Origin of the sequence: Streptomyces sp. NPDC048483 (genome assembly GCF_040651455.1) — a bacterium.
Classification (GTDB): domain Bacteria; phylum Actinomycetota; class Actinomycetes; order Streptomycetales; family Streptomycetaceae; genus Streptomyces.
The window spans coordinates 1-100578 of record NZ_JBEZJZ010000021.1 but is presented as its reverse complement, the minus strand read 5'-3'; the positions used below and the strand labels follow the sequence as shown (position 1 = coordinate 100578).

Genomic DNA, 100578 nt, shown 5'->3' with positions numbered 1-100578 from the left:
GGCAGGCGAGCGCGGCGAGCGGCCCGGCGACATCCTCCTGACCGGTGTCGCAGCCGAGCAGCGCGGTGACGGCGATGACGGCGCTGGTCAGATACGGAACGGGCGCGACGGAGCGGCCCAGCTCCTCCAGCACGACGGCGGCCTCGCGGGCGCTCGCGCCCGCTCCGCCGAGCTTCTCCGGGACCAGCAGTCCGGCGGTGCCGATCTCGGTGGCGAGCGAGCGCCACAGTGCGCCGTCAAAGGGGACGTCCGACTCCAGCCCGGCCAGCACGGTGGCCGGATCGCTGCGGTCGGCGAGCAGGGACCGTACGGCGTCGCGCAGCGCGTCCTCGTCCTCGGAGTAGAGCAGGTCGGCGTCGGGAGCGCTCTGATGGTGGGTCATCGGGGGAGGTCCTTCCACGCGACGTCCTTGTCGGTGCGCGGCTCGGGCGGCAGCCCCAGCACGCGTTCGGCGACGATGTTGAGCAGCACTTCGGAGGTGCCTCCTTCGATGGAGTTCCCCTTGGCGCGCAGATAGCGGTAGCCGGCCTGGCGTCCGGTGAAGTCGACGCCTTCGGGGCGGCGCAGCGTCCAGTCGTCGTAGGTCAGTCCGTCCTCGGCGAGGAACTCCACCTCCCAGCCGCTGATCTCCTGCGCGAGCCGGGCGAAGGCGAGCTTCATACCGCTGCCCTCGGGGCCGGGCTGGCCCTTGGTCAGCTGCTGGCGCAGGCGCTCGCCGGTCAGCCGGGCGACCTCGGCGTCCACCCACAGCTTGAGCAGCCGCTGGTGCAGGTCGTGGGTGCGCAGCTCCGGGCGCTCGCGCCAGTCGGCGGCGGCGACGCCGATCATGCCGCCTTCACGGGGGATGCGGGCGCCGCCGATGGCGACCCGCTCGTTCATCAGCGTGGTCTGGGCGACCCGCCAGCCCTCGCCGACCTCCCCGAGACGCTGGGCGTCCGGGATCCGCACACCGGTCAGGAACACCTCGTTGAACTCGGCCTCGCCGGTGATCTGCCGCAGCGGCCGCACCTCGACGCCCGGGTCGGTCATATCGCAGACGAAGTACGTGATGCCGCGGTGTTTGGGCAGGTCGGGGTCGGTGCGGGCGATCAGGATCGCCCAGCGGGACTGGTGCGCGCCGGACGTCCAGACCTTCTGGCCGTCGACCACCCAGTCCGCCCCGTCCCGCACCGCACGGGTCGCCAGCGCCGCCAGGTCCGACCCGGCCCCCGGCTCGCTGAACAGCTGGCACCACACCTCCTCCCCGGTCCACAGCGGGCGCAGAAGGCGCTGCTTCTGCTCCTCGGTGCCGTAGCGGAGGATGGTGGGCGCGGCCATGCCGAGGCCGATGCCGATGCGGCCCGGGTCATTGCCGGGGGCGCCGGCGGCCTCCAGTTCGGCGTCCACGACCGCTTGCAGGGCGCGCGGCGCGTCCAGGCCGCCGAGGCCGTGGGGGAAGTGGATCCAGGCGAGGCCCGCGTCGAATCTCGCGCGCAGGAAGTCCAGCCGCTCCGTGGTGGCGGGCGGATAGGCGGCGAGCAGGTCGGCGGTGCGGCGGCGCAGGTCGGTGGCGTCGGTCATCGTGTCTCCTCCAGTCCGGGGACCACCACGAGGCGGCCCACGGATGTCCCGTCGGCGACCCGCTGTACGGCCTCGGCAGCGCCCTCCAGGGGGACCCGCCCGCCGATCAGCGGCTTGATGACGCCCTGGGCGGCGAGCTTGGTCAGCTCCTCGTGGCAGGCGTCGATCGAGGCCGGGTCCTTGGTGTTGTAGAGGCCCCAGTGCAGGCCCAGCACGGAGTAGTTCTTCACCAGGGCGTGGTTGAGGGCGGGGCTGGGGATGGCGCCGCTCGCAAAGCCGACCACCACGATCCTGCCCTCGAAGGCGATGCATTTGACGGACTTGGCGTAGGCGTCGCCGCCGACCGGGTCGTAGACCACATCGGCGCCGCGCCCGCCGGTGGCCTGCTTGACCTCGGCGATGATGTCGTCCGCGCGTCGGTCGAGGACGAGGTCACAGCCCAGTTCCCGGGCGGTACGGACCTTGTCCGCGCCGCCCACCACGCCGATGACCTGCGCGCCCGCCGCCTTGCCGAGCTGCACGGCGGCGCTGCCGACGCCACCGGCCGCGGCGTGCACCAGCAGGGTCTCGCCCGCCTGGAGCCGGGCCCGGCGGTGCAGCCCGAACCAGCCGGTCTGGTAGCCGATGTGCAGGGCCGCGGCCTCGGCGTCGTCGAGGGCTTCGGGGGCGGGCCGCACGGTCCGGGCGTCGACGACCGCGAGCTCGGCGAACCCGCCGTCGGGCAGCGGCGGCTGGGCCAGCACCCGCTGCCCGATCTCGCCGGCCGCGCCCTCACCCACGGCCAGCACCTCGCCGCAGATCTCCACGCCCGGCGTGAACGGCAGCGGCGGGCGTACCTGGTACTGGCCGCGGCACAGCAGCGCGTCGGGGAAGTTGACGTTGGCAGCCCGTACGCGCAGCAGCAGCTGCCCGGGACCTGCCTGGGGGTCCGGCACCTCTTCCAGCCGCATCACCTCACGCGGCTCGCCGTTCGCGGTTACGCGCCATGCCTTCACCTGGTGCCTCCACAGACCTCGGATGTGCGGGTACGACGGCACACCGGCCCCCTTGCCGCCGCGAGCGACATACTAAGCGGTCGGTATCCCGCAGGGAACAGTTTCCGGCGGTCCGGCAGCCAGGCGGCGCGGACGGACCCGGATACGCGGCACCGCACACGCGGACCCCGGTACCGGCAGGATCAGGCTCCCCGCCGTCCGATGACCGAGACCGGGCCGCATCGACTCACCAGACATCGGCGCACCGGCCGGGCCGGGGGACTTTCTGCGCACCCGCCGCGCCCCCGGACTGCGCCGCGAGGAACTCACCCAGCCGGCCGGGGTCAGCGTCGCGCACCACTCCCGGCCCGAGCAGGGGCAGCGGCAGCGGCAGCGGCAGCGGCAGCGGCAGCGGCAGCGGCAGCGGCAGCGGCAGCGGCAGGGCCACAACGCCTCTGAGGGGGCGCTGGAGGCTCCCCCCATTGCCCCCGCGCCGCGGGCCGCCGCGGGACGGCGCCCGGACGACCCGCAACTGGCCCTGCTGGTAGGCAAGTTTACGATAAAGAGCACCGAGTTCGCCGCCCTGTGGCCGCGGCACGGCGTGCGCAACTGCCCCTTCGGCACCCAGCGCTTCCACCATCCGCTGGTGGGCGACCGCCCTCCGAGGCGGCGCTGCGGCTACTGGCCGCGGAGCGCGCCCCAGACGTCCGGGTCCTCGAATCCGAGCGCCCACAGGCCGGTGCCCTGTACCCCGTACTTCCGCAGCAGCGGCAGCTGCTCGGCCACGCCGTGGGCGTCCTGGTACCAGACCTCGTGCTCCGTGCCGTTCTTGCGGTAGGTGAAGTGCGGGGTGCCCGACGCCGCGTCGAAGTGGTAGTCGGCGCCGGTCTGCTTGCGCAGTGAGTCGGCTTCCTTCCAGGTCAGATGGCCGGCCCGGCCCTTGGCTCCCTTGGCCCAGTCCCAGCCGTAGCCGGGGAAGGCCACCTCGATCTTGTTCCGGGGGATGGTGTCGGTGGCGTACCGCAGGAATTGCTCGTACCAGCCCTTGGAGGACAGCGGACCGGCCTCGCCACCGGACCAGTGCAGGTCGTAGCCCATGATCCGGACCCGGTCGGCGACCTTGCCCAGGTGCCGGTAGTCGTAGACGTCGCCGCGGACCTGGGCCAGGACGGTGACCACGCACTCCTTGCCGCGCGCGTGCAGCCGGGCGCACAGATCGCGGGTGAGCAGGTTGAATCCGGCCCGCACCCGCTCGCGGGTGGCCCGGTTGCCGGTGGCCGCCATCATCTCGTAGTCCAGGTCGACCCCGTCGTACGAGCGGCTGCCCGCCATCTCCAGCAGGGCGTCGACATGCGCGGCCCGGCGCCTCGGATCCTGTATCACCTCGGCCATCTCGGCGGCGCCCGGCGTCTCGGTCACGGTGGGCACCACTCTGATCCCGGCGCGGTGCAGCCCGTCGATGACCCCCTCGTTTCCCGCGCCGTCGTGCCCCTTGACCCGGTCGGCCGAGGCCTCGAACCAGAAGGGGCTGACGGTGTGCAGCTGGTCGGCGTGCTCCAGCGCGTCCTGGTAGGCGGCCTCGGTGTCGCCCCAGTACGGCAGCCAGGCCGAGCCGGTGCGCCGGTCGGTGGCCAGTTCGACGCCCGCCTCGGTCCCCGGCGACGCCGCCGCGGCGGCCACCGGCACGAGCGGTCCGGCGAGCGCCACCGCGGTCAGCAGAAGCGCGATCCCGGGGCGGCCCCGGGCGGCTGATACATGGTCCATGTCCCGAGCTTCACCCGGCGCCGCGCCTGGCGCCCCGTCAGCTGAGCCGAACGGAGGCGCACTGTGCCGTACGGGTGGCCGTTCTGATGGTGTGTGAGATCCGCCGTCGTCCCGGCGGCCACTCCCCCGGTCTTCTGTCGCAAAGTGCTCGCGCGTCCGTCCCGGCCCATGGCAGCATCTCGGGGGCGGTTGGTAACACACCGTCGGCGGTCGGACACGTACGGGGGCTGAGCAGAGTGCCGGAGCGCAGCGTTGAGGTTCAGGGGGTCGAGGCGCTGTGTCACGAGTGCCGGGCGGTGGTGCAGGACGAGTCGGCGCCCGCCGTGCCCGGCCTTCCGGTGATCGTCGCGCTGGGGCCCCGGGGCAGCGGCAAGAGCACCCTGCTGCAGCGCCTCGGCCGGCAGGCGGCCAACCGTCCGCACGCGCTCTACAACTTCGGTTCCACTTCGGGGCCGCGCCGCCCGCACGAGGTGGCCGGACGCCTGGCGTACGGCCTCTCCCAGCGCATCCGGCACCAGCCGGCGCTGCTGTTCCCGCGGCTGACCCTGGGCCTGTTCGCCGTCGCTCCCGAGCTGTCCCTGGATACCACGGACCGCAGGCGGGCCCGGCAGCAGCTGCGCCAGGCGCTGCGGGGGCCGGCCACGCAGCCGAGCCCGGCGGCCGATCACCTCACCGGCGTCGCCGAAGCGCTCAAGGACCTCAACCTGGTCGCGATCCCGGGCATCAGCCTGCTGGCCGGCCTGATCCGGCAGCCCCCACGGCTGCCCGCCGCCGTCACCCGGCACACCGAGTTCGCCTGGTACGCGGACCGGCGGCGCTCGGCCCTGGAGGCCCTGATCGACCTGAACCTGGACGCCAAGGACGAGGCGCAGCAGGCGGCGGTGGACCGGCTGCTGTGCCAGGCGTTCCTCGCGGATCTGCGGGGTGAGTACGCGCGCCGGGAACGCGACCGCAACTGTCTGGTGCTGCTGGACAACATCGATGCGGAGGGGGGCCGGGAGTTCCTGGATCTCCTGGGGCACCTGCGGCAGGAGAGCGGCGCGAGCGATCCGCTGCTGGTCGTCGCCACGGCGTCGGATGCGCCGGAGGTGCGCGTCCGGCCGGCGCAGCGGGCGAGTCGTGCCGACTGGGTGCGCCATGCCCCTGCGTCACCACACGCCCCCCGGCGGAGCTGGTACCACGTACGGCTGCGGGACCTGACCGCAGCGGAAACCCAGAAGCTCGGCGCCGACCTGGCCGTGTTCGCGCCCCAAGCGCCCTTGCTCATCCAGTCTTTGACACAGGGTCATCAGTGGAGCGTGCGGCATCTTCTGGATGCCGCTGCCGGGTTGCCGGACCACGACGGCGACTCCACTGCCCGGCTGCGGGGCATGGTGACCGGGCCCGGGGAGCCGGACCGGACCGTGCTGGACCATCTGCTGGCCGGCCTGACCGACGCGGAGAAGGAGCCGCTGATCACTGCCGCCGCCGCCCGGGAGCCCGAGACCGTCGTCGACGCCGGTCTCATCGACGCGGACGCCTACGACACGCTGATGGGCGGCTTCGGCATCAGGCTGTGGCTGACCGACCCCGCCCCGCAGGACGCGGCCGCCCGTGGCGGCCAGGTCCCGGACCACCCCGACGGCCGCCGGCCGCCCCCGCCCGCCTCCCGGCCCGCACTGCACCCATGGCTGCGTCTGCTGCTGCTCCAGGAACTGGCCCGCCGGCCGGGCCGCTGGAGTCAGGTACACGGCGACCTCAAGACCTGGCACCGGGCCAACGCGCGCGACGAGCGCCGCATCGACGAGCTTTACCACACCCTCGCCCTCGGCGAATTGGACGCCGTGGTCGCCCATCTCGCCCGTCGGCTGGCCCAACTCGGCGACACCGACGCCTGGTTGTACGAGCTGTACGCGATCACCGCCGCGCCGCTGCACCGGCCGGTGGAGCCCGAGCGGTCCGCCGCACTGCGGACGGACGCCCTCGCGCAGGAGCTGGCGCCGGAGTCGTTCGGCGCGCACCGGGCGCTGACCATGCTGGTGGCGGCGCTGTGGCTGGCGTCCGATCCCCGCAACCGGCTGCCCGCCGCGCGGCCCGAACTCCACTCCACCATCGGCTCGATGTTCCGCGAGCTGGCCATGAAGGCCACCCCCGCCAGGGTGGACCTGCGCCATGAAGCGGAGAAATACGTGGCACATTCCGCGACCCGCCCCTACCGATAGGAGCCGGAGCATGCACGCCCCCGATGGCCCCATAGATCCGCTCGATCCCCTGACACCGTGGTACCGGACCCGAAAGGGAATGACGGCCATCGTCGCGGTGGCAGCGCTGTGCGCCGCCGGTCTCGCCTGCCTCTTCTGGCCGTCGCCGCCGGACAATTCCTGCGGAGGGGGCGCGCCGGGTCTGCACTGGGCGGGTTCCGGAGCGGACCGCGAATGCATCGGCCTCACCAATGAGACGGCCTACGCCGCCGATCCCCGGCTGAAGAGCATCACCGAGAAGATCGCCGCCGAGAACCGCCGGGTGCGCGACCAGTGGGAGCATCCCGGAAAGGGCAAGAGCCCGGTCCATTACGTCAAGGTCGGGCTCTTGACCCCGATGTCGGAGAGCGACACCAGCGCCCTGCCCATCGGGGAGATCAAGACCAGCCTGGAAGGCGCCTATATCGCGCAGTGCCGGGCGAATTCCTGTCCCGGGCTGTCGCAGAACAATGCGATCGGCGTCGGCGGGACGACCACACCGCAGATCCAGCTGGTCATCGCCAACGAAGGGCGCGGCGAAAACCATTGGAAGCCGGTCGTGGACCAGTTGAAGGACCTGACGGGCGGCGAACACCCGCTGGTCGCCGTCACCGGCATGGGCATCAGCATCGAGGAAACGCGGAAGGCCGCCGTCGAACTCTCGCGCCACAACATCCCGTCGATCGGCGCCGTCCTGACGGCGACCGACCTCAATGCCGAGCGGCTTTTCAAGGTGTCCCCGTCCAACACCGAATACGCCAAGGCCCTTCGGCAATACGTCGACAGGGATTCGACGCTCTCCCGAGGTCGCGGGTACCTGGTGTTCGACAGCCGCCCGGACAATTACGTGCGCACCCTGCGCCAGGCGTTCGACGCCACGTTCAAGGGATATATCGGCGATCGCCGTACCTCGTTCGTCGGCGCCACGGGAAACAAGCCGGCCGGAACTCCCCGGATCTTCACCAATGCCCTGAACAACATCTGCCAGACCAAGGCCGACATGATTTTGTATGCCGGCCGTGACCGCGACCTCGGGTCATTCCTCACCGCCCTCGCCGGCGGCCAGTGCGACAAGAAGAGGCCCCTCACCGTGCTGACCGGTGCGACCGGCGCATTCCAGCAGGCCAAGGGCCGCGAGGGCCTGCTCGTCAAGCACCGGATCACGCTCCTGGACGTCTCCGCGACGAGCCCCGCGCTCTGGCTCAAGGGCCGGCATGCACCGCCGGGATTCAAGCCGTTCCACGACAGCCTGAAGGACCTCGGCTTCCACGAAGCGATTCTCGACGACGGCTACGCGATCATGCATCACGACGCCGTACTGACCGCGGTGTGGGCCACCCGCAACGTCACCGGCCAGACCGGCAAGACCACCCCGGACGTCCACGACGTCCACAACGAGATCACCAACCTGAACCACACCACCACCGTGCCCGCCGCCAGTGGCCGGCTCAGCTTCGACGACGCCTCCAACGGCTGGCCGCACGGCAAGCCCATCCCCCTGATCCGGATCCCGCATCCACTGGATGACCCGGCGCCGCCGTACCGGACGCCGTAGGGGCGTCGTCACGGTCCGGCCCGGTGCCCCCAGGGCCGGAGCCGGCCCGGCCAGGTCACCCAGCGCAGCGTGTCGGCCTCCTCCGGCGGCAGCAGGCCCGCGCCGATGCGCGCGGCCCGGCCCGCCTGTTGACCGGCGATCCGGTAGCCGAATTCGGACGAGTCCACCTCGTGGTAGTGGCCGTCCTTGAGCAGTACGGCGGCCGCCACCCCGTCCAGCCCCTCCAGCAGGCCGACGCGCAGCGCCGGGAGGTACTCCGGGGGCAGCCGCGCCGCGGGCACGGCGTTGAGCAGCTCCAGCCCACCGTCCGGGCCGGGCGGTGCGAAGTCTGCGTCGATGTGGGCGTACGGACCGCAGGAGCCGACGTTCATCCGCACGCGGACACGTACATCGGGCACAGGAACGGGGAGGCCGGTCATGGGCGTCACCGTAAGGGGGCCATCGATCGGGCGGCGAGCGCTTTTGGCGCGGGGCGCCCCGGCGTGGGAATCCCGGCGTCGGCCGGGCCTCAGGGCAGGGTGACCACGATCCGGCCGGATTCGATCCCCTGGGCGAGCGAGAGGCGATCGTGCGCGAGGTCGGTGCAGGTCGCGGTGTCCATGCGGAGCCGGAGGTCGGGGCGCTCGGCGGGGCCGTCGGCGTAGCGGGGGCCGTCGGCGTCGGTCAGCAGGACATGGAACTCGCCCCCGTCGAGGGCGATGTCGACCACGTCGACGTCCCGCGCGAAGTGGTCGCCGAGCCGGGTGATGAGCGGGAGGGCGAACCAGTGGGCGCGGACCGCGTCCGTGGGGCGCTTCTCGTCCAGGGCGGGGGCGCCCCAGTCGGCGAGGGCGGTGAGCGCGGGGAGCAGGGCGCGGCCGCGGGCGGTGAGTTCGTAGACGAAGGCGGCGCCGGGCGGGGCGAGCCGGCGGCGGGTGACCAGGGCGTCGCGTTCCATGTCCTTGAGGCGGGAGGCGAGCATGTCCGTACTGACGCCGGGCAGGTCGGCGTGCAGGTCGGTGTAGCGCCGGACGCCGCCCAGCAGTTCTCGGACGATCAGGAGCGTCCAGCGGTCACCGACGGTGTCCAGGGCACGGGCGAGGGCGCAGTACTGGTCATAACTTCGGCGCGGCATGGCATCAGCATAGCCAGAAGTTGGACTTTCCAAGTCTCCGCTTGGTAAAACCAAGTAGGCACGTACGGTGTTACCAGTGACGAGTGCTGCCGCGCCGCGCGGTGAGCGAGGAACCAGGAGGCCGCCGCATGCAGTTCAAGCAGTCCAGCAAGATGTCCGACGTCTGCTACGAGATCCGCGGGCCGGTGATCGAGCATGCGGACGCGCTGGAGGAGGCGGGCCACAGCGTCCTGCGCCTCAACACCGGCAATCCGGCACTGTTCGGCTTCGAGTGCCCCGAGGAGATCCTGCAGGACATGATCCGCAATCTCTCCCGGGCGCATGGCTATACGGAGTCCCGCGGCATCCTCTCCGCCCGGCGCGCGGTGGCCCAGCGCTATCAGGAGGCCGGACTGCCGGATGTCGATGTCGACGACGTCTACCTCGGCAACGGCGTCTCCGAACTCGTCTCGATGGCGGTGCAGGCCCTCCTCAACGACGGCGACGAGGTGCTGATCCCCGCCCCGGACTTCCCCCTCTGGACCGCGGTCACCACCCTCGCCGGCGGCAAGGCCGTGCACTACCTCTGCGACGAGTCCGCGGACTGGCTGCCGGACCTCGACGACCTCGCTTCGAAGATCACCGACCGGACCCGGGCGCTGGTCATCATCAACCCCAACAACCCCACCGGCGCGGTCTATCCACGCGAGGTGCTGGAGGGCATGCTCGATCTCGCCCGCCGCCACCAGCTGATGGTGTTCGCCGACGAGGTCTACGACCGGATCCTCTACGACGACGAGGTCCACCACCACGCCGCCGTACTCGCCCCCGACCTGGTCTGCCTGACCTTCTGCGGCCTGTCCAAGACCTACCGCGTCGCGGGCTTCCGCTCCGGCTGGCTGGTCGTCTCCGGCCCCAAGGAGCATGCCGCGGACTATCTCGAGGGCCTGGGCACCCTCGCCTCCATGCGGCTGTGCCCGAACGCCCCCGCGCAGTACGCCATCCAGGCGGCGCTCGGCGGCCGCCAGAGCATTCGGGACCTCGTCCTGCCGGGCGGCCGACTGCGCGAACAGCGCGATGTGGCCTGGGAACGGCTGAACGAGATCCCTGGCGTCTCCTGCGTCAAACCCAGGGGCGCGCTGTACGCCTTCCCCCGCCTGGACCCCGCCGTCCACAAGATCCACGACGACGAGAAGTTCGTCCTGGATCTGCTGCTGCGCGAGAAGATCCAGGTCGTCCAGGGCACCGGCTTCAACTGGCCCCGCCCCGACCACTTCCGCATCCTCACCCTCCCGCACGCCGACGACCTCGATGCCGCCATCAGCCGGATCGGGCGGTTCCTGGCGGGCTATCGGCAGTGACCGAGCGGCACCGGCTCACCAGTACGCCTGGTCGGTCCACGCCTCGAAGCCGGCGGACTCGACCGGGTCGTCGTCCTCGTCCAAACCGGCCAGGCCCTCGGTCGCGAAGGTGCCGCGCTGCCAGGCGAGAAGGGTGTCGATCAGGCCGCCGCCCCAGGGTTGCCCCTGGTCGGCGTGGCGGGGCCAGACGATCAGCGGCCAGGCGTCGGGGTCGTCCCCCTCGGTGAGCCAGCCGATCTCGTCGCCGTCGATGGAGTTGGCGAACGGGAGGAAACCGCCGGGCTCGGGCCACATGCCGAGCGGGTGCCACTCCGGGAAGTCCTCCTTGAGGCTCCGGTAGGCGTTCACCGTCTCCTCGACATGATGCAGAAAGCGCCGCTCCCCGGTGCGCAGCGGGGTGAGGAAGCGCAGCCATGTGCTCCAGCAGCCCGCGCCGTAGCGCTCCATGAGGGTCACGTACTCGCTCGGCAGCCGGGTGCCCAGTTCGGCGAAGAGGGCCTCCCAGGTGCCGCCGCCCAGGTAGGGGGCCTCGGGCGGCGGGGAGAGGAGGCGCAGGGCGTCCAGGCCGGTGCCGGTCTCCAGGGCGATCCGGCGCTCCGCGTCGGTGAGCCGGGGGGCGGTGGGCTCGGGCGGGGTCCAGGGCGCGGCGGTCTCCAGGAAGGCGGTGCGGGCGGCACTGCCGGGGAGCGGGCCGAGCAACGGGCCGGGCGGGGAGGGAAGTTCCCACGTGTCGCGGACGGTGTGGCGGAGGTACTGGGTAAGGGTGAGGTCGTAGCGGTGCCACTGTTCCAGGCCGCGGCGGCGGCCGGAGCCCCCGTGGCGTACGACGACCGTCCACGCGTTGGGGTCCGCGGAGGCCGAGACGTCCCAGAACAGGATGTCGCCGCCACGTGTACAGCCCCAGGCCAGCAGTCCGCCCGGGTCCGGGTGGACGGCCGGGCCCCGGCCCTCCGGGTGAGCGCGGGCCTCGATGCGAGACGAGCGGTGGGTGTCGCGGAGCCAGTCCCCGTAGTCGAACCACTTCTCCTCGACGCAGGGGACGTGAATCCAGAGGTACTCGCCGAAGTCCACCGGCCCATACGTATCGGCCAGCCTCTTGTAGTCGTCCGGCAGGGTCAGCCCCAGCCATTTCTCGACCGCCGGCCAGTCGACGGGGACCGGCCGGGGCGGACGCTCCGGGTGCGGGACGAGGAAGCCGGCGATGTCGACGTGATCCATCGCCTCACCCTAACGGGCGTACCGGTCACGAATCGTTGCCGCCCGCCCACTGCCGCGACGGGCGCCCGGCAGCCGGCCTCCAGGTGGCCGACGCGCCCTTGAGCACAGGGCGCACAGCCGCTTAGGTGGAGAGCGGTAATGCTGCCGCCGCCCCGGAGGGGAGTAGCCCGCGATGCCCGTACGACCTGCGGTAACGGAAGCGGAACTCGAAGCTCACCTGCGCGGAATATGTTTCAAGACGGGCCCGCCACAGCGCATCGGGGTCGAGATCGAATGGCTGGTCCACGACGCGCGCAACCCCCGATGTCCGGTCGAACCGTCCCGGTGGCACTCCGCAGCCACCGCCCTGCGCGCGCTTCCCCTCACCTCCCTTCTGACCTTCGAACCCGGCGGCCAGCTGGAGCTCAGCTCGCTCCCCGCCACCTCTCTCACCGCCTGCATCGACGCCGTCGCGGCCGATCTGGCGCTGGTGCGTCCCGCGATGCGTGCCATGGGCCTGGGCATGGCGGGACACGGTCACAATCCCTGGCACGCCCCGCAGCGCGTGCTGGTCGGCGATCCCCGCTACGACGCCATGGAGGCGTATTTCGACCGCTGGGGCGCCGCCGGCCGGTCCATGATGTGCGGCACCGCGTCCGTCCAGGTCTGTGTGGACGCCGGGTACGAGGAGCCCGGCCCGCTCGGATACGGCCGCCGCTGGCTGCTGGCGCATCTGCTGGGCGCGGTGCTGACCGCGGCCTTCGCCAATTCGCCGACCAGCGAGGGCTGCCCGACGGGCTATCGCACCACCCGCCAGGTGGTGTGGTCCCAGCTCGACCCGGGCCGCACCCTCGCCCCGCCCCAGGAGGCGGACCTGCGGGCCGCCTGGGCGCGGTACGTCCTGGACGCCCCCGTGATGTGCGTACGGTCCGAGGACGGCCCCTGGGGTGCGCCGCCGGGGCTGACCTTCCGTGAATGGGTCCGCACGGGCGGTCCCAGACCCCCGACCCAGGAGGATCTCGACTACCACCTCACCACCCTCTTCCCGCCGGTCCGGCCGCGCGGCCATCTGGAACTGCGCATGATCGACGCGCAGGCGGGCGACGGCGGGTGGATCGTGCCGCTGGCCGTGACGGCCGCGCTGTTCGACGACCCGGAGGCCACGGAGACCGCCTATCGCATCGTCAAACCCCTTGCGGAGACGGCCGGTTCGCGTCCGGCGCCGCGCAATCCGCTGTGGCGGCGGGCGGCCCGCGGGGCGCTGACCGACCCCGAGCTGCACGCCGCGGCGGTGGCCTGCTTCGCCGCCGCGCAGGAAGCGCTGCCCCGGCTCGGCGCCTCCCCCGGCGTGATCGCGGCCGTCGCGGACTTCTCCGAGCGCTACGTGGCCCGCGGCCGCTGCCCCGCCGACGACCATCTCGACGCCCTGTACGCCGCGGAGGCGGACCTCGTGTACCCCCCCGACCCCGCGGACCTCACCGACCCCGCGGTCTCCCCCGAGCGCCCGGCCGGCGGCCTCACCCTTGGGAAGGACAGCCAGTGACCATAGAGCCCACCGACCCCCTCGATCCCGAGGCGCTGCGCGAGCGCGCGGCCTCGGCGCTGCTCGCCGCCCGCGACCGCACCCACCTGCTGACCACCTGCGTAGAGGAACCCGAGCTCGTCGCCCAGCACTCCCCGCTCATGTCACCGCTGGTCTGGGACCTGGCGCACATAGGCAACCAGGAGGAGCAGTGGCTGCTGCGCACCGTCGGCGGCCGCGACGCGCTGCGCCCGGACATCGATTCCGTCTACGACGCCTTCGAGCATCCGCGCGCCGCGCGCCCGTCACTGCCGCTGCTGACGCCCGCCGAGGCGCACTCCTATGTGGCCGAGGTGCGCGGCCGGGTGCTGGACATCCTGGAGGCCAGCCCGCTGCGCGGCGGTCCGCTGCTCGACGCCGGCTTCGCCTTCGGAATGATCGCGCAGCATGAACAGCAGCACGACGAGACAATGCTGATCACCCATCAGCTACGGGGCGGGGACGCCGTGCTCGGCGCGGCGGATCCGTTGCCGGCACCTCCCGGCATCCTCCCCTCCGAAGTCCTCGTCCCCGGCGGGCCGTTCACCATGGGCACCTCCACCGAGCCCTGGGCGCTGGACAACGAACGCCCCGCCCACCGCCGCCTCGTGCCGCCCTTCCTGATCGACACCACGCCGGTCAGCAACGGTGCCTACCAGCGCTTCATCGAGGACGGCGGCTACGACGAGCCCCTCTGGTGGACCGAGGAGGGCTGGGCCCACGTACGCGAGCACAGGCTCCGCGCGCCGCTGTTCTGGAAGCGGGACGGCGGGCAGTGGCTGCGCCGCCGGTTCGGGGTCACCGAGCCGGTACCGCCGGACGAGCCGGTGCTGCATGTCAGCTGGTACGAGGCGGATGCGTATGCGCGCTGGGCGGGGCGACGGCTGCCGACGGAGCCCGAGTGGGAGAAGGCCGCCCGCCACGATCCGGCCACCGGGCGGGCGATGCGCTACCCATGGGGCGACGAGGACCCGGCCCCGGAGCACGCCAACCTCGGCCAGCGGCACCTGCGGCCCGCCCCCGTCGGCAGCTACCCGGAGGGCGAATCCCCTTTCGGCATCCGGCAGTTGATCGGCGACGTGTGGGAGTGGACGGCCAGCGACTTCCTGCCGTATCCGGGCTTCGCCGCCTTCCCCTACCGGGAGTACTCGGAGGTGTTCTTCGGCGACCGGTACAAGGTGCTGCGCGGCGGGTCGTTCGCGGTCGGTCCGGTCGCCTGCCGGGGCACGTTCCGCAACTGGGACCTGCCGGTCCGGCGGCAGATCTTCTCCGGATTCCGTACGGCCCGCGACGCCGAGCACACGGCGGGCGCGTGAGCGCCGCGGGCGGCCGCACGAGGCGGAGGCGGTGCGGGGGCTGATGTGCCGTCATCTTGCGTATCTCGGACCGGAGATACCCTTCGGACAGGTGGTGCTGGCCCCGCCACAGGGCCTGTACCGGCAGTCGTGGGCGCCGCTCCGGCAGCTGAACGGGACGGTCAACGCGGACGGCTTCGGGGTCGGCTGGTATGCGCCGGGTGACCCGGTACCCGCCCGGTACCGCCGGGCCGGGCCAATCTGGGCCGACGATCTGCTGCCCGATCTGGGGCGGGTGGTGCGCACCGGTGCGCTGCTCGCCGCCGTACGGGATGCCACCGAGGCGGGGGCGGACGCCGAGGCCGCGGCGGCGCCGTTCGCGGCCGGGCGGTATCTGTTCAGCCACAACGGCGCGGTGCTCGGCTGGCCGGACTCGCTCGCCCCCCTGGCCGCCCGGCTCCCGCCGGTGGAGCTGCTCCGGCTGCAGGCCCGCTGCGACGCGGCGTTTCTGTTCGCGCTGGTCCAGCACCGGCTGGCAAACGGGCACGACCTGGGCGAGGCGCTGGCCGGCACCGTCACCGCCGTCGCCGGGGCCGCCCCCGGCTCCCGGCTGAACCTCCTGCTCACCGATGGCACCACCATCGCCGCCACCACCTGGGGCGACACCCTCTTCCACCTGCCCCTCCCCGGAGGCGGCACCGTCGTAGCCTCCGAGCCCTACGACGACGCACCCCAGTGGACCGAGGTCCCCGACCGCACCCTGGTGCGCGCCACTCGTACCGACGTCCACCTCACCCCGCTCAAGGAGCCCGCCGCGTGAGCCCCCTCAGCATCACCCGCACCCTCCCTGCCGACGCCACCTCGGCCGCGCTGCGCGCCGATGTCACCCAGGGTCTGACCCGTACACCCAAACAGCTGCCGCCCAAGTGGTTCTACGACACGCGCGGCAGCGACCTCTTCGAGGAGATCACCAAGCTGCCCGAGTACTACCCGACGCGCGCGGAGCGGGAGATCCTGCTCACCCGTGCCGCCCAGATCGCCGCGGCCACCGGCGCCCGCACCCTGATCGAGCTGGGCTCCGGCTCGTCCGACAAGACCCGTCACCTCATCGGCGCACTCACCGGCCTGCACACCTACATCCCGGTCGACGTCAGCGAATCCGCCCTGGCCGCGGCGGGCGAGGCACTGCTCGCCGAGCACCCCGGCCTGACCGTGCACGCCCTGGTCGCCGACTTCCAGCAGGGCCTCACCCTCCCCGAGGCGCCCGGCCCACGGCTGCTCGCCTTCCTCGGCGGCACCATCGGCAATCTGCTCCCCGAAGAGCGGGCCGCCTTCCTCCGCTCGGTGCACGGCCTGCTCTCGCCGGGCGACGCCCTGCTGCTCGGCACCGACCTGGTCAAGGACGAGGCCACCCTGGTCGCGGCCTATGACGACGCACAGGGCGTGACGGCCGAGTTCAACAAGAACGTGCTGCATGTCATCAACCGCGAGCTGGGCGGCGACTTCGACCCGGAGGTGTTCGACCATGTCGCCCTGTGGAACGCCGAGCACGAGTGGATCGAGATGCGGCTACGGGCCCGCAAGGAGCTGACCGTCAAGATCCCCGGAGTGGACCTGGCGGTGCCCTTCACCGAGGGGGAGGAGGTCCGCACCGAGGTCTCCGCCAAGTTCCGCGAGGACGGCGTACGGGCCGAACTCGCCGCGGCCGGACTGGAGTTGAGCCAGTGGTGGACGGACGGCGCGGGGCGGTTCGCGCTGTCGCTGGCGGTCCGCGGCTGATTTCGGGGTCCCGTATCCCGCCACCCGTGTGGTTCGATGCCTCGGTCACACGTTCGTACCGGGGCGCCGTACGGCGCGCAGCATCGAGGGCTGGGGTGGCGGGATGGGGCTGGATCGGCGGGGATTCCTCAGGGGTGCGGCCGGGCTGTCGGCGGCAGGGGTGCTGGCGGGTGTCGGCGGCGCGCAGTTCACGGCCGCCGCGGCCGGGCGCGCCTCCGTACCGTCCGCTGCCTCCGTACCGTCCGCTGCCTCCGTACCGTCCCGGGCCTCCGTCCAGGACTGGATGTCGGCCCTCGCCGATGCGACGCCCGTCCCACGGCTGACGATCCCGGGGACGCACGACTCCGGAGCCCGTATCGGCGGGCCCTGGGTCGCCTGCCAGAACACCTCCGTCGACGCCCAACTGGCAAGCGGCATCCGCTTCTTGGACGTCCGCTGCCGGGCCGTCGACAACGTCTTCGCCATCCATCACGGCGCCTTCTACCAGGAGCTGATGTTCGGCGATGTGCTCAACGCCTGCCGGGCGTTCTTGCAGGCGCACCCGTCCGAGACCGTCCTGATGCGGGTCAAGCAGGAGTACTCCGAGGTCCCCGCCGAAGAATTCCGCCGCATCTTCGACATCTATCTCGACGACAAGGGCTATCGGCCGCTGTTCCGCCTCGAGGGCGATCTGCCGTCACTCGGCCAGGCCCGTGGCAGGGTCGTCCTGCTCGCGGACGCGGACGGGATGCCGGGCGTACGGTACGCCGATCCGCAGCTCTTCGACATCCAGGACGACTACACGGCCGAGCCGTTCGCCAAGTGGCCGAAGGTCGAGGCCCAGTTCCGCAAGGCGGCCGGCGCACCCGGCAAGCTGTACGTCAACTACGTCAGCACCGCCGCCCTGCTGCCGCCCCGCTCGAATGCCGACCGCCTAAACCCGCAGGTCAAGAGCCTGCTGACGGGGTCGGAGGCGAGCGGCTGGAGAGGGCTCGGCATCGTCGCGATGGATTTCCCGAACGAGGCCGGGCTGGCGCAGACGCTGATCGCGCACAATCCGGCGGGCGTGTGGCCGGGGGCGCCCTCGGCGTCCCGCCCGGCACACCCGCCCGCCTGAGGTCCCGTCGTGGCTTCGCGCCCCGCCGGGCCGCCATGCCGCAGACTGATCCACATCTCTGGATGACTGGTTCCGGCGCCGCGCTGTCCGTACGACGGGGTGGCGCCGGCTGATGTGGCGAGGCGGCGGCTGGTGGAGACGGGCGAGGGCGGGCGAACGGCGACGGAGGAGCTGCCGCGCGCTGCGGGGGCGGCCGGGCGCGCACACGGCCGGGGTGGCGCCGCGCTGCGGGTGGGGGTGGCGGTGCTGCTGACCACGCTGGTGGCGGGCGGGGCGGCACTGGTGCTGTGCTCCGCGCCGCGCGATCCGTATCTGGCGGACGGGGACGCGGCCACGGGCCGCTACCTCCCCCCGTACCGGGCGGGGGACGCGGCCGCGGCCACGGTGCTCGCCGGACCGTACCGGGAGCGGCCGGGACCGCCGGTTGCGGCGTCGGCCGACCGCGCCGGCACGCCGTCCCCGCCGCCGGCCTCCCGCCCCCTGTCCGCCACGCCGACGGCCCCCTCGCCACCGGTCGGCGCGCTCTTCTCCCCCGGCGATGACGGCGATCCGACCCACCACTGCACGGCGAGCGTGGTGCACTCCCCCGCGGGCGACCTCATCGTCACCGCCGCGCACTGCGTCCACGACGGCGGCTTCCGCACCCGCCTGGTGTTCGCACCCGGACTGCACGACGGCATCGCTCCGTACGGCCTGTGGGTGCCCACCCGGGTCGATGTCGACCCCCGCTGGATCGGCGACCGGGACCCCGACCGCGATGTGGCCTTCCTACGGGTCCGCAGGGCCGGGCGGGCGGCCGACGACCGCACCCTCGAGGAGGTGACCGGCGCCGAGCGCATCCGCTTCCGCGCGCCCACCGGCCACCCGGCCCAGCTGACCGGCTACCCCGACGACCGGGACGCCCCCCTCGGCTGCCGCCACACCGCGGACGCCCAGAGCCCGACCCAACTCCGCTTCGCCTGCCCGGGTTTCCCGAACGGGACGAGCGGCGGGCCGATGCTGACGGACGTGAACCCGGCCACCGGCACCGGCACGCTCATCGGCGTGATCGGCGGCCAGGACGAGGGCGGCGACGACGCCACGTCGTACAGCAGCCGCTTCGACGCGGACATGGAGAGGCTCTACCGGCGCGCGGTGTCGTAGCCGGTGCGCGCCGGCAGCCCCGGCCGTACGGCGGGTTCATGCGCCCCGCGGCACCACCGTCTTCAGAACCGACGGCAGCGGGTACCAGTCGGCGGTGGCGAAACTCGCGTGGGCGGCGGCGAGTTGACCGACGCGGGCCAGCGCCTCGGCCTCTGTGGGGTGGGTGCCGTCGATCTCCGGGGGCACCTTGTGGGCGTCGGTCATGATGAGGAGGTAGTGGCGGGTGTCGTACCAGGCGGTGTCGATGGTGCCGTTCAGGTAGGTCGCGGCGTCGCCGTCGAAGACCACGAACCAGGGGCGCAGCGCCGGGTCGGCGTAGCGCTCGCGGGGGTCGCCGGCGGCCGCGCCGTGGACGGCGGGGAAGGCCGTCGACCGGCCCAGTGCGCCCTGTGCGGCGAGGTCGCGGAGGTGGCCGGCGTACTCGACGTCGGTCCACAGCTTGTCGAGCGGGTTGTTCTCCTCGACAGTGCCGGGTATCAGCTCGATCAGGAATTTTCCGGCCAGGGCGGAGCGGGCGGGCCAGCCGCCTGCCCGTACCGCCTCGTCCGGGGTGGCGTGGCCCGCCGTGAGGTCGCCGGGGCCGTAGACCGCGTCGCCGAGCTTCTGCCGTACCAGTGCGTCGAATTCGGCGGGTCCGCGGCCGCCCTTGGCGTTGAAGCCGTCCTTCATCTCTATCTTGACGAGGATGGGGCGGTGGCCGGGGTTGGCGTCGTGCCAGGCCTTCATGTCGGCGAGGCAGGCGCCGAAGTCCTGGTCGCGGTCCTTGGTGCGCAGCTCCGCGGGGGACGTGGCGCCCTCGCAGTTGTTGTTGTTCCCGAGCGGGTTGCTGTGTGCGACCCGCCAGGACCTGCCCAGTCCGTTTGCCCAGACGTCGAGTTCCACCAGCGCCGCACCGGAGTCCAACGCATCGGCGAAGTAGGGATACTTGTCCTTCTCGTAGGCGTTGTGGACGCCCACCGACGTGCTGGTGTCATATGTCGTGGCGGCCGGTTCGGCACCCGCCGGACCGGTCACCGCGATCACCGCCGCCGCGGCGGCCGCGACCGTCCCCACGCACCGCTTCCCGTTCATCTGCCCCGCTTCCGCTGAGTCCGTCAGATCCCCCGCCCGGCCGGTTACCCGGTCGGTCGCCTGGTCGGGCAGCAGCGTACGGGAGTTGGGTACGGGCGCGGCCAGTGGGGCATCAGGGGCCCGGAGAGCCGGGCCCGGACCAACAGTGAAGGATGCGCATGCCCAGAAAGACACCCACCGTCAGCACGCGTGGGACGACCGCTCGTACCGCGCCGCGGAATACGGCGCTGCCGCTCGCGGCGACCGTGCTGACCGGGACGGTCGCGCTCTATATCGCACTCGTCGCCTTCGGGAACATCACCGACTTCGGCACCAATCGGGACTTCGTCCGTCATGTCCTGGCCATGGACACCACGTTCCGGGACCCGGATCTGATGTGGCACGCCATCACCTCGCGCGCGCTGCAGGACGCCGCGTATGTGGGGATCATCGTCTGGGAGGCGGCGGCCGCGGTGGTGCTGGTCGTGGCCACCGCGCTCGGGGTGCTCGGGCTGCGGCGCGGCGATATCGGCCGTGCCCGGTGGACGGCCACCGTGGGGCTGCTGATGCTGCTGGTGCTGTTCGGGGCCGGGTTCATCGCGGTGGGTGGGGAGTGGTTCGCGATGTGGCAGTCGAAGGACTGGAACGGGCTGGAGGCGGCGGCCCGCAACTTCGTGGTTGCCGGGGTGGCGCTGATCGTCGTCCACCTGCCGGGGGCGAAGGATTCCGGCGAGGGCGGGGAGTAGGACCCGCGGCCCCGCCCCGCTCCCCTGCCGTCACCACGCGATGCGGTACCCCGTAAGCCAGTTGCCGGCGCCCGCACCGCCGCGCTCGGCGGGGGACCGGCGCGCCGGGCGGCCCGCCGCATCGACGGACGTGGGCCGGGCCATGCCCGCGCTGGCCGCGACGAGCTTCTCGACCCGCTCCCGGCGCAGCCCGTCGTACGCGGCGAAGGCGCTCCGTGCATCCGGCCGGTCGCGCAGGCAGGTGGCGAGGACGATGCCGTCCTCGATGGCCATCGAGGCGCCCTGGGCGGCGTTGGGGGCGGCGGCGTGGGCGGCGTCGCCGATGACGACCATGGTGTCGGTGTGCCAGGCGGGGGTGCTGGCGATGTCGTAGGAGTGGGCGGCGGTGATGCGGTCGTCGGCGGTGGCGCGGACGAGGGCGGCGGCCGGGGTGCCGTCGCCGGCCAGGAGTGCGGTGAGCCGTTGGCGCCATGCGCCGGGGGGTACGGCGGCCGGGCCGGTGCGGTCCCGTTCCGGGCCGGGGACGCTGGCGAACCACCACACCTCGCCGTCGGGGGCGCGGGTGCAGCCGAAGAACGCCCGCTTGCCGAAGATCATGGTGTAGGCGTCCGGCGCGGGCGCGGCCGTGGCGTCGCGGGTGTAGCCGCAGACGGTGATCCGGCCGGTGTAGCGGGGCCGCGGCGCGGCCGGGTCGATGAGGCCGCGGGTGACGGAGTGCAGGCCGTCCGCGCCGATGAGGATGTCGCCCTCGGCGGTGCTGCCGTCGGCGAACGCGGCGACCACCCGCCTGCCGTGGGCCGACGGTACGCTCTCCGCGCCGATCAGCCGTTTCCCGTGCCGCATGGATATCCCGCGGCGCGCCGCCTCGGCGTGCAGCACATGGTTGAGGGTGGCCCGGCGCAGGGTGCGCGGGCCGAGCTCCGTGCCCCGTTCGGTGCCGGCCAGGCGCCGCTCCCCCAGGTCTTCGCCGCGCTCGCCGATGAAGGTGACACGGTGTGCGGGAAAGGAGTTCGCCACGACCGGGCCGTGCGCGTCGATCAGCCGCAGCGCTGCGAGGCCATTGGCGAAGACGATGAGGAAGGCGCCGACGTCGTCCGCGCCGGCCGGATATGCCTCGTAGATCTCCGCTTCGATGCCCGCCTTCTGCAGGGCCATTGCGGTCACCGCGCCGGCGATGCCGCCGCCGATGATCAGGGCTCGGGTCAGGGATGTGGTCATGCCGTCGGTCCCCCAGTCGGTCCGCCCGTCCGCCCGCCTGCCGGGCGGAACCGGCGCGCGGGTGGTGCGGCCCCGTAGGCCGCACCACCCACCTTGAACCCGGCGCGCCGGGAGAGCCAGGGCCGGTACGCGCGGGGCTCAGCCCGCCGCGTACACATCCTCGATGTAGCGCCCGGCGGCGGTCAGTTCGCGCAGCCAGGCCTCGGATTCCTGGGCCGAGGCGCCCACCGCGGCGCCGTGCAGTTCGCGGAAGGCGGCCCGCACACCGGGTGCCATCCGGCTGCCGTCGCCGCAGACGTAAACCCGCGCGCCGGCCTGGAGCAGCTCCCACACCTCGGTGGCCTCGGCGGCGATGCGGTGCTGGACGAAAAGGTGGCCGCGTTCGGGGCGGGCGCTGAAGACCGGGCGGAGGGAGACGGCGCCGGCCTCCTGTGCGGCGGTGAGCTCCGCGGCGTGGAGGAAGTCGCCCTCGGGGTCGTCGCAGCCGAAGTAGAGCCGGGCCGGGGCCTTCTGGCCCGCGGCGACGCGGTCGGCGACGGCACCGCGGAAGGGTGCGAGGCCGGTGCCGGCCGCGATCATGATGACGGGGGTGGGGTCGGCGGGGTCGAGGCGGAAGGCCTCGCGGCAGGGCTGGACGCGGGCCAGGACGGTGTCGCCGGGTCGCAGGGTGTGCAGATACGTCGAGCCGGTGCCGCCGGGCAGCAGCGAGACCATCAGGTCGGCGTGCCGGTCGTCGGCGGCGGGCGAGGAGGACAGGGAGTAGTGCCGGGTGCGCAGCGGCGGCAGCAGCTCCAGGATCGTCGGCCAGGGCAGTGCGCCGCGCAGCGCCGGGTGGGCCTCGATCAGGTCGAGCAGGGTGCGCGGATCGTCCTCGGTGAGGGCCTCCAGCGCCATCCGCTCGGGCGGGCAGGGGTTGTGGGCGGCGAGCAGGGCGGTCTGCTCAGGGGTGGGCCGGGCACCCAACTCCAGGTGATGGGTGAGGAGTTGGCGTACGGGCAGGGGGCGGTCGACGGGGAGGGTGTCGCGGGCGGGGCGGCCCGAGCGGAGGGCGAGGACGGTGTCGAGGTCGACGCCCAGCGCATCCGCGGCGCGTTCGACGGCTGCCGGGGTGTTGGCGGGGAGGACGGCGAGGTGGTCGGCGGTGCGGTAGGTGACGCCGTCGGGCAGCGCGATCCGCAGGAAGCGCTTGGGGCGCGGCCAGTCCCGGGCCGTGAGGTCGTAGGCCTCGGTGACGGTCATCTCGACGAGGTCGTGCCGGGCGGCGAGCGCGTCCAGGGGCCCGCCGGTGACCTCTGTAACGGTGTAACAGGTGTCCTCGGTGGCCGGTGCGCCGGCGCCGATGCTCGCCGGGTCGCCGTAGCGCGCGAGGAGCTGGGTACGCAGAGCTGCGGTGAACTCCTTGACGGTGCCGTTCAGGTCACCGGAGGCATCGGCCTCGGCGCGCGGCACCAGGCGCTCGGCACCGAGCGCGTCGAGACGGTCGTCGATGAGGGTCGGCACATGCTGGTAGGTCGCGGCCCAGTTGCGGTCGCCGACGCCCAGAACGGCGTACGGGACGCCCTCGGCGGCACCCTCCGGCGCGGTCCGCAGCCACCCCACGAAGGCGGCCGCGTCGTCGGTGGGCTGCCCGTTGTAGGAGGCGGCGACGATCGCCACGGGCCGGTCGGCGGGCAGCCCGCCCGCGTAGGCGTCCAGCGGCGCCACCTCGGCGGCGAAGCCCAGGCCGGTGGCCTCGTCGGCGAGCCGCTCCGCGAACTCGCGGCAGGTGCCGTAGTTGGTGCCGTGCAGCAGGAGCAGTCCGGTGCCCTGCGGGACCCGGGTGGGCAGACCGTCGTCGGTCGCGGCCTCTTCGCCGGTGGCGGCGGCCCCGCCGCCCGGGAGGACGGCGAGCGCGGCGCGGGTCGCGGCCCGGTCCGCGGGCGTACGGGCGGCGAGGGTGAGCGTGAAGTTCTCGGGCTTGAGGGTCAGCGTCTCCTTGATGTGCAGCTGGTAGCCGCTGTGGTCGATCAGGCGGTAGCGGTGCACCAGAAGGGCGAGCAGCATGGTCGCCTCGTGCAGCGCGAACTGCCGCCCGATACAGGCGCGTTCACCGGTTCCGAAGGGCTTGTACGCATGCGGGGAGCGGGCCGCCTCGGCCTCCGGGGCGAACCGGGAGGGGTCGAAGAGGTCGGGGTTGTCGCCCCAGGCCGCATCGCGGTGCAGCATCGGCGTGAGGACGGTGACCAGGTCGCCCTTCCGCAGCGGGTGGCGGCCGCCGAGCAGGGTGTCCGTCTGGGCCTGGCGGGTGAACGCGGCGGCGGTCGGCCACAGCCGCAGCGCCTCGTTGAGGACCTGCCGGGTGTACGGCAGCCGTCCGATGTCCTCGAAGGACGGGTCGGGGTCCGGGTCGTCGCCCCACAGCTCGTCCGCCTCGCGCTGGGCCAGCCGCAGCGCGACCGGGTCCTTCAGCAGGTGGTAGAGGGCGAAGGAGAGCGCGCCCGAGGTGGTCTCGTGGCCGGCGATCAGGAAGGTGATGACCTGGTTGCGGATATTGGCGAGGTCCAGCGTGGGCCCGCCGGCCGCGGCGCCGTCGCCCTGGTCCCTGGAGCCGAGCATCAGGCCCAGCAGATCGTCGTCGCCGTGCTCACCGCTCGCGGTCCGGGCGGCGATGACCTCGTCGACGACGGACGCGAGATAGTCGGCGTCGGCGTGGAACGCCGCGTCCTCCGCGGCGTAATCGCCCCCGGCCTTACGGCCGAACTTGGCCCCGCTCCACTGCAGACAGCGCACCATCGACTCGACGAACGGGTGCGGGGTGTCCCGGGCGAACGACTCGAAGTCGAAGCCGAAGCCCGCCAGCCCTATGGTGTCCAGCGTCATCCGGGTCATGTCCTCGGCGACGTCGAGGGCCCCGCCGTCGGCGACCCGGCGGTCCCAGGCGGCCATCACCCGGCGGGCTACCTTGAGCATCGCAGGGTGGTACGTGCGCATCGAGCCGAGCGCGAAGGCCGGCATCAGCACCTCGTGCGCCTTGGCCCAGTTCGGCTCGTCGTTGTAGGCGGTGAACAGACCGTCACCGGCGAACTCCCGGACGTTCTCCAGGATCACCGACACGCCCTTGGCGAAGCGGTTCTCGTCGGCGAGTTCGGTGACCAGGTCCAGCGAGGAGACGAACAGTGTCTCGCGGTCGCCCAGCCGGCGCCGGAAGACCGGGCCGTGGACCCTGGCCAGCTCCATGGCCTGCTGGAGCGGCGTCGAGGTGAGACCGGCCGCCGTGATGTCGGCAACCGGAATGCCGTCGTCGGCGGCGCGTGCGTCGGTGTGGAGCGCGATGGTGTCGGTCATGCCTCCAGCGTGACCGGCCCGGTGTGCGGGTCAGGACCGGGTCGCTGCATGATTGTGCAGTGGTTTTTCGCCACTCGCTCTTGCGCACGGACCGAAGAAGGGGCAATGGACAACGGGGCTGCCGAGGACACCGCCGATACGTGCCCGAACGGGTCCGCCGCACCACCCGACCCGGCCGGGCCGTACGCGGCGGGTCCGTGGCGCAACTATTTCCTGATTCTGCTCGACCGCATCCCCACGCCGATCGCGGTGTGCAACGCCGAGGGCGAGGTGCTGATCGCCAATCCGGCGATGGCCGAACAGTGGGGTACGAACCCCGGGCGGCTGCGCGGCCGCAATCTGCTGGACCTCTTCCGGCCACGCGCGAAGGAACAGCTGTACCGGATCGCCGAGGCGATCCGGCTGGGCCGCCGCTCGCGGTACCCGGTCGAGGTGCACTGGCGGTCCGCGTCCGACGGGGCGGAGCGGGAAGGGGAGCTGACGGTGGATCCGGTCGGCGATGCCTCCGTACAGCCGCCCGCGCTGCTGGCGGTGCTGCGGGTCGGTGACACCGGTCCGCCGCCCGCGCCGCGCGGCACGGCCAGCCCCATCGAGGCCCGCATCCTGGCACTGGCCGCCGGCGGCGCGACCACGGCGTCGATCGGCACGGCACTGGGCCTGACGGTCGACGGGGTGAACTACCACCTCACCCGGCTGGCCCGCCGCTGGCAGGTACAGGGCCGTACCGCGCTGGTCGCCCGCGCCTACGTCCTGGGCGTACTGGCCCCCGACACCTGGCCGCCCGCCCCCGCCTGACCCGGCCCCGCCCCTCCGCCGTACGGGACGCGGCGGCGCGGCCCGGGCACGCATCAGCACGCACGTGCGGTTAACCTCCCTGCTGTGGACGACAACGAGAGCACCCCCGCCCCCTTCGAACGCGGAACGGACGGCCCGAAGGTCATCGTCGTCGGCGTCGACGGCTCCGACTCGTCGTGGCGCGCCGCCGCGTACGCGGCCGGGCTGGCCCGGCGGCAGGGGTCGAAGCTCGTCCTGGTCTATGTGCAGCCGGTGATGCCGGCCGGTGCGGCGATGGGTGCGCCGGTCATGGACGCGACGAACGAGGTCGCCGAGGAGCTGATGGCCGAGATCCGCGCGGCGACGGACCGGCTGCAGGGGATATACGACGTGCGCTGGGAGTTCCACACCCTGCGCGGGGACCCGTACAACGGCATGGTGCAGATGGCCGATGAGCTCAAGGCCGATGCGGTGGTGGTCGGCGCCTCCGAGTCGGCCGGGCACCGCATCATGGGGTCGGTCGCGGTCCGCCTGGTCAAGGCCGGGCGCTGGCCGGTCACCGTCGTCCCGTAGGGCCTGTCGTGTGGGCGGTCGCCGTGCCGGGCGCGCGACGGAGGATCACTGGAAACTGAGCCGGTGAGGGTGGGTCAGGTCGGTCGGGCAGGTGAAGATGCGCATCAGCCCACGCCCGAGGTACACATCCGTCGGCGTGCTGTTTCCCCTGGTTCCTATGGCCTGCCGGTCTTCGATCGGCACCCAGCTCAGTGAGCCAAGGTCCCACTCGCGATCGGCTACGGTCAGCATCGGCCGCATAGCGGTGCCACAGGAGGAACAGTCCACCGGCGCCGGGTCGGTGAGGTGCCATGAGGCGAAGCCACCGGCCTTCCAGCCCGGCGGGATGGACAGGTCGTGCTGGTAGGTGAGTTCGTACTCCTCGCCTTCGGCGTACTCCTTCCCGCTCTCCTCGGCGGCATCCAGAAGTTCCTCTTCCCAGGCATCGATCATCTCCTGCAACGCGTCCCCCAGCAGGCCGACGTACTCATGCTCGATGATCTGTTCCGGGTGGAGGACACAGGGGCTCGGCACGCATTCCGCCCGCCCCACGACGGCCGGCTCCGGGATGTCGGTAAGGACGTCGGTCACATCCTGCGAACGCCGCCATTTCACCACCACGTCCATGGTCCGGCGGGGGCCGTGGACTTCAAAGGGGCACCACAACACCTGCAGCAGGTCGTACCCTTCGGGGCCGATCAGGTCCGGAACATCACAGACGTACAGCTGGGCCGCGGCGAGCAGCGGGATCGGGTCGCTGTCGCGCAGATCGGGAGCGTGCAGACCGGGCTGGAGGCCCGCGAGGATGCCGCGTTCCTCCTCGGAGGGTCCGCGCTGCGGGTCCCTGCGCCATGCTTCGTCGAGGATCCGGCGTTCGAGCCGGACGTCGGCCGGCCGATGTCCACGGCCCTTCTCATGGACGGCCCGGCACATCGGCCACGGCTCGTCGGCCGGCCACAGGAACGGTCCTGCCACCGAGCTCTCGTGAGGCCCCGGGCTGCCTTTTCGGGGATGCAGGCGGGTGCCGGTACGGCGATAGCCGCTGAGTCCCGGGAAGAGGGCCTCGCTGTCGACCGGCCGCTCTGGTGTCGTGCGCGCCACTCTTCCCCCCGTTCACCTTCATCTTCACCCCTCGTCGCGGATGTTACCCGCGAACGCGCTGCCCGCACGGTCGTCCCCGTCCCGGCCGGCCGCCCGACGATCCGGACGCAACGGCCCGGCCGTAGGGCACCGGCCGCTCCGCTGGTGGGCCGGGCCGGCCTGAGGCACGGTGGAAGTGGACGGGCGGAGCGCCGCCCCGGCCGAGGGAGACCATCGTGACCGATCGCACGTATCGCGTGACCGACATCGTCGGTACGTCCCGGCAGAGCGTGGACGCCGCGATCAGCAACGGCATCAAGCGCGCCTCGCAGTCCCTGCGCAACCTCGACTGGTTCGAGATCAGCGAGGTCCGCGGGCACATCGTCGACGGCGAAATCGACCACTACCAGGTCGGTCTGAAGGTCGGGTTCCGGTTGGAGGAGGCCGATTGAGCCGGTAGTGACACCCCTCCCGTGTACGTCTCCCGGCGAGTCCCGGCTGTACTAGGGAGTCGCCTTCCTCGGGCGCCCGTAAGGGTCCATGATGATCCGCCGTCGGACCACGACGGAGTACGGAGGGATCACGCATGGGCCTGCGCGCGGGACAGGGCGTATTGCGCCGGAAGCCGATCGAGCACATCGAGGAGCCGGAAGGCGCGGCGAGCCAGCAGCTCACCCGCGCACTGGGCCTGTGGCAGCTGACCGCCATCGGCGTCGGCGGCATCATCGGTGCGGGCATCTTCACGCTGGCCGGTACGGTCGCCAACGGGAAGGCCGGCCCCGCCGTCCTGATCTCCTTCCTCATCGCAGGCATCGCCAGCGCCGCGGCCGCCTTCTCCTACGCCGAATTCGCCGGACTGATCCCGAAGGCGGGCTCGGCCTACACGTACGGCTACGCCGTGCTGGGCGAGCTGGCGGGCTGGTTCATCGGCTGGGACCTGCTGCTCGAGTACACCGCGATCGTCGCGGTGGTCGCGATCGGCATCTCGGGCTACTTCGGCTTTCTGCTCGGTGAGCTGGGGCTCGATCTGCCCGCCTGGATGCTGGGCGCACCGGGTACCGGACCGGGCCACCGGGTGGACCTCTTCGCGGCGGTCCTCTGCCTCCTGATCGCCTACCTGCTCACGCTCGGCATCAAGAACGCCGCGCGCTTCGAGACGGTCGTGGTGGCCTTGAAGGTCCTGGTCGTCATCGTCGTGATCGCCGTCGGCTTCTTCCACGTCAAGAGCGAGAACTACGAGCCGTTCTTCCCGTTCGGGGTGAGCGGCGCGTTCACCGGCGCGGCCACCGTCTTCTTCGCGGTCTTCGGGTACGACGCGATGAGCACCGCGGCCGAGGAGTCCAAGGACGCCCAGCGCCACATGCCCAAGGCCATCATGTACTCGCTCGCGATCTCGATGGTGCTGTATGTGCTGGCCTGCCTGGTGCTGACGGGTATGCAGGACTACAGGTCCATCGACCCGGAGAGCGGCTTCTCGACGGCGTTCAAGTCGGTGGGCCTGACCGGCCTGGCGGATGTCATCGCGGTCGGCGCGATCATCGGGATCCTGACGGTCATGTTCACCTTCATGCTCGGGGTGACCCGGGTGTGGTTCTCGATGAGCCGCGACGGACTGCTGCCGAAGTGGTTCGCCAAGACCAGCCCCAAACACCATGTGCCGACCCGGGTGACCTGGATCGTGGGCGCCGCCTCCGCCGCCATCGCCGGCTTCCTGCCCATCAGCGAGGCCGCCGAGCTGACGAACATCGGCATTCTGCTGGCGTTCGTGGTGGTGTGCATCGCGGTGATCGTGCTCCGCTACAAGCGCCCCGACCTGCCGCGGACCTTCCGTACACCGGGCATGCCGGTGGTCCCGGCGATCGGCGTCTGCTTCTCGATCTGGCTGATCACCTTCCTGGAGTGGCAGACCTGGGTGCGGTTCGCGGTGTGGTTCCTCATCGGCCTGGTCATCTACTTCACGTACTCCTACCGGCGGTCCGAGCTGGCGAAGACGGAGCATGAGGTGCCCAAGACGGGCAACGGCCGCTGACCCCGCCACCGCCGTTCAGCGACCGTTGATCCCCGGTGGACAGGATCGGCCTCTCAGGTGCACAGCACCGACAACGAGAGGAAAACCTATGGCTGTCGTGACGTTCGGCGAGCTCGTGTGCGTCAAGCAGGAGGACTGGAACGGCAAGGACGACATCTACATCACGATCAACGGGAAACAGGTCTACTCGACCCGGATCGGCGAGGGCGGCAAGCGCAGCATCAACAAGGCCTTCCCGTACGAGGGCGACGTCGCTCGCGTCCGCATGTACGAGAGCGACGACCTTGGTGACGACGACCTCCTCGGCGAGCAGATCCCGCTGCTCGGCCACGGCGAGATGAAGTTCACCGAGGATGACGCCCACTACACGCTGACCTACGAGCTGACCGTGAAGTAAACCGGCCTCGCCGGGCCACACTGCGCCTGCGGCACGCACGTCCCTTCGGGCCGGACGTCGCCGCGGGCGCGCGGCATCGCTCGCGCCGAGTGGCGCAGGCTCACCACCGGAGATGCCCTTAAGGAATCCACTTCTCCCACAGCACCCACCGGAGCCGCTTTCGGAGGTGATAGCGGCGCAGCCACCAGGGCAACCGCCGGCGCGCCACGAATGTCGCCACGTCGTCATCGGCCACATTGCCGCGCGGGCAGCGGCGCAGCAGTTCCATGCAACGGCGGTCGACGGTGCCGTGCAGTCGGGCGGTGTGGGCGAGGGCGAGCGTGCCCGGGTAGAGGAGTTCGTCATCCGCTGTCTCCAGCGCCGTTTCGATGACCCTGGCGACCCTGGGAAGGATCGCCGCGGCATCGGGATGGGTCAGGGCCAGCCCGATGATCGCGACGCGCGCCAGCTCCTCGCCCCGGTCGAGGGCGGCGTCCACCTCTTCCGGGCGGTCGGTGCCCATCAGGGCGGAGCTGTCCTGCCAGTTCATGCCCCGGCCGGACGCGGCACGGTCGAGCAGGAACTCCTGCCGTCCGGCGGCCAGTTGACGGCGATCGGCGTCGTCCGGGGCGTGGTGGGCGAGCACGAGATGGTCCCAGATCCGGCGGTCGCGTGCGTCATCCTCGACCAGCTCCCGGCATACGGCGTCCAGCTCGGGGGCGTCCGCCCCCAGGGCATGGATCCGGGCGAAGTCCTCGGCGGGCGGGCCGAGGTCGCAGCGGCGCAGAAAGGCCAGCTCGACGGTGTCCTCGGCGGTGAGCCGGCCATTGAGGTGACCCCAGGCGAGTTCGGACACCTCGAGAGCGACGGCGTACCGGACGAACTCGGCCGGAAGGAGGAGGGGTGGGGTGGGCGGGTCGTCGGTCCGGTCCGGTGATTGCACGGCGCGAGCCTAGTTGCTCCGGCCCGGACCCTTGACGTGCACCTGGCCGGCGCCAAGAATGACGCGCTCCGACAACGTTGTCGGCCCTCGGAGGTTGTGAACCCATGTCATGGCTCAGTCGTCACCGGCCGCGTACCGCGGGCGCGGTGCTGGCGGCCGCCCTCGTCGGGGGCACGCTCGCGGCGCCCCCCGCACAGGCCCAGTCGCCCGACGGCCCGCTCACCGATCTGGTCAACCCGTTCATCGGCAGCCAGAACGACGGCAACACCTACCCCGGAGCCGCCGTCCCCTTCGGCATGGTGCAGCTCTCCCCCGACACCGGCCACACCACCGGCTACGGCTACGACGACCACCACATCCGCGGCTTCAGCTCCGTCCATGTCTCCGGCGTGGGCTGCGGGCTCGGCGGCGACCTGCCGGTGCTGCCCACCACGGGCGACATCACCGAGACCGACCATGCGAAGTACGCCGCCGCCTATCGCCATGACGACGAGTCCGCCCGCCCCGGCTACTACCGCGTCGGGCTGACGTCGTACGGCGGGATCACGGCCGAACTGACCGCGACCGCCCGTACCGGCAAGCAGCGCTACACCTTCCCGGCCACCGACAAGGCCAATGTGCTGCTCAATACGGGCCAGTCGCTGCACAAGACGGTCTCCACCCGCGTCGAGGTCCTGGACTCCCGCACCATCCGCACCGCCATCACGGGCCGCGGCTTCTGCCAGGACACCAAGCCGTACACCGTCCACACCATCACTCGCTTCGACCGGCCGTTCGCGTCGTACGGGACGTGGGACGGGGACAAGGTGACGGCCGGTTCGAGGGAATCCACGGCAGGCGGGCGGCACGGGGCGTATGCCCGCTTCGACACCCGTGCGGACCGTACGGTCGAGGCGACCACCGCCATCAGCTACGTCGACACGGCGGGCGCGGCCCGCAATCTGCGTGCCGAGGGCGGGCGTTCCTTCGACCGTACGAAGGCCGCCGCGAACGCCGCCTGGGAGCGGCGCCTGGCCCTGGTGAGAACGCAGGGCGGCAACACGACCCTGCGCCGTACCTTCTACTCCTCCCTCTACCGGTCCTTCCTCGCGCCGAACATCGGCAGCGATGTGGACGGCCGCTATACGGGCTGGGACCGGAAGATCCACCGGGCGAACGGTGTTGCGTACTACCAGAACTGGTCGCTGTGGGACACCTATCGCACCCAGGCGCAGCTTCTCGCCCTGCTCGCACCGCGCGAGTCCCGTGACATGGCGCTGTCGGTGCTGCGGATCGAGAGGGAGAGCGGCTGGCTGCCCAAGTGGGGCTATGGAACGGTCGAAACGAACATCATGACCGGCGATCCGGTCACGCCGTTCCTCACCAATGCCTATCAGCAGGGGCTGTTGCGGGGGCGGGAGGCGGAGGAGGCGTATGCGGCGCTGAAGAAGAACGCCGACGGGGTGCCGCCCGCCGATTCGCCGGCCCTGGGGCGGGAGGCCAACGTCCCGTACCTGAAACACGGCTTCGCCCCGTACATCAAGGGCCGCCCACACACCAAGCCAGGCGACTCCGACTTCGACCACGGTGCCTCGGCGACCCTGGAATACGCCCTGTCGGATGCGATGCTGGCGCAGATGGCGCGCGATCTGGGCCATCGGGCGGACGCCGACCGGTATGCGGCCCGCGCGCAGAACTACCGCAGGATCTTTGACGGTTCGACGGGCTTCTTCCGGGCCCGCGATGACCGGGGCGCCTTCACCGGGCCCGCCGATCCCGCCAAGAGCGAGGGCTTCCACGAGGGCACGTCCTGGCAGTACCAGTGGCTGGTGCCGCAGGACCTGCCGGGGATGATCAAGCTGATCGGCGGGAAGGACAAGGCGGCCGAGCGTCTTGACTCCTTCTTCGCCTATCAGGAGCTGCTGAAGGACCCGGAGAAGACGGCCCGCACGGTGTGGGTGAACGGTCCGTACGACTACTACAACGCGGACAAGTACAACCCGCAGAACGAGCCGGATCTGATCGCGCCGTACACCTATCTCTCGGCCGGTCAGCCCTGGAAATCCACGGATGTGGTGCATGCGGCGCTGACGTTGTTCACGGACTCCCCGAGCGGTATGACCGGGAACGACGACCTGGGGACGATGTCGGCGTGGATGGTGCTCTCGTCGATCGGGGTGTTCCCCGTGCAGCCGGGGACCGACAGCTGGGGGTTGAGCACGCCGGTCTTCGACCGGGTGGATCTGACGCTGGACCGGCGGTACTTCCCGGCCGGGCATTTCACCCTCAAGGCTCCGGGGACGTCGTCCGCGAAGCGGTATGTGCAGTCGGTCCGGCTGGACGGCGCCGAGCGGGACCGTACCTACCTCACCACCGCCGATCTGCGTGCGGGCCACGAACTGGCCTTCTCCGTAGGGCCGAAGCCGTCCCGTTGGGGCACCGGCGACGAGGCGGCGCCGCCCCCGGTGGGCACCTCAGCCCGGCAGCAGCAGGCCGACCGCCGACGCTGAGACCGCCACTGCCGAGACCAGCGCGGTGACGGCCCGCCCCCGTGGGCCGGTCAGCGTCCTGCCCAGTGCGGCTCCACCCGCGGCCAGGAACAGCTGCCAGCTCACGGAGGCGGTGATCACGGCGGCCACGAAGGCCGCATGCCCGGCGGGGCCGGCTCCGGGGCCCGCGCCTCCGGCGAGCACCAGCGCGGAGAAGTAGACGATCGCCCAGGGGTTCACCAACGTCAGCCCCAGGAAGGCGAGATAGGCCCGGAGGGGGCGGACCGGGCCGCTGTGCTCCGGGGCCGCCGCGTCGTGCGCGTGGCGGTGGCGCAGGGCCCGTACGGCGGTCCGTACCGCCATGCCGAGGAGGATGACCGCGGCGAGCGCGCGCAGCGGCCCCGCCACCGGGGCGACGGCCCGCGCGGCGGCGCCGCCGCCGGCCACCGCGACCAGGGCGTAGCACCCGTCGGCGGTCCCCACCCCGAGCGCCGCCGCCGCGCCGACCCGGAACGACGTCCGGGCCGTCATGCTCACCAGCAGGGCCGCCAGTGCGCCGACGGGCACGGCCAGCGCATAGCCCGCCCACAGGCCCGGCAGAAACGACTCGGTGAAGAGGTCCGGCAGCGTCTCGGTCATGACAGCGAGCATCGGCGACGGTCACCGTTCGGGTCCATCGAACGTTTCCGCACGGTACCGTGCGGCGGTGCCACACGATCGCGCAGCGCCGTACGACCAGGCACCCGCCACAGGACCGGGGCGCCCCCACGACCGCCGGCACCCTACGATCGGCCCATGATCGACCCCCGGCTGCAGACCCTCCGCGTCCTGCACGAACAGGGCACCGTCACTGCCACCGCCGAGGCGCTGCATCTGACGCCGTCGACGGTCTCCCAGCAGCTGCGTCAGCTCTCGGCGCGGCTGGGCCTGGAGTTGCTGGAGCCGGCGGGCCGCAAGGTGCGGCTGACCCCGGCGGCACTGGCGCTGCTCGGGCACGCCGATGCGCTGTTCGCGCGCTGGGAGGAGGCCCGCGCGGATCTGGCCGGGTATGCGGACGGGGTGGCCGGGCGGCTGCGGATGACGGGGGTGGCGACCGCGATCACCGGGGTGCTGGCGCCGGCGGCGGAGCGGCTGCGCCGCGAAGTGCCGCGTCTGGAGGTGGAGATCGGCGAGGACCCGGGCGAGAACCGCTTCGATCTGCTGCTGGCGGGCCGGGCGGACATCGCCGTCGTGATACCCACGCCGGTCGCCCCTCCCCCGAGCTCCCGGCTCCCCTCCAGCAGGGCGGTGCCCCCTCCCGGCGATACGCGCTTCACCCAGTGGCCGGTGCTTCAGGAGCCGCAGGATCTGCTGGTGCCGGCCGGACACCGGTTCGCCACGCGGGCGGCGGAGGGGGTGGCGCTGGCGGAGGCAGGCCAGGAGTGCTGGGTCCGGGCGGGCGATCCGGCCGATCAGCATCAACTGCTGCTGGCCGCCTGCGCGGCCGCCGGTTTCACCCCGCGGGTGCGGCACAACGCCGTGGACTGGTCCGCGGTCGCGGCCCTGGTCGCCCACGGCTGCGGGATCGCTCTGGTGCCGCGGCTGGCGCCGGTGCCGGACGGCTGTCGGGTCGTACGGGTGCCGCTGCGCGGGGAACCCGTCCCGGTGCGGCGGTTCGTGGCGGCCGTACGGCGCGGCAGCGAGCGGCAGCCCCCGATCGCCCGCGGGCTGGCGGCGCTGCGCGCGGCCGCGGGCGAGCGGACCTGACCGCCGGGAAGGGGGTGTGGCGGGCGGTCAGGCCTGCAGGGCCTGCCAGAACTCGTCGAAGGACATCGTGCCGTCGCCGTCGGTGTCCTTGGCCTTGATGACCGCCTCGGCGACCGGGCCGGTGACGTACGGGTCGCCCATCTCGGCCATCGCCCGCTTGAACTCGTCCGGCGTGACCTGCCCGTCCCCGTCCGCGTCGAACCGGGCGAACGTCGCCTTGGCCTGCTCGATGTCTGCCATCAGAGGTGCCCCCTTCGTGGTGCTGCGCACTGCTGCGCCGTCATGTTGCCTGGTGATCTGACCTGCGTACATTAGCGGACCGTCAAGAGGCCTCCGGCTGCGCCCTCCGTCGGGCGAGATACGGCGCCGTACGGCTGCCCGCGGCGGCCGCCACCTCGGCCGGGGCGCCCGCGGCGACGATCCGCCCGCCGTCCGCGCCGCCGCCCGGCCCCAGGTCGATGACATGGTCGGCGCCCGCGACGACCCCCATGTCGTGCTCGACGACGACCACGGTGTTGCCCGCGTCCACCAGGCCGTGCAGCTGGCGCAGCAGTACTTCGGTGTCGGCGGGGTGCAGCCCGGTGGTGGGTTCGTCGAGGAGATAGAGGGTGTGGCCGCGGCGGGCCCGCTGGAGTTCGGCGGCGAGCTTGATGCGCTGGGCCTCGCCGCCGGACAGTTCGGTGGCGGGCTGGCCGAGGCGCAGATAGCCCAGGCCGACGTCCTGGAGGGTGCGCAGGCTGCGGGCGGCGGCCGGGATGTCGCGGAGGAAGCCGGCGGCGTCGTCGACGGTCAGGGCGAGGACGTCGGCGATGGTGCGGTCCCGGTAGGTGATCTCCAGCGTCTCGGCGTTGTAGCGGGCGCCGTGGCAGGCGGTGCAGGGTGCGTAGGTGCCGGGCAGGAAGAGCAGTTCGACGGCGACGAAGCCCTCGCCCTGGCAGGTCTCGCAGCGGCCGGCGGCGACGTTGAAGGAGAACCGGCCGGCGGTGTAGCCACGGGCGCGGGCCTCGTCGGTGGCGGCGAAGACCTTCCGTACGGCGTCGAACAGCCCGGTGTAGGTGGCGAGGTTGGAGCGTGGCGTCCGCCCGATCGGCCGCTGGTCGACGCGGACCAGCCGGTCGATCGCCTCCAGGCCCTCGGCGCCGGTGAGCTGGGCGCGGGCCAGGGGACCGGTGTCCGGCTCACCCTCTCCCGCATCGGACTCGGGCGCCCCCAGATGTTCCCGTACGGCCTCCGCGAGGACCCGGGTGACCAGCGTCGACTTGCCGGATCCGGAGACTCCGGTGACGGCGGTGAAGACGCCGAGCGGGAAGGCGGCGTCCAGGCCGCGCAGATTGTGCAGGGTGACGCCGTGCAGGGTCAGCGCGCCGGAGGGGGTGCGCGGGGTGCGGGCGAGGGGCGGTTCAGTGGCGAAGAGGAAACGGCGGGTGGCCGAGGCAGCGGCATGGGCGAGGCCGGCGACCGGGCCGCTGTGCAGGACCTGGCCGCCGTGTTCCCCGGCGCGCGGCCCGATGTCCACGATCCAGTCGGCGCGCCGCACCACGTCCATGTCGTGCTCGACGACGAAGAGGGAGTTGCCCGCTTCCTTGAGCCGGCCGAGCACGGTGAGCAGGGATTCCGTATCGGCGGGGTGCAGGCCCGCGGACGGCTCGTCCAGGACGTAGACGACGCCGAAGAGGCCGGAGCGCAGCTGGGTGGCCAGACGCAGGCGCTGGAGCTCGCCCGCGGAGAGGGTGGGCGAGGGGCGATCCATGCTCAGATAGCCGAGGCCGAGTTCGGTGAGGACCTCGATACGGGCCACCAGGTCGCGGGCGAGCGTCGGGGCGACCTCGTCGTCCGGCCGCTGCGCGCTGGGGCGCAGCAGGTCGGCGAGGGCGCTCAGCGGCAGGCCCGCGAGAGTGGCGATGTCATGGCCCTCGAAGGTGACGGCCAGCGCCTCGGGGCGAAGCCGTCGCCCGGCGCACACCGGGCAGGGCTCGGCGGCCATGAAGCCTTGTACGCGCTTGCGCAGGGTGTCGCTCTTGGAGTCGGCGAAGGTGTGCAGGACGTACCGCTTGGCGCTCATGTACTGGCCCTTGTAGGGGCGTTGGATACGGCCCACGTCCCGTACCGGGTGCACGGTGACGACCGGCTGTTCGTCGGTGAACAGGATCCAGTCGCGGTCGGCCTGCGGCAGCTCGCGCCACGGCCGGTCGATGTCGTGGCCGAGGGCGGCGAGGATGTCGCGGAGGTTCTTGCCCTGCCAGGCGCCCGGCCACGCGGCAATGGCGCCGTCCCGGACGGAGAGAGCCGGGTCGGGGACCAGCGAGTCCTCCGTGACGCGGTGGACGGTGCCCAGCCCATGGCATTGCGGGCAGGCCCCGGTCGCCGTGTTGGGCGAGAAGGCATCGGAGTCGAGCCGTCCCGCGCCACCCTGCGGGTAGTCGCCGGCGCGGGAGAAGAGCATCCGCAGGGAGTTGGAGAGGGTGGTGACGGTGCCGACCGAGGAGCGGGAGGTCGGCGCGGAGCGCCGCTGCTCGAGGGCGACGGCGGGCGGCAGCCCGGTGATGTCCTCGACCTTGGGTGCGCCGACCTGGTGGATCAGACGGCGGGCATACGGGGCCACCGACTCGAAGTAGCGGCGCTGCGCCTCGGCGTAGAGGGTGCCGAAGGCGAGGGAGGACTTGCCCGATCCGGACACCCCGGTGAACGCGACCAGCGCGTCCCTCGGGATGTCCACATCGATGGTGCGGAGGTTGTGCTCACGGGCACCGCGCACCCGTACGTACGAGTCGGCCATCCCTCCATGATCGGGCACGGTCCGCCGTGCTCCGGCACCCTCAGCCCGCGGCCGTGGCGGTACGGATCCGCTCGCGCGCCTCCTCCCAGGGCACGGGCGTGGCGATCACCGCGCGCAGGGCCCGGACCTGGCGGGGCGGCAGGCCGGTCGCCAGGACGCCGACGGCGTTCCCGTCGCGCCCGTAGAGGGCGACGCTGCGGCGCTCCGCCCGGTCCAGCACCGTGGTCTCCACGCGGTCGGCGCCCGTGGTCAGCCCGTATGCCTGGAGCTTGACGGCGTACTGGTCGGACCAGAAGTACGGGACGGGAGCGAAGGGGCGGCGCTCCTGGGGTTCCGCGCCCTCGACACCCTCCTTGGCCAGTTCGGCCAGCAGGTTGCGGGCCGCGGCCATCCCCTGCTCGCCGGCGTGCATCCGGTGCTCGAAGCGCAGCGGCCGGCCGTGCACCGGGTGCTCCCAGCGGGCCACATCGCCCGCGGCGTAGATGCCGGGGGCGGCGGCGCAGTACGCGTCGCAGCGCAGCCCGTCGGAGGTGTCCAGGGCCGGGTCGCCGGCCAGCCAGCCGACGGCGGGGGTGGAACCGATGGCCAGGAGCACGGTGTCGGCGGGCAGCCGGGTGCCTCCCCCTCCCCCTCCCCCGGCGGCTACGCCCCCATGGGCCAGCCGTACGCCGGTGACGCCGCCCCCGGTGGTCTCGAAGCCGTCGACCGCTCCCGTACGCAGCGCTACGCCGCGCGCCCGGTGCTCCTCGGCCAGCAGTTCGCCGACCTCGGTGCCGACGGCCGCGGCCATCGGTGTCGCGTCGATGCCGACAAGGGTGACGTCATGCCCCAACTCGCGGGCCACCGCGGCCGCTTCGCAGCCCAGGACGCCATTGCCGACGATCACCAGGCGGCGGCCGGTGCCGGTCAGCCGGGCGCGCAGGGCCAGCGCGTCGTCGAGGGTGCGCAGGGTCTGCACCCCGGTGATGCCCTCGGCGCCGGGCAGCGTGCGGGCCGCCACGCCGGTCGCGATGATCACTCCGGCGCAGGCGAGGGTCTCGCCCCCGTCGAGGGTGAGGGTGCGGGTGGCCACGTCGAGGCCGGTCGCGCGGGTGCCGAGCCGCAGGTCGAGGCCGAGCGGTGCGAGCTGCTCCTCGGTACGCAGCAGCAGGCGTTCCGGCTCCCATGCGCCGTGCAGCAGCTGCTTGGACAGCGGCGGCCGGTCGTACGGCAGATGCGGTTCGTCGCCTATCAGCGTCAGCGGGCCGGTCCAGCCGGAGCGGCGCAGCGCCTCGGCGGCGGCGAGCCCGGCCGCCGAGGCGCCGACGACGGCGATGGGCCGGGCGGTCACGCGTGGACCTCGATGACGGCGGCCGGGCAGATGGCGGCCGCTTCGCGGACCGCGTCGTGCTGCTCGGCGGGCGGCTCGGCATCGAGGAGGACGACGATGCCGTCCTCGTCGCGCTGGTCGAAGACCTCGGGGGCGATCAGTACGCACTGACCGGCGGCGCAGCACTTGTCGGCGTCAAGGGTGATCTTCATGGCGGTAACTCCGTGGGGATTGTGGGAGGTTGGGCGTGGCTGGTGTCCGGTTACCAGGTGACAGGCAGAGCATGGCATCCGTAGATCGCCATGTCGGTACGGAACGGGATCTCGTCCACCGGCACCGCGGGCCGCAGCGTGGGGAAGCGGCGCAGCAGCGTGCCGATGACCACCTGGAGTTCGACGCGGGCCAGCGCCTGGCCCAGGCACTGGTGGATGCCGTAGCCGAAGGCGACGTGGTGCTGGGCGTTGGGGCGGGTGATGTCGAGGCGGTCGGCGTCGGCGAAGACGCTCTCGTCGCGGTTGGCGGCGGGGACGGCCGCCACGACGCCCTCGCCGGCCCGGATGAGGTGCCCGTCGATCTCGATGTCGGCGGTGGCGACCCGGCGCGGGCCGTTGCGGATGATGCTGTGGAAGCGCAGCAGCTCCTCGACGGCACCGCGGATCAGACCGGGCTCCTGGCGCAGCCGCTCCGCGGCCCCGGGATCGCGCATCAGCGTCAGGGCGCTGAGACCGATCATGTTGGCGGTGGTCTCGTGCCCGGCGATCAGCAGCAGGGCGGCGAAGGCAGCCACCTCGTCGTGGGTGATCTCGCCGGTGCGCTGCTGCTCGACGATCAGCCGACCGAGGATGTCATCGCCCGGGTCCGCCTCCTTCCCGGTGACCAACTGGTCGAGGTAGTCCCGCAGTTCGACGCGGGCGGCCTCCCGCTCGTCGTCCGGGACGGTACGCGAGAGCAGCGTGCCGGTGAGCCGCTGGAAGACATCGTGGTCGTCGTACGGGACGCCGAGCAGCAGGCTGATGACCAGTGAGGGGACGGGCAGGGCCAGCGCCTCGATCAGGTCCACGTCCTCGCCCGCCCGCCGCTCCATGGCGTCGCACAGCTCGTCGGTGATGCGCTGGATCTCCGGGCGCAGCGCCTCGACCCGCTTGACCATGAATTCCCGGGTGACCATCCGGCGCAGCCGGGTGTGCTCGGGCGGGTCCATGCGGATGAAGCCGCGGTTGTGGGTGTTGCCGCCGCCGGTCATGCCGCTGAGCGGGTAGCCGTGGAGGGTCGTGTCGGAGCTGAAGCGGGTGTCGCCGAGGATCGCGCGGATGTCGCTGTAGCGGGTGGCCAGCCAGGCCCAGCTGCCGTCCGGGAGCGAGATCTTGGAGATCGGCTGCTCGGTGCGCAGGGCGCCGAATTCGGCGGGAGGGTCGAAGGGGCAGCCGGCGGGGGGCTGTACGGGGAGCGGCGCGGGTGCGGTGGAAAGTGTCATCTCGCTCATCTCGCTTCTCGCGCGCACACCGGACAGCGGCGTGCGCCATGAGTCGAACGTTCGCCTAACGACTGTAAGGTTACATGTGTAATGCACAGGTAAGCGTGTGCCGGGTGACGTCCCAGGGGGATGCCGACGACCCGTAGGGAGGCCGGCTCAGCGCTCGAGCAACAGCTGCAGCATCTCGTCCACGAACCGGTCCAGCCGCCTGGCGTCCTTGCGGCTCGGCATGACCTGCCAGAGCATGACCCGGCCGTGCACCGCAGACCACAGCACATACGGCGCCTCGGTGCGCGAGCCGCGCACCTGCCAGCCGGCCTCCTCACAGGCGGTCAGCGCATCGTGGAAGCCGCGCACCAGCGGCGCGGCCGGGTGCTGGGCCAGCCGCTCGGGGCCGACCGGGGTCTGCCGGGTCTCGTAGAGCAGGCGGTAGGTGGCGGGGTGCCCGATCGCGTAGCGGCAGTAGGCGCGCAGCTCGGCCCGCAGCCGTGCGACCGGGTCGTCGTCCGCCTTCGCGGCGGCCTCGGACATCGCATGGCCGAGCCGCTCGTAGCTGACCTCCATCGTCGCCCAGACCAGTTCGGTCTTGTCGGCGAAGTGGCGGTAGATGCTCGGCGCCGCGACGCCCGCCTCGCGGGCCACCGCGCGCAGCGACAGCGCGTCCTCGCTGCCGACCTCCTCCAGGAGACGTTCGGTGGCCCGCAGGAGTTCCTCCCGCAGCCGCTCGCCCTGGCCGCGCGGGTTACGGGGCCGGGCGGCCGCACTCTCGCTCACTGCCCTCCGGTCCTTCCCCGGCCTCGCCGATGTCTCTCCGGTACGCGGTGTACGCCGCCTGGGCCGGTCCGCGATCTGGTTCGTGACCAGGGTTTCATACCGCGGCGGCGGCCCGCACCGGAGCGCCGCGGGAGCGTCCGTTCACCACCCCCTGCGCAGCCCCTCGGCGCCGGCACCCCGGCTGAACACCGCCGTGCCGATCGCCGTACGGACGTCCGCATGGCCGGAGGTCCCGGCCAGGTTGCGCACCCGCAGCGGCGGCCCCAGCTCGGCGAGCTGCGGGAGGTATTCCGCCCTGGTGACCCTCCAGCGCTGCCCGGCCCGTTCCGGCGGGGCGAACCGGAAGCGGGCGAGAGTGCCCCAGTTGCCCTCCGGTTTCCTCATGGCGCCGGAGATCTGGTCGCCGAGGCCGTAGGCGACCCAGGTGCCGTTGACCTTCTCGTAGGGCTGGGGGGTGTGTGCGTGGGTGCCGAGGATCAGGTCGATGTCGGGGCGGCCGTCGGTCGTCGAGGCGGTGAGCACGCGGGCGAGCCGCAGTTGCTCATCGGTCGGGGCGGTCCGGTACCCCGTGCCCCAGTGCGGGCTGACGACCACCACATCGGCGCCGGCCCGGCGGGCCGCCCGCGCATCCGCGATGATCCGCCGAGCGCTGATCAGGTTCACCGTCCAGGGCGCGGACGCCGGGCGGCGCTTCTGGTCGGTGCCGTAGGTGTACGCGAGCTGGGCCACCCGCGCGCCGCCCTCGGCCTGCAACAGCGCCGGGCGCACGCCCTCTTCGGCGTTGCGCCCGGAGCCGACGTGCCGCAGCCCGACGGTGTCCAGGGCGTCCAGGGTGCGGATCACGCCGGGCACGCCCTGGTCCAGGACGTGGTTGGAGGCAGTGGAGCAGGAGTCGTAGCCGGTCGCCTTCAGTGCGGTGGCGAGCTGCGGCGGCGCCTGGTAGACGGGGTAGCCGGTGAAGGGGCCGGACAGCGGGCCGAGGGGCGCGGCCAGATGACACAGCGCCAGATCGGCGCCGGAGACGACCGGTTGGATGTCCGCCAGCATCGGCCGGTAGTCGTAGCCGGCGCCCGCCGCGTCGCGCCGCGCCGTCGCGAGCACATCCGCGGAGGACGGGAGGATGTCCCCCGAGGCGACGAGGGTGAAGGCGCGGGCGGCCTTCGTCACAGGGGCTTCGGCATCATCGCGCGGCTTGGCCTTGGCGAGCGGTTGCCGGGCGCTGGGCGGGGCTGGGGGCGGGGTGCCGGGCGGGCCGCCGCAGCCCGCGGCCAGCGCGGCGACCAGGGCGACGGCCGCATACCGCATGTATGCGCTCATGCCCGACACACATACCATGGCTTACCGGCAGGAATCTCCTCGTACCGCTACGGCGCCCGGCGCTCTCCCTCGTACGGCCCCCGCCGGCCCCCTCCCGTCGTACGCTGCCCGGATGGTGCGCACCCCGTACGACCACCACCGATTCCCCGCCGAACTGCCGGTGATACGGCAGATGGGAGGGACCGCGTCCGGGCGGGCCTGGCTCGACCGGCTGCCGGGCCTCGTCCGTGAGGTCGAGGAGCGCTGGGAGCTGCGGCTCGGCGACCCGATCCACGGTGGCAGCTGCTCCTGGGTCGCGCCCGCCGAACTCCCCGGCGGCGGCCCGGCGGTCCTCAAGGTGACCTGGCCGCACCGCGAGGCCGACGGCGAGGCGCCGGGCCTGCACGCCTGGGACGGCAACGGCGCCGTACGGCTGCACCGCTGGGACCGCGCCCGCGGCGCACTGCTCATCGAGCGCTGCACCCCCGGCACCCCGCTCTCCACGACCGCCCTCCCGCCCGCCGAACGCCTCACCCTCGCGGCCGGCCTGCTCCGCGACCTGTGGGCCGCCCCCGCGCCGCCCGACGGCCACCTGGAGCACGTCGGCACGGTCTGCGCCGAGTGGGCCGACATCCTCCAGGAACGCATGCTGCGGCTGCGCCCCGCCTACGACCCCGGCCTGGTCGCCCTCGGCGCCGACCTGTTGCGCACACTCCCGACGACGGCCGCCCGGGAGGTCGTCGTGCACGGCGACTTCAACCCGGGCAACGTCCTGGCGGCCGGGCGCAGCCCCTGGCTGGCCATCGACCCCAAACCCATGGTCGGCGACCCGGCGTACGACCCCTGGCCGCTGCTGATGCAGATCGATGCCCCCTTCGCGCACCCGGACCCGCGCCCGGTTCTCCGCGAGCGCTACGCGCGGGTCGCCGAGGCACTGGGCGAGGACCCGGCACGGCTGCTCGCCTGGTCGGTGGCGCGGAGCGTGGAGAGCGCGCTGTGGAGCGCCGATCACGACGATGCGGAGGGCGGAGCCGAAGAGTTGACGGAAGCTCGGGTGCTGGCGGACCTGGCCGGGCTGTGACTCCTTGCGGCGGGCCGGGCTCCCGGTAGGCCGAAAAGGCGCTCTGGCCACGCTCCGGCCGGTTCCCGCATAACTGAGGCGGTGATCCGGCCTCGGACAAGCGCACCCACCGCACCCACCGCACCCACCGCACCCAGGGAGCATGTGCCGTGAAAATCTTCCTCTCCACCGACATGGAGGGCACCGCAGGCGTCGTGGACTGGACGCAGTGCCGTCCCGCGGAGCGCGAATACGCCTACTACCGGGGCCTGTTGCAGGAGGAGGTCAACGCCGCGATCGAGGGCGCGCGAGCCGGCGGAGCGACCGAGTTCCTGGTGAACGACGCCCACTCGGCAATGACCAATCTGCGGCCGGACACCCTCGCGGGCCGCGCCCGCTATCTGTCGGGTCGTCATAAACCGCTCTACATGATGCAGGGCCTGGACGCCTCGTTCGACGGCGTCTTCTTCGTCTCCTATCACGGCTCGATGTCGGGCACCCCGGCCGCGCTGTCGCACACCTACAATCCGCGGGCCATCAGCGAAGTGCGGCTGGACGGTGTGATCGCCGGGGAGAGCGGCATCAACGCGCTGGTCGCGCTGGGGCACGGCGTACCCGTGGTGCTGATCACCGGTGATGACACCACGGCCGCCGAGATCGAGCCCTTCTGTCCCGGGATCCGCAGCGCCGTGGTCAAGTCCTCGGTGTCCCGATTCGCCGCGGACAGCCTCCATCCCCTGACGGCACGGGAACTGATCCACGAGGCCGCAGGCGAGGCCGTACGGACGCTGCCCCGGGCCGCCCCGCCGCGCATCGCGCTGCCGGCCACGCTGACCGTACGGTTCCGCAATCCGGACCTCGCCGAGATGGCCACCTGGATCACCGACGTCGAACGCACCGATGCCGTGACCGTCCAACTGACCGACGGGGACCCGATCCGGCTCTACCGCAGATTCGTCACCGTCGTGATGCTCACTCGGGGCATCGCGGAGTGACGGCACGACCGATGCGGGGGGGAGCGGGAGCGTGACGACAGGGCCTGGCTAGGAGGCGCTGATGCAGAAGGGCTGCCCGGACAGGTCCAGCAGTACCGTCCAGTGCTTTCCGCCCGGCTGATATCCGGGCTTCGTGGCACCCAGGGACAGCAGCCGCTCCTCGGCGGCCGCGACGTCGTCGAAGGAGAGGTCGAGATGGAAGACGAGCTCGTCCGCCGGCCAGTTGGGGGCCTGGAAGTTCTGGGCGGTGTAGAAGACGTAGCTGGTCGTGCCGTCGCTGATCATCGCCGCCGTGTCACCGTAGGTCTGGGTGACCCTCCAGCCCAGGGCGGCGGCATAGAACGCGGCCAGCTCCTTGCCGTCGTGCCCCCAGAACGCCGCACACTTCACCTGCGCCGACCCGCCGGCCATACCGTTTCCGCTGCTCATCGCGCCGCTCCTCGATTCCGGTGCGGGCCGCGCCACTCACCGCCCGCACCACCGACGCTAAGAGCCGAGTAGGACACGGGATGTCCGCCATGCCGGGCTACCGGACGGCGGCGGCCCGCCGGTCCGCCGCCGTCCCCGCCGCGTCGTAACCGTCCGCAACACCCGGCACCAGAACCACATCCCCCTCGATGTGCCGGGTACGCAGCGGCAGGATCTCCTGATACGCGGGCGAGTCGTACCAGGCGCGGGCCGCGTCCATGTCCGGGAACTCGATGACCACGACAAAGCCCGGCCAACTCCCCTCCCGTACCTCGACCTTGGCGTTGTGGACACGGAACCGGCCACCGAACGGGTCCATGGTCGCCTGGATCTTCTCCAGGTAGACGGCGATGTCGGGGTGCGGTGCGGCGGCCGGGCGGAGGTGGGCGATGCCGAATGCGGTCATGGGGCTGCCTTTCTCGTGGTGCGCGGAGGTGCGCCGACGTCCACGTTTCCAGCCGGGGCCGCACGGGTCGATGACCTCCGAGGTCATGACGTCTCCCCCGTCTCCTCCATGGTGTTGACGTCAGGGGCCCGGTACGCGACGTCGGCGCAGGCGGTGGTGCTGCCGCAGCAGTGACCGGCCCCAGGTCCGCGCGCTCAGCCCAGCGCCGCCAGCTCCGTCCCGGCGAGCAGGAATCCCCCGACCCCGAAGTCCGCGGTGGAGTCATAGGTGACCGGTTGGCCCGATTCCGGCCGGTCACCGACGGCCTGGACATAGCCGAGGAAACCGTCGGGGTGCACGGCGGTGCCGACCATGGCATTCCAGGCGCGGGCGACGACGGGTCGGAAGGCGCCGTGCGGCACGAGCCCGGCGCGCAGTGCGTAGGCCGTCCCGTAGGTGAAGAACGCGGTGCCGCTGGTCTCCGGCCCCGGCAGATGCGCGGGGTCGGCGAGGTTCACATTCCAGAACCCGTCGGAGCGCTGGACAGCGCGCAGCGCGTGGAGTTCGCCGACGAGGGCGGCGCGGTAGGCGCGGACGGGGGCGAAGGTGTCCGGGAGTACGGCCAGCACCTTGGCATGCGCGCCCGCCACCCACCCATTGCCGCGCGACCACAGAACGGGCTTGCCGTTCGGCGACGCCATTCCGCCGGGCAGGAACCGCTTGTCGCGGTACCACAGCCCGCTCTGCGGATCGCGCAGCCCCGGGCCTCCCTCGGCGCTCTTGGTGTGGGTGTAGAGCGCGTGCATGGCGTCCCAGTACGTACTGTCCTCGCGCAGCGCGCCGAGCCTGGCGAACGGCGGCATCGCCATGTGCAGCGCGTCGTCCCACCACCAGTCGTCGTGCTTCTCGGCCGAGGTGTCGACCATGCGGCGCAGCGAGTCCTCGATGGCGGCGATCTTGGCCTGGTCGGGCGAGGCGTCCAGCCCATAGAGGTCGAGGTGGACCTGCCCGGCGCAGTGGTCGTCGGCATGCCGGGTGGTGACGCCGTTGTGCAGCCCGTACGCATGCTTTTCCGCCCAGCCGGCGGCGTATGCGCGATAGCGGGGCTCACGGGTGAGGCGGTGCAGGGCCATCAGCCCGCTGAAGAAGGTGGCGCGGGCCCACTGGTTGTCGCCGGGGTCGGCATGTGACCCGATCCAGTGGTCGGCGACCTTGCGCAGTACGGCGACGATTTCGGGGCGGGGCGGCAGCCGGTCGGCGGGGCGGCGGGCGGGCAGTGCGGTGCCTGCCGCGCATGCGGCGCCGGTAGCGAGGAATTGCCGGCGTTCCATGAGGTCACACCTCTCAACCGGTATCGGTCATATCCATGAACAATGTTCCTGTGAATGACTCTGCCGGGTCATGGTGGCAGCCAACTCCGCGGTACGGAAGAGGCGCTGCACACCCGGCTGCCGCCCCCGTATGCCTCCGGGATGGCCGATCTCCACGAACTCCTGCTCACCCTCGACCTGCCGGACGGCCTCCCGTCGCAGGACCTCACCCTGCTGCGGCGGCATCTGGACGAGGAGCTGCTGTCCTCCCGGGGCCCCGCCGCGCGCATCGGAGGAACGCTGATCGTCGACCTCCGCCGCAGCCCGCACGGCTGGGCCCCCACCGCCCGCCAAGAGGTGCATCCCGACGAATTCCCCGAACTCCAGGACCCCTTGACCTGGCTCGCCGGGCGGACCACGACGACCGGCGCCATCGGACATCGTCGCTTCTACGAGAACGATGTCCCCCATGGCAGCTGAAGCCCATGAACGCGCCGTGGCGGCCCTGGGCAGGGATTCTCGATCGCCTCTCGTGACGAGGTGCGCGGACCACAGGGAGACTCGTTGAAGACACCCTCCCCACCCACCCAGCCACTTCGCTCCTGCTCGCCGGCTCCTTCGCCGGCCCCGACCTGCCCGACGCCTACGCCCACCGCACCAACGAGTACGTCATCCAGGAACTCGGCACGATCGACGAGGCGTTCTGCACTCTGGACGACTTCGACCAATCGATCCAGGACAGACCGACCGAGGACTTCCAGACCCTCCCGGAGATCTTCGGTACCGCCGACGACCCCAAGGACGCCCAGGCCGAAGCGCGCCGAGCAGTGACCGGAACCGACCAGCTCACCAACGAAGCCCGCCACCAACGAAGCCCACCACCAACTGTGCACGGATGAAGGCACAGTGCAGTACCGCAACGCTCTCGACGGTTTCCTCCCGGAGTACGGCGTCCAGCCCACCACGGAAGCCGGAGTCACCGGCCCCGACGGCACCGAGAAGATCCAGAACGTCTGAACCACGCGCGTCACCCGCTTCCAGTTCACTCTCGAACTCTGGCTCCCCACCCCCCAGGTGAAGCAGTCACACTCCTGCTGTCCGCAGGGAGGACGGGGCTCGCTGCGCCTGGACCGGCGCACCGCAAAACGGAGGGCCTCCCGCGCGCAGTGGTTCTGCCCGGGAGGCCCGACAACCCGGCGAGGCGCCGTGCCAGGCGTTCCGAGCCGGACGGGATGCGACGACACCACCTCGGCCGACCCGCCCCCTGCCCCTCCGCTCAGATCGCGCCGTCCCGCCCCGCCCAGTACGGATCCCGCAGCCGCCGCTTGAAGAGCTTGCCCGACTCGTCCCGCGGCAGCTGTTCCTCGAACACCACGGCCCGGGGCACCTTGTACCCGGCCAGCCGCTCGGCGACATGGGCCCGTACCGCATCGGCGCCGAGCACCACGCCCGCCTCGGTCTGCAGATGCGCGGCGAGCACCTCGCCGAACTCCTCGTCCGGGATGCCGAACACCGCCGCGTCCCGCACCCCGTCGAGGCTGAGGAGAGCGCCCTCGATCTCCGCCGGGTAAATGTTCACGCCGCCGGAGATGACCATGTCGTTGCGGCGGTCGCTGAGGTAGAGGTAGCCGTCCGCGTCGAGATGGCCGATGTCGCCGATGGTGACGTATCCCGGGAGGCCCGGCGCTTCCATCGCGGCGCGCTTCGCGGGGTCGCCGAGGTAGGTGAACCGGGGCCAGTTGTCGGAGGGTTTGAGGTAGATCTCGCCGGTGGCGCCGGTCGGCACCGGCTCGCCGTCGGGCCCGAGGACGGCGACCCCGCAGGTCCCCTCGGCTCGGCCGACCGTACCGGGGTGGGCCAGCCACTCCGCACTGTCACACCACGTCACGGCGCCGGTCTCGCTGCCGCCGTAGTACTCCCGCAGCACCGGTCCCAGCCAGTCGATCATGGCGTGTTTGATATGCGGCGGGCAGGGCGCCGCGGCATGCACCACCGAGGTGAGCGAGGTGAGGTCGTAGCGCTCGCGTACGTCCTTGGGCAGCCGCAGCAGCCGTACGAACATGGTGGGGACCATCTGCACCTGCTCGATACGGTGCCGTTCGACCAGCCGCAGAAATTCCTCCGCGTCGAAGCGCGGCATCAGAGTGATGTCCAGGCCGGCGGCGAGCGCGAGGACGGCGTGCTGGCTGGGGGACGCGTGGTAGAGCGGGGCGGGGATGAGCGTACGGCCGCCGGGGGCGACGGCGAAATACTCCAGGAAGGACTGCACCGCGTCGGTGAGCTGCTCCTGGGGGACGGGTTCGCGCAGAACTCCCTTGGGACGTCCGGTGGTTCCGGAGCTGTAGATGACGGTGGGCGGACGATCCGCGGCGGCCTGCGCCAGCGGCTCGTGGCCCGCCAGCCAGGAGTCCAGGAGGGGGTACGCGCCGGTGGCGGCCGGCGCGGCAACGCCGCACGCGGCCGCGACACCGCCGGGAACCGGGACCTCGACGACCCGTACCCCCTCGGGCAGTACGGCGGTCACCGCGCCCAGCATGTCGCTGTGCACGAACACGGCCTTGCTGCCGCTGTCGGTGAGCACATGCCGTAGATCATCGTGCTTGAAATGCCAGTTGACGGGCACCGCCGAGGCACCCAACTGCGCGGCGGCCACGGTGATTTCGAGATGGGCGGGCTCGTTGCGCAGGACGACGGCGATTCGGTCGCCCGACTCAACCCCCATGGCATGAAGGCCCGTTGCGATCCGGGCGGCACGTTCGAGGAACTCGGGATAGCCGCGCTCATGGCCGGCGGAGCGGATGGCGGGCGAGGACGCGGCAGAGGCGACGGGGTCGTCCATGGTGCCTCCCATGTATGTCGGCGGCGCCCATTGAATAGCCGACTGCGGCGGATTTCCAGACCGCGGCCGGTTCTGCTGACGCGATGTCAGTGCGGGGTGTGTGCGGTACGCACGACGTGCATCCGACGCCCCCACCCCCTGTTACATCCGAGGTATCCCGTCACACCACCGCCCCAGGGGCGCCGAAATCGCCACCGCTTCTCCGTCATCCTCCACGGTCCTCCGATGTTTGACGCTCCAAGGGCTTCCCATAGGTGCTCCGGGGACAGCACCATGCGGGGACCTGCCGTCCGAAGGAGCGAACCATGCGCCAGCGCACACGACGCTTCCGGCTGTTGGGCGTCATGGGGGTCTTGAGCGCCCTGCTGCCGACCCTCGGCCAGCCCGTGGCCGCGGCAACGCCACCGTCCGGCCCCGGCACCAACCACGCGACCGACGACCCCTTCACCTCCTCGCGGACCTCCTGGTGGCGCCAGGACCGCTTCGGGATGTTCATCCATTTCGGGGCGTACTCCAACCTGGAGGGCGAGTACACCCGGCCCGACGGCACGGTCTGCCGTAACGCCGAGTGGATCAAGCGCGAGTGCAAGATCCCCGACGAGGTGTACGAAAAGCAGGCCGCCGGCTTCAATCCGGCCGAATTCGACGCCAAGGCGATCGTCCAGGCCGCCAAGGACGCCGGCCAGCGCTATATCGTCATCACCGCCAAGCACCACGACGGCTATGCGATGTGGCCCACCCGGCAGAACACCTGGAATCTGCGCGACCACTCCTCCTTCGACCCGCACCGCGACATCCTCGCCGAGCTGAAGAAGGCCGCCGACGCCGCCGGCATCAAGCTCGGCTTCTACTACTCGATCTGGGACTGGCACGACCCCGACTTCGCCGACCCGGCGACCTTCCCCCGCTACAAGAAGCGGATGTACGGGCAGCTCAAGGAGCTGATCGGCGCCTACGATCCGGCGCTGCTGTGGTTCGACGGCGAATGGGACGCCGACAACCCCACCAACACCTGGTCCCGCCGGGACGGTGCCGACCTCCAGGCGTATCTCCACGGCCTCGACCCCGGCCTGATCGTCAACAACCGTGTCGGCAAACGCGAGGTGGTCGACGGCGACTTCGGCACGCCGGAACAGGAGATCCCCGCCGAGCCGGTCGACGGGCAGCTGTGGGAGAGCTGTATGACGCTCAACGACCACTGGGGCTTCGCCAGGTACGACACCCACTGGAAGTCGTCGGCCACGGTCGTCCGCAACCTCCTCGACGTCGCAAGCCGCGGCGGCAACTACCTGCTCAACGTCGGCCCGGACCGGCTCGGCCGCATTCCGCAGCCGTCCGTGGACCGGCTCCGCGAGGCCGGCCGGTGGCTGAGCGCGTACGGGCAGGGGGACGCGGTGTACGGGGCCGGGCACACCGGTCTGGTCGCGGACCCGTCCTGGGGCGCGGTCTCGCGCCGGGGCAAGGAGCTGTACGCAGCCGTCACCTCCTGGCCCGCACCCGGCAGCCCGCTGCATCTGACCACCCAGGTCCCCTTCCGGGTCACCTCGGCGGAGGTGCTGGGCAGCCCGCAGCACGTGCAGGTCAAGGCGGCGGGCGACGGCTTCGACCTCACCCCGTCCGGCCCGGCCACCGGCCCCGCCGCAAGCGTCATCCGGCTCACCATCGAGCCGCCGGCGGCCGCGCCCGCGGGCACCGGAACGGGGCTGACGGCGCAGACCTGGGCGAACGACTCCTTCACCGGGCCACCCGCGGTGACCACCGTCGACCCGACCGTGAACAAGGCCTACCGCTTCGACGGCTCCCCGGCCCCGGCGGTCCCCGCCGACCACTTCAGCACCCGCTGGACCGGCAGCATCCAGCCGCGCTTCACCCAGACGTACACCCTGACCACCGTCTCCGACGACACCGTACGGGTGTGGGTCGACGACAAGCCGGTGATCGACAGCGCCGTCCCGCACGGCCCGAAGGTCGACAGGGCCACCGTCACCCTCGAGGCCGGCCACCGGCACCGCATCCGGATCGACTACACGGAACGCACCGGGGAGGCTCATATGAAACTGCTGTGGTCCAGTCCCAGCCGGCCGCAGCAGACAGTGCCGCAGCGGCAGCTGTACGCCCGCTGACCGCCGACGCCCTGCGGAAAAGAATTCCCGCCCGTTGAGCTGTTCGGGTCATCGGCGCCCGCCGGGACGCAACTCCGCCCGCGCGCCGTGCGCCGTCACCCCCGCTGTCAGTGCCCCCTCCTATCCTCGGGGAGCATGAACCATGACGAGATCCTGCGCACCCACGGCGAGGCCCTCAAGCTCTTCGGGAACCGGGTCCATGCCGTCGGCGACGACCAGTGGGAGGACCCCACACCGTGCACGGAATGGTCGGTGCGCGATCTGGTGAACCACCTCACCGCCGAGCAGCTGTGGGTCCCCCGCCTGGTGCGGGACGGCGCCACCATCGCGCAAGTGGGCACGGATCTCGACGGCGATCAGCTGGGCGTCGACCCGGCCTCGGTCTGGGACCGCGCGGCGGTGGCGGCCGTGGCGGCGTTCAGCGCACCGGGCGCGATGAATCGCACCGTCCATCTCTCCTACGGCACCAGCCCGGCCGATGCGTACTGCGCCCAGATGATGGCCGATGCGGTGGTGCACGCCTGGGATCTCTCCCGCGCGATCGGCGCCGATGAGCAACTGCCCGACCACCTGGCGACGGCGGCCCTGCGCGAGGTCGAGCCGTACGCCCCGGGCCTCGGCGCCTCCGGACTGTTCGCTCCCGCGATCGAGCCCCCGGCCGACGCCGACGACCTCACCCGGCTGCTGGGCCTGCTGGGCCGCCGGCCCTGACCCCGCACACGCGACAGGGAGCGGCCGCGTGCCGGCGCCGCTCCCGTCGATCCGCTTCCTTCGGCCGTTGCACCGCAGCCGGCCGATGACGCGCGATCAGTCGATCTCGCGCGATCAGTCGATGCCGCGGAAAATGTACGGCTCGGCGGGGTCGTCGTCGCAGCCGGCGAGGCGCACGGGGACGCAACGGCCCCAGACCTCGAGGTTACGGACTTCCTTGATACGACCTGGCCGGTCACCGTGCTTCGACCGGGGCTGCTTGTACTGAGCCTTGTGCAGTGCCACCACGCACTCCTTCATTGAGGTAACGGTCCGACGCGGTGGCGCCTTTTTCACAAACCGGGAGGTCAGCCAGGGTTTGTGGCGGTCCCGCGACGGGCCAATGGTGTTGGCGTCGCCCAGAAGGGTCGTCCGTCGACCACCAGAGTATCGACGTCCCCCGCCGCGCGCTCGGCATTTTCCGGCGATCCAGGCAGGTTGTCGGGCGGCGGAAACAGCACTCCCCGGTTGCCGATTTCGTTTGGTTTCTTACGATCTCTCGGCGCTCCCGCGGTTGCAGGATCGGTCCCGGCGGCCGCGCGCCTGTCCCCCAGGTGGGCGGCCGTAGTGCTACCCATGGGCGGGTGGAATGGTTCGCGGATCCCGGTTACTGGCTCGGGCGGCTTGTGTTCCAGCGGATGCTGGCGGTGATGTACCTCGTCGCGTTCGTGGCGGCGGCCCGGCAGTTCCGGGCCTTGATCGGGGCGCAGGGGATGCTTCCGGTACCCGAGTTCGTGGCGCGGGTCCCGTTCAGGGCGTCGCCGTCGGTCTTCCACCTGCACTACTCGGACCGGTTCTTCGCCCTGTGGTCGTGGGGCGGGGCGGCGCTGGCGGCAGCCGTTGCGGCGGGGGCGGCGGACGCCGTGCCGCTGTGGGCGTCGATGGTGATGTGGGCGGCGCTGTGGGCGATGTATCTGTCCATCGTCAATGTGGGGCAGACCTGGTACAGCTTCGGCTGGGAGTCGCTGCTGCTGGAGACGGGCGCGCTCGCCGTCTTTCTCGGCAACGCCGCAACCTCTCCCCCGGTGCTCGTCCTGTACCTGCTGCGCTGGGTGCTGTTCCGGGTGGAGTTCGGGGCCGGGCTGATCAAGATGCGCGGCGACCGCTGCTGGCGCGATCTGACCTGTCTCTACTACCACCACGAGACGCAGCCGATGCCCGGCCCGCTGAGCTGGTTCTTCCACCGTCTTCCCAAGCCCCTGCACCGCGTCGAGGTCGCCGCGAACCATGTGGCCCAACTCGGCCTGCCAGTACTCCTCTTCACCCCTCAGCCGGTGGCCGGATGGGCCGCGTTCGCGATGGTCGTCACCCAGCTGTGGCTCGTCCTCTCCGGCAACTTCGCCTGGCTGAACTGGCTCACCATCACGCTGGCCCTGTCCGCCATCGCCCCCTCGTGGTGGCCCCCGCCCACGACGCCCGCCGCAACCCCGCTGTGGTTCGAGGTCCTCGTCCTGACGGCCGCCGCACTCGTGGCCGTCCTCAGCTACCGCCCGGCACTCAACCTGCTGAGCCGCGCACAGCGCATGAACACCTCCTACGAGTCCCTGCACCTGGTCAATTCCTACGGCGCCTTCGGCAGCATCACGCGGGTCCGCCAGGAGATCGTCGTGGAGGGCACGGCGGACGCCGTGACCGGCCCCGACACCACCTGGCTCGCCTACGAGTTCCACGGCAAGCCGGGCGACGTCCGCCGGCTGCCGCGCCAGTTCGCCCCGTACCACCTCCGACTGGACTGGCTGATGTGGTTCGCGGCCCTCTCCCCGGCCTATGCCCGGTCCTGGTTCGGGCCCTTCGTGGAACGCCTGCTGGAGAACGACCGGGACACCCTGCGTCTCCTGCGGACCAACCCGTTCCCCGACACCCCACCGGCCCGCGTACGGGCCCGTGTCTTCCGGTACCGCTTCACCACATGGCAGGAACTACGCGAGACGGGCGCATGGTGGCACCGCGCGGAGCTGCGGGACTTCCTGCCGCCGGTGGCGTTGTCACCATTGCCACCGGCGTCGGCCGGATCGCCGATGCCGCCGACTCGGCGAACCCGGCCGCTTCAGTGATCCCGGCCGCCGCACGCTTCCCGATCGGCCGGGCGAACCCGGCCGCGCCGGTACCTAAGCCACCCCGGCCTTCTCGCTGAGCCCGGCCCGCTCCGTGCCCTCCACCCTCTCGGTGGCCTCCGGCACCCGGGGAATCCCACCGGCCTCCGGCACTCGGGACATGCCGCTCGCCTCCGGCACCTCGACCGGCTCGGCCACCTCGGCCACCTCGGTCACCTTGGCCGTGTCGTCCGCCCCCGTCTCCGCGGCCGCACCGGCGCGCTCGGCCGCCGGCCGCTCCCGCACCTCCTCGCGGAAGGCGATCGCCATGTCCCGGGCGTGCCGTAGGCCGATGCGCGCGAAGTCCCTTTCCAGCTCGTCGAGTTCGACCAGCGTCTTTGCCCGGTCGCGGCCCAGTCGGGCGCGGGATTTCGTCAGGCCCAGGCGGGAGAGGGCGACGCCGCGCGGTTCGTGCATGTCGCTGAATTCCGCCAGGGCCAGGGCGTAGGTGTCACGCGCGGACTCGTAGCGGCCGGCGCGGTACTGGACGTTGGCGCGCATCTTGTGGTTGTAGGCGAGGGCGCTCGCCAGGTCCATGGTCCGGCAGATGGCCTCCGCCTCGGCGAGGAGGGCCAGGGCGCGGTCCGGGTCGCCCTGCACGGAGAGGACGTCGGCCACGCCGCGCAGCGACCAGGCGCGCCCTCGGGCGTCATCGGCCTCGGTGGCTATGCGGACGGATTCCTCGAACAGCTCGAGTGCCTTTGCGTAGTCGCCGGTATTGCGGTGCATCTGGGCGATGCCGGACATCGCCCAGACCATATGGCGGGCCTCGCCGTGCGCCCGGCCTTCTTCGAGGAGGCGCTCATGGAGTTCGGCGACCGCGGCGTAGTCGCCCTGGATACGTCCGGTCTCGGCGAGGCCGGCGAGGGAGTAGCCGTGGGCGAGGCGGTCACCGCTGCCGGCGGCCAGTTCGACGGCGTGTCCGAGCAGGCGGCGGGCGAGCGGGAGCGTGCCGCACTGGCGGGCCAGGGTGCCGCCGCTCCACAGGGCCCAGGACATGGCGCCCGCATCACCCGCGTCCCGTGCGCTGCGGTAGCTGTCGCGCCAGGCGGCGCCGGCGTCGCCCACCCGGCCCAGCCGGCGGTTGGCCTCGGCGACCGCGAGGGCGGCGCGCGCCCGCTCCAGTGCCGTGCCCGCCTCGGACTGTGCGCGGCTCGCCGTGGCCAGCACCTCCTCGTACGAGGAGTTCACGCCCAGTGCCGAGCCCAGTTCGCCCTGATATTCCGGGGCGAATGCCTTGCCGTACATATATCCGTGGCCTCTCGCTCAACTCCGTGCATTGATCACGAAACTACGTGCCGTGCGCGGTGCCGCGAATCAATCCGTGTATGGGTTTGTGCCGTACGACTCGAGTGCTACGCCGGGGGTCGTGGTCATCACCGGGGTGTACGGGTAGGTCAGGGTCGGCCGGCCCGTGGCACTCCTCGGGCGTTGCGCCCTACGCAATCCGAGTTGCGGATCTTGCCTTGGTGCGCGGCACCGGCCATCCTGACCGGCACATTCGCCATCCGCGATCAGCGATCAGCAAAGCCGAGGTGTGGCATGAGCGCAGGACGAGGCAGCGGGAGCGGATCCGGCCCGGGCACAGGCCCAGGCGCAGGCCCACGCTCAGGTGCAGGTGCAGGTGCAGGCGCCGGGGCCGGTGTCGGGCGCCGGCAGCTCCTGGGCGTCGGCGCGGTCGGGTTGGCGGGCCTCGCGGCCGGGTTGGCGGGCCTCACGGTCGGGGACGCCGCGCCCGCGCGGGACAGGCCCCGCACCGGACGCCACCCGCGCGCCGAGCGCCCGCTCTTCCTGGGGACGTACACCTCGAAGGAGGGCGGCGGCACCGGAGTCGGACTGGGGACGTACGACACCCGCGACGGGCTGATCACCGCGACGGGTGTGGTGGCCGGCGTCGCCGATCCCTCCTATCTGGCGCTCGCGCCGTCCGGGCGGACCCTCTATGCGGTGGATGAGCAGGAGGAGGGTGGTGTGACGGCCCTGGCGCTGTCCGCCGACGGTGCGCCCCCCAAGGTGCTGGGTACGCAGGCGACCGGCGGCGCCGGGCCCTGCCATCTGTCGGTGCATCCCAGCGGACGGTGGCTGCTGAGCGCCAACTACCTCTCGGGCAGCGTGGCCGTGCATCCGGTCGATCCGGACAGCGGTGTCCTGGGGGCGCGTACGGACCTGGTCGTGCACTCCAGTCCGCCGCCCGGCCCCGGCCAGGACGGACCGCATGCGCACCAGATCGTCACCAGCCCGGACGGCCGCCATGTGCTCGCCGTCGATCTCGGCAACGACACGGTGTACACCTACCGGCTGGACGAGCGCGCCGGACGGCTCACCCAGGCGTCGTATGCGACGCTGCGGCCGGGCACCGGGCCCCGGCATCTGACGTTTCACCCCTCCGGCGCGTTCGCCTATCTGGCGAACGAGGTCGACAACACGGTCGTGGTCTGCCGCTACGAGCGGTGGAGGGGGCGGCTGACGCCCGGTGTGCCGCAGTCCACCGGGACCGGCGGGGGCACGAGTTACCCGGCGCAGCTCCTGGTCACCCGCAACGGCCGCTTCGCGTATCTCGCCAACCGCGGTCACAACAGCCTGACGCGCTACGCCGTGGAAGCGGCCGGCGCACGGCTGCGCCTGCTGGACACGGTGCCGGTGGGCGGGGACTTTCCGCGCCAGATCGCCTTCTCGCCGGACGAGCGGCTGCTGTTCGCGGCGAACCAGAAGTCGGGATCGGTGACGGTGTTCTCGGTGGACGGGGAGACGGGGACCCTGGGGAGGGTGGGCAAGCCGTTCGGCGCACCGATGCCGGTGTGCGTGCTGCCCCTGTGACCGGCCGCGCCGGGGCCCTGCCGGTACCGCCGTGGTCAAGGCGGTGGCGGGCGGCCGGATCATTCAACTGTGGCTGCCCGGCACCCCGTTGTGGGCGGTCAGCCCGGTCCTGTTGAGCGGGCGGCGGCGGACGTGATCCGCTCCCTCGTGCTGCGGATGGTGGGTTTCTCCGTGGTGTCCATCTTTCCGGTGGTCGCCGTGGTGTCCTGGACGTCGAAGGCGATCGGGGTGAGCCCGTGTGCCGCCGTGCTGGACCGGCTCGCGCCGCCGCCCGCGTCCGGCACGGTCAGGAATGCCCTGGTGGTGATCGCCGTACCGTCCTGCCTGAATTCCGCGCTCTCCACCTCGTCCGGATGTTGTGCGCGCTCACCCGTAACGGAGATCCACCGCGCGGATTCACCAAGGTGAGCCGCGAGCGGAGTGCCGCGCCGGGCCCTGCTTACCGCACCGTCGGCCGGCTATCCGTCCGTGATCGCCGCCTGGATTTCACCTGATGTCCCCTTCTCCTTCCTCATCAACTCCTAAGGCGCCATTGCCCTGTTCGCCCATTTCGCGATCTCCGGCGCCCACTCAGCCGGGTGACCATCGCGCTGATGGCGCTGATGGCGCTGATGGCGCTGGTGATCAGGGGCGATGGCCTTGCTGCCGGACAGGCGGGCAGCCGGTCGGACGGGCAGCCGGTCGGACGGGCGGCCGGGCAGCAGCGCAGCCGGGCGCAATTCCTGCTGAGCCTGCCGACGGTCGCCGTCGCATATCGACCGCGTACAAAATCCGGCGCCGACGGATGCAAAGGCGATACCGACGGCCGTGAATTCCACGAAATCCCGTCGCGACATGCGGGCAGGCCGTCCGCGGCGCCACGGACGGCCTGCATTCCCTCAGCCGCATCGCTCCCGACTGAATTACCCGGTACGGGCCCGGGGAGCCCGGAATTCGGTCAGTTCACCCCGGAGCGCCGTACGGCGAGACGCATGCCCGGGTAAATGAGGTCCGGGTCCGCGCCGATCACCGGACGGTTCAGCCGGTAGAATTCCTGCCAGCGCCATCCGTGCGCGGCGGCAATTGCGCTCACCGTGTCCCCCCGGTTCACGACGACAGAATCGCCGGTACTCCGGTGGCGTGCCGCTTTCCACCGCTTCTCCGGAGAGGGCGCGGCGTGCGGGGCCGTGGTGCGCGGAGTGGTCGTGCGGGGCGTCGTGGCGCGAGGGGCCGTGGTGCGTGGAGCGGCCGACCCCCGCAGGCCCAGCGAGGCCGAGCAGGCGGGCCAGGCGCCCCACCCCTGCCGGGCCAACACCCGTTCCGCCACCTGGATCTGCTGGATTCGGCTCGCCCATGCCGCCCGGGATGCGTACGTTCCGCCGCCGAACGAGCGCCAGGTGGTGTGCGCGAACTGCAGCCCGCCGGAGAAGCCGTTCCCGGTGTCGGCGCGCCAGTTCCCGCCGCTCTCGCACCCGGCCAGGCGGTCCCAGGTCCCGCCGCTCGCCGCTTCGGCCGACCCCTCGGCCGTCACGTTCAGCGCGCCGGCCGCCAGCAGTACCGCGGCCGCCGTGACACCCCGGACCCCCCGGCCCCGGAATTCACTCCGGCCGGCAGATTCCGATCCGGTCTCGTGTACCTGAGGAAGTTCCATTTCATACTCCCGTCGCTCGCCGCTCAGTTGCCTGGCGGCCATTCAGGAAACGTGGCACCTCTACGGCTTCGCTTGCGTACCGCTTTGTGTTGCGCCGCATTACCGCTCGCTCTTTCCGGCATTGCCCGATGTTTCCCGTGCAGCGAATTCCGCGAGGCGCCATGAATTCGACGGGGTCGACACAACCATGCCCGGAGTTCGCATCGACAGAGCGCGCGGTAGCGCCTTCGGCGGTCGGCTTGCCCCCTTGCCGCCACTTCGGGTACAGCAGCCGTCGCATGGCGCACGTCCCTGCCGGGTAGGGGCGCACCCTTCATGCCAGAGGCACGGAAGCCCGGAACGAATCGCCCACGCGTTCCCATCGAAGGCGTCCGCCGGGCGCACTCGTGGGGATCGGTGCACACGCGCGGCGCAGGTCCGCACGCACCGCGCACGGCCCCCTACGGCCGTGCCCCGATCAGCCGGCGGGGCCGGGCGTGACGTACTGCCGTAGCAGGTCGCGTAGTTCCGCCTCGAACTCGTCGTAGCGGCACCGGAGTTCGCAGCCCGGCCAGTCGGGCGGAAGCAGCAGGTCCGGGAGCAGCGGGTCGGTGAGGAGGTGGCGCAGCACCGCCGCCGAGACCGTGAAGCGTTGCGCGGGAGTGGCGGCCCCGTCAAGAGCGGCCACCAGGGCGCGCGCCCGCGCCGACCAGCCGGACAGATCCCACAGCGTGCGCGCCAGCGCCGCCGGGTCGCCGTCCGGGGTGCCGGTCAGCAGGGTGCACTGCTCGGTGACCACGGCCGGGCGGGGCCGTTCGAGGTTGCCGGGCCGCAGCCAGGTGCCCTCGCGCAGCTCGGCCAGCCGCAGGTCCGCCATCGCGTGCCGCAGCGCGGTCCGTTCGGTGGCCGGCCGGCGGTCGACGGTGACCACGGCGATCTCCCAGCCGCCGTCCCAGGACCGGGTCCGGGGCGACCGGCTCTCGTCCTGCCGGGCCTGGCGCGCCAGCAGCCGGGCGGTGAGTTCGTACGAGCCGTCGCGCTGCCGGAGGTCGCCGGCGGCCACCATCCGGGAGAGCGCGACACGGACAGTGCCCTCGGCGATGCCGAAGAGTTCGCCGACCCGCACCAGGGCGCGCGCGGGCATCCGGGGCGGGTGGTGCCCGAGGAGGGTGCTCAGCACGATGGAGCGGGCGGTGAGCGGCCGCAGCGCGAGGGGGTCGTCGTTCATATGTGCCCGGAATTCTAGCCAGGCCACCGCCCGCCCCGGCCTGTGCGCTGCACCGTTCCGCTTCGCGCATACCGTCTCGCTGGGCTGCACGACCCGCCCTACTGCCCCTGACCACACGGCCTGCCTGCGTCACCACCCTTTAGCTTCACGGGAGTTGATGCTCCGCAGCTTCGGGAGGGTGACCCGTGGCAGCCGTGCACGTGACCGTGTGGGGCTCCCCCTCATGGCCGTGGCCGAGCCCCTCGCCGACTCCCTCGGGGGCCGCCTCCTGCGGGTGCCCGGGTACGACCCGCACACCCAGGAGCCCGCCGCCGTCAACGCCGCCCCGCGGGAGTTCTGGGGCTGACCTGCACAGGGCCTTGCACGCAGAGCCTTGCGCACAGGGCCTTACACACTTCCCACAGCTGTTCTGAATCTGTAACGTCAAGGGCATGACCGTCACTCACGAAGTCCTGAATCAGGCTCCGCCGCTGACCGAGTTCAGTACGGCGGACGAACCGGTCCTGCTGGAGACGCTGCGCCGGGAGGGCGCCGAGTGGGGCGAGCGGGAGGTGTCCGCGCTGGGGGCGCTGGCCGGTACACAGGCGGTGCAGGACCAGGCGCGCCGGGCGGAGGAGCAGCCGCCGCGGCTGCACACCCACGACCGCTACGGGCACCGCATCGACGAGGTCGTCTTCCACCCGGCCTGGCATCAGCTGATGACCGTCGCGGTGGAAAACGGGCTGCACGGCGCGCCCTGGTCCGACGACCGCCCCGGCGCGCACCTGGTGCGCGCCGCGAAGTTCTACGTCTGGTCGCAGGCCGAGCCGGGCCACGGCTGCCCGATCTCGATGACCTACGCCGCGGTCCCCGCGCTGCGCACCGCCCCGGACCTCGCCGCGCAATACGAGCCGCTGCTCGCGTCCCGTACGTACGACTTCGGACTGCGGGCGCCGCTGACCAAGGCGGGCCTGATCGCGGGCATGTCGATGACGGAGAAGCAGGGCGGCTCCGACGTACGGGCCAACACCACGCGCGCGGTGCCGGCCGGCGACGGGACGTACCGGATCACCGGCCACAAATGGTTCACCTCGGCACCGATGAGCGACGTGTTCCTGGCCCTGGCCCAGACCGCGGAGGGGCTGACCTGCTTCCTGGTGCCGCGCGTACTGCCGGACGGCACCCGTAACGGCATGCATCTGATGCGGCTCAAGGACAAGCTCGGCAACCGCTCCAACGCCTCCTCCGAGATCGAGTACGACGAGGCGGTGGCCTGGCCGGTGGGCGAGCCGGGCCGCGGGGTGCGGACCATCGTCGAGATGGTGAACATGACGCGGCTGGACTGTGTGCTGGGTTCGGCGGCCGGGATGCGGGCGGGGCTGCGGCAGGCGATGCATCACACCGCTCACCGGCGGGCGTTCGGGCGGGAGTTGGACCAGCAGCCGCTGATGCGTGCGGTGCTGGCCGATCTCGCGATCGAGTCGGAGGCGGCGACGCTGCTGGCGATGCGGCTGGCGGCGGCGGTGGACCGGTCGCAGGCCGGCGACGCCCAGGAGGCGGCGCTGCGGCGGCTGGCACTGGCGGCGGGCAAGTACTGGGTGTGCAAGCGGGGCAGCACGCATGCGGCGGAGGCGCTGGAGTGCCTGGGCGGCAACGGCTACGTCGAGGAGTCCGGTATGCCGCGGCTGTACCGGGAGGCGCCGCTGCTGTCGATCTGGGAGGGGTCGGGAAACGTCGCCGCGCTGGACGTCCTGCGGGCCCTGGGCAAGGAACCGGCCGCCCTGGACGCCTTCTTCGCGGAGGTGGACGCCGCCGCGGGCGCCGACCGGCGGCTGGACGCGGCGGTGGCCGGGGTCCGCGAGATGCTCGGCGGACTGGCCGTTGCGGAGCGGGCGCAGCTGATGGCGCGGTCGCTGGCGGAGCGGATGGCGCTCGTGCTCCAGGGATCGCTGCTGGTGCGGTACAGCCACCCCGCCGTGGCCGATGCGTTCTGCGCCTCGCGGCTCGGCGGGGAGTGGGGCAACGCCTTCGGAACGCTGCCCACGGGCGTCGACCTGGGAGCGATTCTGGACCGCGCCAGGACGAAGGCCCCGGTTGTGGGCGGGGCCTGATGTCCGTACGGGTGGAGCGTACGGGGCCGGTGATGACGGTGGTGCTGTCCCGGCCGTCCGCCCGTAATGCCGTGGACGGTGCGACGGCTCGCCAACTGGCCGATGCCTTCCGAGAGTTCGAGGCGGACGACGGGGCAAGAGTCGCGGTGCTGTGGGGTGAGGGCGGGACGTTCTGCGCCGGTGCCGACCTCAAGGCCGTCGGCACCGACCGCGGCAACCGCGTCGCGCCGGACGGCGACGGCCCGATGGGCCCGACCCGGATGCGGCTGAGCAAGCCGGTGATCGCGGCGGTCGCCGGGCATGCGGTGGCGGGCGGCCTGGAGCTGGCGCTCTGGTGCGATCTGCGGGTCGTGGAGGAGGGCGCGGTCTTCGGGGTGTTCTGCCGGCGCTGGGGAGTGCCGCTGATCGACGGCGGTACGGTACGGCTGCCCCGGCTGATCGGGGCGGGCCGGGCGAGGGACCTGGTCCTGACGGGCCGCCCGGTCCCGGCCGCGGAGGCGCTGGCCATCGGCCTGGCGAACCGCGTGGTGCCGACCGGGACGGCGCGGGCGGAGGCGGAACTCCTGGCAGCAGAGATCGCCCGCTTCCCCCAGGCGTGCCTGCGCAGCGACCGGGCCTCGCTGCTGGACCAGGAGGGCATGGACGAGGAGGCCGCGATGGAGGCCGAACTCCGCTATGGACAAGCGGTGTTGGCGAAGTCCCTGGAAGGCGCGGCCCGATTCGCGGCGGGCGCGGGGCGGCATGGGGAGCCGGACGGACCCTAGGGGGTGGGCGAACAGATCCCGTAGGGGTTGCGAGCGCCCCCTGCGGGGCCACAACGTGGCGGGCTAGGGCGGTATTCCCTGTGCGTACGGCCCCGCCCCGGTCGGCGCTCGGCCCGCCCCGACATCGCTCGGCGGGCCCGGCAGCGCTCGGCGGGCCCGGCGCTCGGCGGCCCCGTACCCGACCACGTGCGCGACAAGACGCTGCCCGGACGGGGCGCCACGGCAGGCGGCCGGTCAGGAACCGCCCCCGGACCGCACCCGACCGCACCCCGACCGGCCTGCCGACCGACCGGTCCAGGCCCGCGCCCGGTCGTGCCCGCGACCGATCAGGCAGGCGGCCCGCCCGTCAGCCCCGCGGCCGTCGGCCGCCGAACGCCTCCAGGGTGCGTTCGAGCATCGGCAGTGCGCGGACCACGCGGCGGGTGCGGATCAGCGCGTCCCACGCGGGCTCGAATTTCTTCCAGCCGCCGGCGTAGGCGAGGTGCCGGAGCCGTTCGTGGGGGCCCGGCTGGGACGCTGCGCCGCGCCAGATGTTGGACCAGCGGTAGAAGTCCCGGTAGGCGCGCCAGTAGCCGTCCTCCAGCTGGCGCGGCGTCATGCCCTTGGGGCGGTAGACGACGTGGCGGGTGTCGTAGAGGTCCCAGTCCTGGTGGACGATCCGGTCCTCGGCCGCCAGCTGCTTCCACAGGCCGGTCGACGGGTACGGCGTCATGATGTGGAACGTCGCCGTCTCGATGCCCTCCCCGACGGCCCACTCCACCGTACGGTCGAAGACGTCCGGGCCGTCCTGGTCCAGCCCGAAGACGAAGCTGGCGTTGACCATGACGCCGGCGTCGTGCAGGCGCCGCACGGCGGCCCCGTAGTCCCGGCCGATGTTCTGGTCCTTGCGCCGCTCGGCGAGGTTTGCCCCGTTGACCGTCTCGAAGCCCACGAACAGGCTGCGCAGCCCCGCGTCCACCGCCTGTTCCAGCAGCCCCGGCTCCAGCACCGACTTCACCGTGCCGGCCGCCTGCCACAGCCGCCCCATCCCGCTCATCCCGTCGAACAGCGCCTCCGCGAAACGGCGGTTGCCCAGCAGATGGTCGTCGAGGAAGTACAGATGCCTGCCGGGCAGCCGCTCGATCTCCGCCAGGGCGTCGTCGACGGCCTGGGTGTAGAAGGACTTGCCGCCCTCGAAGAAGGCGTCCTTGTAGCAGAAGTCGCAGTGGTGCGGGCAGCCGCGGGACACGACGAGGGAGTTGGGCACGAGATAGAGCTGACGCTTGATCAGATCGCGTCGGACGGGGGGAAGTCCGGCCAGGGTGCGCTGCTTTGAATCGTAACGGCGGGCCGGCGCACCGTCCCGCAAGTCCTTGAGGAACAGCGGCCAGGTGTCCTCCCCGGGCCCGGTGAAGAGGGTGTCGGCGTGGGCCGCGGCCTCCTCCGGAAGAGATGTCGCATGGAGGCCCCCCATGGCCACGTGGACGCCGCGCGCCCGGAAGTGGTCGGCAATCTCGTAGCTGCGCCGGGCCGAGGTGATGTACGGCTGGATCACCAGCAGGTCGGGGGCCTCCAGCGTCTCGATGTCGATCCGTTCGACATGCTCGTCGTACAGCGTCACCTCGTCGTCCGGGTCCAGATATCCGGCGAGGGTCGCCAGGCCGAGGGGCGGGAAGAGCGAGTACTTGACGGGCCGGAACAGCGGGCTGGTCGCTTCCGTCAGGGCGGGAAGAATCATCGTCACGCGCATGTCCGCTAAGACTCCGGGGGTCGTGGGGGCGGTTCCGCCGACGTGCCGACGCGCCGCACCGGCACCCCCGCCCGGCGCACGCGCAGACACCACCCGGGGGGCCTTTCTTGAACGTGTTCAATTCTGCGGTACTGTCGGCCGTGGAACGTCCGGACCGTCATGGAAGGGGGACGTGGTGACCGTATTGGTGCAACTCATCGTCATGCTCGGGATGTTCGTGGTGATCCCGCTGGGGGTCTCGCTGATCGACGGGCCCGGCCTGGTCCGCATCCGGCAGATCTGGCCGCTCGCCGCCGTCGCGGGCTCGGTCGCGCTGTGGCTGCCGCGCGGCCCGGTCGCCACCGGCTGCGCCGCGGGGTACGCGGCGGCCACCCTGGTGCTCGCCGTGCAGGCGCCCCGGCGGCTGGCCCGCAACCGCTCGTTCGCGCCGTCCGAGATCGCCGTCCTGACCGCGCTGGCCACCCCGGCGGTCGCGGGCCTGGCGCTGGTCGCCGAGCGCGCCGGACACCGGCTGTTCGGCTTCGACCTCGACATCCTGGCGCTGACCGTGCCGCACTTCCACTTCGCCGGATTCGCCGCCGCACTGATCGCGGGGCTGGTGTGCCGCGCCACCGGGGGCGGCCGGGCGGGTCGGCTCGCGGCGCTGAGCATCCCGGTCGGCACCCTGCTCGTGCTCGCCGGTTACTTCATCGACGACTGGGCCGAGCTGGCCGGTGCGCTGGTGCTGACCACCGGCATGTGGCTGGTGGGCCTGCTCACCTGGCGGGACATCAGGGCCACCGGGCCCGACCGGATCACCCGTGCGCTGCTCGGCTGCTCCGCCGTGGTCCTGGTGGCCACCATGCTGCTCGCGCTGAGCTGGGCGCTCGGCGAGGCGACCGGCCTGCCGCACCCGTCCCTCGCCTGGATGGCCGCCACCCACGGCCTGGGCAACGCCCTCGGCTTCGCCCTGTGCGCCCTCCTCGCGCAGCGCCGCCGGCACCCTGCGGCGTGGCGAGCCGGGGCAGGAGCCGTTGCCGGTTGCGCCTGATGGCTTTGCCAAATACCTCCGCCGCCGGCACCCCGCGGCATGGCGAGCCGAGGCAGGAGCCAACGCCACTACCCGCCCTACCGCCACCCCTGAAGGAGCGTCACGCATGAGCACCGCCCACCACTCCGGCGACGTCAACTACCCCGAAGAGGGCGGCACCCGGCGCACCCCGCTGCCGTCCGGCTACGCCCATCTCCACGTCCAGGTACCGATCGGCCGGGGACGTGACGTCCTGGTGGCGGCGGGCGAGGCGGTCACCACCCTCCGGATGCACCGCACCGCCGGTGCCGTCATCCGGGCCGACGCCACCCGCGCCGCGCGGGGTGTCGCCATCGAGGTCGGGCTGGGCATCGGCCCGCTGCGGCTGCGGGCGCCGTGCCGGGTGGTGTGGACGGTGGCCGACGAGGACCGGATCGGCTTCGGTTACGGCACCCGGGACGGACACCCCGAGTGCGGCGAGGAGGCCTTCCTGGTCGAGCGGCGCGCCGACGACTCGGTGTGGTTCACCGTGACCGCCTTCAGCCGCCCCGCCGCGTGGTACACCCGGCTCGCCGGCCCGCTGGTTCCCGTACTCCAGCACGCCTACGCCCGGCACCTCGGCCGGACCCTCCGCCGGCTGGCCCGGAGGGCCGTCACAGGGCCGCCACTCACACCCTGATGACGTGCGGAAACGCGGAGTTACCGACGAGTAGGCCGAGGCGCTCCTGATCGCCATACGTCCACCTCTCATTCATCATCCCGTCACCACCACACCTGCCGCCCGTGAGAGAAAACCAAGCATGTGTGATGACGAACTGATCCCGCCGCAGGCGGACCTGACCGAGCGGGAATGGCTGCGGGCCGGCTCGGAGGCGGCGCCCGACGGGCCGCCGATGCGCACGACGGGGCGGGTGCCCCGGTTCGTGAACCGCCGGACGCTGCTGGGCGGCGCGATGGCCGGTGCGGCGCTTACCGTGCTGACGTCGGGGGCTCAGCAGGCCGCCGCGTCCACCGCGTCCCGCCCCGGGGCGCCGGGGGCCTTTCCGTTCCCCGAACACCCCAATGGCAAGGGTGAGTTCGCCGTGCTGGTCACCGGCGACGCGGGAACGGGCGACGAGGCGCAGTACGCGGTGGCGGCCGCCGCCCGGGACGTCTGCCGGACCGAGGGCATAGGCCTGGCGGTCGGCCTCGGCGACAATATTTACGAGAACGGTCCCGAGTCGGCACATGATGCGGAATTCCAGGACAAGTTCGAGAAGCCCAACAGCGGTATCGATGTGCCGTGGCTGATGGTCCTGGGCAATCACGACTGCTCCGGGCTGATCCCCGGCAGCGGCGGCGACCCGTCCCGCGGGGACCGCGAGGTCGCCTACGCCACGACGTCGAAGCGCTGGTACATGCCGAGCCGCTACTACAGCGTGCCACTGCCCGCCGCCGACCCGCTGGTGGAGTTCTTCGCCATCGACACCATTCCCTGGTCGTCGTATGTTGCCCAGCTCGACCCGTACTTCCGCTGGGACGGCCCGTACATGCGCGAGCAGCGCAGTTGGCTGGACGGCGCGCTGCGCGCCTCGCGGGCCCGCTGGAAGGTGGTGCTGAGCCACCATCCGTACCTCAACAACGGCAAGCACGGCAGCGCCGGTTCGTACGACGGCTTCGAGATCGGGAACTACACCAGCGGCGTCCACCTCAAGGACATGTACGAGAACGTGGTGTGCGGGCGCGCCGATCTGATTCTGTCCGGTCACGACCACACGCTGCAGGTGCTGGAGCCGACCGCGCGCACCGGCGGCACCCGGCAGGTGGTGTGCGGGGCGTCGGCCAAGACGGAGGACGGCAAGGCCCACTTCGGGAACCCGGCGGCCTGGCAGAACTTCTCCGACCACGGATTCATGGTGCTGAAGGTGTCGCAGGCGCGGCTGACCATCGACGTCTACACGGTCGATGTGGCGACGCGGACGGCCACCTTGGCACACCGGACGCGGCAGACGGGGCCGGTTGCGGCGGCGCGGGCGCACGCCTGACGCGGGGGGACGGGGCAGGAATCCCCTCCCCTTGAGGGAGGGGAGGAGCCTCGGGGCTGCTACCAGGTGAACGTGGCCGAGGCGCCCGCCGGAAGGGCGTAGCCGACGTGCTTTCCGGCCCAGTTGATATCCATGTGCCGGGTGGTGGCCGTGTCGTTGTAGGCGATCAGCGCCTTGGAGCCGTCGGGGTTTCGCCAGGCCACGTTGGGGACGGCGGCCGAGGCCGTGGAGGCGATGCGCCGGGCGCCGGGCCGTACGAACTTGGTGAGGTGGCCCATCGTGTAGTACTCGACGGTGTAGTCGACCGTGCCGTGTGCCGCGTCGCCGTGGTGCACGGTGAGCAGACCGGTACAGCTGCCGCAGCCGCCGTGGTGCGGGCCGTGGTTCTGGTCGACGGCGAGGGACCATTTGACCCAGCTGCGGCCCCAGTTGCGGGTGTAGTCGATGAGATTGTGCATGTCGTCCCGCTGCTGGTCGGGGGCCCACGGGCCGCCGGAGTGTTCGGTGTCGTACGCGGCGAGGCCGGGGTAGCGGTCGTGCACCCGCGTCTGCTCGGTGACGTCGCCGCGGTACCCGTGCCAGGCCACGCCGCCGAAGTTGGGGTGGTTGCGGATCGCCGGGTCGTCGACGGTGGGTGCGCCGAACTGCGCGTATCTTTCCCAGTTCCAGTCCAGCGCAAGGACTTTGGTGGACAGCCCGGCGTTCTTCAGGGCGGGCAGCAGGTCGTTCCTGGTGAAGTGGGCCAGGCCCGGTCCGTGCCACCGCATGGACGGGTAGCCGGCGCAGCAGGTGGGTTCGTTCTGTACGGACACGTAGTCGACGGGCACACCGTGGTCCCGGTAGGCGCGCAGGTACTTCACGAAGTACCGGGCGTAGGCGGCGTGGTACTTCGCCCGGAGCCGGCCCTGTTCGAGCTTGCCGTTGTCCTTCATCCAGGCGGGCGCGCTCCAGGGAGAGGCCATGACCTTGAGGGCCGGATTGAGGCGGCGGGCCTCGGCGGTGAGGGGCAGGATGTCGGCGAGGTCGTGCGCGAGGGTGAAGCGCTTCAGTTGGGGGTCGGTCCGCCCGGCGGGCAGGTCGTCGTAGGTGTAGCCGAAGCGGGCGAGGTCGGAGGCGCCCATGGGGTTGCGGAGGAAGCCGAGGCCGATGCCGTCGTGGGGGTCGAAGAGCTTCCTCATCACCGCGGCGCGGGTGGCGTCGCCGATCGCGCCGCTGCTGTGCAGCAGCCAGGCGGCGGAGTCGGTGAAGGAGGCGCCGCCGCCCTCGAAGGTCTGGTACGTCGTCGACTCATCAACGGTCAGATCGGCGGTGCCGTGCGGCCCGTGGCCGGGGGTGAAGGTGAGCGGATCCTGTTGCTCCAGCCCCTTGACGACCTGACGGCCACCGGGACCGGAGGTGGTGGTGAGGTGGACCTGGACCTGGACCCGTTCCCGGCCGGTGGTGTCGTGGCCGACCGGGGGTCCGAGGGCCGTACAGACGAGTGTCAGGGCGGCGGTGGCCGCCCCCGCCGCGCCGGTCAGGACGCGGCGGGGTCTTCGGGATCTCATGGCGAGGAGTGCCCTCCTGGGGAAGGCGGAACGGGCGCGCACACCATGCGTCTGCCCACGGGGTGGGCGACTGCACTCCGCCGGGCGCGTGCAATTTCCGCACGCCGGTGTCCGTACGCGTAAAGAGCGCGCCGTCACCCGTCCTCCGTACACCCCCTGCCCTTCGCGCAGCGCAGGACATGCGGGGCATCCGGCCGCCACCTAAGGTGAGCGCACGGCCGCGTTCCGCTGGACATCGGCCGCGGAGGCGCAGCGCACCATGACCAGGCAGAGCGGACCGTCCCCCGGCGGCTACGACCCCCGCCCGTTCCAGGACCCTCCCTCAGCCACCGGCCGGGGAGACCCCCGCCGCGTCCCGGAGCACTTTCCCGGCGTCTCGCACCATGAGCCGATCGGCCTGCGCCGGCGGCTCGAGCTCAACCGGATGGGCACCTTCGACTGGGACCTGGACCGCGGCTTCATGGATCTGGACCCCGGCGCGCTGGAGGTCTTCGATCTGCGCGCGGACGAGTACGACGGTGCGCCGCTGTCCCTGGCCGCGCGGGTGCCGCCGGAGGAGGGGATGCGGCTGGACGCGGCGGTCTCCCAGGCGCTGCAGGAGGGCGGCTCGTCCTACGGGGCGTACTTCCGCGTCCGGTGCCGCGACGGGACGCCGCGCTGGGCCCACTCCCAGGGGCGGATCCTGCACGACGAGGACGGGCTGCCGTACCGGATCATCGGCATCGTCCGGGAGGCGTCCGGCGAGCTGGCGGACTCCGCGCTGCTGCGCTCGCTCCAGCAGGAGCGGCAGCGGCAGACCGTGATGGTGCAGCAGACCACGGCCGCGCTGTCCCGGGCGCTGTCGGTCGCGGATGTGACGCGGGTGCTCACCGGCATCGGCGGCGCGCGGCGGTTCGGCGCGGACGGGCTGGTCCTGGGGCTGGCCTCGGGCGACCGGTTCGAGATCATCGCCGTCGCCGGGATGGACGGCGAGGTGCCCGAGGAGATGCGCAGCTCCCCGCTGGACGACACCCTGCCGCTGTCCGAGGCGGCGGCCTCGCGGCGGCCCGCCTTCCTGGGCACCCGGGGCGAGCTGATCGCCCGCTACCCCCGGCTGCGCCCGTACAGCCACCTCCTGCCGACCGGAAGCGCGTCCTTCCTGCCCCTGATCGCGCAGGACACCGTCATCGGGGCGCTGGGGCTGTTCAGCGCCGAGCCCTCGGTGCAGTCGACGGAAGCCAAGAACCTGGCGCTGGCGCTGGCCGGTGTCGTCGCCCAGTCGCTGCAGCGGGCGACGCTCTTCGACCAGGAGCGGGAATTCGCCACCGGGCTGCAGGCGACGATGCTGCCGCGCCGGGTGCCGCCCATCTCCGGCGGTGAGGTCACCGTCCGCTACCACCCCGCGAGCGTCGGGCGGGACATCGGCGGCGACTGGTACGACGTGATCGCCCTGCCCCAGGGGCGGACCGGCCTGGTGGTGGGCGATGTGCAGGGCCACGACACACACGCGGCCGCTGTGATGGGCCAGTTGCGCATCGCGCTGCGCGCCTACGCCACCGAGGGGCACTCGCCGGAGACCGTCCTGGTGCGGGCCTCCCGCTTCCTGGCCGAGCTGGAGACCGAGCGGTTCGCAACCTGTACGTATATCCAGGCCGACCTGGACTCGGGGGCGCTGCATGTGGCCCGGGCCGGCCACCTGGGCCCGCTGGTCTGCGACAGTGCCCGGCACATCGACTGGCCCGAGATCCGCGGCGGGCTGCCGCTGGGCGTGGCCACCGCCTTCGGGCACGACCACTTCCCCGAGACCCAGCTGTTCCTGGAACCGGGCTCCACGCTGCTGCTGTGCACCGACGGCCTGGTCGAGCAGCCGGGCCGGGACATCTCGGCCGGCATCGACGCGTTGACCGCGGCGTTCCGCACCGGGCCCGCGGATCTGGAGGCGCTCGCCGACCGGCTCGCGGCGCAGCTGTGGGCCGAGCCGGGCTCGGAGGACGATCTGGCCCTTCTGCTGCTGCACCGGCTGGCGAGTCCGGGGGCCGCCACCACCCCGCGGCTGCGGCTGCATGTCCATCAGGCCGACCCGTCGGGCACCGCGGAGGTCCGCTCGGCGCTGCGCCGCACGCTGGACCAGTGGCGGGCGGGCGAGGTCACGCACAACGTCGAGGTGGCCGCCTCCGAGCTGATCGCCAATGCACTGACCCACACCGAGAGCGGTGCTCTCGTCTCTGTGGAGCTGGTCCCCGGCACCCCGCGGCGGATCCGCCTGGAGGTCGAGGACCGCTCCAGCTCCTGGCCGCGCCGCCGCAGCCCCGGCGAGACGGCCACCTCCGGCCGCGGCCTGATGCTGGTCGAGGCCCTCGCCGACCGCTGGGGCGCGGAGCCGCGCGGCTCCGGCAAGGCACTGTGGTGCGAGTTCGCGGTGCCGGAGGTGACGGTGAAGGCAGGAGTGGGGGTGGTGTCGTAAGAACTCCCTTACGCGCTCAGGTTCCTGACGCTCGATCGCCTCAGTCCCCTCAGTCCCCTCAGTCCCCTCAGTAGTCCCCTCAGCCCCCTCAGTCCTCCGGCCCGTACCACACCGTCGTCATGTTGCAGAACTCCCGGATGCCGTGCCCGGAGAGCTCCCGGCCGTAGCCGGAGCGCTTGGCGCCGCCGAAGGGGAGGCCCGGGTGCGAGGCGGTCATGCCGTTGAAGTAGACACCACCGGCCTGCAAGTCCCTTGCCAGGCGGGCCTGTTCGTCCGGGTCGCGGGTCCAGGCGTTGGAACTGAGCCCGAACGGCGAGTCGTTGGCGACCGCCACCGCCGCGTCCAGGTCCGCGACGCGGTAGAGCGTGGCGACCGGGCCGAATGCCTCCTCGTGGTGGATGCGCATGTCGGGGACGATGTCGGAGAGCACCGTCGGCTCATAGAACCAGCCCGCGGGGCGATCCGGCGGGCGACGGCCGCCGCACCGCGCGGTGGCGCCCTGGTGGACCGCGTCGTCGACGAGTTCCTCCAGGTCGGAGCGGCCCTGCTCGCTGGCCAGCGGGCCGACGTCGGTGCTCTCGTCCATCGGGTCGCCGACGGTCAGCGCGGCCATCCGTTCGGTGAAGAGGTCCGCGAAGGCGTCATAGACATCGGTGTGGACGATGAACCGCTTGGCCGCGATGCACGACTGCCCGTTGTTCTGGACGCGCGCGGTGACGGCGACGGCGGCCGCCTTGTCCAGATCGGCCGAGGGCAGGACGACGTACGGGTCGCTGCCGCCCAGTTCCAGGACGGTCTTTTTGACCTCGTCGCCGGCGATGGAGGCGACCGAGCGGCCGGCCGGCTCGCTGCCGGTCAGCGTCGCGGCGGCGATCCGCGGGTCGCGCAGCAGGTCCTCGACGGCGCCGGAGCCGATCAGCAGGGTCTGGAAACAGCCCTCGGGGAAGCCCGCCCGACGGAAGAGTTCCTCGAGGTAGAGGGCGGTCTGCGGGACGTTCGAGGCGTGCTTGAGGAGGCCGGTGTTGCCCGCCATCAGGGCCGGGGCGGCGAACCGTACGACCTGCCAGAGCGGGAAGTTCCAGGGCATCACCGCGAGCACGGTGCCGATCGGGCGGTAGCGCACCACGGCGCGGGCGGCGCCGGAGTCCGCCACGTCGGCGGGGTCGGGCTGCTCGTCGGCGAGGAGTTCCTCGGCATGGTGGGCGTACCAGCGCATGGTCTTGGCGCATTTCTTGGCCTCGGCGCGCGCCTGGGCGAGCGGTTTGCCCATCTCTGTGGTCATGGTGCGGGAGATGGTTTCCCGGTCAGCGTCGAGCAGGTCGGCGGCGGCGAGCAGCAGTTCGCTGCGGTACGCGAAGCTCGTCGTGCGGTGGTCCTGGTAGGCCTGCTCGGCACGGACCAGGCGGTCTTCGATCTCGCCCGGGTTGTGCGCGTCGAAGGTCTTCAGGGTCTCGCCGGTGGCCGGATTGACCGTGGCGATGGCCATGATTCAGCACCTCCTTGGAGAGAGCGGTGACGGGGCTCAGGAGAGCGGTGAGGGGGCGGGGGACGGCTCCGGGACCGGGTCCGGGTCGGGTCCGGGCGGATGCGGGACCGGCGACGGATCCGGCGGCATGGGATCGGGCGGCTCGGGCGTAGGCGGCGGCCCGGGTAGCGGCTCCGGTAGGGGAGCGGGACCGGGGTCCGGGGGCGGCACGGGCTGGGGATCACGGTCGAACGTGCGGTCACTGCGCGTAAGCGGTTGCCGCGGCACGGGGGCCTCCAGATTCGAGACGTCTCATGGCACATTGGCCCCCGTACCCGAGTCTGGCCCGTGTATGGCCCCCGCGCACGGTGACGCTGCGCTTTGCCTGGGCCGACGTTTGGCTTCCTCACCGCTGCGCCTGCGGCGAGCCCCCCGCTGCGCTTTGCCCAGGCCGACATTTGGCTTCCTCACCGCTGCGCCAGCGGCGAGCCCCCCGCTGCGCTTTGCCCGGGCCGACATTTGACTTCCTCACCCTTGCGCCTGCGGCGAGCCCCCCGCTGCGCTTTGCCTGAGCCGAACGTGCCGGGCTGTCCCGCCGTTGCTCCCCCACTGCCTAAAGGGCGTGGGAGGTACCCTCAGCGGCGGGCGGTTGCCGCTGCGCGGGGCTGTTCGGGTGCGGGACCGGACCTCCGGACTTCGTCCTGCGGTCCGGCCCCTCCCCGTTGTGGGTGGTGAGAAGACCGGTGGGGGTGCACGTAAGCGGTCACGCGCGCCCAGTGGTCACAAGACCACCGGCACACGACACGCAACGCCCGCCCCCACCGGCCCCTACCACCCACCCACGGGAGGGGACAGGCCGCAGGACGAAGTCCGCAGGCCCTTCCCCGCACCCAACAAACCCACGCCCGCCGCTGGGGGTACCTCCCACGCCCTTTTAGGCAGTGGGGGAGCCACGGCGAGAAACCCACCACGGCGGGACGGCCGACAACGTGAGGCCCGAGCAAAGCGCAGCGGACCGGCGGGACGGCCGACAACGTGGGGCGCCGGCCCGACCGCCGCGATCACCCCAGCGGGAAATGGCAGAGCACCCGGTGACCGGGACTGACCGGCTCGGCCACCGGCGGCTCCGTGGCGGCGCACAGGGCGGTGGCGGCCGGGCAGCGGGTGCGGAAGCGGCAGCCGGAGGGTGGCGCGGCGGCCGAAGGGGCCTCGCCGCTCAGCGGGGCGCCGGCCGGGGCGGCGTCCGGGTCCGGCACATTGACGGTGTCCAGCAGTCCCCGGGTGTACGGGTGCAGCGGATGGGCGAGGACGCGCGCGGCGGGGCCGCTCTCGACCAGCTTGCCGAGGTACATCACCCCGACCGTGTCCGCCAGATGCCGTACCACCGCCAGGTCGTGCGAGATGAAGAGATAGGCCAGCCCCTTCTCCCGTTGGAGCGCGTGCATCAGGTTGAGGATCTGGGCCTGTACGGAGACGTCGAGGGCGGAGACCGGTTCGTCGGCGACGACCAGCGAGGGCGCCAGGGCCAGGGCGCGGGCCAGGCCGAGGCGCTGGCGCTGGCCGCCGGAGAACTCGTGGGGATAGCGGTCCACCGCGCCCCGCGGCAGTCCGACATCGTCCAGCAGCTCCGCGATCCGCCGCCGCTGTTCGGCCCGGTTGCCGATGCCCTGGATGGCCAGCGGTTCGCGCAGTACGGCACCCACCCGCATCCGGGGGTCCATGGACGCGTACGAGTCCTGGAACATCAGCTGCACCTCGCGGCGGTGTGCGCGCAGTTCCCGTCCCGTCAGGGTGGCGATGTCGCGGCCGGCGAAGCGGACGGTGCCCTCGGTGGGCGCTTCCAGGCCGACGGCCAGCCTGCCGAGGGTGGACTTTCCACTACCGGACTCCCCCACGATGCCGAATGTCTCTCCGCGCCGTACGGTGAGCGAGATGCCAGCCACCGCGCTGAGCTCCACGGCGTGCCTCGTGCCCGATCTCCGGCGGGCTACGAGGCCGCCGTGCAGCGCGTAGGACTTGGCGACGCCGGACAGCCGCAGCAGCGGTTCCCCGGTACCGGCCGGGAGCTCGGCGGGCGCGGGCGGACGGAGTTCGGCGGCCGGGTCCGTAGCAGCGGGTGCCGCGTCGGCGGGGTGGAAGCAGGCGACGGAGTGATCGCCCGCTGCCAGGTCCGGCTCGCAGGTGCGGCAGAGATCGGTGGCGACGGTGCAACGCGGGGCGAAGCGGCAGCCGCTGGGGCGGGTGAGCAGGGACGGCGGCAGGCCGGGAATGGTGGCCAGCGGACGCGCGGCGTTCGTGAGGGCGGCTCCTGACCGGGGGAATTCGGGGACGGCGGCGAGCAGGGCCTGGGTGTAGCGGTGCCGGGGTGCGGTGAACAAGGATCGTACGGGGGCGCGTTCGGCGATCCGGCCGCCGTACATCACCGCGACCCGGTCGACCCGGCGGGCGATCACGCCGAGGTCGTGGGTGACCAGGATGAGCGCCATGCCGAGGCGTGCGCGCAACTCGTCGATGAGTTCCAGGATCTGGTGCTGGGTGGTGACGTCGAGGGCGGTGGTCGGCTCGTCGGCGATCAGCAGCCGGGGCTCGCAGATGAGCGCCATGGCGATCGCGACGCGTTGCCGCATCCCGCCGCTGAGCTGGTGCGGGTAGTTCCTCATCCGCTCGGCGGGGCGCGGCATGCCGACCAGCCGCAGCATCTCCTCGGCGCGGGAGCGGGCCTCGGCCTTGCGCACCTTCCGGTGCAGCAGCAGGGGTTCGGCCACCTGGGCGCCGATGGTGAGGGTGGGGTTGAGGGAGGTCAGCGGGTCCTGGAAGACCATGCCGATGGTGTTGCCGCGGATGCCGCGCAGGACGGGTTCCGGGGCGGCGGCCAGATCCGTACCGGCGAAGTGGACGTGGCCGCCGGTGATCCTGCCGCCGGGCGGCAGCAGTCCCAGGACGGACAGCGCGGTCATGGTCTTGCCGCAGCCGGATTCGCCGACGATGCCGAGCGAGCCGCCGGGCGCGAGGTCGAGGTCGATGCCGTCGAGGGCGTGGACGGTGCGGCCGCGGCCGGTGATCTCGACGCGCAGGCCGGCGATGCTCAGCAGGGGATCGGTCATGACGGGCCTCAGTTCTTCCGGAGCCGTACGTCGAAGGCGTCCCGCAGCCCGTCGCCGATGAGGTGGAACGCGGCGACGACCAGCACGATGGCGAGGCCCGGCGGGAAGATCAGCCACCAGTGGCCGACTTGGGTGTAGGTGATGCCGGCGGAGAGCATCGAGCCCCAGTCGGCGGCGGGCGGCGGGACGGACAGGCCCAGGAAGGAGAGATAGGCGACGTAGAGGATGGCGTCGGCGATCTGGAAGGTGGCGTTGACCATGACGGTGCCGATGGCGTTGGGGAGGATGTGGCGGAGGACCGCCCGGCCCCCGCCGCCGCCCATCAGCCGCATTGCGTGGATGTAGTCCCGGCCGCGCAGCGCCAGCGCCTCGCCGCGGATGAGGCGGGCCGGGGAGAGCCAGGCGACGGAGGCGATGATCAGGATGAGGACGGGCTTGCCGGGCGTGACGATCGCGGCGACCACGACGAGCAGAAAGAGCGCCGGGATCGCGAGCGCGGCATCGGTCACCCGCATCAGCACGGCGTCCACCCAGCCGCCGAAATGGCCCGCGACCGCGCCGTACACCGTGCCGAAAAGGGTGGCCAACAGACCGGCCGCCAGGCCGACTTCGAGGGAGGTGCGGCCGCCGTACATCAGCCGTCCCAGCATGTCGTACCCGAGGTCGGTGGTGCCCAGCGGATGGTCGGCGCCGGGCGCGAGAGCGACCCGGGACAGGTCGGTGTGGATCTGGTCGGTGGGGTGGACCAGCGGGCCCAGGAAGCAGAAGGCGAGCAGGGCGAGCAGCACCAGGGCGCCGGCGAGGGCGGGCTTGTTGCGGGCGAAGACGGCGAGGGTGCGGCGGACCGGGCCGGGGGTACGGAGGCCGGCCTCGGAAGCGGGGGCATCGACGGCGGTCACGGCACGCTCCTGATGCGCGGGTCGAGGGCGGCGTAGGCGATATCGGTGAACAGGGAGCCGAGGACGGTGGCGACACCGACGACGAGCGTGACGCCGAGCAGCACGGGGAAGTCCGAGCCCTGGGCCGCGTTCCAGAACAGCAGCCCCATTCCCGGGTAGTTGAAGGTCGACTCGACGACGAGGGTGCCGCTGAAGAGGGTGGGGAGGTAGAGGCCGAGGAGGGTGACCAGCGGGATGAGGGCGTTGCGCAGGACGTGCCGGGCCATGATGCGGGCGTGGGACTGGCCCTTGGCGCGCGCCGTGCGGACGTATTCCTCGCTGAGGTTGTCGAGGACTGCGGAGCGCGTATAGCGGCTGAAGGCGGCGATGATGCCGAGCGCGGTGGTCACGACGGGGAGGACGAGTCCGGGCAGGTCGGCGAGAATGCCGCCGATGGTGTCGGCCTGGGGTGCTTCGGCGGGGAAGAGCTGGAGCTGCTGGCTGAAGACCAGAATGAGGATCAGGCCGAGGAAGAAGACCGGGGTGGCGTAGGCGAGGAAGGCCGCGCCGGTCAGGACGTAGTCGGCGGCCTTGCCGCGGCGTACGGCCTGCAGGATGCCCAGCGGGACGGCAAGGACCGTGGCCAGGGCGAGGGACAGACCCGCCAGCAGGGCGGTTTTGGGCAGGCGCTCGGCGAGCAGCGAGGCAACGGACTGGTTGAGTTTGTAGGACTCGCCCAGGTCGCCGGAGCACAGCCGCCCGAGGTACATGAGGTACTGCTGCGGCAGCGAACGGTCGTAGCCCTGCTGGTGGTTGAAGTGCGCGATGGCCTGCGGGGTGGCCTGGACGCCGAGGATGGCGCGGGCCGGGCCGCCGGGGAGCAGGTGCAGCAGGACGAAGACGAGGACGGAGACCAGCAGCAGTACGACGGCGGCCTGCGCGAGGCGTGTGGCCAGGAAGCGGATCATGTGCCGGCGCCGTCCTTCGCCCCGTCCTTCCTGCCTCTCTTCTTGCCGTCCGCCTTGACGAAGTACCAGTCCTGGGGCGCAAGGGAGAGGGTCGGATTCTGCTCGACGCCGCGCAGGTCGTTGCGAATGGCGGAGACCTGATAGGCGGGGTTGGGGGTCCACAGGACCGGCAGCTGACGGGCGACCGTACGGCCGTAGGTGCGCAGTGCGCGCGAAGCGAGGCGGGGGTCCGCCCGGCCGGAGGCGGGGGGCGCGTCGGAGTAGGCGGTGTCCCGGATCAGCCGGTCGGTCTGCGGGTCGGACCAATTGCCCATGTTGGACGGCGCGTTGGTGGCAAAGATCTTCTCGCCGCTCGGATCGGGCGGGAAGTACCAGCTGCCCTGGGTGCCGAAGAAGCCGAGCTGCCATTCAGAGCAGAGGGGTTCGGACGTCTTGCAGGGGACGGTGGTGCCCAGAACGGTGTTGAGCGGCTGCTGCCGGATGCCGAGGACGATGCCCGCCTTGCCGAACTCGGACTTGATGGCCTGCATGGTGTTGGAGGTCTCGGTCGAGCCGGACTGCGAGAGCAGCGAGAGCCGCAGCTCCTGGCCGTCCACGATGCCCGTACCGCACTGCCCCGCGCCGCTTCCGGGCCGTACGCAGCGCAGGACGCCGCCCCGGCCGGCCCAGCCGTGCGCGGCCAGCAGCACCCGCGCCTTCCTCGGGTCGTACGGATACGGGTCGCCGTCCAGGAGGCTCGCGGGGACCGGGCCGAGCGTGGGGGCGGCGCTGCCGTGCCAGATCACCCTGGAGATCGCCTTCTGGTCGATCAGATGCTGGAGCGCCTGGCGGAGATAGCTCTGGCGGAGCAGCGGCCCGGCGGTGGGGTGGTGGTAATTGAGGACGATGTAAGTGACCGCCCAGCCCTCCCAGGGGTCGATGCGATAGCCCATCTCCTTGAACTTGGCCGATTGCGCCATCACGGACGGCGGAATATAGCCGTAATCGACGCCGCCGGCGCGCAGCACATTGAATTCCGAGTCGGCGGTGGTGAAGGGCTTGAGGACCACCCGGTCGAGGTGCGGCTTGTCGGGACCGCGGTATTTCCTGTTGGGGATCAGTGACACCTGTCCCGAGGTGGTCCATTTCTCCACCGTCCAGGGCCCGTTGACGGTCTTCCAGAGCGGATCGGTGGCGAAGTGCGAGAAGCGTTTGGCGTGTCGCAGCAGCCGGGAAAAGGCCTTCTTGGGGTCCTGGTGGCCGGGGTTCCAGGCGTGTGCGGGCAGGGCGACGGCGTCCTGGAGTTCATTGGCGGTGAACCAGGCCGGGTTGTAGCCGCGGTCCAGCCGGAGCCGGAAGGTCCGGTCGTCGACGCTCTCGAAGGCGTTGACGTCGTCCGGCATCAGCCCCGGCGAATAGCCCGCCCATTCCTCCTTGTTGTGCTTGATCAGGTCGAACCAGAACTTCACATCGCGGGTGGTGACGGGTGTGCCGTCGGACCACTCGTAGCCCTTCTTCAGCGTGATGGTGACGGTCTTGTTGCCGTCGCTGTACCGGGGCGGCCGGGCGAGGCTGTGCGGGGAATCCATGGTCAGCGCGGCGCCCTTTTTCTCGGGCGCGAACAGGGGCAGGAACAGCAGGTTCTGGACGGCGCTGTTGTAGCTCGCCAGATATCCGGGGGCGCCGATCGGGAAGATCCAGTTGGGGGTGGCGGCGGGCGGCAGGGCCATGGTGACGGTGCCACCCGCCACGGGGGTGCCGCCGGTGGGACCCAGATCGGTGACAACGTTGCCACGCGGCCCGCAGCCGGCCTGCGCGAGGACACCGAACAGGACCACGGCCAACAGGCGCCCCAGGGGCCCGCGTAGTCGTCTGCCGCGCACGCCCATGCCGCCTCCGGGGATCGACCGGTCGAAGAATGCGAGCAAAGTACGGACGGCCGAGAAAGGAAGTCAAGACCTTGGCGAAACACCCGAACTGAGGTTTACTGGCGGGCAGTTGAGCGGATTGACTTATTTCGCGCCCCCGAAGAAAGTCCGCCAAAAGCGCGTCAGTTCTCCGCACGAAAGGCGCCACGCCATGGCCCCCGACGAGCAGTCCGGATCCGCCGCGCAGGTCCTCGAACTCGTCGCGAACGGCTCCGCCGCCTCCCGTGCCGATCTCGTACGGAAGCTGGGCCTGGCGGCCTCCACGGTCTCCGCCCTGGACGTCCTCGCCGAGCGGCTGACCGCACTGGCCGAGCGGCAGCGCGCGGCCGGGCGGACCGTACGCGGCGTCGGCGTCGGCGTCGGCTTCCCCGGCCCGGTGGACACCCTCAGCGAGCGGATCAGCGCCCCGTCCCGGATGCCCGGCCGGCACCTGTTCGACCTGCGCGAGCGGCTCGCCGACCGGCTGGGCCTGCCGGTCCTGGTCGACAACGACGCCAATGTGCCGGCGCTGGGCGAACACCGCGCCGTCCGCCCGGCGTTGCGTCATCTCGTCCACCCTCGTACGGCAGGCGGGCCGGGACATCGGAGCCGTACTGGCCGTGGTGGTGAACTTCTTCCATCCCGAGGCGGTGATCCTGCGCGGCGCGCTCTCCGGCGCGGAACCGCTGGTCGCCGCCCTCCGCGGGGTGCTCTACGAGCGCTGCCTGCCGATGGCGACCGGCGAACTGATCATCAGGGCCGCCGCCTGCGGCCCGGACGCGGGCCTGCTCGGCGCAGGCCATGCCGCCCTGCGCGAACTCCCCCCACCGTCCACGGAAGGTGAGCCCCCATGGCCCGCACGCCCCTCGTGCCCGCGCCCGCCGCACGCCGCCTGCGGATCGGCATCGGCGGTATGGCCATCGAATCCAGCCAGTTCTGCCCGCACCGCTCCACCTATGACGACTTCCGCGTGACGCGGGGCGACGAACTGCTGAACCGGTACACCTGGACCCGGCCGGACGCCGATCTGGCGGAACGCGTCGAATGGGTGCCGCTGGTGCACGCCGTCTCGCTGCCCGGCGGCCCCGTGGAGCGGGCGGCGTACGACCGCATCAAGGGCGAACTCATCGGCCGGATAAGGGCGACGGAACCGCTGGACGGCCTGGTCTACGACATTCACGGCGCGATGAGTGTGATGGGGATGACGGACGCGGAGGCCGATCTGACCGACGCGGTACGGGCGGCGACCGGGCGAGGCACGCTCATCTCGGCCGCCATGGACCTGCACGGCAATGTCTCGCGCCGCTTCGCCGAGCGACTCGATCTGCTCACCGCGCACCGTCTGGCCCCGCACGAGGACGCCTGGGAGACACGGGAGCGGGCCGCCCGGAAGCTCGTGGCGCGGCTGGAGGCCGGGACGGGGCGGCCGCATCGCGCCTGGGTGCAGATCCCGGTCCTCCTCCCCGGCGATAAGACCAGCACCCGACTGGAGCCCGCCAAGTCCCTTTACGGACAGCTCAGTTCGGTGGAGGCACGGGAAGGGATCGTCGACGCGGCGATCTGGGTGGGCTACGCCTGGGCAGACGAGGAACGCTGCCGGGCCGCGGTGGTGGTGAGCGCCGACGACCCCGAGCTGGCGGTTTCCCAGGCCGGACTGCTGGCCCGCCGGTACTGGAACGCCCGCCGCGACTTCCTCTTCGTCGGCCCGACCGGCGGCGCGGACGACTGCATCGCCGGCGCCGTGCGGTCCACCGCCCGCCCCTTCCTGATCAGCGACTCCGGCGACAACCCCACCGCGGGCGGCGCCGGCGACCTGGCGTACATGCTTCGCCGCCTGCTGGCCCACGACGACCTGGCGTGCGGCCGGGTCACCGCGCTGCATCCCGGCATCACCGACCCGGAGGCCGTCGCCGTCTGCTGGGCCGCGGGGGTGGGCGCCGAGGTCACGCTCTCCGTCGGCGGCCGCATCAGCGCGGGCACCGGCCCGCACGCCGAGCCGTACGAACTGACCGGCACGGTCACCGCGCTGGAGGGCCCGTCCGCGCCCGGCTCCGGCGCCCTGCGCGGCAATCCGGCCCATGACGGCGGCGGGCGGACCGCGGCCGTCACCCGCGGCGGGGTGACGGTGGTACTGACCGAGCGCCGCAAGCCATTCCATACCCGCGCCGACTTCGGGGCACTGGATCCGCTCGCGTACGACCTGGTGGTCGTCAAGATCGGCTATCTGGAACCGGAGCTGTACGCCATGGCCGCGGACTGGCTCCTGGCGCTCACCCCGGGCGGCGTGGACCAGGATCTGCCGCGACTGGGCCACCACAAGGTACGGCGGCCGCTCTACCCGTTCGACGACGAGGGATTCGAGGACCCGGACCTCACGCCCGTGCTGCTGTAGCCGGTCCTGCGGCGCACCGGCCGCCCTGAAACTGACGCCTCATCACTTTGATCCCGTTAGCGCGCGTCTCGACGTGATTCCGCCAAAGTTGGCGCACGGAGCACGGTTACCATCGAGATCACATTACCTTTCCTTGACAGTCAATTGGTGTGGATTTTACGTTCGACGGGTGCGGCATCAGTGCAGGTCAGCGCCGCACTCCCCACACCCTTTCGGAGGTCACTCATGGAGCAGCTCATCAAGAAGATGGCTCAGGACGATGTCTGGCAAGGCTGGCTGGCAGCCAACTCGGCGCAGCAGGCGGCGAAGGACGGCTGCATCAGCGCCGCTCCCAAGTCCGGCTGCATCAGCGTGGCCAAGAAGACCGGCTGTATCTCCTGACCGTCGTCCGCTGACCGTCGTCCGCTGACCGGCCCGGTGGCCGGTCGATGACGGCCGGCGGCGGTCCGGTGGCACTGTTCCCGCCGCCGGACCGCTGCCGGGCGCAGCGCCCCGAATGCGCCCGCATGCGCCCACGTTCCGAGCACATATGAGGGATTCATGGATGGTCAGCCGACCGCCGAGGTCATCGAGCAGATCCGCGACATTCCGATCTACCGCGAGTCGGTGGAGCGGGGGCACTTCCCGATACTGGACAAGCCGGAGATGGCCCGGGGCTTTCCCGACAACTGGATGACGCCCCGGCTGGCCGCGGCGCTGAAGGCCGGCGAGGCCGAGTTCGTGCTCTCCACGGGCACCAACCACGCCCGTATGCAGATCATCCGGCCCCCGTATTTCCTCCTGAATTCCTACTACCAGTTGTGGCGCGAGCACCCGGATATCGCCGGCACCTGGGAGGCGGGCTGCCGGCGCGTTTCGCTGACCACGGTGCTGGCGACGGAACACGTGGCCCGCGTGAACGCGAAGAAGCGCGGCACGGACGCGGCTTTGGTGCCGCCCCTGGACGACCGGTGGCTCGATGAGCGCACCTGCTATCTCAATCTGCGGCTCGACCCCGCGCTCTGGGAGCGCGACGAGGTGGAGCGGATGCTCGAGGAGATCCGGACGGCCGCGCAGGCGCATCCGCGCGGCTGGTATCACCTCGACTGCTCCGGCTATCACCTCGCGCATCTGCTGCGAAAGGTGGACGAGTACGGTCTGTGGGACGCATTCCCACCGCCCGCCAGCATCATCCACGCCTACGAATACACACCGGTGAACGTCCGGCGTTTCCTGGAGCAGCATTTCGCCTGCCCGATCATCGACCTGTTCGGCAGTACCGAGCTCGGCTATCTCTTCTTCAGCGACCGTCGCGGCCGGTACCACCCCCACCTCGACAAAATGAGCGTGGAACTCGTCCCGGTCGCCCCCGGCAGCGGGATCCACCACCTTGTCGTGTCCAGTGTGCGCAACCCGCACATGCCGCTGATCCGGTACCGCTCGGGAGACTGCGTACGCACGCTGGACGGCACACCCGACCCCGCCAAGATCTCCCAATTCTGCGGCCGGGAAAAGGAATTGCTCGGCTCCCCGCACGGCCCCGTCGCACAGGGCGACCTCGACCGGTGCGTGGCCGAGGCGTCCTCGCAGGTCTTTGTGCACCAGTTGCAGCTGACAGGCACCGACGAAGCCCGGCTGGCCTGCACGACGTTCAACGGTGTGCCCGTTGCGGCGGCCGAGGCCTCGGCGCTGGAACGCGGCGTCCAGGAACTCACCGGCCGGCGCTGCCGGCTGGACCACCGTGCGCACATCCCCATCGGGAAGTCGGGGAAATACGCCTGGCTCGCGAACGGTGCCTGAACCACCCGGAAATCCCACTTCCCCCGGACAGGAGAAGCATGACCAGTCAGCCGCGGATATCCGCCGCCGATCTCAAGGCGCTGCTCGGCGATTCGCTGCACTCCGAGGTGGTGACGCACTTCGCCGAAAAGACCGACGCGTCACGGGAGTTCGTGGAGCGTCAGATCACCGAGTGCCTGCGCTATCTCTATCTCGTCTCCCGGCACCGCGACCGGCTCAGCGGCCTCTTCCTGCCGGTGGAGCAGGACATCGACGAGATCTGGCATTACCTCATCCTGCAGACCCGCGAATACCGCACGCTGTGCGAGGAAAGACTGCCGGGGAAATTCTTCATCGAGCACCGCAGCATCGCCTACGAGGACTACCAGCAGGAGCCGGGCCGGGAGCAGGCTCTCGAAGAGGCGCTGCGCTGGATACCCCTGTATTGCCAGGAGTTCGGGCCGTTCGACGAAGGAGCGCTGCCGCACTGGACGATCGTCCGCTTTCTGCATGCACAGATGGGACTGTCGCTCACGGAGATCGGGGCGCTGGAACCGATGGCGGCGTGAGCGTCCCGCCACATCCGCCGCAACGGAATTCATGCCCGCATCGACATTTCCGACAGGGCTGGGAAAGGAATCATGAGGGCTCGGAACGGCGATTCGCCCCCGGGTGAAGTGCCCGCGCAGCGGCGGATACTCGCCGTCCTGGTGCTGTCCCAGGTCCTCAGCGGTGCGGGCCTGGCGGCCGGGATCACCGTCGGCGCGCTGCTCGCCGAGGAGATGCTCGGCTCGACCGGGCTGGCCGGTGTGCCCAGCGCCCTGTTCACCGCCGGGGCCGCCATCGGCGCCGTCGGCATCGGCCGTATCTGCCAGCGCTGGGGCCGGCGGCCTGGACTCGCGCTCGGCTACGGCGTCGGAGCCCTGGGCAGCCTCGGCGTCGTCGCGGCGGCCGCCGTCGGCAGCGTTCCGTTGCTGTTTCTGGCTCTGCTCGTCTACGGAGCCGGCACCTCGACCAACCTGATGGCACGCTACGCGGGAGCGGATCTGGCCTCGCCCGCGCGCCGCGGCCGCGCGGTGAGCACGGTGCTCTTCGCCACGACACTCGGCGCGGTCGTCGGCCCCAACTTGGTGACCGTCACAGGAGATGTGGCGCACGCATGGGGCATTCCCCGCCTCGCCGGGCCGTTTCTGCTGGCCGTCGTCGCCTTCGGTTCGGCCGCGGTCGTACTGGCCTGTCTGCTGCGCCCCGATCCGCTGCGGCTGGCCCGCGCGCCGGCGCAGGACGCTCCGGCGCCGGGCGCCGACGGCGGCACGGCAACGGCGTCCGACCGGCCGGACCGCCGAGGTCTGGTCACCGGCACCACCGTCATGGTCCTCACCCAGCTCGTCATGATCGCGATCATGACGATGACGCCGGTGCACATGCGGGCGCACGGGCACTCCACGCAATCCGCCGGGCTGGTCATCGCCCTGCATGTCGGGGCGATGTTCCTGCCCTCGCCGCTCACCGGCCTGCTCGTCGACCGGGTCGGCCGGCGGTGGGTCGCCGGCGCCTCCGCGGTGATCCTGCTCGGCTCCGGGGTCCTGGCCGCCGTGGCGCCGCCGCACGCGGTGCCCGCCCTGGCCGCGGCGCTGGTCCTGCTGGGTCTCGGCTGGAACTTCGGGCTGGTCAGCGGCACCGCCATGGTCACCGACGCGCTGCCGCCGGCCCGTCGCGCCTCGGCGCAGGGACTGGTGGATGTCGGTATCGCGATCGCCGGTGCGGCCGGCGGCATGTCGTCGGGCCTGGTCGTGGTGCTGGGCGGCTACCCGGTACTGGCGCTCGCGGGCGGGATCCTCGCGCTGGCGATCGTGCCCGTCATCGCAGCGGCGGCCCGGCCCCCCGCGCGCATGACACCGGCCCCGCCCGACGCGACCGAGCGGGCCGGGCGTACGGAGCGGGCGCGATGACGGCTGACACACGATGCCAACTCGGCCGGAAATCGCCAAACATGGCGTCATTTCCCGTTATCACAGGAGAAGCCTTGATGCTTCACTTTTAGAGCACCTTTGGTCTTGTCATAGATCAACCATGACGGAACGACTCCCGTTGGACACCACCGGGTCGGCCGTCCCATCACCAGGTCACGTCGGGGGGCGATGATGCGGAAGGTCAAGGTCGGCCGACAGCGGCCCCTCGGCCGGCTACTGCCGCCGGACCGGCGCGACACCGCACCCGCCCCGGCGGCTCGCCCCTCGTGCCGCGCATCCGCGGCCGCGTCGTCACCACTCCAACTGCCCGTCCTGCACTGCGGTTTCCGCAGCCGAGCGTGACCGTGGGTGGCCTGCCCCACCCTCCGCACCCCGCACCTCGCTGCCCTCGCCGCGAGGGCACCACTGATCAGCAGGAGACCTCCTCATGGAGACCTTCGTCCAGCATGCCCGGGGCCTGACGGCCCGTATCGCCGAACGGAGTGAGGAGCGGGAGACCTACGGCCGGCTCGCCGCCGGACAGTCGCCCCTCGCCCTGTTCATCACCTGTTCCGACTCCCGCGTCATACCGTCCCTGATCACCGGCGCGCAGCCCGGTGAACTCTTCGAACTGCGCACGGCCGGCAATGCCGTCCCCGAGTACCAGGAGGGCATGGCGGCCAGCTCGGAGGCCGCCACCATCGAGTACGCCATGCGCGTGCTGCGCGTCGCCGACATCGTCGTCTGCGGGCACTCGCACTGCGGCGCGGTGGGCGCGAAGATCCGCGGCGAGGACCTGACCGGCGCCCCCGCCGTACGGGACTGGCTCGCGCAGCAGCTGTCCGACGCACTGCCGAAGGACGAGGAGCCGTCCGTCGCCGCCGCGGTGCAGCAGCATGTGCGCGAACAGCTGGACCGGCTGCGCCGCTACCCGTGTGTGCAGGAACGGCTGGACGCCGGGGAAGTGAAGCTGCACGGCTGGTTCTACGAGGTGCACACCGGCCTGGTGGCAGCACATCAGCCGGCCACCGACCTGTTCCTCCCGTTGTGAAGGCGGGCGGGCATCTCATGAAGCGACTCGCCTTCTTCCGGGCGGACTTCACCGCCTCCCTCGTCGTCTTTCTGGTCGCCGTCCCGCTGTGTGTCGGGGTGGCGGTCGCCTCCGGCGTACCGGCCGAGCTGGGGCTGGTCACCGGCATCGTCGGCGGACTGCTCACCGGTCTGCTCCCGGGCAGCAGTCTGCAGGTCAGCGGCCCGGCCGCCGGACTCACCGTGCTCGTCTTCGAAGCCGTCAAGGAGTACGGCCTGGGCGTGCTCGGCGCACTGGTGCTGGCGGCCGGTGTCCTGCAACTGACCATGGGTGCCCTGAAGTTGGGACGCTGGTTCCGGGCGATCTCCGTCTCTGTCGTGCAGGGCATGCTGGCCGGCATCGGCCTGGTGCTGATCGCCGGGCAGCTCTACGCCCTCACGGACGCCAAGGCGCCGGGCAGCGGCCTCGCCAACATCGGTGCGCTGCCGCGCCTGGTCGCCGACACCGTCACCTCCGACCGGGCGCTGTCCGCCCTCGCCATCGGTGCCGGCACCATCGCCGTCCTGGTGCTGTGGCCCCGCTGGCGGCGCGGTGCGCGGATGCTGCCGGCCCCGCTGGCCGCCGTCGCGCTGGCCACCACCGCGGTGTGGGCGCTGGACCTGCCCATCGCCCGCGTCAAGGTCAGCGGGCTGCTGGACGCGATCCAGCCACCCGGCCTCTCCGACATCGGCCGGCTCGCCGACATCGGCGTGCTCGGCACGGTCCTCGCCTTCGCGCTGATCGCGTCCGCCGAGTCCCTCTTCAGCGCGGCAGCGGTCGACCGGCTGCACGACGGGCCGCGCACCGACTACGACAAGGAGCTGATGGCCCAGGGCGCCGGCAACGCCGTCTGCGGCGTGCTCGGGGCCCTGCCGATGACCGCGGTCATCGTCCGCAGCGCCGCCAACGTCCAGGCCGGGGCCAGGACCAAGGTCTCCCGTGTGCTGCACGGTGTCTGGCTGCTGCTGTTCGCGGCCGCGTTCCCGGCCGCGCTGGGCGTGGTGCCGCTCGCCGCGCTGGCCGGCGTACTCGTCCATGCGGGCTGCAAGCTCATCCCGCTGCGCGCGCTGCGCCCCCTGTGGCGCGAACACCGCGGCGAGGCCGTGGTCCTGTTCATCACCGCCGTCTCCATCGTGACGATCAACATGTTCGAGGGTGTCCTCATCGGCATCGTGGCGGCCGTCGTCAAGACCGCCTGGGAGACCTCCCACATCCACCTCGACGTCCACACCCCGGACGACGACGGACCGGTCCTCGTACGGGCCGTGGGCAACGCCACCTTCCTGCGCCTGCCCAAGCTCCTCGACCAGCTGGAGGCGCTGCCCGCCGACCGGGACGTCGAACTCGACCTCAGCGGCCTGCGCCACCTCGACCATGCGTGCGGCGCGGCGCTGACGAACTGGGCCGAACAGCACCGCCGCAGCCGTAGCCGCCGGTCGGCGGAACTGGTGTCCTGAGCAGCGGGGACCGGCCCTGCCTGCCGCGCAGCCGGTCCCCTGCCTGTCCCGCGGCCAGTCCCCTGCCGGCCACGGGAATACCGCCCCGCCCCGCCCTCGTTGTGGCCCCGAAGGGGGCGCCCGCATCCCCTAAGGGATCTGTTCGCCCGCCCCCTAGGGCTGCGGATCGCGCGCGTCGTACCGGGCGAAGGCACGTCGCCCGAGGCCGAGGCCGGTCACCAGCAGGACGCAGGCGAGGCCGCCGCCGATCACCGCGGTGGCCGGGGAGGTCAGATCGGCCACCGAGCCGGCGAGGAAGTCGCCGAGTCGCGGGCCGCCGGCGACCACCACGATGAAGACGCCCTGGAGGCGGCCGCGCATCGCGTCCGGTGTCGCGGCCTGGAGCATGGTGCTGCGGAACACCATCGAGACGGTGTCCGCGCAGCCCGCCACGGCCAGGAAGAACAGGCCGAGCCACAGGTGCCGGGAGAGGCCGAAGCAGGCGATCGCCGCGCCCCAGGAGGCGACCGCGATCAGGATGGCCAGGCCGTGCCGCCGGATACCGCCGAGCCAGCCGGAGAAGAGTGAGCCCAGGACCGCGCCGGCCGCGGGTGCGGCGACCAGCAGGCCCACGGTCTTGGCGTCGCCGGCGAACCACAGGACGGCGATGGCGGGGAACAGGGCGCGCGGGTGGGCGAGCACCATCGCCGCCATGTCGGAGAAGAACGTCATCCGCAGGTTGGGGCGGGTGGCGAGGAAGCGCAGGCCGTCGAGGACGGAGGCGCGGCGCCGTGGCCCGTCGCCCTGGTCGGGGCGCATCGCCGGGAGTCGCCACATTGCGTAGAGGGAGGCGCTGAAGGCCACCATGTCGATGAGATACGCCGCCTGGTAGCTCCACAGGCCGACGATGACGCCGCCCAGCATCGGGCCGCACATCAGGCCGAGGCTGCTGGTCAGGGAGTTGAGGGCGTTGGCTGCGGGCAGCTGCTCGGTCGGCAGCAGCCGGGGGATCATCGAGGTGCGGGCCGGGGAGTTCATCGCGAAGCAGACGGCCTGGAGGGCGACGACGGTGTAGAGCAGCCAGACCCGGTGGTAGCCGGCGAGCGCCGCGGTGGCCAGTACGACGGACATCACGGTGGCGCCGGAGGCGCTGAACAGGCCCAGTTTGCGGCGGTCGACGGTGTCGGCGATGGCGCCGCCGTAGAGCCCGAAGACGATCAGCGGGACCAGCGAGCACAGGCCCACCAGGCCGACCGAGAAGGTGGACTTGGTGATGGCGTAGACCTGGAGGGAGACCGCGAGGGCGGTCATCTGCTGGCCCATCCAGGAGACGGTGTTGCCGCACCACAGGCGGCGGTAGTCCGGGGAGGTGCGCAGCGGCGTCAGATCGGCGAATATCCGGGAGCGCAGGGGTATTTCGCGCTTTTCCGGGCCGGTGCCGGGGGTCTCGCCGGAGGTTTCGCACGAGGAGTCGCCGGAGGTCTCGCCGGGGGTCGTTGTAGGGGCCACGCGGCGCAGTAAAGCACGCTGCGGGGGCGCGGCCGACGGCAGGGCGGGAAGCGGTGCCGGCGCCCGGCGCCCCTTACCCGGATGCCTCCGGCCCTGTCGGCCCGCTCGCCCCGAGGCCGTAGACGCGCCGTGCGTTGTCCGCCGCGATCATCGCGCCCACCCGCCGGGCGTCGTCCGCCGACCAGGCCCCGGAGGCGGTCCAGTCGCCGAGTACGGAGGCGAGCGCGGTGCGGAAGAGGGCGCTGCCGACCAGATAGAGCTCCGGGAGGCCGTAGGCGTCGGTGGAGAAGAGGAGCTTGCCGAAGGGTGCGAGTTCCAGGAATTCGGCGAGGACGGCGGTGGCGCGGGGGCCGATGTGGGTGAGGGTGAGCCCGATGTCGGCGTAGACGTGCGGGAAGACGCCGGCCAGGTAGGCGGCCTGTCGGTGGTACGGGTAGCAGTGCAGCAGCACCAGGTCGGTGCCGGTGCCGGCGGTGGCGCGTACGAGGTCGGTGAGCAGCGCCGGGTCGGCCCGGTCGAGGCGCAGGTCGGGGTCGCCGAAGCCGGTGTGCAGCTGGAGTGGGCGGCCGGTGGCGACGGCCTGCCAGACGAGGTGGCGCAGCACGACGGGGTCGGCGAGGCGGGGCAGCCCGGCGGCCATCCAGTCGCGGACGGCGGTGTGCACGGCGTGCGGGGGCGGTGGCAGGGGGTCCAGGGCGAGGCCGTGGCGGTAGGCGACGACGGTTTTGAAGGCGATGGCGGTGTGTGCGGCGTCCTGGATCGCGGTGGCGAGGGTGTCGGTGAATTCTTCGGCGTCCCGGACCCCGGTGGCGACGCGTTCGGCGAGCGCTTCCAGCCGGACGACCTCGTATCCGTTGCCCCGGCCGGCCTCGGCGGTCTCGGCGGGGCCCGTGAGGTCGCCGGGCAGCCCGGTGTCGAGGAGGTAGGTGCCGATGCCGGTGGCGCCCAGCAGCCGGCGGCGGGTTTCGTCGGGGCCGAGTTCGCGGCGGCGGGCCAGGTAGGTGCCGGGCGGGCAGTGGGCGGGCAGGTCGAGCAGCGGCGGGCACCAGCGGCGGACGGCGAAGCCGGTCTGGGTGTCGAAGAAGGTGGTGCCCGCGGCGGGCGGGCGGTCCGATTCGGTGAGGTACGCGGCGAACGTCCCGGGATCCGGTTCGTGCCGGAGCACGCCGTGGCAGTGGTGGTCCACCAGCGGCGGGAGGCCGTCGTCCGGGCGGGGGACGGGCTCCGGGGCGTTCGCCGTCATCACCAGCGCCAGCGGGTCACGGCGGCGATTTCCTCGGCGTCGACCTCGGCGAACCGGGCCTCCTCGGCCCGCCGGACGGCGAGTACCGCGCCGTGCAGCACCTTGCCCATCGCCTCGTACAGGGGGGCCGACTTCTCGAACCGGTTGGCGGCCTCGGTCAGGGTGCCGGGCAGCCGGACGATGCCGCGCCGGGCGCGTTCGCGGACGCCGAGGGTGCCGGGGTCCTCGGTCTCCGGCGCGGGGAGCTGCGCCGCGGTCTCGATGCCGTGCAGGCCGGCGGCGATGACGGCGCCGACGGCGAGGTACGGGTTGGCGGCGCCGTCGAAGGTCTTGATCTCGGCGCTGCCGCCGTCCGGGTCGTCGGGGGCGCCGGGGATCAGCCGCAGCGCCGCCTCCCGGTTCTCGACGCCCCAGCACTGGTAGACGCCGGCCCAGTGGGAGGGCTGGAGGCGCAGATAGCTGGCGGGTGAGGGGCAGCCGACGGCGAGCAGGGCGGGCAGGGCGCCGAGGACGCCGGCGAGGAAGGCGACCGCGTCGGGGGCCAGGCCCCATGCGGCGTCCGGGGTGCGGTGCAGGCTCTTGCCGTCGCGGTTGAGGCTGAGGTGGAGGTGGCAGCCGTTGCCGACCGCTCCGGCGACGACGGACGGGGCGAAGGAGGCGCGCAGTCCGTGCCGGGCGGAGACGGCGCGTACGGTCTCGCGGACGAGGACGGCGTCGTCGGCGGCGCGTACCGGGTCGCCGGGGGCGCAGCTGACCTCGAACTGGCCGGGCGCGTACTCGGGATGGACCTGGTGGACCTCGATGCCCTGGAGGGTGAGCGCTTCGGTGACGTCGCGGAGGTAGTCGGAGAGTTCGACGATCCGGGTCATGCCGTACGCGGGGCCCGTGCAGGGGTAGTCCAGCGGCTCGTAGGCGTCGTCCTCGGCCGGGTCGTGGCCGGCCGGTGTGCGGGTGACCACCCATTCGGTTTCGAAGCCCATCCGCAGGTCGAGGCCGGCCGCCGTGGCGCGCTCGGTCATCTTGCGGGCGAACTGCCGCTGGCAGGCGGGGTGCGGCGTGCCGTCCTGGTCGTAGCGGTCGGCCGGTGCCCAGGCCCAGCCGGGCTGTGCGGCAAGGACGGTGACCCGGTCCAGGTCGGGGAAGAGGCGCAGGTCGCCGGCCGGGCCGCCGAGGTGGTCGGATGCGGTGATGGCGTCCTCGGAGGTGAAGACGTCGAAGACGGGTGACATGCCGACCCCGCGCTGTGCGGCGTGCTCCAGGCGCGCGGCCGGAATGGCTTTGGCGCGTGCGATGCCCGCATTGTCCACCCAGGTCAGCGCGAGATTACGGACACCGTCCGCGTCCAGCTGCGCCGCCAACTCGCGGGCGTCCCCACGCCGTTCCGCAGGCGATCCCATACCCGTCCTACCGTCCTCACTTGGCCGTGCCGATTCCTCGGCGCCCGATACCGCCGGTGCCGGTGCGGCGCAGTGCTCCCCCAGCTCACGCTGGGAGGTACCCCCGTCCCGGTCAGGCGCAGTTGAACTCGCACCATACGCACTTTCCGGTGCCCCGCGGTTCCACACCCCAGACATCGGCCAGCCGGTCCACCAGGAGCAGTCCGCGTCCGGACACCCCGGCCTCGCCGGGTTCGCGGCGCCGCGGCAGGCTGCTGGAGTGGTCCTCCACCTCCAGGCGCAGTCGGCGCGTGGCGCTGTGCGGCATGCGGATGTTGACGATCGCCTCGCCGTCGGTGTGCAGGAGGGCATTGGTGATCAGCTCGTCGGCGACCAGCTCGATCTCCTCGGAGCGTTCGCGGGCGCCCCAGGCCCGTACGGCCGCGCGGATCATGTGCCGGGCGGCGGACAGCGCATCGGGATCGGCGGGCGGGATGTGCTGCCGGAACCGTCCGACGGTGTCGTGCTCGGGTGCGCCGAGGCGGCGCAGCAGGAGCAGCGCCATATCGTCCTCGCCGGTCCCTTCGTCCACCGACTCGCAGAGCCGGTCGGCGAGTTGCTGTACGTCCTGCGGGCCGTCCCGGATCTCTCTGGCCAGGTCGCGCATGCCGTCGTCGAGGTCGATGCCGGGCTGCTCGACGAGGCCGTCGGTGCACAGCACCAGGGTGTCGCCGGGGGCGAGATGGACGGTGGTGACGGGGTAGTCGAGCCGTATGAATTCGGATGCGATGCCGAGCGGCAGCCCACCGGCCACCGGCAGTCGGCGGCAGATCCCTTCGGCGTGCCGCAGCAGCGGATCGATGTGCCCGGCGCGGACGAACCGGGCGACCCCGGTGGACAGGTCCGCGTCGACGTACGTACAGGTGGCGAAGCGGTCGGTGTCGAGTTCGTTCAGGAAGGCGGAGGCGCGCGCCATGACGGTCGCGGGTGCGTGTCCTTCGGCGGCGTAGGCACGCAGGACGATCCGCAGCTGGCCCATGAGGGCCGCGGCGTGGGTGTCGTGTCCCTGGACGTCGCCGATGACGGCCGCGACCCGGCCGTCGGGCAGCGGGATCACGTCGTACCAGTCGCCGCCGATGTCCCGGCCCATCCGGGCGGAGCGGTAGCGCACCGCCACCTGGGCGCCGGCGACGCCGGGGATCCGGCGCGGCAGCATGGCCTGCTGGAGGCCGGCGGCGAGGTCGTGCTCCTGGTCGTAGAGCATGGCGCGGGCCAGGCTCTGCGCGATGCTGCTGCCGAGGGCGAGCAGGACGTTGCGCTCCTGGTCGCGGAATGCGCTCTCGCGCTCGAAGAACATCCCGATCACGCCGATGGTGCGGCCCTGGGCGATCAGCGGCAGATATGCGGCGGAGTTCACGTTCAGCGGCTCGATGGCGTGCCACAGCCGGGGGTAGTTGTTCTTGAATTCGGCGCGGCTGCCCACATAACGCGGAGTGAGGGTGCGCACGACCTCGCTCATCGGGAATTCGTCGCCCACCCGCGTGTACTCCAGATCGGGTACGAAGCTGCCCGCCTTGCCCTCCGACACCAGCCGGATACGGCCCGCCTCGACCAGGCCGAGGATGACGTTCTCGGCGCCCAGCCGGTCCAGTCCCTGCTCGTCGGCGAGTACGGCGATGACCTCGCCGACCGTCCGGGCGTGCGCCAGGGCGGCCGTGGTGCGCTCCACGACGCTGGTGTGCCGCCGCCGCTCCTCGTCGACCGCGAGCCGCTCCGCCGCGTGGGTGTATTCGTCGCTGGCGTCGCGGACCACCCCGATGATCCGGCGGGGCCGGCCGGTGAGGTCGCGCCGGATGCTGCCCTGGGCGTGTGTCCAGCGCAGCGCGCCGTCCCGCATCCGGACCCGGAAATAGGCGCCGTAGGAGTCGCTGCCGTCCTTGAGGGCGTGGGCCACCAGGGCGTCCAGACGGGCCGCCTCGTGGGCCGGTACACGGCAGCTGAGGGTGTCCGGACGGTCGTCGTACTCCGCCGGAAGCATGTCGAAGACCTCCAGGGCGGGCGGGTCCATGTGCATCAGCCCGCTGTCGAGGTCCCAGTCGAAGCCGCCCATGCCGTTGAGAGCCAGGGTCAGGTCCGGGTGGGCGGGCCAGTCGTCCGGCACCGACACGGTGGGGCGCTTTGCTCCCCGGTCAGCCATGTCGTCACTTTGCCACATTCCCCGGCATTTCGGCTGCTCCAGGCGAATTGCCCGCCACCCCTTCCCCATGCCTGACTCGCTCATCAGTTGACCCGCAACACCTCCTGTCATACCCGGCAGGAGCAGCGATTTTCCAGGATTCCCGGCACCCTGTTCGTTGCGATGTTCTCAACACACTGTTACGGTCCCCGACCATGAAGGAAGACGCCGGAGACCCCGGAACCCGGGTCGCCGATGAGGCCGGAGACGTCACGGACCGTGTCCGTCAGGTGATCGACCGGCTCGGCTGCAGCCGTCGCGAGTTCGCCCGCCGGATGGTGCTGGACCCCTCGAAACTCTCCCGGTCACTGGGCGGCACCCGGCGCTTCACGCTGGCCGAGATCGTGCGGATCGCCGATATCGGCGGGGTGGAGACCGGGTGGCTGCTCGGCGCGCCCGAGCGCCCGGCGCCGCCCGGCCGCGAACCGGTGCCGGTGCCCGAGGGCGGCCGCCCGCTGCAGATCGTGCGCGAGACCGTGCGGCTGATCGCCGAGCACGGCTTCCACGCCGTACGGGTCGCCGATATCGCGGCCGCCTGCGGCACCAGCACCGCCGCCGTGCACTACCACTTCCCCGGCCGCGACGAGCTGCTGGAAGCGGCCGTGCGCTGGTGCATGGACGAGGACACCGAACGCCGCGCCGCGGGCCTGGCCGAGGCCGCCGACGCCCGCGCGGAGCTGCTGCATCTGATCGCGCTGCAGACCCCGCGCACCGAGCAGCAGCGCCGCCAGTGGCTGGTCTGGCTCGACCTGTGGGCGCAGGCCGCCCGCTCCACCGCCGTGGGACGGCTGCACGAGCACTACTACCGGCAGTGGCGCACCACGGTGGCCGACGTCCTGCGGCGGGGCGCGGACCAGGGCGTCTTCCGCCCGCTGGACCCCGAGTTCACCGCCCTGCGCCTGACCGCGCTGATCGACGGCCTGGCCACCCAGGTACTGGCCACCGCCCCGGACAGCACCTCCCCCGACACCATGCATGCCGCGCTCCTCGCCTTCGTCGAGAGCGAGCTCGCGCCGCGCTGAGGCCGCCCGCCCCCGTATCACCGCCTCCGAAGGGACCCCCGCCCCATGAACAACGAGGTCATCATCACCTGCGCGCTGACCGGCGCCGGTGACACCGTCCGCCGCTCCCCGCACGTCCCCGTGACGCCCGAGCAGATCGCCAAGTCGGCCGTCGAGGCGGCGGACGCGGGCGCCGCGGTGGTGCACATCCACGTACGCGACCCCGAGACCGGCGACCCGTCGCGCGACCCGCGCCTGTACGCCGAGGTCGTCGACCGCATCAAGCAGACCGGCACCGACGTCGTCATCAACCTCACCGCCGGCATGGGCGGCGACCTCGTCATCGACCCGGACGCCCCGCTCACCCACCTCCCCGGTACGGACCTGGTCAGCGGCCTGGAACGGCTCCCCCACGTCGAGGAACTCCTCCCCGACATCTGCACCCTGGACTGCGGCTCCCTCAACTTCGGCGACGGCTCCAACCTCTATGTCTCCACCCCCGACATGCTGCGCGTCGGCGCCCGGCGCATCCAGGAGCTGGGCGTACGGCCGGAGTTGGAGATCTTCGACACCGGCCAGCTCTGGTTCGCCAAGCAGCTGCTGGCCGAGGGTCTGCTGGACGACCCGACGGTCTTCCAGCTGTGCATGGGCATCCCGTGGGGCGCCCCGGCCGACCCCGGGGTCCTCCAGTCGATGGTGAACATGCTGCCCGAGGGTGCCCAGTGGGCCAGCTTCGCGCTCGGCCGGATGCAGATGCCGTGGGTCGCCCAGTCGATCCTGCTCGGCGGCAACGTCCGGGTCGGCCTGGAGGACAACCTCTACCTCCGCAAGGGCGTCAAGGCCACCAACGGCCAGCTGGTCGAACGGGCCGTGCAGATCACGGAGTTGCTGGGCGCCTCGGTCGCCACCCCGGGCCGGGCACGGGCACGCCTGGGCCTGAAGCCGCACGGCTGACCGATTCGCTCCCTCCCTCTCCTCCCCGCCCTCACCTGGAGCCGCTCCCTCATGCCGGAAACCACCCCGGAAACCACCCCTGAATCCCCCGCCGCTCCCTGCTCCCCCGAGGCCGTACGCCAAGTAGCCTGCATCGGCGCCGGCGTCATCGGCGGCGGCTGGGTGGCCCACTACCTGGCCCGCGGCTACGACGTCACCGCCTGGGACCCCGCCGCCGATGCAGAACCCCGGCTCCGGCGCCTGGTCGCCGCCGCCTGGCCCGCCCTTGAACAGACAGGCCTGGCCGAGGGCGCCTCCCAGGACCGTCTGACCGTCGCCCCCACGCTCGCCGAGGCCGTCGCGCACGCGGACTTCGTCCAGGAAAGTGCCCCGGAAAAACTGGAGTTGAAGCGCTCCCTGCTGGCCGAGCTGGCCGCGGCGACCCGCCCCGGCGTGGTCATCGCCTCCTCCACCTCCGGCTACCCGATGACCGACATGCAGACCGAGGCCGCCGCCCCCGGCCGCCTGGTCGTCGGCCACCCCTTCAACCCCCCGTACCTCATCCCCCTCGTCGAGGTAGTCGGCGGCGAACGGACCGACGCGGACGCCGTGGCATGGGCCTCCCGCTTCTACGGCATCGCGGGCAAGTCCGTCATCACCATGGACCGCGAGCTCCCCGGTTTCATCGCCAACCGCCTCCAGGAGGCGCTGTGGCGCGAAGCGCTGCACATGGTCGCCAACGGCGAGGCCACGGTCGAGGACATCGACGCCTCGATAACCGAGGGCCCCGGCCTGCGCTGGGCGTTCATGGGCCCCTGTCTGACCTTCGCCCTGGCCGGTGGCGAGGGCGGCATGGCCCATATGCTCGAGCACTTCGGCCCGTCCCTGAAGTCCCCCTGGACCCGTCTGGAGGCGCCGGAGCTGGACCGCGAGCTGCGGGACGCGATGGTCGACGGCTGCGAGGCGGCCGCGGGCGGCCGCACCTACGCGGATCTGGTCGCCGAGCGGGACCAGGGCGTCATCGACGTACTCCGGGCGACCGGCCGTCTGGGGGTCACCACGCGATGAGCGCCGCACTCCCCCTCTACCGGCAGACGGTCCGCGACGACTGGATCGACTACAACGGCCACTTGAGCGAGGCCTATTACGTCCTGATCTTCGGCTTCGCGACGGACGCGCTGATGGATTCGGCCGGCCTGGACGCCGGCTACCGGAAGCGGTCCGGCTGCTCCCTCTATACGGTCGAGGCACACGTCCGCTATCTCGACGAGGTCGCGCCCCACAGTCAACTCGCCATCCGCACCACGGTGTTGGGGGTGGACGCGAAGAAGGTCCGCTTCCTGCACGAGATGTACGTGTGCGAGGCGTCCTCCGGCGAACCGGCCGGCGATGCGGTGGCGACGGAGGAGCTGTTCACCCTGCACGTCGACCAGGGGGCGGGCCGGGCGGCGGCGCTGCCGGATGCGGCGCGCGAGTACCTCACCGGCCTGGCCGGGCCGGCGCCGGAGTGGGCGGGGCGCGGTATCCGGGAGGTCTGAGGGCCCGCACGGTGGCGGGCTTCCGGTGCGACCCTGGGAGTGAGGAACAGCCCGTCCGCCCGCCACCTCAGGGAAGCCACCATGACCACCACCCGCGGCCACCACATCGACATCACCCGAGGCACCGACCACATCCGCGTCGAAGTCAACGGCCGGCTCCTGGCCGACAGCCACCGCCCCCTCCTCCTCGCCGAGACCGGCTATCCGGTCCGCTACTACCTCCCTCCCGAGGACGTGCGCACCGACCTCCTCACGCCCTCAAAGACCCACACCTTCTGCCCGTTCAAGGGGACCGCCTCCTACTGGTCACTTGCCGGTGGCCCGCTGGACATCGCGTGGGCCTACCCTGAGCCGCGCCCCGGGGTGGCGCAGATCAAGGACCATCTCTGCTTCTACGAGGTCGAGTTGGGCTGACGTGGGAGGCGGAAGCGAGGAGTAGGAAGGTTTATTAACAATAATCCTCACCTCCTTGACGCGTACATGGTCGACCGCCAGGATTCCTCGGGACGGCTCCCCCACGCCGACCCAGGAGACGGAAATGACGTCGACCCCGCGCGCCGAGAAGCACCCGCGCAAGCACCCGAAGCTCACCGGCCCCCGCTGGGGCATACCCGCCGCGGGCGCGGCGCTCGCGCTCGTCGGCGGGGTGGTGATGTGGTCGCCCGTCGGCCGTGCCGACGCCGCGCCGGAGCGGGCGGCGGGTGCGCAGGCCGGCGGGTTCACGGCGGTCGCCGCGGGCGATATCGCCGAGCGGTGCACCGCCGACGACAGCGGATGCGAGCACCCCAGGACCGCGGCCCTGGTGAAGAAGATCAACCCGGCGTTCGTGATGACGATGGGTGACAACCAGTACGACGACGCGCGGCTCAAGGACTTCAAGGCCTACTACGACACGAGCTGGGGCGCCTTCAAGGACACGACGCACCCCGTCGCCGGCAACCACGAGACCTACGACCCCGACGGCGAACTCTCGGGCTACAAGTCGTACTTCGGCGACGTCGCCTACCCCAAGGGCAAGAGCTACTACAGCTACGACCAGGACAACTGGCACTTCATCGCGCTGGACTCCAACAGCCTGGACTCCGCGCAGACCGACTGGCTCAAAGCCGACCTCGCCGCCAACTCCAAGAAGTGCGTGGCCGCTTACTGGCACCACCCGCTCTTCTCCTCCGGCGAGCACGGCAACAACCCGGTCAGCCGTCCGGTCTGGAAGCTGCTCTACGACGCCAAGGCCGAGCTGGTCCTCAATGGCCATGACCACCACTACGAGCGCTTTGCGCCGCAGGATCCGGACGGCAATGCCGACAAGAACGGGATCGTCGAGCTGCTGGGCGGGATGGGCGGCGCGAACCCGTACAAGATCGAGGAGGTCCAGCCGAACAGCGAGAAGCGGCTGACCGACACCTTCGGCGTGGTGAAGCTGAACTTCACCGACGACGGATTCTCCTGGGACCTGGTGGGCACGGACGGGAACACCAAGGACAGCAGCCCGAGCTACCGGTGCCACTGAGCACTGGTGACATCTGACTGATGTATCTCGCCACCACGGATGCGGCCGCGACGGCGACCAAGGTGACGCGTGGCCGCGTCGGGGGGCCGGTGCTGGCCCTCGGCGCGGTCAGTCTGGTCACGGACATCTCCTCGGAGATGGTCACCGCCGTGCTACCGCTCTACTTCGTCCTCCAACTGGGGCTTTCCCCCCTCCAGTTCGGGTTTCTCGACGGCCTCTACAACGGCGTCACCGCGCTGGTACGGCTGCTGGGCGGGCATGCCGCGGACCGCGGTGGGCGGCACAAGCTCGTCGCCGGGGCGGGCTATGCGCTCTCCGCGCTGTCCCGCCTCGGACTGCTGCTCGCGGGCGGCGGCACGGCCGGCATCGGGGCGTCGCTCGCAGCGGACCGTATCGGCAAAGGGGTACGGACCGCGCCGCGCGATGCGCTGATCTCGCTCAGCGCGCCGCCGGACGCGCTCGGCCGCGCCTTCGGCACTGCCCACCGACCACTGCGCCGTGTGAGCCAT

The 100578-nt window shown here is 71.9% G+C and carries 86 protein-coding genes and 3 pseudogenes; 47 read left to right on the top strand and 42 right to left on the bottom strand.

Features of this window, described 5'->3' with window-relative positions:
- The 4 genes from AB0D04_RS14360 to AB0D04_RS14345 all read right to left on the bottom strand — a co-directional run.
- On the bottom strand, positions 1 to 382 hold a 382-nt coding region (locus AB0D04_RS14360), incomplete at its 3' end, for an acyl-CoA dehydrogenase family protein (RefSeq protein ID WP_362702766.1).
- Positions 379 to 1560: an acyl-CoA dehydrogenase family protein gene (locus AB0D04_RS14355; RefSeq protein WP_362702765.1), complete on the bottom strand. Its 1182-nt coding sequence runs from the start codon at positions 1558 to 1560 to the stop codon at positions 379 to 381. The genes AB0D04_RS14355 and AB0D04_RS14360, both read right to left, overlap by 4 nt.
- The gene (locus AB0D04_RS14350; protein ID WP_362702763.1) at positions 1557 to 2555 is read right to left on the bottom strand and encodes an NADPH:quinone oxidoreductase family protein; all 999 of its coding nucleotides are present in this window, start codon (positions 2553 to 2555) and stop codon (positions 1557 to 1559) included. The genes AB0D04_RS14355 and AB0D04_RS14350 overlap by 4 nt, the downstream gene beginning before the upstream one ends.
- Before the next feature lie 226 nt (positions 2556 to 2781).
- On the bottom strand, positions 2782 to 2982 hold the full coding sequence (locus AB0D04_RS14345) for a hypothetical protein (protein ID WP_362702762.1): 201 nt from the start codon (positions 2980 to 2982) through the stop codon (positions 2782 to 2784).
- An 18-nt stretch (positions 2983 to 3000) separates the two neighbouring features.
- Between AB0D04_RS14345 and AB0D04_RS14340 the strand changes: the two are divergent.
- Positions 3001 to 3129 (top strand): annotated as a pseudogene (locus AB0D04_RS14340) (transcriptional regulator); the annotation flags it as partial.
- Positions 3130 to 3212: 83 nt separating this feature from the next.
- On the opposite strand, the gene AB0D04_RS14335 reads toward AB0D04_RS14340, so the two are convergent.
- The gene (locus AB0D04_RS14335; protein ID WP_362702760.1) at positions 3213 to 4298 is read right to left on the bottom strand and encodes a glycosyl hydrolase family 18 protein; all 1086 of its coding nucleotides are present in this window, start codon (positions 4296 to 4298) and stop codon (positions 3213 to 3215) included.
- A 236-nt stretch (positions 4299 to 4534) separates the two neighbouring features.
- On the opposite strand from AB0D04_RS14335, the gene AB0D04_RS14330 reads away from it, so the two are divergent.
- Positions 4535 to 6499, top strand: a complete 1965-nt coding sequence (locus AB0D04_RS14330; RefSeq protein ID WP_362702758.1) for a hypothetical protein — start codon at positions 4535 to 4537, stop codon at positions 6497 to 6499.
- 10 nt (positions 6500 to 6509) lie between these two features.
- Positions 6510 to 8072 carry a hypothetical protein gene (locus AB0D04_RS14325; protein WP_362702756.1) on the top strand — a complete coding sequence of 521 codons (1563 nt, stop codon included), beginning with the start codon at positions 6510 to 6512 and terminating at the stop codon, positions 8070 to 8072.
- A gap of 8 nt (positions 8073 to 8080) precedes the next feature.
- Here the strand turns inward: AB0D04_RS14325 and AB0D04_RS14320 are convergent, their stop codons facing one another.
- Entirely contained in the window at positions 8081 to 8491 is a 411-nt protein-coding gene (locus AB0D04_RS14320) for a hypothetical protein (RefSeq protein WP_362702754.1), read from the bottom strand.
- An 89-nt stretch (positions 8492 to 8580) separates the two neighbouring features.
- Positions 8581 to 9186 carry a helix-turn-helix domain-containing protein gene (locus tag AB0D04_RS14315; RefSeq protein ID WP_362702752.1) on the bottom strand — a complete coding sequence of 202 codons (606 nt, stop codon included), beginning with the start codon at positions 9184 to 9186 and terminating at the stop codon, positions 8581 to 8583.
- 128 nt (positions 9187 to 9314) lie between these two features.
- Here AB0D04_RS14315 and AB0D04_RS14310 point away from each other — a divergent pair, with 128 nt between their 5' ends.
- The gene (locus tag AB0D04_RS14310; RefSeq protein ID WP_362702750.1) at positions 9315 to 10526 is read left to right on the top strand and encodes a pyridoxal phosphate-dependent aminotransferase; all 1212 of its coding nucleotides are present in this window, start codon (positions 9315 to 9317) and stop codon (positions 10524 to 10526) included.
- A gap of 15 nt (positions 10527 to 10541) precedes the next feature.
- Here the strand turns inward: AB0D04_RS14310 and AB0D04_RS14305 are convergent, their stop codons facing one another.
- Positions 10542 to 11744: an SMI1/KNR4 family protein gene (locus tag AB0D04_RS14305; protein ID WP_362702748.1), complete on the bottom strand. Its 1203-nt coding sequence runs from the start codon at positions 11742 to 11744 to the stop codon at positions 10542 to 10544.
- Between the two features lie 172 nt (positions 11745 to 11916).
- Here AB0D04_RS14305 and egtA point away from each other — a divergent pair, with 172 nt between their 5' ends.
- The 6 genes from egtA (at position 11917) to AB0D04_RS14275 (ending at position 18597) form a co-directional block, all read left to right on the top strand.
- Positions 11917 to 13266, top strand: coding sequence for an ergothioneine biosynthesis glutamate--cysteine ligase EgtA (gene egtA, locus AB0D04_RS14300; protein ID WP_362702747.1), 1350 nt, complete (start codon positions 11917 to 11919; stop codon positions 13264 to 13266).
- Positions 13263 to 14600, top strand: coding sequence for an ergothioneine biosynthesis protein EgtB (gene egtB / locus AB0D04_RS14295; protein ID WP_362702746.1), 1338 nt, complete (start codon positions 13263 to 13265; stop codon positions 14598 to 14600). Before egtA ends, egtB begins: the two co-directional genes overlap by 4 nt.
- 43 nt (positions 14601 to 14643) lie before the next feature.
- Positions 14644 to 15399, top strand: coding sequence for an ergothioneine biosynthesis protein EgtC (gene egtC / locus AB0D04_RS14290; RefSeq protein ID WP_362702744.1), 756 nt, complete (start codon positions 14644 to 14646; stop codon positions 15397 to 15399).
- Positions 15396 to 16358 (top strand): L-histidine N(alpha)-methyltransferase, encoded by a 963-nt coding sequence (gene egtD / locus AB0D04_RS14285; protein WP_362702742.1) that lies wholly within the window; start codon positions 15396 to 15398, stop codon positions 16356 to 16358. Before egtC ends, egtD begins: the two co-directional genes overlap by 4 nt.
- 103 nt (positions 16359 to 16461) lie before the next feature.
- Positions 16462 to 17454 (top strand): phosphatidylinositol-specific phospholipase C, encoded by a 993-nt coding sequence (locus tag AB0D04_RS14280; protein WP_362702740.1) that lies wholly within the window; start codon positions 16462 to 16464, stop codon positions 17452 to 17454.
- A 132-nt stretch (positions 17455 to 17586) separates the two neighbouring features.
- Positions 17587 to 18597 (top strand): trypsin-like peptidase domain-containing protein, encoded by a 1011-nt coding sequence (locus AB0D04_RS14275; protein ID WP_362702739.1) that lies wholly within the window; start codon positions 17587 to 17589, stop codon positions 18595 to 18597.
- Between the two features lie 36 nt (positions 18598 to 18633).
- On the opposite strand, the gene AB0D04_RS14270 is transcribed toward AB0D04_RS14275, so the two are convergent.
- Entirely contained in the window at positions 18634 to 19668 is a 1035-nt protein-coding gene (locus AB0D04_RS14270) for a phosphatidylinositol-specific phospholipase C domain-containing protein (protein WP_362702738.1), read from the bottom strand.
- A 158-nt stretch (positions 19669 to 19826) separates the two neighbouring features.
- Here AB0D04_RS14270 and AB0D04_RS14265 point away from each other — a divergent pair, with 158 nt between their 5' ends.
- A complete protein-coding gene (locus AB0D04_RS14265) occupies positions 19827 to 20393 on the top strand; it encodes a DUF2165 domain-containing protein (RefSeq protein WP_362702736.1) in 567 nt (188 codons plus the stop codon).
- 30 nt (positions 20394 to 20423) lie between these two features.
- On the opposite strand, the gene AB0D04_RS14260 is transcribed toward AB0D04_RS14265, so the two are convergent.
- Positions 20424 to 21611, bottom strand: a complete 1188-nt coding sequence (locus AB0D04_RS14260; protein WP_362702735.1) for an FAD-dependent monooxygenase — start codon at positions 21609 to 21611, stop codon at positions 20424 to 20426.
- 138 nt (positions 21612 to 21749) lie between these two features.
- The gene (locus AB0D04_RS14255; RefSeq protein ID WP_362702733.1) at positions 21750 to 24935 is read right to left on the bottom strand and encodes a cytochrome P450; all 3186 of its coding nucleotides are present in this window, start codon (positions 24933 to 24935) and stop codon (positions 21750 to 21752) included.
- A 105-nt stretch (positions 24936 to 25040) separates the two neighbouring features.
- On the opposite strand from AB0D04_RS14255, the gene AB0D04_RS14250 reads away from it, so the two are divergent.
- Both AB0D04_RS14250 and AB0D04_RS14245 read left to right on the top strand, forming a co-directional pair.
- Positions 25041 to 25730, top strand: coding sequence for a PAS domain-containing protein (locus AB0D04_RS14250; RefSeq protein WP_362702731.1), 690 nt, complete (start codon positions 25041 to 25043; stop codon positions 25728 to 25730).
- Positions 25731 to 25814: 84 nt separating this feature from the next.
- Positions 25815 to 26282, top strand: a complete 468-nt coding sequence (locus AB0D04_RS14245; protein ID WP_362702730.1) for a universal stress protein — start codon at positions 25815 to 25817, stop codon at positions 26280 to 26282.
- Between the two features lie 45 nt (positions 26283 to 26327).
- Here the strand turns inward: AB0D04_RS14245 and AB0D04_RS14240 are convergent, their stop codons facing one another.
- Positions 26328 to 27236 carry a hypothetical protein gene (locus AB0D04_RS14240; RefSeq protein WP_362702728.1) on the bottom strand — a complete coding sequence of 303 codons (909 nt, stop codon included), beginning with the start codon at positions 27234 to 27236 and terminating at the stop codon, positions 26328 to 26330.
- A 341-nt stretch (positions 27237 to 27577) separates the two neighbouring features.
- Here AB0D04_RS14240 and AB0D04_RS14235 point away from each other — a divergent pair, with 341 nt between their 5' ends.
- From AB0D04_RS14235 to AB0D04_RS14225, 3 genes are all read left to right on the top strand, one after another.
- Complete coding sequence (locus tag AB0D04_RS14235) at positions 27578 to 27793, top strand: dodecin (RefSeq protein WP_362702726.1); 216 nt, start codon at positions 27578 to 27580, stop codon at positions 27791 to 27793.
- Between the two features lie 134 nt (positions 27794 to 27927).
- Entirely contained in the window at positions 27928 to 29370 is a 1443-nt protein-coding gene (locus AB0D04_RS14230; protein ID WP_362702725.1) for an amino acid permease, read from the top strand.
- Positions 29371 to 29458: 88 nt separating this feature from the next.
- The gene (locus AB0D04_RS14225; RefSeq protein ID WP_362702724.1) at positions 29459 to 29767 is read left to right on the top strand and encodes a hypothetical protein; all 309 of its coding nucleotides are present in this window, start codon (positions 29459 to 29461) and stop codon (positions 29765 to 29767) included.
- Between the two features lie 118 nt (positions 29768 to 29885).
- Here AB0D04_RS14225 and AB0D04_RS14220 read toward each other — a convergent pair whose 3' ends face one another.
- Positions 29886 to 30689 (bottom strand): hypothetical protein, encoded by an 804-nt coding sequence (locus tag AB0D04_RS14220; protein ID WP_362702723.1) that lies wholly within the window; start codon positions 30687 to 30689, stop codon positions 29886 to 29888.
- Positions 30690 to 30793: 104 nt separating this feature from the next.
- Here AB0D04_RS14220 and AB0D04_RS14215 point away from each other — a divergent pair, with 104 nt between their 5' ends.
- Entirely contained in the window at positions 30794 to 33178 is a 2385-nt protein-coding gene (locus tag AB0D04_RS14215) for a GH92 family glycosyl hydrolase (protein WP_362702721.1), read from the top strand.
- On the opposite strand, the gene AB0D04_RS14210 is transcribed toward AB0D04_RS14215, so the two are convergent.
- Positions 33143 to 33796: a LysE family transporter gene (locus AB0D04_RS14210; protein WP_362702720.1), complete on the bottom strand. Its 654-nt coding sequence runs from the start codon at positions 33794 to 33796 to the stop codon at positions 33143 to 33145. The two genes, AB0D04_RS14215 and AB0D04_RS14210, sit on opposite strands and share 36 nt — an antisense overlap.
- Before the next feature lie 156 nt (positions 33797 to 33952).
- On the opposite strand from AB0D04_RS14210, the gene AB0D04_RS14205 reads away from it, so the two are divergent.
- The gene (locus AB0D04_RS14205) at positions 33953 to 34903 is read left to right on the top strand and encodes a LysR family transcriptional regulator (RefSeq protein WP_362702719.1); all 951 of its coding nucleotides are present in this window, start codon (positions 33953 to 33955) and stop codon (positions 34901 to 34903) included.
- A 27-nt stretch (positions 34904 to 34930) separates the two neighbouring features.
- Here the strand turns inward: AB0D04_RS14205 and AB0D04_RS14200 are convergent, their stop codons facing one another.
- The 7 genes from AB0D04_RS14200 to AB0D04_RS14170 all read right to left on the bottom strand — a co-directional run bounded on the left by AB0D04_RS14200 (position 34931) and on the right by AB0D04_RS14170 (position 42553).
- The gene (locus AB0D04_RS14200; protein WP_362702717.1) at positions 34931 to 35143 is read right to left on the bottom strand and encodes an EF-hand domain-containing protein; all 213 of its coding nucleotides are present in this window, start codon (positions 35141 to 35143) and stop codon (positions 34931 to 34933) included.
- An 82-nt stretch (positions 35144 to 35225) separates the two neighbouring features.
- Positions 35226 to 37679, bottom strand: coding sequence for an excinuclease ABC subunit UvrA (uvrA, locus tag AB0D04_RS14195; protein ID WP_362702716.1), 2454 nt, complete (start codon positions 37677 to 37679; stop codon positions 35226 to 35228).
- 40 nt (positions 37680 to 37719) lie between these two features.
- Positions 37720 to 39009, bottom strand: coding sequence for an FAD-dependent oxidoreductase (locus AB0D04_RS14190; RefSeq protein WP_362702714.1), 1290 nt, complete (start codon positions 39007 to 39009; stop codon positions 37720 to 37722).
- On the bottom strand, positions 39006 to 39200 hold the full coding sequence (locus AB0D04_RS14185; RefSeq protein ID WP_362702712.1) for a ferredoxin: 195 nt from the start codon (positions 39198 to 39200) through the stop codon (positions 39006 to 39008). The genes AB0D04_RS14190 and AB0D04_RS14185 overlap by 4 nt, the downstream gene beginning before the upstream one ends.
- 50 nt (positions 39201 to 39250) lie before the next feature.
- Positions 39251 to 40462, bottom strand: a complete 1212-nt coding sequence (locus AB0D04_RS14180) for a cytochrome P450 (RefSeq protein ID WP_362702776.1) — start codon at positions 40460 to 40462, stop codon at positions 39251 to 39253.
- Positions 40463 to 40618: 156 nt separating this feature from the next.
- Positions 40619 to 41236, bottom strand: coding sequence for a TetR/AcrR family transcriptional regulator (locus AB0D04_RS14175; RefSeq protein ID WP_362702711.1), 618 nt, complete (start codon positions 41234 to 41236; stop codon positions 40619 to 40621).
- A gap of 141 nt (positions 41237 to 41377) precedes the next feature.
- Positions 41378 to 42553 (bottom strand): CapA family protein, encoded by a 1176-nt coding sequence (locus tag AB0D04_RS14170; RefSeq protein ID WP_362702709.1) that lies wholly within the window; start codon positions 42551 to 42553, stop codon positions 41378 to 41380.
- Between the two features lie 112 nt (positions 42554 to 42665).
- Between AB0D04_RS14170 and AB0D04_RS14165 the strand changes: the two genes are divergently transcribed.
- Together AB0D04_RS14165 and AB0D04_RS14160 are read left to right on the top strand one after the other, a co-directional pair.
- Positions 42666 to 43613, top strand: a complete 948-nt coding sequence (locus AB0D04_RS14165; RefSeq protein WP_362702707.1) for an aminoglycoside phosphotransferase family protein — start codon at positions 42666 to 42668, stop codon at positions 43611 to 43613.
- Between the two features lie 149 nt (positions 43614 to 43762).
- Positions 43763 to 44587: a M55 family metallopeptidase gene (locus tag AB0D04_RS14160; protein WP_362702705.1), complete on the top strand. Its 825-nt coding sequence runs from the start codon at positions 43763 to 43765 to the stop codon at positions 44585 to 44587.
- A gap of 48 nt (positions 44588 to 44635) precedes the next feature.
- Here AB0D04_RS14160 and AB0D04_RS14155 read toward each other — a convergent pair whose 3' ends face one another.
- From AB0D04_RS14155 to AB0D04_RS14145, 3 genes are all read right to left on the bottom strand, one after another.
- Positions 44636 to 45016, bottom strand: a complete 381-nt coding sequence (locus AB0D04_RS14155; RefSeq protein ID WP_362702704.1) for a VOC family protein — start codon at positions 45014 to 45016, stop codon at positions 44636 to 44638.
- A 97-nt stretch (positions 45017 to 45113) separates the two neighbouring features.
- A complete protein-coding gene (locus AB0D04_RS14150) occupies positions 45114 to 45461 on the bottom strand; it encodes a DUF1330 domain-containing protein (RefSeq protein ID WP_362702774.1) in 348 nt (115 codons plus the stop codon).
- A gap of 194 nt (positions 45462 to 45655) precedes the next feature.
- Complete coding sequence (locus tag AB0D04_RS14145) at positions 45656 to 46771, bottom strand: glycoside hydrolase family 88 protein (protein WP_362702702.1); 1116 nt, start codon at positions 46769 to 46771, stop codon at positions 45656 to 45658.
- A gap of 54 nt (positions 46772 to 46825) precedes the next feature.
- Between AB0D04_RS14145 and AB0D04_RS14140 the strand changes: the two genes are divergently transcribed.
- Positions 46826 to 47230: a hypothetical protein gene (locus AB0D04_RS14140; RefSeq protein WP_362702700.1), complete on the top strand. Its 405-nt coding sequence runs from the start codon at positions 46826 to 46828 to the stop codon at positions 47228 to 47230.
- Positions 47231 to 48026: 796 nt separating this feature from the next.
- Here AB0D04_RS14140 and AB0D04_RS14135 read toward each other — a convergent pair.
- A complete protein-coding gene (locus AB0D04_RS14135; protein ID WP_362702698.1) occupies positions 48027 to 49589 on the bottom strand; it encodes an AMP-binding protein in 1563 nt (520 codons plus the stop codon).
- A 305-nt stretch (positions 49590 to 49894) separates the two neighbouring features.
- Between AB0D04_RS14135 and AB0D04_RS14130 the strand changes: the two genes are divergently transcribed.
- Both AB0D04_RS14130 and AB0D04_RS14125 read left to right on the top strand, forming a co-directional pair.
- Complete coding sequence (locus AB0D04_RS14130) at positions 49895 to 51712, top strand: alpha-L-fucosidase (protein ID WP_362702696.1); 1818 nt, start codon at positions 49895 to 49897, stop codon at positions 51710 to 51712.
- Between the two features lie 135 nt (positions 51713 to 51847).
- On the top strand, positions 51848 to 52423 hold the full coding sequence (locus AB0D04_RS14125) for a TIGR03086 family metal-binding protein (RefSeq protein WP_362702695.1): 576 nt from the start codon (positions 51848 to 51850) through the stop codon (positions 52421 to 52423).
- A 114-nt stretch (positions 52424 to 52537) separates the two neighbouring features.
- Here AB0D04_RS14125 and AB0D04_RS14120 read toward each other — a convergent pair whose 3' ends face one another.
- The gene (locus AB0D04_RS14120; RefSeq protein ID WP_362702778.1) at positions 52538 to 52708 is read right to left on the bottom strand and encodes a hypothetical protein; all 171 of its coding nucleotides are present in this window, start codon (positions 52706 to 52708) and stop codon (positions 52538 to 52540) included.
- Between the two features lie 338 nt (positions 52709 to 53046).
- Between AB0D04_RS14120 and AB0D04_RS14115 the strand changes: the two genes are divergently transcribed.
- Entirely contained in the window at positions 53047 to 54516 is a 1470-nt protein-coding gene (locus AB0D04_RS14115; protein WP_362702693.1) for a lipase maturation factor family protein, read from the top strand.
- A 54-nt stretch (positions 54517 to 54570) separates the two neighbouring features.
- Here the strand turns inward: AB0D04_RS14115 and AB0D04_RS14110 are convergent, their stop codons facing one another.
- The gene (locus AB0D04_RS14110) at positions 54571 to 55803 is read right to left on the bottom strand and encodes a tetratricopeptide repeat protein (RefSeq protein ID WP_362702691.1); all 1233 of its coding nucleotides are present in this window, start codon (positions 55801 to 55803) and stop codon (positions 54571 to 54573) included.
- Between the two features lie 435 nt (positions 55804 to 56238).
- Between AB0D04_RS14110 and AB0D04_RS14105 the strand changes: the two genes are divergently transcribed.
- A complete protein-coding gene (locus AB0D04_RS14105) occupies positions 56239 to 57372 on the top strand; it encodes a lactonase family protein (protein WP_362702690.1) in 1134 nt (377 codons plus the stop codon).
- A 98-nt stretch (positions 57373 to 57470) separates the two neighbouring features.
- Here AB0D04_RS14105 and AB0D04_RS14100 read toward each other — a convergent pair whose 3' ends face one another.
- The 4 genes from AB0D04_RS14100 to AB0D04_RS14085 form a co-directional block, all read right to left on the bottom strand.
- Entirely contained in the window at positions 57471 to 57716 is a 246-nt protein-coding gene (locus tag AB0D04_RS14100) for a hypothetical protein (RefSeq protein ID WP_362702688.1), read from the bottom strand.
- A gap of 177 nt (positions 57717 to 57893) precedes the next feature.
- Positions 57894 to 58208 (bottom strand): hypothetical protein, encoded by a 315-nt coding sequence (locus AB0D04_RS14095; protein WP_362702687.1) that lies wholly within the window; start codon positions 58206 to 58208, stop codon positions 57894 to 57896.
- Between the two features lie 101 nt (positions 58209 to 58309).
- A complete protein-coding gene (locus AB0D04_RS14090) occupies positions 58310 to 59002 on the bottom strand; it encodes a transglycosylase family protein (protein WP_362702685.1) in 693 nt (230 codons plus the stop codon).
- A gap of 457 nt (positions 59003 to 59459) precedes the next feature.
- On the bottom strand, positions 59460 to 60209 hold the full coding sequence (locus tag AB0D04_RS14085) for a PaaX family transcriptional regulator C-terminal domain-containing protein (RefSeq protein ID WP_362702683.1): 750 nt from the start codon (positions 60207 to 60209) through the stop codon (positions 59460 to 59462).
- A gap of 431 nt (positions 60210 to 60640) precedes the next feature.
- On the opposite strand from AB0D04_RS14085, the gene AB0D04_RS14080 reads away from it, so the two are divergent.
- On the top strand, positions 60641 to 62299 hold the full coding sequence (locus AB0D04_RS14080) for an acyl-CoA dehydrogenase family protein (protein ID WP_362702681.1): 1659 nt from the start codon (positions 60641 to 60643) through the stop codon (positions 62297 to 62299).
- The gene (locus tag AB0D04_RS14075) at positions 62299 to 63063 is read left to right on the top strand and encodes a crotonase/enoyl-CoA hydratase family protein (RefSeq protein ID WP_362702679.1); all 765 of its coding nucleotides are present in this window, start codon (positions 62299 to 62301) and stop codon (positions 63061 to 63063) included. Before AB0D04_RS14080 ends, AB0D04_RS14075 begins: the two co-directional genes overlap by 1 nt.
- Before the next feature lie 346 nt (positions 63064 to 63409).
- Here the strand turns inward: AB0D04_RS14075 and AB0D04_RS14070 are convergent, their stop codons facing one another.
- Positions 63410 to 64780 (bottom strand): radical SAM protein, encoded by a 1371-nt coding sequence (locus tag AB0D04_RS14070; protein ID WP_362702773.1) that lies wholly within the window; start codon positions 64778 to 64780, stop codon positions 63410 to 63412.
- 187 nt (positions 64781 to 64967) lie between these two features.
- Here AB0D04_RS14070 and AB0D04_RS14065 point away from each other — a divergent pair, with 187 nt between their 5' ends.
- The 3 genes from AB0D04_RS14065 to AB0D04_RS14055 all read left to right on the top strand — a co-directional run bounded on the left by AB0D04_RS14065 (position 64968) and on the right by AB0D04_RS14055 (position 67825).
- Positions 64968 to 65822 carry a YndJ family protein gene (locus tag AB0D04_RS14065; RefSeq protein WP_362702678.1) on the top strand — a complete coding sequence of 285 codons (855 nt, stop codon included), beginning with the start codon at positions 64968 to 64970 and terminating at the stop codon, positions 65820 to 65822.
- Between the two features lie 106 nt (positions 65823 to 65928).
- A complete protein-coding gene (locus AB0D04_RS14060) occupies positions 65929 to 66480 on the top strand; it encodes a DUF1990 domain-containing protein (protein ID WP_362702676.1) in 552 nt (183 codons plus the stop codon).
- A gap of 121 nt (positions 66481 to 66601) precedes the next feature.
- Entirely contained in the window at positions 66602 to 67825 is a 1224-nt protein-coding gene (locus tag AB0D04_RS14055) for a metallophosphoesterase (RefSeq protein WP_362702674.1), read from the top strand.
- A gap of 59 nt (positions 67826 to 67884) precedes the next feature.
- Here AB0D04_RS14055 and AB0D04_RS14050 read toward each other — a convergent pair.
- Positions 67885 to 69243, bottom strand: a pseudogene (locus AB0D04_RS14050) (glycoside hydrolase family 30 beta sandwich domain-containing protein); the annotation flags it as partial.
- 388 nt (positions 69244 to 69631) lie between these two features.
- Here AB0D04_RS14050 and AB0D04_RS14045 point away from each other — a divergent pair.
- Positions 69632 to 71815 (top strand): SpoIIE family protein phosphatase, encoded by a 2184-nt coding sequence (locus AB0D04_RS14045; protein WP_362702672.1) that lies wholly within the window; start codon positions 69632 to 69634, stop codon positions 71813 to 71815.
- Positions 71816 to 71903: 88 nt separating this feature from the next.
- Here AB0D04_RS14045 and AB0D04_RS14040 read toward each other — a convergent pair whose 3' ends face one another.
- From AB0D04_RS14040 to AB0D04_RS14020, 5 genes are all read right to left on the bottom strand, one after another.
- Positions 71904 to 73301 (bottom strand): NADP-dependent succinic semialdehyde dehydrogenase, encoded by a 1398-nt coding sequence (locus AB0D04_RS14040; protein ID WP_362702670.1) that lies wholly within the window; start codon positions 73299 to 73301, stop codon positions 71904 to 71906.
- A gap of 1040 nt (positions 73302 to 74341) precedes the next feature.
- A complete protein-coding gene (locus tag AB0D04_RS14035) occupies positions 74342 to 76384 on the bottom strand; it encodes an ABC transporter ATP-binding protein (protein ID WP_362702668.1) in 2043 nt (680 codons plus the stop codon).
- A gap of 8 nt (positions 76385 to 76392) precedes the next feature.
- Positions 76393 to 77283 carry an ABC transporter permease gene (locus tag AB0D04_RS14030; protein WP_362702666.1) on the bottom strand — a complete coding sequence of 297 codons (891 nt, stop codon included), beginning with the start codon at positions 77281 to 77283 and terminating at the stop codon, positions 76393 to 76395.
- Positions 77280 to 78230: an ABC transporter permease gene (locus AB0D04_RS14025; RefSeq protein WP_362702665.1), complete on the bottom strand. Its 951-nt coding sequence runs from the start codon at positions 78228 to 78230 to the stop codon at positions 77280 to 77282. Before AB0D04_RS14025 ends, AB0D04_RS14030 begins: the two co-directional genes overlap by 4 nt.
- Positions 78227 to 80047, bottom strand: coding sequence for a peptide ABC transporter substrate-binding protein (locus AB0D04_RS14020; RefSeq protein WP_362702771.1), 1821 nt, complete (start codon positions 80045 to 80047; stop codon positions 78227 to 78229). The genes AB0D04_RS14025 and AB0D04_RS14020 overlap by 4 nt, the downstream gene beginning before the upstream one ends.
- Between AB0D04_RS14020 and AB0D04_RS14015 the strand changes: the two are divergent.
- The 9 genes and pseudogenes from AB0D04_RS14015 to AB0D04_RS13975 all read left to right on the top strand — a co-directional run.
- Positions 79938 to 80597, top strand: a pseudogene (locus tag AB0D04_RS14015) (hypothetical protein); the annotation flags it as partial. The gene AB0D04_RS14020 and the pseudogene AB0D04_RS14015 sit on opposite strands and share 110 nt — an antisense overlap.
- A 37-nt stretch (positions 80598 to 80634) precedes the next feature.
- On the top strand, positions 80635 to 81090 hold the full coding sequence (locus tag AB0D04_RS14010) for an ROK family protein (protein WP_362702663.1): 456 nt from the start codon (positions 80635 to 80637) through the stop codon (positions 81088 to 81090).
- A complete protein-coding gene (locus AB0D04_RS14005; protein WP_362702770.1) occupies positions 81009 to 82508 on the top strand; it encodes a M81 family metallopeptidase in 1500 nt (499 codons plus the stop codon). Before AB0D04_RS14010 ends, AB0D04_RS14005 begins: the two co-directional genes overlap by 82 nt.
- 225 nt (positions 82509 to 82733) lie before the next feature.
- Positions 82734 to 82889: a hypothetical protein gene (locus tag AB0D04_RS14000; protein WP_362702662.1), complete on the top strand. Its 156-nt coding sequence runs from the start codon at positions 82734 to 82736 to the stop codon at positions 82887 to 82889.
- Between the two features lie 159 nt (positions 82890 to 83048).
- Positions 83049 to 84287, top strand: coding sequence for a hypothetical protein (locus AB0D04_RS13995; RefSeq protein ID WP_362702661.1), 1239 nt, complete (start codon positions 83049 to 83051; stop codon positions 84285 to 84287).
- Between the two features lie 38 nt (positions 84288 to 84325).
- Positions 84326 to 84835, top strand: coding sequence for a hypothetical protein (locus AB0D04_RS13990; RefSeq protein ID WP_362702660.1), 510 nt, complete (start codon positions 84326 to 84328; stop codon positions 84833 to 84835).
- 72 nt (positions 84836 to 84907) lie between these two features.
- Entirely contained in the window at positions 84908 to 86218 is a 1311-nt protein-coding gene (locus tag AB0D04_RS13985; RefSeq protein ID WP_362702659.1) for an MFS transporter, read from the top strand.
- A gap of 448 nt (positions 86219 to 86666) precedes the next feature.
- The gene (locus AB0D04_RS13980) at positions 86667 to 87269 is read left to right on the top strand and encodes a carbonic anhydrase (protein WP_362702657.1); all 603 of its coding nucleotides are present in this window, start codon (positions 86667 to 86669) and stop codon (positions 87267 to 87269) included.
- Between the two features lie 17 nt (positions 87270 to 87286).
- The gene (locus tag AB0D04_RS13975; RefSeq protein ID WP_362702655.1) at positions 87287 to 88744 is read left to right on the top strand and encodes a SulP family inorganic anion transporter; all 1458 of its coding nucleotides are present in this window, start codon (positions 87287 to 87289) and stop codon (positions 88742 to 88744) included.
- A gap of 153 nt (positions 88745 to 88897) precedes the next feature.
- Here the strand turns inward: AB0D04_RS13975 and AB0D04_RS13970 are convergent, their stop codons facing one another.
- The 4 genes from AB0D04_RS13970 to AB0D04_RS13955 form a co-directional block, all read right to left on the bottom strand.
- Positions 88898 to 90139, bottom strand: a complete 1242-nt coding sequence (locus tag AB0D04_RS13970) for an MFS transporter (RefSeq protein WP_362702768.1) — start codon at positions 90137 to 90139, stop codon at positions 88898 to 88900.
- A 166-nt stretch (positions 90140 to 90305) separates the two neighbouring features.
- Positions 90306 to 91475, bottom strand: a complete 1170-nt coding sequence (locus AB0D04_RS13965) for an amidohydrolase family protein (RefSeq protein ID WP_362702654.1) — start codon at positions 91473 to 91475, stop codon at positions 90306 to 90308.
- Positions 91475 to 92872, bottom strand: a complete 1398-nt coding sequence (locus AB0D04_RS13960; RefSeq protein ID WP_362702652.1) for a glutamine synthetase family protein — start codon at positions 92870 to 92872, stop codon at positions 91475 to 91477. Before AB0D04_RS13960 ends, AB0D04_RS13965 begins: the two co-directional genes overlap by 1 nt.
- A gap of 112 nt (positions 92873 to 92984) precedes the next feature.
- Entirely contained in the window at positions 92985 to 95048 is a 2064-nt protein-coding gene (locus AB0D04_RS13955; protein WP_362702651.1) for a SpoIIE family protein phosphatase, read from the bottom strand.
- 194 nt (positions 95049 to 95242) lie between these two features.
- Between AB0D04_RS13955 and AB0D04_RS13950 the strand changes: the two genes are divergently transcribed.
- The 7 genes from AB0D04_RS13950 to AB0D04_RS13920 form a co-directional block, all read left to right on the top strand.
- The gene (locus AB0D04_RS13950; RefSeq protein ID WP_362702649.1) at positions 95243 to 96109 is read left to right on the top strand and encodes a TetR/AcrR family transcriptional regulator; all 867 of its coding nucleotides are present in this window, start codon (positions 95243 to 95245) and stop codon (positions 96107 to 96109) included.
- Between the two features lie 45 nt (positions 96110 to 96154).
- The gene (locus tag AB0D04_RS13945) at positions 96155 to 97042 is read left to right on the top strand and encodes a 3-keto-5-aminohexanoate cleavage protein (RefSeq protein ID WP_362702647.1); all 888 of its coding nucleotides are present in this window, start codon (positions 96155 to 96157) and stop codon (positions 97040 to 97042) included.
- Between the two features lie 51 nt (positions 97043 to 97093).
- Positions 97094 to 98089 (top strand): 3-hydroxyacyl-CoA dehydrogenase NAD-binding domain-containing protein, encoded by a 996-nt coding sequence (locus AB0D04_RS13940; protein WP_362702646.1) that lies wholly within the window; start codon positions 97094 to 97096, stop codon positions 98087 to 98089.
- Positions 98086 to 98559, top strand: coding sequence for a thioesterase family protein (locus tag AB0D04_RS13935; RefSeq protein WP_362702645.1), 474 nt, complete (start codon positions 98086 to 98088; stop codon positions 98557 to 98559). Before AB0D04_RS13940 ends, AB0D04_RS13935 begins: the two co-directional genes overlap by 4 nt.
- Positions 98560 to 98640: 81 nt before the next feature.
- Positions 98641 to 98973, top strand: a complete 333-nt coding sequence (locus AB0D04_RS13930) for a DUF427 domain-containing protein (RefSeq protein WP_362702644.1) — start codon at positions 98641 to 98643, stop codon at positions 98971 to 98973.
- 124 nt (positions 98974 to 99097) lie between these two features.
- Complete coding sequence (locus tag AB0D04_RS13925) at positions 99098 to 100069, top strand: metallophosphoesterase (protein ID WP_362702643.1); 972 nt, start codon at positions 99098 to 99100, stop codon at positions 100067 to 100069.
- Positions 100070 to 100089: 20 nt separating this feature from the next.
- On the top strand, positions 100090 to 100578 hold a 489-nt coding region (locus tag AB0D04_RS13920), incomplete at its 3' end, for an MFS transporter (protein ID WP_362702641.1).

Excerpts from the sequence above, each read along its gene's own strand:
- AB0D04_RS14355 (WP_362702765.1), bottom strand. The coding sequence starts at position 1,560 with ATGACCGACGCCACCGACCTGCGCCGCCGCACCGCCGACCTGCTCGCC.
- AB0D04_RS14335 (WP_362702760.1), bottom strand. The coding sequence starts at position 4,298 with ATGGACCATGTATCAGCCGCCCGGGGCCGCCCCGGGATCGCGCTTCTG.
- AB0D04_RS14325 (WP_362702756.1), top strand. The coding sequence starts at position 6,510 with ATGCACGCCCCCGATGGCCCCATAGATCCGCTCGATCCCCTGACACCG.
- AB0D04_RS14320 (WP_362702754.1), bottom strand. The coding sequence starts at position 8,491 with ATGACCGGCCTCCCCGTTCCTGTGCCCGATGTACGTGTCCGCGTGCGG.
- AB0D04_RS14315 (WP_362702752.1), bottom strand. The coding sequence starts at position 9,186 with ATGCCGCGCCGAAGTTATGACCAGTACTGCGCCCTCGCCCGTGCCCTG.
- AB0D04_RS14310 (WP_362702750.1), top strand. The coding sequence starts at position 9,315 with ATGCAGTTCAAGCAGTCCAGCAAGATGTCCGACGTCTGCTACGAGATC.
- AB0D04_RS14305 (WP_362702748.1), bottom strand. The coding sequence starts at position 11,744 with ATGGATCACGTCGACATCGCCGGCTTCCTCGTCCCGCACCCGGAGCGT.
- egtA (WP_362702747.1), top strand. The coding sequence starts at position 11,917 with ATGCCCGTACGACCTGCGGTAACGGAAGCGGAACTCGAAGCTCACCTG.
- egtC (WP_362702744.1), top strand. The coding sequence starts at position 14,644 with ATGTGCCGTCATCTTGCGTATCTCGGACCGGAGATACCCTTCGGACAG.
- AB0D04_RS14280 (WP_362702740.1), top strand. The coding sequence starts at position 16,462 with ATGGGGCTGGATCGGCGGGGATTCCTCAGGGGTGCGGCCGGGCTGTCG.
- AB0D04_RS14270 (WP_362702738.1), bottom strand. The coding sequence starts at position 19,668 with ATGAACGGGAAGCGGTGCGTGGGGACGGTCGCGGCCGCCGCGGCGGCG.
- AB0D04_RS14265 (WP_362702736.1), top strand. The coding sequence starts at position 19,827 with ATGCCCAGAAAGACACCCACCGTCAGCACGCGTGGGACGACCGCTCGT.
- AB0D04_RS14260 (WP_362702735.1), bottom strand. The coding sequence starts at position 21,611 with ATGACCACATCCCTGACCCGAGCCCTGATCATCGGCGGCGGCATCGCC.
- AB0D04_RS14255 (WP_362702733.1), bottom strand. The coding sequence starts at position 24,935 with ATGACCGACACCATCGCGCTCCACACCGACGCACGCGCCGCCGACGAC.
- AB0D04_RS14250 (WP_362702731.1), top strand. The coding sequence starts at position 25,041 with ATGGACAACGGGGCTGCCGAGGACACCGCCGATACGTGCCCGAACGGG.
- AB0D04_RS14230 (WP_362702725.1), top strand. The coding sequence starts at position 27,928 with ATGGGCCTGCGCGCGGGACAGGGCGTATTGCGCCGGAAGCCGATCGAG.
- AB0D04_RS14225 (WP_362702724.1), top strand. The coding sequence starts at position 29,459 with ATGGCTGTCGTGACGTTCGGCGAGCTCGTGTGCGTCAAGCAGGAGGAC.
- AB0D04_RS14215 (WP_362702721.1), top strand. The coding sequence starts at position 30,794 with ATGTCATGGCTCAGTCGTCACCGGCCGCGTACCGCGGGCGCGGTGCTG.
- AB0D04_RS14210 (WP_362702720.1), bottom strand. The coding sequence starts at position 33,796 with ATGACCGAGACGCTGCCGGACCTCTTCACCGAGTCGTTTCTGCCGGGC.
- AB0D04_RS14205 (WP_362702719.1), top strand. The coding sequence starts at position 33,953 with ATGATCGACCCCCGGCTGCAGACCCTCCGCGTCCTGCACGAACAGGGC.
- AB0D04_RS14200 (WP_362702717.1), bottom strand. The coding sequence starts at position 35,143 with ATGGCAGACATCGAGCAGGCCAAGGCGACGTTCGCCCGGTTCGACGCG.
- uvrA (WP_362702716.1), bottom strand. The coding sequence starts at position 37,679 with ATGGCCGACTCGTACGTACGGGTGCGCGGTGCCCGTGAGCACAACCTC.
- AB0D04_RS14185 (WP_362702712.1), bottom strand. The coding sequence starts at position 39,200 with ATGAAGATCACCCTTGACGCCGACAAGTGCTGCGCCGCCGGTCAGTGC.
- AB0D04_RS14180 (WP_362702776.1), bottom strand. The coding sequence starts at position 40,462 with ATGACACTTTCCACCGCACCCGCGCCGCTCCCCGTACAGCCCCCCGCC.
- AB0D04_RS14170 (WP_362702709.1), bottom strand. The coding sequence starts at position 42,553 with ATGAGCGCATACATGCGGTATGCGGCCGTCGCCCTGGTCGCCGCGCTG.
- AB0D04_RS14165 (WP_362702707.1), top strand. The coding sequence starts at position 42,666 with ATGGTGCGCACCCCGTACGACCACCACCGATTCCCCGCCGAACTGCCG.
- AB0D04_RS14155 (WP_362702704.1), bottom strand. The coding sequence starts at position 45,016 with ATGAGCAGCGGAAACGGTATGGCCGGCGGGTCGGCGCAGGTGAAGTGT.
- AB0D04_RS14150 (WP_362702774.1), bottom strand. The coding sequence starts at position 45,461 with ATGACCGCATTCGGCATCGCCCACCTCCGCCCGGCCGCCGCACCGCAC.
- AB0D04_RS14145 (WP_362702702.1), bottom strand. The coding sequence starts at position 46,771 with ATGGAACGCCGGCAATTCCTCGCTACCGGCGCCGCATGCGCGGCAGGC.
- AB0D04_RS14140 (WP_362702700.1), top strand. The coding sequence starts at position 46,826 with ATGACTCTGCCGGGTCATGGTGGCAGCCAACTCCGCGGTACGGAAGAG.
- AB0D04_RS14135 (WP_362702698.1), bottom strand. The coding sequence starts at position 49,589 with ATGGACGACCCCGTCGCCTCTGCCGCGTCCTCGCCCGCCATCCGCTCC.
- AB0D04_RS14130 (WP_362702696.1), top strand. The coding sequence starts at position 49,895 with ATGCGCCAGCGCACACGACGCTTCCGGCTGTTGGGCGTCATGGGGGTC.
- AB0D04_RS14125 (WP_362702695.1), top strand. The coding sequence starts at position 51,848 with ATGAACCATGACGAGATCCTGCGCACCCACGGCGAGGCCCTCAAGCTC.
- AB0D04_RS14110 (WP_362702691.1), bottom strand. The coding sequence starts at position 55,803 with ATGTACGGCAAGGCATTCGCCCCGGAATATCAGGGCGAACTGGGCTCG.
- AB0D04_RS14095 (WP_362702687.1), bottom strand. The coding sequence starts at position 58,208 with ATGTCGCGACGGGATTTCGTGGAATTCACGGCCGTCGGTATCGCCTTT.
- AB0D04_RS14090 (WP_362702685.1), bottom strand. The coding sequence starts at position 59,002 with ATGGAACTTCCTCAGGTACACGAGACCGGATCGGAATCTGCCGGCCGG.
- AB0D04_RS14085 (WP_362702683.1), bottom strand. The coding sequence starts at position 60,209 with ATGAACGACGACCCCCTCGCGCTGCGGCCGCTCACCGCCCGCTCCATC.
- AB0D04_RS14080 (WP_362702681.1), top strand. The coding sequence starts at position 60,641 with ATGACCGTCACTCACGAAGTCCTGAATCAGGCTCCGCCGCTGACCGAG.
- AB0D04_RS14075 (WP_362702679.1), top strand. The coding sequence starts at position 62,299 with ATGTCCGTACGGGTGGAGCGTACGGGGCCGGTGATGACGGTGGTGCTG.
- AB0D04_RS14070 (WP_362702773.1), bottom strand. The coding sequence starts at position 64,780 with ATGATTCTTCCCGCCCTGACGGAAGCGACCAGCCCGCTGTTCCGGCCC.
- AB0D04_RS14060 (WP_362702676.1), top strand. The coding sequence starts at position 65,929 with ATGAGCACCGCCCACCACTCCGGCGACGTCAACTACCCCGAAGAGGGC.
- AB0D04_RS14055 (WP_362702674.1), top strand. The coding sequence starts at position 66,602 with ATGTGTGATGACGAACTGATCCCGCCGCAGGCGGACCTGACCGAGCGG.
- AB0D04_RS14045 (WP_362702672.1), top strand. The coding sequence starts at position 69,632 with ATGACCAGGCAGAGCGGACCGTCCCCCGGCGGCTACGACCCCCGCCCG.
- AB0D04_RS14040 (WP_362702670.1), bottom strand. The coding sequence starts at position 73,301 with ATGGCCATCGCCACGGTCAATCCGGCCACCGGCGAGACCCTGAAGACC.
- AB0D04_RS14035 (WP_362702668.1), bottom strand. The coding sequence starts at position 76,384 with ATGACCGATCCCCTGCTGAGCATCGCCGGCCTGCGCGTCGAGATCACC.
- AB0D04_RS14025 (WP_362702665.1), bottom strand. The coding sequence starts at position 78,230 with ATGATCCGCTTCCTGGCCACACGCCTCGCGCAGGCCGCCGTCGTACTG.
- AB0D04_RS14010 (WP_362702663.1), top strand. The coding sequence starts at position 80,635 with ATGTGCCGGCGCTGGGCGAACACCGCGCCGTCCGCCCGGCGTTGCGTC.
- AB0D04_RS14000 (WP_362702662.1), top strand. The coding sequence starts at position 82,734 with ATGGAGCAGCTCATCAAGAAGATGGCTCAGGACGATGTCTGGCAAGGC.
- AB0D04_RS13995 (WP_362702661.1), top strand. The coding sequence starts at position 83,049 with ATGGATGGTCAGCCGACCGCCGAGGTCATCGAGCAGATCCGCGACATT.
- AB0D04_RS13990 (WP_362702660.1), top strand. The coding sequence starts at position 84,326 with ATGACCAGTCAGCCGCGGATATCCGCCGCCGATCTCAAGGCGCTGCTC.
- AB0D04_RS13985 (WP_362702659.1), top strand. The coding sequence starts at position 84,908 with ATGAGGGCTCGGAACGGCGATTCGCCCCCGGGTGAAGTGCCCGCGCAG.
- AB0D04_RS13980 (WP_362702657.1), top strand. The coding sequence starts at position 86,667 with ATGGAGACCTTCGTCCAGCATGCCCGGGGCCTGACGGCCCGTATCGCC.
- AB0D04_RS13975 (WP_362702655.1), top strand. The coding sequence starts at position 87,287 with ATGAAGCGACTCGCCTTCTTCCGGGCGGACTTCACCGCCTCCCTCGTC.
- AB0D04_RS13965 (WP_362702654.1), bottom strand. The coding sequence starts at position 91,475 with ATGACGGCGAACGCCCCGGAGCCCGTCCCCCGCCCGGACGACGGCCTC.
- AB0D04_RS13960 (WP_362702652.1), bottom strand. The coding sequence starts at position 92,872 with ATGGGATCGCCTGCGGAACGGCGTGGGGACGCCCGCGAGTTGGCGGCG.
- AB0D04_RS13955 (WP_362702651.1), bottom strand. The coding sequence starts at position 95,048 with ATGGCTGACCGGGGAGCAAAGCGCCCCACCGTGTCGGTGCCGGACGAC.
- AB0D04_RS13950 (WP_362702649.1), top strand. The coding sequence starts at position 95,243 with ATGAAGGAAGACGCCGGAGACCCCGGAACCCGGGTCGCCGATGAGGCC.
- AB0D04_RS13945 (WP_362702647.1), top strand. The coding sequence starts at position 96,155 with ATGAACAACGAGGTCATCATCACCTGCGCGCTGACCGGCGCCGGTGAC.
- AB0D04_RS13940 (WP_362702646.1), top strand. The coding sequence starts at position 97,094 with ATGCCGGAAACCACCCCGGAAACCACCCCTGAATCCCCCGCCGCTCCC.
- AB0D04_RS13935 (WP_362702645.1), top strand. The coding sequence starts at position 98,086 with ATGAGCGCCGCACTCCCCCTCTACCGGCAGACGGTCCGCGACGACTGG.
- AB0D04_RS13930 (WP_362702644.1), top strand. The coding sequence starts at position 98,641 with ATGACCACCACCCGCGGCCACCACATCGACATCACCCGAGGCACCGAC.
- AB0D04_RS13925 (WP_362702643.1), top strand. The coding sequence starts at position 99,098 with ATGACGTCGACCCCGCGCGCCGAGAAGCACCCGCGCAAGCACCCGAAG.